Annotated in this window: 105 protein-coding genes (1 of these 105 only partly in view); 53 read left to right on the top strand and 52 right to left on the bottom strand. The window is 66.2% G+C overall.

The genetic code is table 11. The annotated features are described in order from the left end of the window. Positions 1-108: 108 nt before the first annotated feature. Entirely contained in the window at positions 109-1,779 is a 1,671-nt protein-coding gene (gene pgm, locus SBP01_RS01275; RefSeq protein ID WP_275213823.1) for a phosphoglucomutase (alpha-D-glucose-1,6-bisphosphate-dependent), read from the top strand. 170 nt (positions 1,780-1,949) lie between these two features. Here the strand turns inward: pgm and SBP01_RS01270 are convergent, their stop codons facing one another. Beyond that, entirely contained in the window at positions 1,950-2,555 is a 606-nt protein-coding gene (locus SBP01_RS01270) for a malonic semialdehyde reductase (protein WP_320537227.1), read from the bottom strand. A 200-nt stretch (positions 2,556-2,755) separates the two neighbouring features. On the opposite strand from SBP01_RS01270, the gene SBP01_RS01265 reads away from it, so the two are divergent. Next, on the top strand, positions 2,756-4,108 hold the full coding sequence (locus tag SBP01_RS01265) for a uracil-xanthine permease family protein (RefSeq protein ID WP_320537226.1): 1,353 nt from the start codon (positions 2,756-2,758) through the stop codon (positions 4,106-4,108). Positions 4,109-4,142: 34 nt separating this feature from the next. On the opposite strand, the gene SBP01_RS01260 is transcribed toward SBP01_RS01265, so the two are convergent. The 4 genes from SBP01_RS01260 to SBP01_RS01245 all read right to left on the bottom strand — a co-directional run bounded on the left by SBP01_RS01260 (position 4,143) and on the right by SBP01_RS01245 (position 7,465). Next, positions 4,143-5,006, bottom strand: coding sequence for an SGNH/GDSL hydrolase family protein (locus SBP01_RS01260; RefSeq protein ID WP_320537225.1), 864 nt, complete (start codon positions 5,004-5,006; stop codon positions 4,143-4,145). Continuing rightward, positions 5,003-5,818, bottom strand: coding sequence for a GAF and ANTAR domain-containing protein (locus SBP01_RS01255; protein ID WP_320537224.1), 816 nt, complete (start codon positions 5,816-5,818; stop codon positions 5,003-5,005). The genes SBP01_RS01260 and SBP01_RS01255 overlap by 4 nt, the downstream gene beginning before the upstream one ends. Positions 5,819-6,012: 194 nt before the next feature. Next, positions 6,013-6,522: a hypothetical protein gene (locus SBP01_RS01250; RefSeq protein WP_320537223.1), complete on the bottom strand. Its 510-nt coding sequence runs from the start codon at positions 6,520-6,522 to the stop codon at positions 6,013-6,015. Positions 6,523-6,565: 43 nt separating this feature from the next. Continuing rightward, positions 6,566-7,465 (bottom strand): SDR family oxidoreductase, encoded by a 900-nt coding sequence (locus SBP01_RS01245; protein WP_320537222.1) that lies wholly within the window; start codon positions 7,463-7,465, stop codon positions 6,566-6,568. A 199-nt stretch (positions 7,466-7,664) separates the two neighbouring features. Here SBP01_RS01245 and SBP01_RS01240 point away from each other — a divergent pair, with 199 nt between their 5' ends. Next, positions 7,665-8,159: a DUF6328 family protein gene (locus tag SBP01_RS01240; RefSeq protein ID WP_320537221.1), complete on the top strand. Its 495-nt coding sequence runs from the start codon at positions 7,665-7,667 to the stop codon at positions 8,157-8,159. A gap of 30 nt (positions 8,160-8,189) precedes the next feature. Here SBP01_RS01240 and SBP01_RS01235 read toward each other — a convergent pair whose 3' ends face one another. The 3 genes from SBP01_RS01235 to SBP01_RS01225 all read right to left on the bottom strand — a co-directional run bounded on the left by SBP01_RS01235 (position 8,190) and on the right by SBP01_RS01225 (position 10,660). Beyond that, positions 8,190-9,314, bottom strand: coding sequence for a glycerate kinase (locus SBP01_RS01235; RefSeq protein ID WP_320537220.1), 1,125 nt, complete (start codon positions 9,312-9,314; stop codon positions 8,190-8,192). Between the two features lie 45 nt (positions 9,315-9,359). Next, a complete protein-coding gene (locus tag SBP01_RS01230; RefSeq protein WP_320538398.1) occupies positions 9,360-10,172 on the bottom strand; it encodes a class I SAM-dependent methyltransferase in 813 nt (270 codons plus the stop codon). Between the two features lie 98 nt (positions 10,173-10,270). Continuing rightward, on the bottom strand, positions 10,271-10,660 hold the full coding sequence (locus SBP01_RS01225; protein WP_275213812.1) for an STAS/SEC14 domain-containing protein: 390 nt from the start codon (positions 10,658-10,660) through the stop codon (positions 10,271-10,273). A gap of 76 nt (positions 10,661-10,736) precedes the next feature. Between SBP01_RS01225 and SBP01_RS01220 the strand changes: the two genes are divergently transcribed. From SBP01_RS01220 to SBP01_RS01210, 3 genes are all read left to right on the top strand, one after another. Then, the gene (locus tag SBP01_RS01220; protein ID WP_320537219.1) at positions 10,737-12,416 is read left to right on the top strand and encodes an ATP-binding protein; all 1,680 of its coding nucleotides are present in this window, start codon (positions 10,737-10,739) and stop codon (positions 12,414-12,416) included. 28 nt (positions 12,417-12,444) lie between these two features. Beyond that, entirely contained in the window at positions 12,445-13,977 is a 1,533-nt protein-coding gene (locus tag SBP01_RS01215; RefSeq protein WP_320537218.1) for a putative bifunctional diguanylate cyclase/phosphodiesterase, read from the top strand. Between the two features lie 187 nt (positions 13,978-14,164). Beyond that, positions 14,165-15,214, top strand: a complete 1,050-nt coding sequence (locus SBP01_RS01210; protein ID WP_320537217.1) for an EAL domain-containing protein — start codon at positions 14,165-14,167, stop codon at positions 15,212-15,214. Between the two features lie 74 nt (positions 15,215-15,288). On the opposite strand, the gene SBP01_RS01205 is transcribed toward SBP01_RS01210, so the two are convergent. The 4 genes from SBP01_RS01205 to SBP01_RS01190 all read right to left on the bottom strand — a co-directional run bounded on the left by SBP01_RS01205 (position 15,289) and on the right by SBP01_RS01190 (position 18,076). Further along, positions 15,289-16,032 (bottom strand): glycerophosphodiester phosphodiesterase, encoded by a 744-nt coding sequence (locus SBP01_RS01205; RefSeq protein ID WP_320538397.1) that lies wholly within the window; start codon positions 16,030-16,032, stop codon positions 15,289-15,291. 86 nt (positions 16,033-16,118) lie between these two features. Beyond that, positions 16,119-16,367 (bottom strand): hypothetical protein, encoded by a 249-nt coding sequence (locus tag SBP01_RS01200; protein WP_275213807.1) that lies wholly within the window; start codon positions 16,365-16,367, stop codon positions 16,119-16,121. A gap of 99 nt (positions 16,368-16,466) precedes the next feature. Continuing rightward, positions 16,467-17,285 carry an HAD family hydrolase gene (locus tag SBP01_RS01195; RefSeq protein WP_320537216.1) on the bottom strand — a complete coding sequence of 273 codons (819 nt, stop codon included), beginning with the start codon at positions 17,283-17,285 and terminating at the stop codon, positions 16,467-16,469. 149 nt (positions 17,286-17,434) lie between these two features. Next, the gene (locus SBP01_RS01190) at positions 17,435-18,076 is read right to left on the bottom strand and encodes a DNA alkylation repair protein (protein ID WP_320538396.1); all 642 of its coding nucleotides are present in this window, start codon (positions 18,074-18,076) and stop codon (positions 17,435-17,437) included. A gap of 209 nt (positions 18,077-18,285) precedes the next feature. On the opposite strand from SBP01_RS01190, the gene SBP01_RS01185 reads away from it, so the two are divergent. Then, positions 18,286-19,182 (top strand): glycosyltransferase family 2 protein, encoded by an 897-nt coding sequence (locus SBP01_RS01185; RefSeq protein WP_275213805.1) that lies wholly within the window; start codon positions 18,286-18,288, stop codon positions 19,180-19,182. Positions 19,183-19,186: 4 nt separating this feature from the next. Next, positions 19,187-19,381 (top strand): DUF2795 domain-containing protein, encoded by a 195-nt coding sequence (locus tag SBP01_RS01180; protein WP_275213803.1) that lies wholly within the window; start codon positions 19,187-19,189, stop codon positions 19,379-19,381. A 20-nt stretch (positions 19,382-19,401) separates the two neighbouring features. Here the strand turns inward: SBP01_RS01180 and SBP01_RS01175 are convergent, their stop codons facing one another. After that, complete coding sequence (locus SBP01_RS01175; protein ID WP_320537215.1) at positions 19,402-20,340, bottom strand: carbohydrate kinase; 939 nt, start codon at positions 20,338-20,340, stop codon at positions 19,402-19,404. 66 nt (positions 20,341-20,406) lie between these two features. On the opposite strand from SBP01_RS01175, the gene SBP01_RS01170 reads away from it, so the two are divergent. The 10 genes from SBP01_RS01170 to SBP01_RS01125 all read left to right on the top strand — a co-directional run bounded on the left by SBP01_RS01170 (position 20,407) and on the right by SBP01_RS01125 (position 32,895). Further along, a complete protein-coding gene (locus SBP01_RS01170; protein ID WP_320537214.1) occupies positions 20,407-22,098 on the top strand; it encodes a sialidase family protein in 1,692 nt (563 codons plus the stop codon). A gap of 223 nt (positions 22,099-22,321) precedes the next feature. Further along, positions 22,322-23,944 carry an ABC transporter substrate-binding protein gene (locus SBP01_RS01165; protein WP_320537213.1) on the top strand — a complete coding sequence of 541 codons (1,623 nt, stop codon included), beginning with the start codon at positions 22,322-22,324 and terminating at the stop codon, positions 23,942-23,944. 158 nt (positions 23,945-24,102) lie between these two features. Then, entirely contained in the window at positions 24,103-25,008 is a 906-nt protein-coding gene (locus SBP01_RS01160) for an ABC transporter permease (protein WP_320538395.1), read from the top strand. 3 nt (positions 25,009-25,011) lie between these two features. Beyond that, positions 25,012-27,153, top strand: coding sequence for a dipeptide/oligopeptide/nickel ABC transporter permease/ATP-binding protein (locus SBP01_RS01155; RefSeq protein ID WP_320537212.1), 2,142 nt, complete (start codon positions 25,012-25,014; stop codon positions 27,151-27,153). Next, complete coding sequence (locus SBP01_RS01150; protein ID WP_275213796.1) at positions 27,150-27,956, top strand: ABC transporter ATP-binding protein; 807 nt, start codon at positions 27,150-27,152, stop codon at positions 27,954-27,956. Before SBP01_RS01155 ends, SBP01_RS01150 begins: the two co-directional genes overlap by 4 nt. Positions 27,957-28,004: 48 nt before the next feature. After that, positions 28,005-28,934 (top strand): dihydrodipicolinate synthase family protein, encoded by a 930-nt coding sequence (locus tag SBP01_RS01145; RefSeq protein ID WP_320537211.1) that lies wholly within the window; start codon positions 28,005-28,007, stop codon positions 28,932-28,934. 162 nt (positions 28,935-29,096) lie between these two features. Continuing rightward, positions 29,097-30,041: an ROK family protein gene (locus tag SBP01_RS01140; protein WP_320537210.1), complete on the top strand. Its 945-nt coding sequence runs from the start codon at positions 29,097-29,099 to the stop codon at positions 30,039-30,041. A gap of 57 nt (positions 30,042-30,098) precedes the next feature. Continuing rightward, positions 30,099-30,782 (top strand): N-acetylmannosamine-6-phosphate 2-epimerase, encoded by a 684-nt coding sequence (locus tag SBP01_RS01135; RefSeq protein ID WP_320537209.1) that lies wholly within the window; start codon positions 30,099-30,101, stop codon positions 30,780-30,782. A 14-nt stretch (positions 30,783-30,796) separates the two neighbouring features. Beyond that, a complete protein-coding gene (gene nagA / locus SBP01_RS01130) occupies positions 30,797-32,044 on the top strand; it encodes an N-acetylglucosamine-6-phosphate deacetylase (RefSeq protein WP_320537208.1) in 1,248 nt (415 codons plus the stop codon). Positions 32,045-32,166: 122 nt separating this feature from the next. Continuing rightward, positions 32,167-32,895, top strand: a complete 729-nt coding sequence (locus SBP01_RS01125) for an IclR family transcriptional regulator (protein ID WP_320537207.1) — start codon at positions 32,167-32,169, stop codon at positions 32,893-32,895. Here the strand turns inward: SBP01_RS01125 and SBP01_RS01120 are convergent. Beyond that, positions 32,876-34,807, bottom strand: coding sequence for an FAD-binding monooxygenase (locus tag SBP01_RS01120; RefSeq protein WP_320537206.1), 1,932 nt, complete (start codon positions 34,805-34,807; stop codon positions 32,876-32,878). The two genes, SBP01_RS01125 and SBP01_RS01120, sit on opposite strands and share 20 nt — an antisense overlap. A 286-nt stretch (positions 34,808-35,093) precedes the next feature. Here SBP01_RS01120 and SBP01_RS01115 point away from each other — a divergent pair, with 286 nt between their 5' ends. The 7 genes from SBP01_RS01115 to SBP01_RS01085 all read left to right on the top strand — a co-directional run bounded on the left by SBP01_RS01115 (position 35,094) and on the right by SBP01_RS01085 (position 43,168). Further along, on the top strand, positions 35,094-36,581 hold the full coding sequence (locus SBP01_RS01115; protein WP_320537205.1) for a fumarylacetoacetate hydrolase family protein: 1,488 nt from the start codon (positions 35,094-35,096) through the stop codon (positions 36,579-36,581). After that, the gene (locus tag SBP01_RS01110; RefSeq protein ID WP_320537204.1) at positions 36,578-37,249 is read left to right on the top strand and encodes a GntR family transcriptional regulator; all 672 of its coding nucleotides are present in this window, start codon (positions 36,578-36,580) and stop codon (positions 37,247-37,249) included. The genes SBP01_RS01115 and SBP01_RS01110 overlap by 4 nt, the downstream gene beginning before the upstream one ends. 88 nt (positions 37,250-37,337) lie before the next feature. Further along, positions 37,338-38,852: a 5-carboxymethyl-2-hydroxymuconate semialdehyde dehydrogenase gene (gene hpaE, locus SBP01_RS01105; RefSeq protein ID WP_320537203.1), complete on the top strand. Its 1,515-nt coding sequence runs from the start codon at positions 37,338-37,340 to the stop codon at positions 38,850-38,852. A 112-nt stretch (positions 38,853-38,964) separates the two neighbouring features. Next, positions 38,965-40,050, top strand: a complete 1,086-nt coding sequence (gene hpaD / locus SBP01_RS01100) for a 3,4-dihydroxyphenylacetate 2,3-dioxygenase (RefSeq protein WP_320537202.1) — start codon at positions 38,965-38,967, stop codon at positions 40,048-40,050. Positions 40,051-40,052: 2 nt separating this feature from the next. Further along, positions 40,053-40,838, top strand: coding sequence for a 2-oxo-hept-4-ene-1,7-dioate hydratase (gene hpaH, locus SBP01_RS01095; RefSeq protein WP_320537201.1), 786 nt, complete (start codon positions 40,053-40,055; stop codon positions 40,836-40,838). Beyond that, entirely contained in the window at positions 40,823-41,641 is an 819-nt protein-coding gene (locus SBP01_RS01090) for an HpcH/HpaI aldolase/citrate lyase family protein (RefSeq protein WP_320537200.1), read from the top strand. The genes hpaH and SBP01_RS01090 overlap by 16 nt, the downstream gene beginning before the upstream one ends. 21 nt (positions 41,642-41,662) lie before the next feature. Then, the gene (locus tag SBP01_RS01085; protein WP_320537199.1) at positions 41,663-43,168 is read left to right on the top strand and encodes an NAD-dependent succinate-semialdehyde dehydrogenase; all 1,506 of its coding nucleotides are present in this window, start codon (positions 41,663-41,665) and stop codon (positions 43,166-43,168) included. Between the two features lie 9 nt (positions 43,169-43,177). Here the strand turns inward: SBP01_RS01085 and SBP01_RS01080 are convergent, their stop codons facing one another. From SBP01_RS01080 to SBP01_RS01070, 3 genes are all read right to left on the bottom strand, one after another. Then, the gene (locus tag SBP01_RS01080; RefSeq protein WP_320537198.1) at positions 43,178-43,945 is read right to left on the bottom strand and encodes a glucosamine-6-phosphate deaminase; all 768 of its coding nucleotides are present in this window, start codon (positions 43,943-43,945) and stop codon (positions 43,178-43,180) included. Positions 43,946-44,031: 86 nt separating this feature from the next. After that, the gene (locus SBP01_RS01075) at positions 44,032-44,763 is read right to left on the bottom strand and encodes a FadR/GntR family transcriptional regulator (RefSeq protein WP_275213769.1); all 732 of its coding nucleotides are present in this window, start codon (positions 44,761-44,763) and stop codon (positions 44,032-44,034) included. A gap of 118 nt (positions 44,764-44,881) precedes the next feature. Further along, positions 44,882-45,679: an alpha/beta hydrolase gene (locus SBP01_RS01070; protein WP_320537197.1), complete on the bottom strand. Its 798-nt coding sequence runs from the start codon at positions 45,677-45,679 to the stop codon at positions 44,882-44,884. A 198-nt stretch (positions 45,680-45,877) separates the two neighbouring features. Here SBP01_RS01070 and SBP01_RS01065 point away from each other — a divergent pair, with 198 nt between their 5' ends. The 5 genes from SBP01_RS01065 to SBP01_RS01045 all read left to right on the top strand — a co-directional run bounded on the left by SBP01_RS01065 (position 45,878) and on the right by SBP01_RS01045 (position 48,790). Beyond that, positions 45,878-46,612, top strand: coding sequence for a GAF and ANTAR domain-containing protein (locus SBP01_RS01065; RefSeq protein WP_320537196.1), 735 nt, complete (start codon positions 45,878-45,880; stop codon positions 46,610-46,612). Then, on the top strand, positions 46,602-46,841 hold the full coding sequence (locus SBP01_RS01060) for a hypothetical protein (protein ID WP_320537195.1): 240 nt from the start codon (positions 46,602-46,604) through the stop codon (positions 46,839-46,841). Before SBP01_RS01065 ends, SBP01_RS01060 begins: the two co-directional genes overlap by 11 nt. 17 nt (positions 46,842-46,858) lie before the next feature. Then, the gene (locus SBP01_RS01055; protein ID WP_320537194.1) at positions 46,859-47,635 is read left to right on the top strand and encodes a GAF and ANTAR domain-containing protein; all 777 of its coding nucleotides are present in this window, start codon (positions 46,859-46,861) and stop codon (positions 47,633-47,635) included. A gap of 140 nt (positions 47,636-47,775) precedes the next feature. Beyond that, positions 47,776-48,516 carry a GAF and ANTAR domain-containing protein gene (locus SBP01_RS01050; protein WP_320537193.1) on the top strand — a complete coding sequence of 247 codons (741 nt, stop codon included), beginning with the start codon at positions 47,776-47,778 and terminating at the stop codon, positions 48,514-48,516. Next, the gene (locus tag SBP01_RS01045) at positions 48,503-48,790 is read left to right on the top strand and encodes a hypothetical protein (RefSeq protein ID WP_275213764.1); all 288 of its coding nucleotides are present in this window, start codon (positions 48,503-48,505) and stop codon (positions 48,788-48,790) included. The genes SBP01_RS01050 and SBP01_RS01045 overlap by 14 nt, the downstream gene beginning before the upstream one ends. A gap of 156 nt (positions 48,791-48,946) precedes the next feature. On the opposite strand, the gene SBP01_RS01040 is transcribed toward SBP01_RS01045, so the two are convergent. From SBP01_RS01040 to SBP01_RS01005, 8 genes are all read right to left on the bottom strand, one after another. Then, positions 48,947-49,624, bottom strand: coding sequence for a DDE-type integrase/transposase/recombinase (locus tag SBP01_RS01040; protein WP_320537191.1), 678 nt, complete (start codon positions 49,622-49,624; stop codon positions 48,947-48,949). Next, positions 49,599-49,958, bottom strand: a complete 360-nt coding sequence (locus SBP01_RS01035; protein ID WP_320537190.1) for a hypothetical protein — start codon at positions 49,956-49,958, stop codon at positions 49,599-49,601. The genes SBP01_RS01040 and SBP01_RS01035 overlap by 26 nt, the downstream gene beginning before the upstream one ends. A gap of 20 nt (positions 49,959-49,978) precedes the next feature. Next, positions 49,979-50,383 (bottom strand): hypothetical protein, encoded by a 405-nt coding sequence (locus tag SBP01_RS01030; protein ID WP_320537189.1) that lies wholly within the window; start codon positions 50,381-50,383, stop codon positions 49,979-49,981. A 153-nt stretch (positions 50,384-50,536) separates the two neighbouring features. Then, on the bottom strand, positions 50,537-51,394 hold the full coding sequence (locus SBP01_RS01025) for an IclR family transcriptional regulator (protein ID WP_275213763.1): 858 nt from the start codon (positions 51,392-51,394) through the stop codon (positions 50,537-50,539). Positions 51,395-51,405: 11 nt separating this feature from the next. Further along, complete coding sequence (locus SBP01_RS01020; RefSeq protein ID WP_275213762.1) at positions 51,406-52,230, bottom strand: creatininase; 825 nt, start codon at positions 52,228-52,230, stop codon at positions 51,406-51,408. A gap of 137 nt (positions 52,231-52,367) precedes the next feature. Beyond that, positions 52,368-53,621 (bottom strand): aminopeptidase P family protein, encoded by a 1,254-nt coding sequence (locus SBP01_RS01015; protein ID WP_275213761.1) that lies wholly within the window; start codon positions 53,619-53,621, stop codon positions 52,368-52,370. A 52-nt stretch (positions 53,622-53,673) separates the two neighbouring features. Continuing rightward, positions 53,674-55,077: an MFS transporter gene (locus SBP01_RS01010; RefSeq protein WP_275213760.1), complete on the bottom strand. Its 1,404-nt coding sequence runs from the start codon at positions 55,075-55,077 to the stop codon at positions 53,674-53,676. A gap of 372 nt (positions 55,078-55,449) precedes the next feature. Then, positions 55,450-56,121, bottom strand: a complete 672-nt coding sequence (locus SBP01_RS01005) for a GntR family transcriptional regulator (RefSeq protein ID WP_320537187.1) — start codon at positions 56,119-56,121, stop codon at positions 55,450-55,452. Positions 56,122-56,276: 155 nt separating this feature from the next. Between SBP01_RS01005 and glyA the strand changes: the two genes are divergently transcribed. Genes glyA through purU form a run of 7 tightly spaced genes read left to right on the top strand, consistent with a single transcriptional unit; the run spans position 56,277 to position 65,131 of the window. Next, positions 56,277-57,632, top strand: coding sequence for a serine hydroxymethyltransferase (gene glyA / locus SBP01_RS01000; protein WP_320537186.1), 1,356 nt, complete (start codon positions 56,277-56,279; stop codon positions 57,630-57,632). After that, entirely contained in the window at positions 57,629-58,849 is a 1,221-nt protein-coding gene (locus SBP01_RS00995; RefSeq protein WP_275213757.1) for a sarcosine oxidase subunit beta family protein, read from the top strand. Before glyA ends, SBP01_RS00995 begins: the two co-directional genes overlap by 4 nt. 30 nt (positions 58,850-58,879) lie before the next feature. Further along, positions 58,880-59,287, top strand: coding sequence for a sarcosine oxidase subunit delta (locus SBP01_RS00990; RefSeq protein WP_275213755.1), 408 nt, complete (start codon positions 58,880-58,882; stop codon positions 59,285-59,287). Continuing rightward, the gene (locus tag SBP01_RS00985) at positions 59,284-62,229 is read left to right on the top strand and encodes a 2Fe-2S iron-sulfur cluster-binding protein (RefSeq protein WP_320537185.1); all 2,946 of its coding nucleotides are present in this window, start codon (positions 59,284-59,286) and stop codon (positions 62,227-62,229) included. Before SBP01_RS00990 ends, SBP01_RS00985 begins: the two co-directional genes overlap by 4 nt. Next, on the top strand, positions 62,222-62,857 hold the full coding sequence (locus SBP01_RS00980; RefSeq protein ID WP_320537184.1) for a sarcosine oxidase subunit gamma: 636 nt from the start codon (positions 62,222-62,224) through the stop codon (positions 62,855-62,857). Before SBP01_RS00985 ends, SBP01_RS00980 begins: the two co-directional genes overlap by 8 nt. Further along, complete coding sequence (locus tag SBP01_RS00975) at positions 62,858-64,231, top strand: L-serine ammonia-lyase (protein ID WP_275213750.1); 1,374 nt, start codon at positions 62,858-62,860, stop codon at positions 64,229-64,231. Positions 64,232-64,234: 3 nt separating this feature from the next. Next, entirely contained in the window at positions 64,235-65,131 is an 897-nt protein-coding gene (gene purU / locus SBP01_RS00970) for a formyltetrahydrofolate deformylase (protein WP_320537182.1), read from the top strand. A gap of 151 nt (positions 65,132-65,282) precedes the next feature. Here purU and SBP01_RS00965 read toward each other — a convergent pair whose 3' ends face one another. From SBP01_RS00965 to SBP01_RS00945, 5 genes are all read right to left on the bottom strand, one after another. Continuing rightward, positions 65,283-66,239 carry a DUF559 domain-containing protein gene (locus tag SBP01_RS00965; RefSeq protein ID WP_320537181.1) on the bottom strand — a complete coding sequence of 319 codons (957 nt, stop codon included), beginning with the start codon at positions 66,237-66,239 and terminating at the stop codon, positions 65,283-65,285. A gap of 208 nt (positions 66,240-66,447) precedes the next feature. Then, positions 66,448-67,944, bottom strand: coding sequence for an aldehyde dehydrogenase family protein (locus tag SBP01_RS00960; RefSeq protein ID WP_320537180.1), 1,497 nt, complete (start codon positions 67,942-67,944; stop codon positions 66,448-66,450). A gap of 57 nt (positions 67,945-68,001) precedes the next feature. Beyond that, the gene (gene dapA, locus SBP01_RS00955; protein WP_320537179.1) at positions 68,002-68,904 is read right to left on the bottom strand and encodes a 4-hydroxy-tetrahydrodipicolinate synthase; all 903 of its coding nucleotides are present in this window, start codon (positions 68,902-68,904) and stop codon (positions 68,002-68,004) included. A 44-nt stretch (positions 68,905-68,948) separates the two neighbouring features. Continuing rightward, a complete protein-coding gene (locus SBP01_RS00950; RefSeq protein WP_320537178.1) occupies positions 68,949-70,334 on the bottom strand; it encodes an NAD(P)/FAD-dependent oxidoreductase in 1,386 nt (461 codons plus the stop codon). A 90-nt stretch (positions 70,335-70,424) separates the two neighbouring features. Continuing rightward, positions 70,425-71,783 carry an MFS transporter gene (locus SBP01_RS00945; RefSeq protein WP_320537177.1) on the bottom strand — a complete coding sequence of 453 codons (1,359 nt, stop codon included), beginning with the start codon at positions 71,781-71,783 and terminating at the stop codon, positions 70,425-70,427. Between the two features lie 274 nt (positions 71,784-72,057). On the opposite strand from SBP01_RS00945, the gene SBP01_RS00940 reads away from it, so the two are divergent. Beyond that, entirely contained in the window at positions 72,058-72,726 is a 669-nt protein-coding gene (locus SBP01_RS00940; RefSeq protein ID WP_320537176.1) for a GntR family transcriptional regulator, read from the top strand. Positions 72,727-72,983: 257 nt separating this feature from the next. Here SBP01_RS00940 and SBP01_RS00935 read toward each other — a convergent pair whose 3' ends face one another. Next, entirely contained in the window at positions 72,984-74,525 is a 1,542-nt protein-coding gene (locus SBP01_RS00935) for a helix-turn-helix domain-containing protein (RefSeq protein ID WP_320537175.1), read from the bottom strand. Positions 74,526-74,632: 107 nt separating this feature from the next. Between SBP01_RS00935 and SBP01_RS00930 the strand changes: the two genes are divergently transcribed. After that, positions 74,633-76,162 carry a cytosine permease gene (locus SBP01_RS00930; protein ID WP_320537174.1) on the top strand — a complete coding sequence of 510 codons (1,530 nt, stop codon included), beginning with the start codon at positions 74,633-74,635 and terminating at the stop codon, positions 76,160-76,162. Between the two features lie 127 nt (positions 76,163-76,289). Here the strand turns inward: SBP01_RS00930 and SBP01_RS00925 are convergent, their stop codons facing one another. The 4 genes from SBP01_RS00925 to SBP01_RS00910 all read right to left on the bottom strand — a co-directional run bounded on the left by SBP01_RS00925 (position 76,290) and on the right by SBP01_RS00910 (position 80,055). Continuing rightward, positions 76,290-77,264, bottom strand: coding sequence for a ribokinase (locus SBP01_RS00925; protein WP_275213744.1), 975 nt, complete (start codon positions 77,262-77,264; stop codon positions 76,290-76,292). Further along, positions 77,261-78,682 (bottom strand): MFS transporter, encoded by a 1,422-nt coding sequence (locus tag SBP01_RS00920; RefSeq protein WP_320537173.1) that lies wholly within the window; start codon positions 78,680-78,682, stop codon positions 77,261-77,263. Before SBP01_RS00920 ends, SBP01_RS00925 begins: the two co-directional genes overlap by 4 nt. Further along, positions 78,683-79,687 (bottom strand): nucleoside hydrolase, encoded by a 1,005-nt coding sequence (locus tag SBP01_RS00915; RefSeq protein WP_320537172.1) that lies wholly within the window; start codon positions 79,685-79,687, stop codon positions 78,683-78,685. Between the two features lie 215 nt (positions 79,688-79,902). Then, the gene (locus tag SBP01_RS00910; RefSeq protein ID WP_275213740.1) at positions 79,903-80,055 is read right to left on the bottom strand and encodes an LPXTG cell wall anchor domain-containing protein; all 153 of its coding nucleotides are present in this window, start codon (positions 80,053-80,055) and stop codon (positions 79,903-79,905) included. A 150-nt stretch (positions 80,056-80,205) separates the two neighbouring features. Here SBP01_RS00910 and SBP01_RS00905 point away from each other — a divergent pair, with 150 nt between their 5' ends. The 5 genes from SBP01_RS00905 (at position 80,206) to SBP01_RS00885 (ending at position 85,811) form a co-directional block, all read left to right on the top strand. Further along, complete coding sequence (locus SBP01_RS00905) at positions 80,206-81,189, top strand: LacI family DNA-binding transcriptional regulator (protein WP_414004312.1); 984 nt, start codon at positions 80,206-80,208, stop codon at positions 81,187-81,189. A gap of 185 nt (positions 81,190-81,374) precedes the next feature. Then, positions 81,375-82,484 carry a (p)ppGpp synthetase gene (locus SBP01_RS00900; RefSeq protein ID WP_320537171.1) on the top strand — a complete coding sequence of 370 codons (1,110 nt, stop codon included), beginning with the start codon at positions 81,375-81,377 and terminating at the stop codon, positions 82,482-82,484. 177 nt (positions 82,485-82,661) lie between these two features. Beyond that, a complete protein-coding gene (locus tag SBP01_RS00895) occupies positions 82,662-83,981 on the top strand; it encodes a glycosyltransferase family 87 protein (RefSeq protein WP_320538394.1) in 1,320 nt (439 codons plus the stop codon). A gap of 61 nt (positions 83,982-84,042) precedes the next feature. Next, a complete protein-coding gene (locus SBP01_RS00890) occupies positions 84,043-85,269 on the top strand; it encodes a glycosyltransferase 87 family protein (protein ID WP_320537170.1) in 1,227 nt (408 codons plus the stop codon). Between the two features lie 329 nt (positions 85,270-85,598). Then, complete coding sequence (locus SBP01_RS00885) at positions 85,599-85,811, top strand: hypothetical protein (protein ID WP_320537169.1); 213 nt, start codon at positions 85,599-85,601, stop codon at positions 85,809-85,811. A gap of 3 nt (positions 85,812-85,814) precedes the next feature. On the opposite strand, the gene SBP01_RS00880 is transcribed toward SBP01_RS00885, so the two are convergent. Both SBP01_RS00880 and mptB read right to left on the bottom strand, forming a co-directional pair. Further along, entirely contained in the window at positions 85,815-86,420 is a 606-nt protein-coding gene (locus tag SBP01_RS00880) for a helix-turn-helix domain-containing protein (RefSeq protein ID WP_320537168.1), read from the bottom strand. A gap of 97 nt (positions 86,421-86,517) precedes the next feature. Next, positions 86,518-88,134: a polyprenol phosphomannose-dependent alpha 1,6 mannosyltransferase MptB gene (gene mptB / locus SBP01_RS00875; RefSeq protein ID WP_320537167.1), complete on the bottom strand. Its 1,617-nt coding sequence runs from the start codon at positions 88,132-88,134 to the stop codon at positions 86,518-86,520. 212 nt (positions 88,135-88,346) lie between these two features. On the opposite strand from mptB, the gene SBP01_RS00870 reads away from it, so the two are divergent. Continuing rightward, positions 88,347-89,873, top strand: a complete 1,527-nt coding sequence (locus tag SBP01_RS00870; RefSeq protein WP_320537166.1) for a SulP family inorganic anion transporter — start codon at positions 88,347-88,349, stop codon at positions 89,871-89,873. 24 nt (positions 89,874-89,897) lie between these two features. Here the strand turns inward: SBP01_RS00870 and lhgO are convergent, their stop codons facing one another. Together lhgO and SBP01_RS00860 are read right to left on the bottom strand one after the other, a co-directional pair. Next, a complete protein-coding gene (gene lhgO / locus SBP01_RS00865) occupies positions 89,898-91,100 on the bottom strand; it encodes an L-2-hydroxyglutarate oxidase (RefSeq protein WP_320537165.1) in 1,203 nt (400 codons plus the stop codon). An 82-nt stretch (positions 91,101-91,182) separates the two neighbouring features. Then, a complete protein-coding gene (locus tag SBP01_RS00860) occupies positions 91,183-92,334 on the bottom strand; it encodes a GGDEF domain-containing protein (protein WP_320537164.1) in 1,152 nt (383 codons plus the stop codon). A 209-nt stretch (positions 92,335-92,543) separates the two neighbouring features. On the opposite strand from SBP01_RS00860, the gene SBP01_RS00855 reads away from it, so the two are divergent. Both SBP01_RS00855 and SBP01_RS00850 read left to right on the top strand, forming a co-directional pair. Then, positions 92,544-93,119 carry an NADPH-dependent FMN reductase gene (locus SBP01_RS00855; RefSeq protein ID WP_275215936.1) on the top strand — a complete coding sequence of 192 codons (576 nt, stop codon included), beginning with the start codon at positions 92,544-92,546 and terminating at the stop codon, positions 93,117-93,119. Positions 93,120-93,280: 161 nt separating this feature from the next. Next, positions 93,281-93,751, top strand: coding sequence for a MarR family winged helix-turn-helix transcriptional regulator (locus SBP01_RS00850; protein ID WP_320537163.1), 471 nt, complete (start codon positions 93,281-93,283; stop codon positions 93,749-93,751). A 15-nt stretch (positions 93,752-93,766) separates the two neighbouring features. On the opposite strand, the gene SBP01_RS00845 is transcribed toward SBP01_RS00850, so the two are convergent. Together SBP01_RS00845 and SBP01_RS00840 are read right to left on the bottom strand one after the other, a co-directional pair. Next, complete coding sequence (locus SBP01_RS00845) at positions 93,767-94,420, bottom strand: response regulator (RefSeq protein WP_275215934.1); 654 nt, start codon at positions 94,418-94,420, stop codon at positions 93,767-93,769. Next, on the bottom strand, positions 94,420-95,730 hold the full coding sequence (locus tag SBP01_RS00840; protein WP_275215933.1) for a sensor histidine kinase: 1,311 nt from the start codon (positions 95,728-95,730) through the stop codon (positions 94,420-94,422). The genes SBP01_RS00845 and SBP01_RS00840 overlap by 1 nt, the downstream gene beginning before the upstream one ends. Positions 95,731-95,896: 166 nt before the next feature. Between SBP01_RS00840 and SBP01_RS00835 the strand changes: the two genes are divergently transcribed. Continuing rightward, complete coding sequence (locus SBP01_RS00835) at positions 95,897-97,096, top strand: ABC transporter permease (RefSeq protein WP_320537161.1); 1,200 nt, start codon at positions 95,897-95,899, stop codon at positions 97,094-97,096. Between the two features lie 43 nt (positions 97,097-97,139). Continuing rightward, positions 97,140-97,898 carry an ABC transporter ATP-binding protein gene (locus tag SBP01_RS00830; protein ID WP_320537160.1) on the top strand — a complete coding sequence of 253 codons (759 nt, stop codon included), beginning with the start codon at positions 97,140-97,142 and terminating at the stop codon, positions 97,896-97,898. 40 nt (positions 97,899-97,938) lie between these two features. Here SBP01_RS00830 and SBP01_RS00825 read toward each other — a convergent pair whose 3' ends face one another. Both SBP01_RS00825 and SBP01_RS00820 read right to left on the bottom strand, forming a co-directional pair. Then, positions 97,939-99,156: a macrolide family glycosyltransferase gene (locus SBP01_RS00825; RefSeq protein ID WP_320537159.1), complete on the bottom strand. Its 1,218-nt coding sequence runs from the start codon at positions 99,154-99,156 to the stop codon at positions 97,939-97,941. 23 nt (positions 99,157-99,179) lie between these two features. After that, positions 99,180-99,608 (bottom strand): hypothetical protein, encoded by a 429-nt coding sequence (locus SBP01_RS00820; protein WP_320537158.1) that lies wholly within the window; start codon positions 99,606-99,608, stop codon positions 99,180-99,182. A gap of 441 nt (positions 99,609-100,049) precedes the next feature. Between SBP01_RS00820 and SBP01_RS00815 the strand changes: the two genes are divergently transcribed. From SBP01_RS00815 to SBP01_RS00805, 3 genes are all read left to right on the top strand, one after another. Beyond that, a complete protein-coding gene (locus SBP01_RS00815; RefSeq protein WP_275215928.1) occupies positions 100,050-100,421 on the top strand; it encodes a hypothetical protein in 372 nt (123 codons plus the stop codon). 46 nt (positions 100,422-100,467) lie between these two features. Further along, complete coding sequence (locus SBP01_RS00810) at positions 100,468-101,187, top strand: alpha/beta fold hydrolase (RefSeq protein WP_320537157.1); 720 nt, start codon at positions 100,468-100,470, stop codon at positions 101,185-101,187. A gap of 308 nt (positions 101,188-101,495) precedes the next feature. Further along, positions 101,496-102,656, top strand: a complete 1,161-nt coding sequence (locus tag SBP01_RS00805; RefSeq protein WP_320537155.1) for an acyl-CoA dehydrogenase family protein — start codon at positions 101,496-101,498, stop codon at positions 102,654-102,656. Between the two features lie 70 nt (positions 102,657-102,726). On the opposite strand, the gene ppsA is transcribed toward SBP01_RS00805, so the two are convergent. Together ppsA and SBP01_RS00795 are read right to left on the bottom strand one after the other, a co-directional pair. Further along, positions 102,727-105,138 (bottom strand): phosphoenolpyruvate synthase, encoded by a 2,412-nt coding sequence (ppsA, locus tag SBP01_RS00800; RefSeq protein WP_320537154.1) that lies wholly within the window; start codon positions 105,136-105,138, stop codon positions 102,727-102,729. A 153-nt stretch (positions 105,139-105,291) separates the two neighbouring features. Beyond that, positions 105,292-106,110, bottom strand: coding sequence for a pyruvate, water dikinase regulatory protein (locus SBP01_RS00795; RefSeq protein WP_320537153.1), 819 nt, complete (start codon positions 106,108-106,110; stop codon positions 105,292-105,294). Between the two features lie 207 nt (positions 106,111-106,317). Between SBP01_RS00795 and SBP01_RS00790 the strand changes: the two genes are divergently transcribed. Further along, positions 106,318-107,301, top strand: a complete 984-nt coding sequence (locus tag SBP01_RS00790) for a hypothetical protein (protein ID WP_320537152.1) — start codon at positions 106,318-106,320, stop codon at positions 107,299-107,301. Between the two features lie 100 nt (positions 107,302-107,401). Here the strand turns inward: SBP01_RS00790 and SBP01_RS00785 are convergent, their stop codons facing one another. The 7 genes from SBP01_RS00785 to SBP01_RS00755 form a co-directional block, all read right to left on the bottom strand. Next, positions 107,402-108,916, bottom strand: a complete 1,515-nt coding sequence (locus SBP01_RS00785; RefSeq protein WP_320537151.1) for an aldehyde dehydrogenase family protein — start codon at positions 108,914-108,916, stop codon at positions 107,402-107,404. Beyond that, the gene (locus SBP01_RS00780) at positions 108,913-109,683 is read right to left on the bottom strand and encodes an HD domain-containing protein (RefSeq protein ID WP_320537150.1); all 771 of its coding nucleotides are present in this window, start codon (positions 109,681-109,683) and stop codon (positions 108,913-108,915) included. The genes SBP01_RS00785 and SBP01_RS00780 overlap by 4 nt, the downstream gene beginning before the upstream one ends. Before the next feature lie 39 nt (positions 109,684-109,722). Continuing rightward, a complete protein-coding gene (locus tag SBP01_RS00775; protein WP_275215916.1) occupies positions 109,723-111,039 on the bottom strand; it encodes an NAD(P)/FAD-dependent oxidoreductase in 1,317 nt (438 codons plus the stop codon). A 2-nt stretch (positions 111,040-111,041) separates the two neighbouring features. Then, positions 111,042-111,362, bottom strand: coding sequence for a 2Fe-2S iron-sulfur cluster-binding protein (locus SBP01_RS00770; protein WP_275215915.1), 321 nt, complete (start codon positions 111,360-111,362; stop codon positions 111,042-111,044). 58 nt (positions 111,363-111,420) lie between these two features. After that, positions 111,421-112,218: an SDR family NAD(P)-dependent oxidoreductase gene (locus tag SBP01_RS00765; RefSeq protein ID WP_320537149.1), complete on the bottom strand. Its 798-nt coding sequence runs from the start codon at positions 112,216-112,218 to the stop codon at positions 111,421-111,423. After that, the gene (locus tag SBP01_RS00760) at positions 112,211-114,079 is read right to left on the bottom strand and encodes a PEP-utilizing enzyme (RefSeq protein WP_320537148.1); all 1,869 of its coding nucleotides are present in this window, start codon (positions 114,077-114,079) and stop codon (positions 112,211-112,213) included. Before SBP01_RS00760 ends, SBP01_RS00765 begins: the two co-directional genes overlap by 8 nt. A gap of 65 nt (positions 114,080-114,144) precedes the next feature. Further along, positions 114,145-114,162: the 3' end of a PEP/pyruvate-binding domain-containing protein gene (locus SBP01_RS00755; protein ID WP_320537147.1), read on the bottom strand. The gene runs 1,062 nt beyond the window's last position; 18 of the gene's 1,080 nt are visible here — the last part of the coding sequence; the start codon falls outside the window, past its right edge; its stop codon occupies positions 114,145-114,147.

Here is a 114,162-nt window from a genome sequence, read left to right as displayed (position 1 = left end):
GGGCTGAGTACTCAGGTTTAACCACCTGTTCATGACATTCCGCGTCACAGGGTCCGGATTTTGGACAGGGGCGTATGGCCGTCCGCCCGCGTCTGGCATGCTGGTCCCATGGCTAGCCGCGCGGGCACAGTTGCCCAACCCCAGGACCTTGTTGACATTACTGCGCTCCTTGACGCGTACTACGACATTTCGCCGGATCTGGGTGATCCAGGCCAGCGCGTAGTCTTCGGCACGTCGGGGCACCGGGGATCCAGCCTTAAGGCGTCGTTTAACGAAAAGCACATCATTGCCATCACGCAGGCCATTGTGGAATACCGTGCCGGGCAGGGCATCACCGGCCCGCTGTTCCTGGCGAAGGACACCCACGCGCTGAGCGAGCCGGCGCAGAACTCCGCCTTGGAAGTCCTCGCGGCCAACGGCGTGAACGTGCTCATCGACGCCCGCCACGGCTACACCCCCACACCGGCCCTCAGCCACGCCATCCTCACCCACAACAACAACCGCGCGGCCGGCGCCCCCGAGGCTGACGGGATTGTGGTCACGCCCAGCCACAACCCGCCCGGTGACGGTGGCTTCAAGTACAACCCGCCGCACGGCGGCCCTGCCGATTCGGATGCCACCGGCTGGATCGCCAACCGCGCCAACGAACTGCTCGAAAACGACCTCCGCGGCGTCAAGCGCGTTCCCGTAGCGGACGCCCTCGCAGCGGACAGCACGGGCAAGTTCGACTTCCTCAGCAGCTACGTTGACGACCTCCCCTCCGTCCTGAACCTGGATGCCATCCGGGAAGCCGGCGTCCGCATCGGTGCCGACCCCATGGGCGGCGCGTCCGTGGACTACTGGGGCGAGATCGGCGAGCGCCACCACCTGGACCTCACCGTGGTGAACCCCACCGTGGACCCGCAATGGGCCTTCATGACCCTGGACTGGGACGAGAAGATCCGGATGGACTGCTCCTCACCCGCCGCGATGGCTTCCCTGATCAAGCGGATGTCCGACGGCGGCAGTTCAGCCGCGTTCGACGTCGCCACCGGGAACGACGCCGACGCCGACCGCCACGGCATCGTGACGCCTCTTGTTGATGGCGTGGGAGGGTTGATGAACCCGAACCACTACCTCGCCGTCGCCATCGATTACCTGTACCGCAACCGCAGCGGCTGGAACCCGAACTCGGTGGTGGGCAAGACCCTGGTTTCGTCCTCGATCATCGACCGTGTGGCGGCGAGCCTTGGCCGCAAGCTCGTGGAGGTTCCCGTGGGCTTCAAGTGGTTTGTGCCGGGCCTGCTGTCCGGCGAAGGCGCGTTCGGCGGAGAAGAGTCCGCCGGCGCCTCCTTCAACAAGCTGGACGGCAGCGTCTGGACCACGGACAAGGACGGCATCCTGCTGGCCCTGCTGGCCTCGGAGATCACCGCTGTCACGGGCAAGTCACCCTCCCAGCTGTACAAGGGATTGACGGACCAGTTCGGCGCCCCCGTCTACGCGCGCATCGATGCAGCAGCCACGCGCGAGCAGAAGGCGGCACTCGGCAAGCTCTCGCCGTCGGACGTCACTGCAACTGAACTGGCCGGCGAGACCATCACTGCCAAGCTCACCGAGGCCCCGGGCAACGGCGCACCCATCGGCGGGCTGAAGGTGGTCACGGAGAACGCCTGGTTCGCGGCCCGGCCGTCCGGCACCGAGGATGTCTACAAAATCTATGCCGAGTCCTTCAAGGGCGAGGAGCACCTGAAGCAGGTCCAGGCCGAAGCCAAGGCGCTGGTGGACAGCGTCATCTCCTGACCTGCCGGGCACCCCGGCACTCCCCCACCCCCAATGGAACGCTCTCTCACTTAATGCGCTTAAAACGCCGATGCTCTCTCACTTTCCTGAAGAAAGTGAGAGAGCATCGGCGTCAAGCCCACATTAAGTGAGAGAGCGTTCCCCAAAAACCCACATTAAGTGAGAGAGGGTCAGACGGTGCGGACGACGTCCTCGTAGGTGAACTTGGGCTTGGCTGCACCCCAGGCATTCTCGCCGGGCTGGCCGATGTTGACCACGAGGAAGCTCTTCTGCTCGCCGGCCGGGAACAGCTGGGCGTCGATGGCGCTGAAGTCGGCACCGGTCATGGGGCCGGCGGCGAGGCCGAGGGACCGGACGGCAAGGATGAAGTAACCGGCCTGCAGGTGCGCGTTGTTGTTGCCGGTGGCCGCGGCCAGCTCCGGAGCGGCATCGTACATGGCCTTCGGCGCGTTGTACCCGGGCAGGAAGTTGTCCCACTGCTCAGCCCAGGCGGTGTCGTAGCTGAGGACTGCAACGAGCGGAGCCGAGGCGGTCTTGGCCTTGTTGCCGTTGGACATGGCATCAACGAGCTTGGCGCGGGCCTCGTCGGAGCGGACATAGGTGACGCGCAACGGCTGGGAGTTAAAGGCGGTGGGGCCGAACTTGGTGAGCTCGTAGATGGCGCGGGCCTGGTCCTCGGTCACCTCGCCGGTGAAGGAGTTGGCGGTGCGGGCTTCGGCAAAGATGGCATCGACGGCGGCCGAGTCGATGACGGCTTCTTCGTGGGCAATGGTCATATGCGTACCTTTCGCTGGGCCCGCTCATCGGGCTGATGGGCCGGCGGTCTGCTTCCATAGTTGCAACTTCAAGCGTCCCTGTCTTCTTCCCGTGAAGCAGCGTGACGTTTGGCACAGCCGGACTGCGGGCGGGTCCGCGCGGTATTGTTGCACCGGAAGATTTCAGCCCCAGCGGCAACCCCCTTGAAAGGCCCCCGACCATGAGCATGCTCGGAATGAAATGGAAGCTGCACGGCACCGGCAGGTCGATTAAGCCCGGCCACGTGGTTGCCCCGGACGAGCGGCTGGCATGGCCCCTGACCATCGGGGTGGGCATGCAGCATGTTGTAGCCATGTTCGGAGCAACGTTCCTGGTCCCCATCATCACCGGGATGCCGCCGGCCACCACCCTGTTCTTTTCGGGCATCGGCACCCTGCTGTTCCTGGTCATCACCAAGGGCCGGGTACCCAGCTACCTCGGTTCCAGCTTCGCGTTCATCGCGCCCATCATGGCGTCCCAGCAGCAGTTCGGCATCCCCGGAGCGCTGGGAGGAGTGCTGCTCGCCGGCGTCGCCCTGGCCCTGATCGGCGCGATCGTCCAGAAATTCGGTGCGGGCTGGATCAACCGGCTGATGCCGCCGATCGTCACCGGCGCCATAGTGGCCCTGATCGGCCTGAATCTTGCCCCCGCGGCGAAGATGAACTTCGCTGCCGCCCCCATCACCGCAGTGATCACCCTCGCAACCATCATCCTGGTCAGCGTCCTCTTCCGCGGGATTATCGGCCGGCTGAGTATCCTGGCGGGCGTGGTGGTCGGCTACCTGGTGGCCATGCTGCGCGGCGAAGTGAGCTACGACAAAATGGACGCTGCCGCCTGGATCGGCCTGCCGCATTTCCAGACGCCGGAATTCCATGCGGGCGTGCTGGGCCTCTTTGTGCCGGTGGTCCTGGTCCTCGTGGCTGAGAACATCGGGCATGTGAAGTCCGTGGCGGCCATGACCGGGCAGAACCTCGACGACGTCTCCGGCCGTGCGCTGATGGCTGACGGCATCGCCACGGTGCTCGCCGGCGCTGGCGGCGGTTCCGGCACCACCACCTATGCGGAAAACATCGGTGTTATGGCCGCCACCAAGGTGTACTCGACGGCGGCCTACTGGGTGGCCGGAATCTTCGCCATCGTGCTGAGCTTCTCACCCAAGTTCGGGGAACTGATTGCCACGGTCCCGCAGGGCGTGCTCGGCGGCGCGGCCACCATGCTGTACGGCATGATCGGCATCCTCGGCGTGAAGATCTGGGTGCAGAACAAGGTGAACTTCGCCAACCCGGTAAACCTGACCACCGCCGCCGTCGCCCTCATCATCGGCATCGCGGACTATACCTGGACCATCGGGGAACTGACCTTCACCGGCATCGCACTGGGCTCGGCCGCCGCCCTGGTGATCTACCACGGCATGAGGGCCATCGCCAGGGCACGTGGCACCGTGGCGGAACCGGAAACGGAAGTGGCCGGCCTTCCCCCCGCGGCCAAGGCAGCCCTCAACGCGGCAACGAAACGCGGCCCGAAGAGGCGCTGACAACCAAAGGCGCTGAACAGCCCGAGGCGCTGATTCAGGCGGCGTGGCCTCCACTCAGGTAGGGTGCCGGCGGGGAGCCCAGGCCGAAGACCGGGCCGGGCTCGGGCCGTTTGGCCGTCAACTCCGCTTCTGAGGGGTGCTTCAACTGACGCACCACCCATGGGAAAAGGTACTCGCGTGCCCAGACCAGGTCTTCCGCCCGGGCCTCCCGCCAGCTGCGCGGCAGAGGCGGCTTGGGCTCCAGCGGCACCAGCGAGTGCGGGACGCTGAGTGCCTTCAGCACTGCGCTGGCGATGGTGTGGTGCCCCAGGGGTGAGAAGTGCAGCCGGTCCGGGTCCCACATGCCGGGATGCGTGAGTTCCCGGAGGAACCACAGGTCCACCATCACTGCGCCGTGCCGGGCGGCCACCGCATGAAGATTTTCGTTGAAGATGGCCACCTTGCCGCGGATCTGGCTGAAGACCGGCGTGGCACCCCAGTCCGGTCCGGCAAAGAGCACCACGGTGGCGCCGGACCGGGCCAGCTGCTCCACCCCCACGTCAATCCGTTCCGCCAGCCGGTCCGGATCAGTGCGCCGGAACACCATGTCGTTGCCGCCGGCCGATAGGGTCACCAGATCCGGCTTCAACGCCAGGGCCGGCTCCAACTGCCGGTCGAAGATCTGCTGCAGCAAGAGGCCGCGGATGGCGAGGTTCGCGTAGGCAAAGTCCGGCTGGCTGATGCTGAGTTCCTCGGCCACGCGGTCTGCCCAGCCCCGCAGGCCGCCCTCGCTGCGGGGATCCGGATCACCCACCCCCTCGGTGAAGGAATCCCCCAGGGCCACCATCCTGCGCCACGGGTGACCTGCCGGCTCAATGGGGGCGCTTGTGGCTGCCTTCTCCTGCTTCCTGAGCTTCATGATGTGCTCCCTGTTTTGTAGGGTCCTTCATTAAGCGCCGGCGTTTCGACCGCGATAAGGCCGAAGCCGGCATCCTCCTGACGGGGTTCCCCCGTCTCCGGGCGGGAGGCCGCCACGATATTCAGGGCCGTCTGGCGCAGCCCCTGCCCGGTGTGACGCGCGACGGTCCGCATATATTGCACCGCCGCCTCATGGCCGAGCCCGTAGTCGGCCACAAGGATGCCGACAGCCAGGTCCATGAGGACTGCAGAACTCTGGGCTATTGCCAGTTGCGCATTACCTTCCACCCGCTCCGCAACCCGAACCACCAGGCGCAGGGACCTGGCCACCTGCCGGACAAACCGGCGCGCCAGCACGATGTCCTGGCTGCTGAAGGCATGGGGGGTGGCGGCATAGAGGCTTAACGCGGCCTGTGAACCCGCCGCAGACACAATGGGGATGGACACCAGTGATCTGACCCCGTGATCTGATGCGGCACTGGCGTAACCGGGCCAGCGGCGGTCGAGGGCCGTGTCTGCGACGTGGACAAAATCAGCGGTGCGCAGGGATTCGAGCACGGGTCCGTCCGCGAACGAACACTGCTCTTCGTCTGCTGCCCTGGCCGCGGCGCTTCCGGCGGCGGCCGTCCGGACCGCTCCGGGGCGGAAGAAGGTGACGGCCCAACTGATCAAGCGGGTGTCGCCGTCCAGGTCGTGTATGAATTCGCCGGTGACAGCAGCAAGGAAGTCCTCAACATCCGAGCTCTCGAACACCACATCGTGGGGGTCTGGCAGGGATTCCCAGCCAGGCCCCCGTGGAGTCTCCGCGGCCATAATTCACGCCTAGGATCGATACGCGCGGCCCACTGCAAAACCTGTTATTAGGATACGTCCGGAGCTGGTTTCACGGGTGCGATTCTGCAGCATGAATTGCGGCGGCCGGCGACGCAAAAGTGCCGCCCGGCGTACGGCCCGGCGGCACTTTGCAGTCACGACTGGCGCGGGGCGAACCCCGGCGGCAGTGTTGGTCAGCCGGCGTCGAAGCTTTCATCGCCGTCGTTCGGGGATTTCTCCTTGGACAGGTCATTTCCGCTGCCGTCCGGCAGGCCGGCAGCATCCTGCCCGGACTCCGAGGAGAACGGCTCGGCGCCCTGGGAATCCGCGTTGGACTCGTCGATTTCGGCCTCTGCGGAGGGGACGGCAGCATCACGCGGCAGGTGCTCGCCGGGTTCGAAGCCGGGATCGTTCGAGTCCACCTCGGCATGGCGCTGCTCGTCGGTGCCGCCCAACCGGCCGGCTCCGGGTTCCCCGGCACTGTCCGAGTCCTCCTCGCCGAAGTGGCTGAGGTTGGGCGTGCCCGTGGCGAACGTCTCGCCGTCGGGGCTGTCCTGGTTCAGGCCGGCGGCGTCGAAGTCCTCTTCATCCCGGGGCTGCGCGAACTGCTTGTTATCCGCGCCACCCATCTCCTGCTCTGCGGTCGGCGAGCCGTAGCCGCCCACTTCCTCGTCGGGTTCCTTGCGCTGGTTTTCCTGACTCATGGTTCCTCCTGTTGTGGATGTGGATGAATCTGATGGGCAAGTATTAGAGACCCTTGCCGCCGGTCACCGGCAGCACCGCCCCGGAGATATAGGACCCCTGTTCAGATGCCAGCAGCACATACGCCGCTGCGAGCTCCGCCGGCTGGCCGGCCCTCTGCAGGGGAGTGTCCTGGCCGAACGTGGGGAGCTTGTCCGGCCATTCGGTTGCCGGGATCAGCGGGGTCCAGATGGGCCCGGGAGCCACAGCATTGACGCGGATCCCCTTGGGCCCCAGTTCCTCGGCCAGCGCCTTGGTGAACGCCACCTGCGCGGCCTTGGTCATGGCATAGTCAATCAGCCCCGGGGACGGGTTGAAGGCCTGAATGGACGCCGTGCTAATGATCGAGGAGCCGGCTTTCAGGTGAGGTACGGCAGCCCGCGCCGTCCAGATCAGCGAGTACAGATTGGTCCGGAACACCCTGTCAAATTCCTCGGTGGCGAGGCTCTCGAAGCTGTCCCGGTTCTTCTGGTAGGCGGCATTCAGCACCACAACGTCGAGTCCGCCGAACCCGGCCACGGTGTCCTCCACGATCCGGGTGCTGAAATCCTCCTCGCGCCCGTCTCCGGCCAGCAGCAGCGCGCGCCGGCCGGCTTTGCGGATCCACTCTGCCGTGTCCTGGGCATCCTCCTCTTCCTCCGGAAGATAGGAAATTGCGACGTCGGCGCCCTCGCGTGCGAAGGCAATGGCCGCGGCCTTGCCGATCCCGGAGTCGCCGCCCGTTATGAGCGCTGCTTTGCCTTGCAGGGCGCCGTGACCCTCGTAGCTGAATTCGCCATGGTCCGGTTTGGGATCCATCGGGGCCGCGAGCCCCGGCTGTTCCTGCTCCTGCTTCGGGAACCCGCCCGAATGGTAACTGCCCCGGGGGTCGGCGGGGGGTTCGGTCTGCTTCTGGTCATCGCTCATAGTCCACCTCTTCACTGAATCGGTTTTCGAAGGGCCCGTGCTGCACCAGCCCCTCGAAACTATCCCGCCCGGTAGAGCAAGTCCACCGTTCGACACGAACAATAAGCAACCTTAGCAATTGTTGATCTAAGCGCAACTTCGGCCTAGCTTGAGAGCACGCCGCTTGGGTGGCCAAGCCTCCGGAGCAAGGAGAAAAACGATGCCGAATGTGGAGGATTTCACGGGCAAATCAGGCCGGCATGAGACCAGGGAAGAACAGCTGGACCGCAACTGGGCCGAACTGCTTCAGGAGCTCCGGGTCCTGCAAACGGGGGTGCAGATTTTGGCCGGTTTCCTCCTCACCCTTCCGTTCCAGCAGCGGTTCGAGAAACTGGACGGCTTTCAGGTCACGCTCTATCTGGTCAACGTGGTGATCGCGGCCCTCACCACAGCCTTCATCCTGCTTCCGGTGAGCGTCCATCGCCGCCTGTTCCGCCAACGCCTGAAGGAGACCCTGGTATCAAGCGCCGATACCATCACCAAACTGGCGCTGGCCGGGGTTGGCATGCTCAGCGTGGGGACGGCGGCGCTGGTTTTTGACGTCACCGCCGGGCGCACGGCGGGACTGACCGCAGGCGGCATCCTGCTGGCGGTCCTCCTGGTCCTGCTGGTGCTTGTCCCGCTTCGCCTGAACCGCCGCGCGCGGGTGCGGTAGCCCGGACACCCCGCCGCAGAGGCTCCGGCCTCAGGCGCCTTCCAGGACCTGGCTGGTTGCCCAGGCGAGGTACTTCGCGGCGTTGGCGACGGCGTCTTCCGGGCTTGGTGCCACGTCGAGCAACTGCGCGGCGGCCACGACCCCGTGGCCGGCCAGGTCCTCGGGCGTGACCAGGATCCGGCCCGCCACCACAATCACCGGAATGCCCCGTTCACGGGCTGCATCGGCGAGGGCGATGGGGGCTTTGCCGGTCAGGGACTGCGAGTCCAACGAACCCTCGCCGGTGATCACAAGGTCCGCCTCATCAAGCTGGGCCGGCAGTCCCGTGAGCCCGGCCACCAGCGCAAACCCGCCCTCCAGCCGCGCGTTGCCAAAGGCAAGGAACGACGCCGGGAAGCCGCCCGCCGCGCCCGCGCCCGGGAGGTTGACGTCCCGGCCTGTCGCCTCCCGGAGGACGGACGCCCAATTGCGGAGGCCGGCGTCGAGCAGTTCCACAGCGTCCGCGTCGGCTCCCTTTTGGGGGCCGAATATGTGGGCGGCGCCGGTGGCGCCGAACAGCGGGTTCTGCACGTCAACGGCGATCCGAAAGGTAACGGCGGTCAGTCGCGGATCCAGTCCGGAGGTATCGAGGGCCACTACATCGGCAAGCGACCCGCCCCCCAGCGGGACCACGTTTCCTGCGCTGTCCAGCGGCTTGAGGCCAAGCGCGCGCAGGGCGCCGCTGCCGCCGTCGGTCATGGCCGATCCCCCCAGACCCAGCACAATTTCGGTGGCACCGGCGTCGAGGGCCGCGGCGATCAGCTGGCCGCAGCCGTAACTGTGCGCCCGCAGGGCGTTGGCGGCCGTGGGCTCCATCTGCGCGAGTCCCGAAGCCTGCGCGGTCTCGATGACCGCAACGGCACCGCCTGCGGGGTTCTTCCGGATCGCCCAGGCCGCCCCAACAGGCTTCAGGATGGGGCCCACCACGGCGTTGATCCGCTCCTCGTAGCCGGCGGCGACGGCCGCCTCCAAGGTTCCCTCCCCGCCGTCGGCGATGGGGAACTGGTTGGCGACGGCATCCGGGTACACCCTGAGCGCCCCTTCCGCCATGGCCGCGGCGGCCTCGGCAGCGGTGAGGGAGCCCTTGAATTTATCCGGTGCAATCAGAATGCGCATGCGCTCCATCATGCCAGCCGCCTGTGCCGAAGCGGCTGCCCGCCGCTACGCGGAGAGTGGCTCCTGTGCGGGCGTTTTGCCCTTGAGGACGGCGAAGTAGCCGGGGACCCTGCTGTTCCCCTCGGCATCCATCAGAGGATTGGTTTCGATTGTGGCGGCACCGTCCTCCACCAGCGTCCAGCGGTCTGTTGGCATCACAACTGCCAGTTCGTCCGGGCCGAAGTGGCCGGGCATGGGGAGTTTGCGGATGGCCAGCTCCAGCGGCGCCGGGATGCTGCGGCGCGACGCCCCCAGATGCGAGACGTATTCCACCGGATTGCCGCGGAAGTTCGTTTCCGCCAGGAAGACCCGGCCGCGCTCGCCCACCATCTGCCGGAGGTTTTCCATCAGGGCAGCCTGATCGGCGGTGCCCAGGACATGCAGCACACCCCGGATGAAGACGTTGGCGTCCGTTGGCCCCGCCAGCCCGGCACCGGCATGTGGCCGTGTCATGTCACACGCCACGAAGCTGAGATTGTCCATGGCTTCCGATTCGGCCCGCGCGCGGGCCACCGCATGCTCGGCCACATCCACGCCGATCACGCGGGGTGAAAACGCCGCGAGGGCCCGGCTGAAGGCACCGTGCCCGCAGCCCACATCCACCACGGGAAGGTCCGGATCGAAGTGCCGCGTCAGGATGTCACGGTAGCCGCGCAACTCGTTGTCAGAGCCGGAATCCCAGAGCACTTCGCTGCTGGTTCCGGTGCTGACGATACCTTCCCAGTACTTGTCCCAGGCGACAGCCCGGTCCTTGGGGGCGGAGCGGGACAGCCGGATGAGCTTGGGCAGGATGAGGTACTTCCGCCAGGCGGAGCGCATCGGTTTCGAAGGGGAAGGCACCGTTCAAATATAGGTCCCCGCATGCCTTCCACCTGCGCCGGAGTCACGAGTCGGTCGCAATGGTGTGGCGGGGAGGTTCAGGCGACGGCCTGCTGCTGATCCTTCAGCAGCCATGCCGTAGCATCGTCCCGCGAGGTGAAAAACCGGGTGGGGCAGGGCAGTTTGTTGATTCCCAGGATGAAGTTTGCCAGCACTTTGTCCACGGGCGACGCCCCCAGCAGCGCTATCCGGGACGCCTGGCACGGCCGGCCGAAGACCGCGCGGGCACCCCGGCTGACCTGGGCCGTGGTGGCCATGTCCACCAGCATGGGATAACGGACGTTACCGCACAGGTCATTGACGCCGCTCATTGCGGCTTCGGCGTCGGCCTCGGAGATGGACACCCCGCGGGCCCACTTCAGTTGGACCACACCCTGCCCGTCCAAGGTCAGGTCCGCCTTCACACTTTCTGCAGGCTGCTTCGTCACGTTTACCTTCCATACATTCCTCATAAGGGCCAGCTCTGCCCGGTCACCCTACAATGTACTCATTCATGACTGAACAGTGCTTACCAGCATCGAGGGGGACGGGTTGCCAGCGGACACACCACACGTAGCAACCGTGCCCTACCTGGCCGTGGTGGCGGACCCGGACTCCGGGCGCCGCCAATTCGTGGCCGCAGCACTGGAATCGGCGGGTTTCACGGTCCGCGCTGCCGGGAACTCCGCTGACCTGTCCGCGATTCTGGACGAGGCCAAGCCCTCGGTGCTGGTCCTCGACAGTTCCCTGTCCGACATCGACGTTGCGGCCCCCGTGCTGGCGCTGGTGGACCTGGACAGTCCGTCCGAAGTCAAAGCCGTGGAGCATGCCGGCGTGCGGGACTGCATTGCCAAACCTCCCGCAGCCAAAGAGTTGATCCACCGTGCCACGGCCCTGATCAACCTGGTTTCCCGGCGGACGGAAGCCCGGCATGAAGCGGAGACGCTGCGCGAAAGGCTGCGGCAGGTGTCGGCAGCACTTCGCGGGACCAACGATCCCCAGCAGATCGCCGACTTTGTGGTGACCGGCTTCGGTGAGACCTTCGGCGCGGACCGGGTTTGCCTGGCCACCTTCGAGGACGACCGGGTGCCGCTGATCACCGCCCAATGGCACCGGCGCGGGCTGGATCCCCTGCCCGGGACGTTGTTCGCGGCCGCGGAGGATGCCCGCCCGGCGGCGGATCTGCTGTGGTCACGGGCAGAACCCCTGACAGCCAACGGAGCTTCCGTGGGCGGCACTGACGACGCCGAGGTTCCGGCCCAGCTGGCCGCCCTCAATGCGGCAGCTTACGTGGCCGTTCCGATGGGCGATGGCAGTTCCTCGCTCGGCATCATCTGGATAGCGCTGCTGGACTCCCCCCGGGAGTGGTCGCGGGCCGAGCTCGGCCTCATCCAGCACGTCGCCGGCAACGCGGCCCATGGGCTGATCCAGAGCCATCTGATCACCAGCCAGCAGCAGGTGGTCAAGCAGCTCCGGGAGCTGGATAAGGCCAAGACCGACTTCCTGGCCACGGTCAATCATGAGCTCCGCACCCCGCTGACCTCGATCATGGCGTACCTGGACATGATCCAGGAAAACACCACGGACCCGGTGTCCACGGACGTCCACCAGATGCTGGACATTGTGGTGCGCAACACGGAACGGCTGCGCCTGCTGATCGAGGACATGCTGAGCGTTTCCCGCCATGGTCACGAGCTCAGTCCGCTGCAGCTGACGTCCGTCCGGCTGGCGCGGACCCTGAAGATTGTGACCGCCGCGCTCACCCCGCTGGCCAAGCTGCAGAACGTCAGCATCGTCCTGGCCCCCGTGGCCGAGGACCTCGACATCCTGGCGGACGAAGTCCAGCTTCAGCAGGTTTTTACCAACCTGGTTTCCAACGCCATCAAGTTCACGCCGGGCGGCGGCCGGATCGACGTCGGCTGCGTATTCGAGACCGACGCCGGCGGCACCGGCCGGGCAGCGGTCACGGTAGCGGATACCGGGATGGGCATCTCCGACGATGAGCTGGCCCACATCTTCACCCGCTTCTACCGGGCCTCCAACGCCATGTCCGGGGCGGTGCCCGGCACCGGCCTGGGGCTGGCCATTACCCAGGACATCGTGGACCGGCACGGAGGCAGCATCGACGTGGCGTCGCAGCTGGGCCAGGGCACCACGGTTACCGTCAAGCTCCCCCTCGACACACCTTCACCCCAGAACCACTAGACCCTGCACCCCCGGAGAGGAGGTCCCGTTGTTCGCCGATGATGACCCCAGACTGTCCCAATTGTTGGAGGGAATTGTCCGGCTTGCCTCGGGAGACCTCCAGTCACGGATAGAAGTCTCGCCCGCGCGCGACGAACTCGACGCCATCATCATGGGCACCAACCTCCTGGCTGAGGACCTGCAGATCATTTATGAGGAACTGGAACAGCGCGTGGAGGACCGCACCCAGCGCCTCCACGAGGCCCATCGCGAAATGCAGCAGATGGCCATGCAGGACCCTCTTACCGGCCTCGCCAACCGGTCCGCGCTCCTTGCTGCGCTGAAGTCCGCCCAAGACCAAACCGGCGCCGCCCAGCCCGTGATCCTGCTCCTGGACCTGGACGCCTTCAAGTCCATCAACGACAGCCTGGGCCACGCCGCCGGGGACCAGGTGCTGACCACGGTCGCACGGCGTATCCGCGGCGCTGTCCGGCGCACTGACGTGGTGGCCCGCCTCGGCGGGGACGAGTTCGCGATTGTCATGCCTGCCACGGGCACCGACCAGGCCGTCGTCGTCGGTCAACGCATCCTGGCCGCCCTTAAGGAACCGATCGAGCTGCCCGACCGGACCATACGCTGCGGTGCCAGCATCGGGCTCAGCGCCGGGGAACCCGGGCGGTCGCCGGAGGACCTGCTGATGGAGGCTGACGTGGCAATGTACGCCTCGAAGGCCGAGGGCCAGAACCGGCTCCACGTGTTCGAGCCTGGCCTGCTGCTAGTTCGCAGGCTCCGCAGCCAACTCCTCGATGACCTCCGGACCGCCGTGAAAGGTGAAGGACTGGTGCTGCATTACCAGCCCGTGGTTGAGCTGGACACAGGCCGGATTGAAGGGGTGGAAGCCCTGGTCCGCTGGCAGCACCCCACCCGGGGGCTCATCATGCCGGACGAATTCATCCCCCTCGCCGAAGACGCCGGCCTGATCTCCGAGCTAGGCCTCTGGGTCCTCACAACGGCGGTGAACCAGCTCCGCCGCTGGGTTGACGATGCGCTGGTGGACAGTTCCTTCTCCGTGCGGATCAACATTTCCGCCACCGACCTGCAAAGCCTCCAGTTCATCGAAGATGTCCGCGGGGTGCTCAAGGAAACAGGGGTGCGGCCGGAGCAGGTTGTCCTCGAACTCACGGAAGTGGCGATCGTCAGGGGCAACGAACTGGACCGGTACTCCCTGGGCGGGCTGCGTGGGCTTGGAGTGGGAATTGAGATTGACGACTTCGGGACCGGCTACTCATCCATCAGCTACCTGCGCCGCCTCCCGGTGGACCGTGTCAAGGTGGACCGGTCGCTGATCGAAGGGCTTGGTACCGATCCCAGCCAGCCTCCCCTGGTGGCTGCCGTCCTGCAGTTGGTGCGGGCCTGCGGACTGGAAGCCGTTTGGGAAGGTGTGGAAACCGCGGAGCAGGCTGAACACCTGCGGAACCTGGGCTGCCTCAGTGCGCAGGGCTACTATTTCAGCAAACCCGTTCCGCCCGAACAAGTCCCTGGCCTTCTGGCCGGAACTCCCGCACAAACTCATAGCGCTTAGGCATTTCAGGGGCTGCGCTTTTCGCCCCTCCCGATATACGATCTAGTTGCGGTATCCGATTCTTCCAGGTCAGGAGATCGGCCAAATCGGAAGCATCGGATTTTCGGAAAGCGCCAGGAAATTTGAAAATAGAACGGCCACTGAGGCATTACTTCGTCAACTGGGGGCGTCGATAATGACAGTTCGCGTGCAAGCATGGGGAGTTATCGCTGCAGTATTAGCGGATCCTGATCCTGCTGGTGCGGCCATCCGCCAGCACCTCAGCGACCGCCTGGGGGAAAACCCCGGCGTACCGGAACGGGCCCTGCTCGAATACCTGCTGGAACGCCGGCAGCTGGACGCAGCGCAGGAACGCGCCACGGGTACGCCCAGCGCCCATCAACCACTCAATTCCGTACCTCCGCATCTCGCGGAACGGATGGATTCGCTGCGGAGCCTCTCCAGAATTAGCGCCTTGCTGGAGAAGCAGATGCTGATGACCGCGTTCCAGCCCATTTACGGACTGGATTCCAAGAGCGTGGTGGGTGTCGAGGCGCTGTCCCGCTTTGTCAGTGACGACGGAGCCGGCGCGGAACTCTGGTTTGCCGAAGCTGCTGCGGTTGGTTTGGGCGCCAACCTGGAATTCTCGGCGCTGGGTTCCGCGGCACTGGCCGCCGCGAACCTTCCCCAGCATCTTTATGTGGCGATGAACATCTCGCCGGCATCCTGCCTTGATCCGCGCCTGCCGGAATTGTTTGACCACATTGAGTTGCCGATTGAACGAATAGTCCTCGAATTGACCGACGGCATTCCGGACGAGCAATACTCGGATTTCATTGCCGCAATAACTCCGCTGCGGGAACGCGGACTGAGAATTGCCATCGATGACTCACACTCCAGTGCCGGCACACTGAGCCGGATGCTGCATTTGCGGCCCGACTTCATCAAGCTGGGACGAAGCGTGATCAGCGGCGTTGACCAGGATCCCACGCAGCATGCGGTTGCCGCCTGCATGATTGAATTTGCCACCCGGATCGGAAGCGTCGTGGTCGCCGAAGGCGTGGAAACCGCCGAGGAACTCACCGTCCTGGCCGAGCTGGGCTTTAGTGCCGGGCAGGGCTACCTTCTGGGCAGGCCCTCAGTACGGCCCAAGGATTGGGCTGCCTGGAATGCACCGCTCGACCCTGACGAGCTCCGGTTCCTGACGGCCGAGTCCGGCCGCTTCCCGGGTCCCGGCGGCGCCGACCGGCGTCAGTAGGCGGCACCGGAGCCCTCAACGCAGCACCGCAGGCGGCTGACGTCCCGGCGTGGGCCCGGCATCGCGGCGGAACTTCAGCCGGGCCACTCGTTCCGTTCCAGAAGCACCTGCCTCAGCAGGTCTGCCCGGTCCGTCACGATCCCGTCCACGCCGAGGTCCAGCAGCCGGCGCATCTCGGCGGGATCGTTGATGGTCCAGACGTGGACCGCGAGGCCGAGCGCGTGCGCGCGGCGGATGAAACCCCGTGTCACCACCCGGATCGCGCCCTGCCGCACCGGAACCTGCAGCGCCTGAACGTCGCGGAGCGGGCCCCGGAGCACCAGGCGAAGCACCGGGACCGGGAGAACAGGGCCAAGAAGAACAAACAGCCCGTTCGTCACCACCCCCGCAGAGGACGCAACCGGCCGGCTCAGCAGCTTCAGCACCGCCCGGCGTCGGCGGTCTGAAAAGCTGGCCACCAGGACACGGTCATGGGCGCCGTGACGTTCAATGCCGGCGGCCAGGGTACGCACGGAGGCCCAGTCCTTGATGTCCAGATTCACGCGCACGTCCGGGTACGCCGTGAAGAGTTCATCGAACAGCGGGACCGGTTCGGACCCGCCGATCCTGGCGGCGGCAACGTCCGCGGCGGTCAGTTCCGAGATCCGCCCCTGGCCGTCAGTGACCCGGTCCAAGGTGTCGTCGTGGAAAAGCAGCAGCACGCCGTCGGACGTGGTGTGGACGTCGGTTTCGACGTACCTGCACCCGAGTTCCACCGCGGCGCGGAAGGCGGCCATCGTGTTTTCGAGCCCCTCCCGGGAGAAGCCGCGGTGGGCCATGGCGATAGGGGGCTGCGGGCGCGAGGCACCACCGGATGGGTCAAAGTACCGCTCGGTCACGCTGCGAGCGTACCGGAACCTGGCCGCTAGGCGCCCTGCGGCACGATCTCCACGTCATCGCTGCAGTGGAGCATCGTGCGCCCCAGCCCGCCGTCGAGGTTCACCCACACAGAGGTGCAGTCCGAGGTGATGGCATCGACGAACCCGCCGGTTTCGTATCCGGGAGTGATGAGGATGCGCACACGGTCGCCTTCCTTCAGCGCCTTCCAGTGCGCGGCAGGCTCTGCCGGGCGGATTGCCGCTTCGTGCCTGCGTTGATTGCCGTTCCTTGCCATGACGTTCCCCTCAAGCTGTGGATGCTTGTCCACGCCAACGTTAGGCGGCGAAAGTTAACGTGAGGTGAGCGGTAGCTGTGAAAAGGGCCATGGCAGCGGTCAGGTGCGCTGTACACCCAACTCCGCGAGCCTGGCCTCCAGAACCTGGGCCACGCCGTCGTCGTCAAAGTGGGGTGCCTGCTGCCCGGCCGCGCGGATGGCATCCGGGTGGCCGCTGGCCATCCCGTATCCGCTGCCCGCCCAGCGCAGCATCTCCACGTCGTTGGGCATGTCGCCGAACGCCACCACGTCCGCGGCGTCGATCGAGAGGGACCTGGCGTACTCGGCCAGGGTGACCGCCTTGTTGACGCCGGGAAGGCACAGTTCCAGCATGGCCACGCTGGGAGCTGAGTGCGTTGCGTACGCGAGGTGCGCGACGGCGGGACGGACTTCAGCGAGGAAATCGTCCGGAGTGCCCTCCCTGACGATCGCGAGGAACTTCACGACGGCGTCGTCCGCGGTGAGCGTTTCCGCCAGCGCGGCGGGGGTGAATTCGGCCAGCAACTCGCTGGAGCCGTTCTCGATGAAGCCCGGCTCCAGATGGAACCCGGTGAGGGTCTCGGCCGCGAACAGCGCGGCCGGACGCAGGGACTTGATAATCTGGCGGGTTTCCCGGACCGCGTCAAGGCTGAGGGTCCGGGCGGAGACCAGCCGGTCGGCCTCAAGGTCCCAGACCACGGCGCCGTTGGAGCAGATCACCGTGCCGGTGTGGCCCAGCTGATCCTGCAGCGGGTGCAGCCAGCGCGGCGGCCGGCCGGTAACAAAAACCAGTTCGACGCCGGCCTCCCGGCAGGCGTGGAAGGCACGGACGGTGCGGTCGCTGATTTTTCCGTCGTGCCCAAGAATGGTCCCGTCAATATCACTTGCTACCAGCCGCATACAGCCAGTCTACGTGGGGCGTTCTGGGCGGCGGAGCCCACGTTTCCTTGGAGCCCACGTTTCCTCGGAGCCCACGCCCGTCGAGTGGCGAGGTCTCGGCGCTAAGTGCCTCGCTTAGCGCCGAGACGTCGCCGCTCGATGTCCTCGGACTACTGCTGCCGCCGCTTGACCATCTCCGCGATCCAGATGGGCGCGTACGGCGAGGTGCAGTTCGCTGGCGTCGGGTAGTCCTTGAGCACTTCCAACCGCTCCCCGATGTCCAGCGCGCGGGCCCGGTGCCCGGCGTGTTCAATGCCGATCTGGGCCAGGCAGTGGTTCATGGCCCACTGCAGGCGCTCCGGCGCGGACTGCATCTCCGCTTCGATGACGTCCAGGAGCCCCGGGAGGTCAAGGCCCTCCGGCTCTTTCGCCACGCGTTCTGTTGTCAGGGCCCAGCCGGCACTCGCCACCACCGGATCCGGGTCGGCGAACCAGAGGAGGCGAAGGGCCTCGGCGTGCGGGCTCTTCTTCACCACATAGTTCACCAGCCAGTCCTGCACCTTGGGGGTGCGGGCCCCGCGCAGCATGAGGTCCAGTTCGGCCGCATCGAATGCCTTCGGGCGGCAGATCAGCAGGGCCAACAGCCGCGCCGCGGTGTCCCCGGTCGCCCACAGTTGGAGTGCGAGGTCCTGCTGGACCTTCAGCCGCTTGGCTACCGCCCGCAGCTTGCTGAGGTTCACTCCGTGATCGTCGCCGTGCCGCGCGTTGACCTCGCGGGCCCGGGGGTCCTCAAGTGCAGCCAGCTCGGCCATTACCGCCTCCACCGTGGTCTCGCTCAGCGTCGTCGTCCTGGCCACGTCAGTCTCCTGTCCTCGTGCATTTGCCTCGGCCAACCGATGGCGGCCGGCTGACTTAAAGCCCGCGGGCGTCCTGCTGGCGCAGCGGCGTTTAGAGCGGACCCCTACGGGGTACGCCAGACAATACACCCGTACAAAGTGTCCCCTAACCGAAGGCGGCAGCTTTGAATCGCCACACTTCAGTGCATTGGGCGTCCGGGCAGCCCAGCGCCGACCCGGCCGTGGATGTCCTTATCCCCACCTGCAACAGGCCCGCCGAACTCACTGTCACACTGGCGGGCCTTGCCGCGCAGGAGGCCCCGGTATTCCGCCTGGTCCTCAGCGACCAGTCGGACGGCGTTCAGGTCTGGAACCACGCCACGGTGGCTGCCATGCTGCGTGTGCTGGCCGCACAGGGCACGCCGATTGAACTGCACCGGCACCTGCCCCGCAGGGGCCTGGCCGAACACCGCCAGTTCCTCCTGGAAAAGGCTCATGCAGAGAAGGCGCTTTTCCTGGACGACGACGTCTGGCTGGAACCCGGGGCCCTGCAACGCATGAGCCGTGCGCTGGATCAGCTCCGCTGCGGCTTTGTGGGCATGGCACCCCAGGGACTCTCCTACCTGGACGACCGGCGTCCCGAACAAACAAATGTTTTCACGCCGTGGGAGGGGGCAGTGACACCCGAACGGATCAGGCCCGGCGATGCAGCATTCCGGCGCTGGACCCTGCACAGCGCTGCCAACCTCAGCCACCTCAGCGCCGACCTCGAGCTGGAGCCGGGCCAGTGGATTCCCTACAAGGTGGCCTGGCTGGGCGGTTGCACGATGTATCGCCGCCAGGCCCTGGAGGACGCCGGCGGATTCCGGTTCTGGACGCAGCTTCCGCCCGAGCATTGCGGCGAAGACGTCGTGGCTCAGTGGCGGGTAATGGAAAAACACGGCGCTGCGGGAATCCTGCCGGCAGGGGCGGTCCATCTGGAATCGCCCAGCACCGTCACGGATCGCCGGGTCGAAGCCTTCGATTTGGTGCTGCGTGACGCGGTGGAAGAAAAATCAGCGCAATTAACCCCCGAAAGGTAATGCAATGGCAGACACACCAAACCCGATCCAGATCCAGAAGTTCCTTGGCGGCGTGGACTACCCGGCAACGAAGGACACCCTGGTCTCGCATGCCAAAGACTCGGGCGCAGACGGCAATGTCCTGGACGCCCTGCAGAAGATTGCAGACAAAGAGTACGACAGCCCGGCGGCGGTGAGCTCCGCCGTATCTGACGCCTAGGCCAGTTTTCCCTGACCCGCCTACTCCTCCGGGACGCCGTTCAGTTCCGACCGGGTGGGCGGGTTCGCGCCGGGCCGGGAGACGGTGACCGCGGCAGCGCGGGAGGCATGAGCCAGGAGTGCAGCAAGGCCCTCGGCCGGAAGCCCGCGGAGGTCTTCGCGGTTCTGTGCGCCGTCCAGGCCGCGGTCAACGATCCCGGAGAGCAGCGCGGCCATAAAGGAGTCCCCCGCGCCGACGGTGTCAGCCACCTCCACTTCCGGTGCGGGGCATTCCACCTCACCCGCAGCGGTAATCCCCCACGGACCGGCCGCACCGCGGGTGACCACCACCATCGCCGGCCCTTCCTCGCGGCCGAGGGCCAGCCAGCGCCGGGCGGATTCCAGCACATCGACGCCCGGATACAGCCACGCCAGGTCCTCGTCGGAAGCCTTCACAACATCCGCCAGGGATGCAAACTTTTCCGCCTGCTGCCGTGCGTAGTCCACGTCGGTGATGATGCTCGGCCTGCAGTTGGGATCGAAGCTGATAGTGGCAGAGGGGTGTGCGTGTTCGACGGCGGCCAGCACCGCTGCGGCGCCCGGCGCCAGCATCGTGGCGATGGAGCCCGTGTGCAGCAAAGTGGTGCCCTGCAGAATAAACGCGAGGCGGTCCGCGAGGCCGGGAAGTTCCCAGGCGAGGTCGAAGGTATAGGTGGCGGCGCCGTCGTCGTTAATCACTGCGGTGGCCACGCTGGTCGGCAAGTCGTCCGGTCCCTGCGGCAGCATCACGGAACTCGCGCGCAGGTGGGCGGCAAGGGAGTCCCCGTAGGCGTCACGGCCGTAGCGCCCGATGAACTGCACCGGGTGGTCCAGCCGGGCCAGCCCCACTGCGACGTTGAGCGGACTGCCGCCCACATGGGCCTCGGTTCCGGAGGCGCGCTGGACAACATCAACAAGGCCCTCGCCAATTACAGTGAGCATGGTCATACTCTGCCAGAGAAGCGGCTTCCACACGCGGGTTTGTTGCCCTTCGCCTAGCATCGAGATATGACATCCCACCTGCGCCCGACGATGGCTGCCGTGCCCGCCGTCGAGCATGTCCTCGCAGTCCGGGGCACGGACGGCTACCGCCAGTACAGGATTCCCGCCCTTGCCGTCTCGCGGCAGGGCACCCTGCTGGCGGCCTACGACGGGCGGCCCAATCTTGACGACCTGCCCAACCCGATCGACCTCCTGGTGCGGCGCAGCACGGACAACGGACGCACGTGGGGATCCCAGCAGGTGGTGCGCACCGGCGTGGGGCTCAACGGCTACGGCGATCCGAGCCTCCTGGTGGACGTGGACACCGGCCGGATCTTTATGTTCCATGCCGCCGGAACGCACGCGGGCTTCTTCGAGGCGGCGGCCGGGATGGTGCCGGATGACCAGGTCCAGCACTGCGATCTGAGTTTTTCCGACGACGACGGACTGACCTGGCGGCACCGCCGGATCACCTCTCAGCTCAAACTCCGGCCGCCTGCACGGGCCGGCGAACCGGCCATGACCGGCATCTTTGCCGCAGCGGGGCAGGGCATCCAGATCCACGCAGGGCCGTTCCTCGGCCGCCTGGTGCAGCAGTTTGTGGTCCTGGCCGGCGGCGAGATCATGGCCGCCTCCGCGTTCAGTGACGACCACGGCGAGACCTGGACTCTCGGTGAGCTGATCGGCGCGGCGACGCACGGGGACAGTCCCAACGAAAACAAGGTGGCCGCCCTCGCGGACGGGCGCCTTTTGCTGCATAGCCGCGGTACCCCGCGACGGCTGGCCGCGACGTCGGACGACGGCGGCGCCACGTGGAGTGCGCTGGTTCCGGTTGAGGACCTCCCGGACCCTGGCGACAACGGTTCACTGGTCCGCTTCGACGGCCAGCCTTCGGTGACCGCCTTCAGCGCGGGTGTCACCGACGCGTGGCTGCTGGCCACAAACAACCACGACACGGCGTTGCGGCGGAATACCGTCCTCAGCCTCTCCCCCGACAACGGACGCAGCTGGCCGGCCAAGCTGATGCTGTGTCCCGGCAGCTCGGCCTACTCCACGGCCACCCGGCTTCCCGACGGCAACATCGGCGTGCTTTATGAGCGGCAGGGGTACCGGGAGATTGTGTTCGTTTCCGTTCCAGCGGAACAGCTCACCGTTCAGCTGACAGCAGGGCCTCCTGACATCGGAACCGCCAGGCCGGACGCCGACGCCGGCTTCGAGTTCGACATGGTTCTCCGCTCCATCACCCCCGGCCGGCCGCCCGTCTGGCAGAATGCCGGAGAGTTCCACGTGATGCCCGCCGGTGCAGGCGAATGGGGTGTGCACACCTGGAAGGAAATCGGCCAGGGCTACACAGCTGACTCAGCGCAGGTGATCGGTACCCGGGAAGCCCAGTACCTCAACTACGGACCCGTCACCCCTGGCTATAAGGCCGGCGATATCCTCGCCTTCACCGGCCGGGCGCGCAACGACGGGGACCTGCCGGTAACCGGCGTCCAGCTGTCCGGCCCCGGTTCACAGGCCTTCCCGGCCACGGACCTCGGCGCCGGCGAGGAAGTCCTCTACTTCACTCCCGGCTACACCGTCACGGCGGCGGACGTGGCACGCGGCCGCGCGGACGTGGTGTTTGAGGTGAAAGGCCAGCGGGGCACTTCAACCGTGCGCCGCCGTCGTGCGTTCACTTTTGATACCCGCACGGGAGCCGTCAGCGCGCCTGACTGAGAGAGCGTCCGCCCAAAACCCGCGTTAAGTGAGAGAGCGTTTGGGAAAAATCCACATTAAGTGAGAGCGTCCCCCCGGGGAGGCGAGGGCGGAGGCGAGGGCGGAGGCGAGGACGAAGGCGAGGGCGGGCGGCGCTTGACGGAAGGCTGTGATCCGACTTACAGTCGTCCTACGAGCTCGGACGTCCTACATCCGATAAACCTTCTGGAATGGCGAGGCCCTCATGAACAACACCCTAACGAACCTGCCGCTGGTCAATGATGCCAGCCGCCGGAACTTCCTCAAGCTGACCGGTGCCATGGGCGCTGCCGCGGCCTTCACCGCTTCTGTCGCCGCGTGCGGCAGCCCGGCGGCCACCACCACCGGCAGCTCCGCGAGCGCCGGCACCGTCAACAAGGACCTCACCATCGAAGCGGGCATCTCCTACGCCCTTTCCACCGGATTCGACCCGCTGAGCTCCTCCGGCGCCACCCCCATGGCCGCCAACCTGCACATCTTCGAAGGCCTCATCGAACTGCACCCGGCCACCCGCGAACCCTACAACGCCCTCGCCGCAGCCGACCCCAAGAAGGTCAACGACACCACCTACCAGGTGACCCTCCGCGACGGCGCCAAGTTCCACAACGGCGCCCCCGTCACCACCGAAGACGTCGCCTTCTCCTTCACCCGCGTCATGGATCCGGCCAACAAGTCCCTGTTCTCGCAGTTCATTCCGTTCATCCAGGACGTGAAGCCCGTGGATGGCAAGACGGTCGAGTTCACCCTCAAGTACGCGTTCCCCGGCTTCGGCCCCCGCATCTCCGTGGTCAAGGTCGTCCCCAAGGCCTTGGCCACGGACCTCAAAGCCTTCGACGCCGCCCCCGTGGGCACCGGCCCCTACAAGCTGGTCTCCGCCGTCAAGGACGACAAGATCGTCTTCGAAGCATTCGCCGACTACAACGGCCCCAAGCCGGCACTGGCCAAGGGCATGACCTGGCTCCTGCTCTCCGATGCCGCAGCCCGCGTCACCGCCGTCCAGTCCGGCCGTGTCCAGGCCATCGAGGACGTCCCCTACCTGGACATCGACGGCCTGAAGTCCAAGGTCAAGGTTGAGTCCGTGCAGTCCTTCGGCCTCATGTTCCTGATGTTCAACTGCAACAAGGCCCCGTTCAATAACAAGCTGGTCCGCCAGGCCCTGCATTACGGCCTGGACAAGGACGCCATCATCAAGAAGGCCCTGTTCGGCAACGCCAAGCCGGCCAGCTCCTACTTCCAGGAAGGCCACCCGGACTACGTCAAGGCCAAGAACGTCTACGGTTATGACGCCAAGAAGGCCGAGGACCTGCTCAAGGAAGCCGGCGTCAGCAGCCTCGAGTTCGAGCTGCTCACCACGGACACCGCCTGGGTCAAGGACGTTGCTCCGCTGATCCTCGAATCCTGGAACAAGATTCCGGGCGTGAAGGTCACCGTGAAGAGCATCCAGTCCGGCGCCCTCTACACCGACCGTGTCGGTGCCGGCGACTACTCCGTGGTTGCTGCCCCGGGCGACCCGTCAGTCTTCGGCAACGATGCGGACCTGCTCCTGAGCTGGTTCTACTCAGGCGCCACCTGGATGGAAAAGCGTGCCTACTGGACCGCCCCGGAGCGGGCAAAGCTGCAGGAACTCATGAACAAGGGCTCCCAGGCAGCCGGGGCGGATGCCAAGAAGATCACCGGCGAAATCGTGGACCTCGTCTCCGAGGAACTTCCGCTGTACCCGATCTTCCACCGCCAGCTGCCCTCCGCCTGGGACGATAAGAAGCTCAACGGCTTCAAGCCGCTGCCCACCACCGGAATGTCGTTCATCGACGTCGGACGCACCGCCTAAGCAGCCCTGCGTCGCGAGGCCTGTTCTGCGCCCCCATCCCCCGGAAACACGCAGAGCAGGCCTCGCACCATTGGATCTGCAGCAACTCAAACAAACCGGAGAACAAATTGGTCACGATATTGCGTCTGCTTGGCCGCAGACTCGCAGCACTGCCATTGATGATCCTGGGCATCACCCTGCTCGTCTTCCTTGTCCTGCAGGCCGCTCCCGGCGACCAGGCCAGCTCGGCCCTCGGCGACGGCGCCTCTGAAGAGGCGAAGGAGCAGTACCGCCAGGAAAACGGCCTGAACGATCCGCTGGTCATCCAGTACTTCGGCTTCCTCGGCAAGCTGCTGCGGTTCGACCTCGGCGTCACCACCCCGCCGGCCAAGTCGGTGGCCTCCATGATCGGCTCCGCGTTCCCCCTGACGCTGCAGCTGACCTTCCTCGGCGTCCTCATCGCCATTGTGGTGTCCCTGGCCTTCGGCATCCTCGGCGCCCTCTACCGCGACAAGTGGCAGGACCAGGTGGTCCGCGTCTTCTCGATCGCCGCGATCGCCACGCCGTCGTTCTGGCTGGGCATCCTGCTGATCCAGTGGTTCGCCCTGGGCGCCAACCCGATGTTCCCCTCGGGCGGCATCGCAACGCCCGAATCCGGCTTCGGCGGCTGGCTGAACTCCATGGCACTGCCGGCCCTCGCACTCGGCATCCCCGTTTCGGCCTCGCTGATCCGAGTGGTCCGCACCTCGATGGTGGAGGAACTGGACCGCGACTACGTCCGCACCGCCATCGGCAACGGCGTTCCCTACCGCGAGGTGGTCTCCAAGAACGTCCTGCGGAACGCCCTGGTCACGCCGGTGACCGTGCTGGGCCTGCGCGTGGGCTACCTGCTGGGCGGCGCCGTCGTCATTGAAATGATCTTCGCCCTGCCCGGCATGGGCCAGCTGATCCTCAACGGCATCACCAACCTGGACATCAACCTGGTCCAGGGCGTGGTGCTGACCATCTCGGTCACCTTCGTTCTGGTGAACATCGTGGTGGACCTCCTGTACTTGCTCATCAACCCCCGAATCAGGACGGTATAGCTCATGCGCAGCAAGCTCGCTGAACGGCTGAGTGCCCCGGGCGTCCGCTTCAAGGCCCTGCCCTGGGGCTCCCGCATCGCCCTCCTCTTCCTCATCATGATCGTCCTCGCAGCCGTCTTCGCGCCGGTCATCGCCCCGCACGATCCGCTGGAAACCTTCATCCCGGCCACCCCGCCCGGCGCCGAGCACTTCTTCGGCACCGACCGGCTGGGCCGCGACATCTTCTCCCGCCTGCTTTACGGTTCACAGTCCTCGCTGATGATCGGCCTCGGCGCCGTCATCCTGGCCATTCTGGCGGGTGCGCTGCTGGGCTCCTTTGCCGCCACCTCCAGCAAGGCCGTGAACGAACTGATCATGCGCCTGATGGACATCCTGATGGCGTTCCCGGGCATCGCCCTGGCCGCAGTGCTGCTGGCCGCGTTCGGCAACTCGGTTCCCACCATCATCATCGCGATCGCCATCATCTATACCCCGCAGCTGGCCCGCGTGGTCCGCGCCAACGTGCTCTCCCAGTACGGCGAGGACTACGTCCGTGCCGAGCGGGTGATCGGTGCCGGCCGCTTCTACATCCTGCTCAAGCACATCGTCCGCAACACCGCGGCGCCCGTGCTGGTGTTCGCCACCGTCATGGTGGCCGACGCCATCATCCTCGAAGCCTCGCTGTCCTTCCTCGGCGCCGGCGTCCAGGACCCCGCCCCCTCCTGGGGCAACGTGATCTCCTACGGCCGCAACCTGGTCCTGTCCGGCGGCTGGTGGGCCACCACCTTCGCCGGTGTGACCATCCTGCTCACCGTGCTGTCCCTGAACATCCTGGCCGAGGGCCTCACCGATGCCATGGTGAACCCGAAGCTGCGCAAGGCACCTGCGGTAAAGGACGACGACGGCACGGCAGCCGCCGTTGCCGGCGCGGCGGTGGGTGCCGCCGTCGTCGTTGACACTGAAGTGGCGACGTCCGTGGCCCAGCCGTCCGTGGTGGAGCAGCATGAGCTCGACGGCGTCCGTGCCGCCCACGGCGACGTCCTCACCGAGGAGCACTACACCGAGGCCGGCATCCTCTCCGATCCGAAGCTGGCCGCGGCAAACCCGCACCTGCTGCTGGACAGGGAACTGGAACTCCTCGCAGCCATTGAGGGCCGCCGTACGGACCGCCTTCCGCAGGTCCCCGCGGATGCCCGCAACGTCCTGGAGGTCAGGAACCTGTCCATCCGGTTCCCTGGCCGGTTCGGCGAGACGGCGATCGTGGACAACGTCTCCTTCACCGTCCGCGAAGGCGAAACGATGGGCCTGGTGGGCGAATCCGGCTGCGGCAAGTCCATCACCTCCCTCGCGGTCATGGGCCTGCTGCCGAAGAGTGCGGTAGTTACCGGGTCCATTAAGTTCGACGGCAAGGAACTGCTGGACCCTGCCACCAAGCACAGCAGCGTCAAGGCCTACGAGGGCCTGCGCGGCGAGCAGATCGCCATGGTCTACCAGGACGCCCTGAGCTCCCTGAACCCGTCCATGAAGATCAAGGACCAGATGCTGCAGCTGACCCGGCGCGGCGGCCGCAAGACCCCCGCAGAGCTGCTGGAACTGGTCAAGCTCGATCCCGTCCGGACGCTCGCCAGCTACCCGCACGAGCTCTCCGGCGGCCAGCGCCAGCGCGTCCTGATCGCCATGGCACTGTCCCGCTCGCCCAAGATCGTGGTGGCCGATGAGCCCACCACCGCCCTGGACGTCACGGTCCAGAAGCAGGTGGTGGATCTGCTCAATGAACTGCGCGAACAGCTCGGCTTCGCCATGGTGTTCGTCAGCCACGACCTCGCCCTGGTGGCCTCCCTGGCGCACCGCATCACGGTGATGTACGCCGGCCAGGTGGTGGAATCCGCGCAGGCTTCGGAGCTGCTGCAGAACCCCAAGCACGAATACACGCGCGGCCTGCTGGGCGCTGTCCTCTCCATCGAGGCCGACGCCGTCCGGCTGCACCAGATTCCCGGCACCGTCCCGTCCCCGCGGGACTTCGCCCCGGGGGACCGTTTCGCGGCACGTTCGCTGCGGGCCGACGCCGACCCCAACCAGCAGCTGGTCCTCACCGCGGTGTCATCCGCCGGCGGCGGCGATGCCGACCACTACTGGGCAAGCCACCTGAAGGAGGACGCGAAGTGAGTGAATCCACCGGCAAGCCGGTCATCGAACTCAAGGACGTCAAGGTCTACCACCACGCCCGTGGCGGCAAGCTCTTCCGCCCCAACATCGTCAAAGCGGTGGACGGGGTGGACTTCACCATCAGCCGCGGCGAAACAGTGGGCATCGTGGGTGAGTCCGGCTGCGGCAAGTCCACCCTGGCCTCAGTGCTGGTGGGACTGCAGACGCCGACGTCGGGCGAGGTCCTTTTCCACGGCAAGCCCGCCATCAAGCGGAACGCCCACATGCGCAAGGAATTCGGCCGCTCCGTGTCCGTGGTCTTCCAGGACCCGGCCACGGCACTGAACCCGCGCATGACCGTCCAGGACATCCTCACGGACCCGCTGCAGATCCATGGCATCGGCACCGCGGCCACCCGCGCGGCCAAGGTCAAGGACCTGCTGGCGCTCGTCGGCCTGCCGCAGTCCGCGGCTGAGGTCACGCCGTCGCAGGTTTCCGGCGGCCAGCGCCAGCGCGTGGCAATCGCCCGCGCCCTGGCGCTGGATCCGGACATCATCGTGGCGGACGAGCCCACCTCGGCCCTGGACGTTTCCGTCCGCGCCCAGGTGCTGAACCTGCTGTCCGACCTGAAGACGCAGCTGAACCTCGGCATGGTGTTCATCTCGCACGATATCCAGACCGTCCGCTACGTCTCGGACCGGATCTGCGTCATGTACTTCGGCAAGATCGTCGAACAGGGCAGCGCCGCACAGGTCTTTGACAGCCCCACCAACGACTACACCAAGAAGCTGCTGGGCGCCGCGCCGAGCCTGCTGCACATCTAGATTTCCCCCAATAAGTTTTCGTCTAACCATCAATATTTGGAGAACACTGTGACAACTGTCGCTTCCCGCTTCCAGGGCGTCATCCCGCCCGTCGTAACCCCCCGCACCGTGGACGGCGCCATCGACGTACCGTCGCTGGAAAACGTCACCAGGCACCTGCTCGACGGCGGCGTGAGCGGCCTGTTTGTGCTGGGTTCCTCCGGCGAGGTCACCCATATGACCAACACCGAGCGCGACCTCGTTGTACAGACCGTGGCAGGCGTGAACGCCGGCCAGGTGCCCGTGATTGTGGGCGCTGTGGAGCAGACCACCAACCGCGTCATCGAAGAAGCCAAGCGCGTCATCGCGCTGGGTGCCGACTCGATCGTGGCCACCAGCCTGTACTACGCCATCTCCAACGCCCAGGAGAACAACACGCACTTCCGCTCCATCGCCGCCGCTGTGGACGTCCCCGTTTTCGCCTACGACGTCCCGGTGCGCACCCACTTCAAGCTGCCCACCGACCTGCTGGTCGAGCTGGGCCGCGACGGCGTCATCGCCGGCGTGAAGGACTCCTCCGGTGACGACGTCTCCTTCCGCCAGCTGCTCATTGCAGCCAAGGACATTCCCAACTTCGACATCTTCACCGGCCACGAAGTGGTAGTGGACGGTGCCCTCCTGGGCGGCGCCCAGGGTGTTGTTCCGGGCCTCGGCAACGTTGACCCGGCCGGCTACCGCCGCCTCTACGACGCTGCCGTTGCCGGCGACTGGGCCAAGGCCGCCGCCGAGCAGGACCGCCTGGCCGATGTCTTCGAAATCGTCTACACCCCCAAGGCAGGCCGCATGTCCGGCAACGCCGCGGGCCTGGGCGCCTTCAAGACCGCCCTGCAGCTTATGGGCGTCATCAAGACCAACGTCATGAGCGCCCCGATGCTCTCCCTGGACGAAGACGAGACTGCAGCGGTCAAGGTCATCCTGGAACGCAACGGGCTGATCTAGTCTTTACCGCCGGGGTGAGGGGCGCTGGGCATGCTCCTTTTGCCGGTTGCTGCGCTCGTTCCTCGCGCTCTGACGCAACCTATACAAAAGAACCATGTCCAGCGCTGCGGAAGCGCCGTCCGGTGACTGAGCCTGTCGAGATCCCCTGTTAGGAAGAGAATAATGTACGCGATCGGGGTTGACCTTGGCGGCACTAAGACTGCTGCCGGGGTTGTTTCGGAGGATGGGGCGGTCTTGTTTTCGGAGACTGTTCCGACGCTGAATCGGGATGGTGGGGACGCCATTTTGGATGCTACTGCGGAGCTGGTTTCTTCGCTCCTTTCCAAGGCCCAAGCAGAGGGCCTGGATGTTGTGGGGGTTGGCGTTGGGTCTGCCGGGGTGATTGATGCCGGGCACGGGGTGGTGGTTTCGGCTACCGACGCGATCCTCGGGTGGGCCGGGACGGAATTGACTGCTGGATTGGCGGCGCGGCTCGGTTTGGAACCTGGCACTGTGCGGGCCGTGAACGATGTCCATGCGCACGCCCTCGGTGAGTCGTGGACCGGTGCCGCTGCCGGAACGGCCAGCTCCCTGTTGGTGGCCTTCGGCACCGGCGTCGGCGGCAGTTTTGTGCTCGGCGGGCAGCCGGTCCTCGGGCACCGCTACGTCGGCGGACACGTGGGGCACTTTGCCTCGCCGTATGCGTTTCATGAAGGCGCGGCTGTTCCCTGCGTCTGCGGCGGAGCCGGGCACGTTGAGGCCATCGCCTCCGGGCCCGCCATCCGCGAGACGTACCTCCGGCTGGGCGGCACGGCGGACCCGGCAGACGCCCGCGCCGTTTTTGCCCTGGCCGGCGGAAGCGACGCCGCTGCCATCACGGCCGTAGGCATCGGGGCCGGTGCTGCCGGGCAGGCCGTGGGCGGGCTCGCCAACATCCTTGACCCGGAGGTGGTGGTGGTTTCGGGCGGCCTCTCCGACGCCGGAGCCCCCTGGTGGCGCCCCATGGAACGTGCCCTCCGCGCCGAGCTCCTGCCCGCTTTGGCCGGGCTGCCCGTCCTCCCGGCTAAACTCGGCAACGCGGCCGCCATGGTGGGGGCCGCGCGCCTGGTCCTCACTTCCCCGTCCTGACACCATCGTCCTAAGTACCTCGACAAACCGCCCGCCAAACTTCCAGAGGAACCGATCGTGATCCTGACCCCCGAAGCCCTTGAATTCCTCCGCGGGCAACTGATCGTCTCCTGCCAGGCCTACCCGGGCGAGCCCCTGCGCGATCCCCGCACCACCGCGCAGTTTGCCGCCTCTGCTGTGATCGGCGGTGCCGCCGCAGTCCGTGTCCAGGGCCTGGCCGATGTGCAGTTCAGCCGCGCAGCCGTGGAGGTTCCGGTGATCGGGCTCTGGAAGGACGGGCACGACGGCGTCTTCATCACTCCCACGCTCCGGCACGCCTTGGCCGTGGCAAACGCAGGCGCGCACGTCGTGGCAATCGACGGCACCCGCCGCCAGCGTCCCGACGGACTGACCCTTGCCGAGACGGTTGCAGGCATCCACGCCGAATCCCACGCGCTGGTGATGGCTGACTGCGGTTCCTTCGACGACGCGGCTGCCGCCGTCGAAGCCGGGGCTGACCTGATCGGCACCACCCTGTCCGGCTACACCGGCGAGCGCCCCAAAACGCACGGCCCCGACCTGGAGCTGATTGAGCAGATCGCCGCTGCCGGTTTCGGCGTTCCCCTCATCGCCGAGGGCCGCCTGCATACCCCTGCGCAGGCCCGGGAGTCGCTCAATGCCGGCGCATTCGCCGTCGTGGTTGGCACGGCCATCACCCACCCGGCCACCATCACCGGCTGGTTTGCCGAGGCCCTGAAGTGACTCCGCAGGACCAAATGCCACGGAAACAAAAGCAAACGAATGCCGCCGGCTCCGGGAGCTATCTCTTGCCCGGCACGGTCCTGACGGACGGAATGTCCATGGACAACGCCGTCGTGGCCGTGGCTGATGGCCGCATCGTATACGTGGGCGCCCGCGCAGGCATGGACGCATCGATGCCGGGCCTTGAAGAACTGGAGTTGCCGCCGGGCAGCATGATCCTGCCCGGCCTCATTGACCTCCACTGCCACGGCGCAGCGGGCGGCGACTTCCCGACCGGCAACAGCGAACCGGCCCGCACCGCCGTCGAGTTCCTGCACCGCGCCGGCACCACCACGCTGCTCGCAAGCCTGGTGACTGCTTCCCGCGCGGACCTGTTGCGGGGCCTGAAAACACTGCGGCAGCTGGCCGACGAAGGTCTCGTCGCGGGCATCCACGCCGAGGGCCCGTTCCTGTCGCACGCCCGCTGCGGCGCCCAGGACCCGCGGTTCCTCCGCGACCCCGACGTCGGCCTGCTCGGTGAAATGATGGACGCCGCCGGCGGACACCTGCGGACCATGACCTACGCGCCCGAACTCCCCGGCGCCGAAGCCCTGGTGCGGATGCTCGCCGAAAACGGTGTGACGCCGTCGCTGGGGCACACCGATGCGGATGCGCGCACGACGGCGGCCTCCCTCACCGCGGCTGCCGAACTGCTGCAGGCAGCCGGGCGGGGACCGGCGTCGCGCCCCACCATCACCCACCTCTTCAACGGCATGCCGCCGCTGCACCACCGCAGCCCCGGCCCTGTGGCCGCGTGCCTTCGGCTGGCCGCCGCCGGCAAAGCGGCCGTGGAACTCATCGCGGACGGCGTTCACCTGGATCCTGAAACCGTGCGGATGGTGTTCGACCTGGTCGGCCCGGAAAACGTGGTCCTGGTAACCGACTCAATGGCCGCCACCGGCCTGCCCGACGGGCACTACGAGCTCGGTCCGGCATCTGTCTCCGTCAGCGCTGCCGTGGCGCGGCTCGGCGACGGCACCCTCGCCGGCGGGACGGCAACGCTGCTGGACGTGGTGCGCCGGACCATCGGCGCCGGGGTGGAACCCGCCGCCGCAGTCCTGTCCGCGACTGCCGTCCCGGCGGCCATCATCGGCGAGCAGGAGCATGTGGGGGGCCTCCGCGCGGGCCTGCGCGCCGACGTCGTGGTGGTGGACGGCAACTTTGAACGCGTCCTGGTCATGCGCGCGGGGCAGTTACTGGACAAGGGAGAGGCTCGCCGCTAACGCGCCGAACGGTGGCCGGTCCGCGGTCAGGCGTTCGATATTCGCAACCTGTGTTCTACTATGGGGCTGCCGGCTTTGAGGCCTGGGGCATCACCGGACAGAAACGACAGGGGTACGGCGGCATGGCAGACGCAGCACTTCCGGACGGCAAGGCCGCACCGGCCCATTCGCAGACCCTCTCCCGCGGGATCAGGATGCTGGAGATCCTGAGCGAGGAAACGACGGCGCTCAGCATCGCAGAAATTTCGGCCAGGATGGGCGTCCACCGCTCAATTGCCTACAGAATCCTCCGCACCCTTGAAGACCACAGACTCGTCGCCAGGGACAACGCCGGGAGCATCGTCCTGGGCACCGGGTTGGCCACGCTGGCCCGCGGCGTTGCCCGCGACCTGCAAACTGCAGCGCTGCCGGAGCTGACAGCCCTCGCCAATGAACTGGGCACCACCGCTTTCCTGGTGGTGCTGGACCGCGGGGACTGCACCACCCTGACCAGCGTGGAACCGCGGCACAGCCGTGCCGCGGTGGTCCAGCGGCCCGGCACCCGCCACGCGCTGAACCTGGGGGCGCCGGGGCTGGCTATCCAGGCAATCCTGGACGACGCTCAGTGGGAGGCGGTTTCGCCGGATCAGCCCCGGCGTCCGGAAGTGGCGTCCGTCCGCGAGTCGGGATTTGCCGTCAGCCACCACGAAGTCCTGCCGGGGGTTACGTCCGTGGCCGTCCCGCTCAGCCCGGCCCAGGGGCTCCAGCCGGCCGCCATCGCCGTGGTTTATCCCAGCGCCCAGCTCCCTCCTGAGCAGGTGGGCAGCTCCGTCAAGGATGCCGCCCGGCGGATCAGCGAACAGCTCCGCTAGCCGCCGATGCCTCCAACCGGGGCGCCAGAAGGGGAGCGAAGAACGCCCCGAGCTCAGCCGTCGCGGTCAGGGGCAGGACATTTGCCACGTACTGGTCCGGCCGCACCACCACCACCACACCGCCGCGGTCCACGCCCCGCAGCTCGAAAATATCGGCTGTGGGATCGGTGGCGTACACCTTCTCGTAATCGGTGAGCTTGAACGGTCCCACCAGGGGTTTGAACACGGCCGGCACCGCCCCGATGTCCAGGCTGGCATGCGCCTGCTGGTAGATCACCTTCACGTCGAACCAGGCGTCGGGATCCGCGTCCGACGGCGTCGCGGCCAGGGGTGATTCCGGCGAGTTCGCGATCCATTCGGCAAACCGGTCCGTGGCAGACGCTGGCTGGGTCCCTCCTGACGGAAGTGCCTGGTCCGCGAAGACGTAGATGCGCCAGCGGCCGTCAGCCGTGGCATGGTGGCCCAGGTGGACGGGGTTGGTGTCGCCAACCCGCACCACGGGAGCTGACTTGAAGCGCTTTCCCACGGGGAAGCCCGTTGCGAGGTGCTGGTGATCCGCGGGTGCAACCAGCATGGACGGCGCGTACTCGGTCATGAACCCGGCCGGAAACTCGGCCGTGCTGACATAGAAATTCTCGAGCTCCGTGGGGTTCGCGAACTCTTCGGGCTTCTTGGCCATCATGGTGGACCACTCTTTATCGAAGTCGATGAGGTTTTTCGCCACCACCTGGCGCTCTTCCGAATAGGTGGAGAGCAGGGACTCCGGGCTGCGGCCCTCGAGCACGTGGCCGAGTTTCCACGCAATGTTGAAGCCGTCCTGCATGGACACGTTCATGCCCTGGCCGGCCTTTGCGCTGTGTGTATGGCAGGCATCCCCGGTGATGAACACCCGCGGGGTCCGCGTGCCGCGGTCCTCCGGAAGGACGTCGTCGAACCGGTCCGTGAGGCGGTGCCCCACCTCGTACACGCTGTGCCAGGCGACGTTCCGCACGTCCAGGGTGTAGGGGTGAAGGATCTCGTTGGCCTTGGCGATGATTTCTTCGATGGTGGTGTTTCGCACGGCACCGTTGTCGTCCGGGTCCACCTCGCCCAGGTCAACGTACATCCGGAAGAGGTGGCCGCCCTCGCGCGGGATATGGAGGATACTGCCGCCCGAGCCGGACTGGATGGCGCACTTGGTGCGGATGTCCGGGAAGTCTGTCACGGCGAGGACATCCATCACGCCCCACGCGTGGTTGGCAGCGTCTCCGGCGAGGGTGCAGCCGATCGAATCCCGCACTTTGCTGCGGGCGCCGTCGGCGCCGACCACGTACTTTGCCCGGACGGTGCGCTCTTTGCCTTCGTTCGGGCCGGAGGTGTGCAGCAGTGTGACGGTGACCGGGTATTCCCCCTCATCGGAGACCTCAAGATCCACGAACTCAAAACCATAATCCGGCTTCATGCGGGCGGGGGAATTGGCCATGAACTCGGCGAAGTAGTCCAGCACGCGGGCCTGGTTGACGATGAGGTGCGGAAATTCGCTGATCCCGGCAGGGTCATCCGGCGTGCGCGCTGCCCGGACGATCCGCGAGGGGTCCGTTGCGTCGGGCTTCCAGAATGCCATCTCGGTGATGCGGTAGGCCTCGGCGATGATCCGCTCCGCGAAGCCAAAGGCCTGGAACGTCTCCACACTACGGGCCTGGATGCCATCGGCCTGGCCGATGGCCAGCCGTCCCGGGCGGCGCTCCACCATCCTGGTGGTGACGTTCGGAAACTGGGACAGCTGCGCGGCGGCGAGCATGCCCGCGGGCCCGGAGCCAACAATCAACACATCAACGTGGTCCGGAAGCTCATCGGGGCGGTCGATGCCGACCCCTGCTGCGGGCTTGACCCGGGGGTCTCCGGATACGTAACCGTGGTGGTGGAACTGCATGGGCTTTCCTCACTTCACTGTGGGATTGGCTTTCATAAGGGACCCGGGTCAACTGGAACCGAGAACCTCAGGAGTGTTCGATATAAGAATTTTGGTTTCTATATTAGAAACAAAGCGCTGGTCCATGACTGTACGGCAGGTGTGACGCCGCATACAAGTACCCGAAAACTACGACTACCGTTGAGGCCTCGCGCCGCGAGAAGTCGCCGCACCAGAGGGGTTGACAGGCCCCACTCATTGGGGAATAGTCATCGTATACGATTTCGTACTTGATGAGGAGACGGTTTTGGAGCAGGTCAACGGGGACATCCTCGCAGCGGCACGCAAGGTGATCGCAGTGCACATCAACTACCCCAGCCGGGCCGCCCAGCGGGGCCGCACGCCGGCCCAGCCGTCCTACTTCCTCAAGCCCTCGTCATCGCTGTCCCTCAGCGGCAGCGCGGTGGAACGCCCCGCAGGGTGCGAACTGCTCGGCTACGAGGGCGAGATTGCCCTGGTCATCGGCAAGGCCGCACGGCGGGTCAGCATCGAGGACGCCTGGAGCCACGTTGCCGCCGTGACCGCCAGCAACGATCTGGGCGTCTACGACTTGCGCTACGCGGACAAGGGCTCCAACCTCCGGTCCAAGGGCGGCGACGGCTTCACCCCGGTAGGCCCCGCCCTCATCCCCGCAGACGCCGTGGACCCCGCCACCCTGCGCATCCGCACCTGGCACAACGGGGAGCTCGTCCAGGATGACACCACGGGGGACCTGCTTTTCCCGTTCCCCCGGCTGGTGGCGGACCTGTCCCAGCTGCTCACGCTCGAGGAGGGGGACATCATCCTCACCGGCACGCCGGCCGGCGCTTCTGTGGCTAAGCCCGGCGACGTCCTCGAAGTCGAGGTCGGCACCGCGGACGGGCGCCTCACCACCGGCCGGCTGGTCACCTCCGTTGCGGAAGGCACGACGCCGTTCGCTGAGTTTGGTGCCGCACCCAAGGTTGATGACCTGCAGCGCGAGGAGGCATACGGTTCCCGCGAAGCGGCGGGTTTGGCACCCGCCGAAGCGGCCGCCGTCGTGCCTGCCCTCTCCCCCGAACTGAAGGCCAAACTGGAGAGCGTGGCCACCGCCACCCTGTCCTCCCAGCTGCGCAAACGCGGCCTCAACAACGTCAGCATCGACGGGCTGCAGGCCACCCGCCCCGACCGTCGCGTGGTGGGCCTGGCCCGGACCCTCCGGTACGTCCCCAACCGGGAGGACCTCTTCAAGACCCACGGCGGCGGCTTCAACGCCCAGAAACGCGCCATCGACTCCGTCAACGAAGGCGAAATCCTCGTGATGGAGGCCCGCGGCGAAAAGGGCACCGGAACGGTGGGCGACATCCTCGCTCTCCGGGCCCAGGTCCGCGGCGCGGCGGCGATCATCACCGACGGCGGCGTCCGCGACTACACCGCGGTGGCCGGCCTGGAGATGCCCACCTACTTTGCCAACCCGCACCCCGCCGTGCTGGGCCGCCGCCACATCCCGTGGGACAGGGACATCACCATCGCGTGCGGCGGTGCCACGGTCCAGCCCGGCGACATCATCGTGGCCGATTCCGACGGCATCCTGGTGATCCCGCCGGCCCTCGCCGAGGAACTGGTGGAGGACTGCATCCAGCAGGAAAAAGAGGAAGCGTTCATCTTCCAGATGGTCCAGGAAGGCAACAGCGTTGACGGCCTCTACCCCATGAACGCCGAGTGGCAGAACAAGTACGCGGAGTGGGAACGAACGGGAAGAGGACCACGCCAATGACTGAGACCGCATTAACCGCCGCCGGCAGCAAGTCCCAGCAGGCCTACGAAGCGGTTAAGGCACGCATTGTGGGAGGCACCTACACTCCCGGTTACCGCCTGGTCCTGGCGGTCATCGCCAAAGACCTGGGCGTGAGTGTGGTGCCGGTCCGCGAGGCCATCCGCCGGCTCGAGGCCGAGGGGCTGGTGAAGTTCGAGCGGAACGTTGGCGCCACGGTGGCGGGGATCGACCCCACCGAGTACCTGTACACCATGCAGACGCTGAGCATCGTCGAAGGCGCCGCCACCGCGCTGTCAGCTCCGCTGATCGGCGCGGCCGATGTGGCCCGTGCCCGTGCGGTGAACGCGGAGATGCGCGAATGCCTGGAACACTTCGATCCGGTCCGCTTCACACAGCTCAACCAGGACTTCCACAGCGTCCTGTTCGAGCACTGCCCCAACCCGCACATCCTGGGCCTCGTCCACAGCGGCTGGAACCGGCTCGCCTCCCTGCGGTCCTCAACCTTCCGCTTCGTCCCGGGCAGGGCCCACAATTCCGTGGATGAGCACGAGTCACTGCTCCGGCTCATCGAATCCGGCGCCGACGCGGACGCCATTGAAAAAGCAGCACGGCTCCACCGCAGCGCCACCCTCGATGCCTACCTCGCGCAGGCCCAACCCCTCCAATAAAGCAACGCGGGGTCACTTAACGCCCGATAAACGGCCCCCATTGGGCGAGAAGTGACCCCGCGTTGGACTAGTAGCTAAGGAAACAACAATGACGTTCACTGCCGCAGAAGCCAGCACGCATTACGTGCCGCAGGACCTGCCCTCCCATATCCAGCACTACATCAACGGCCAGTTCGTGGACTCGGTGTCCGGCAAGACCTTCGACGTCCTGGACCCGGTGTCCAACACCAACTACGCCACCGCAGCCGCCGGCCAGAAAGAGGACATCGACCTCGCCGTCGCCGCCGCCCGCGAAGCCTTCAAGAACGGCCCGTGGCCCAGGATGAAGCCGCGCGAACGCGCCCGGATCCTGAACAGGATCGCCGACGCCGTCGAGGCCCAGGAGGAACGCCTGGCCGAACTCGAAACCTTCGATACCGGCCTGCCGATTACCCAGGCCAAGGGCCAGGCCCTCCGCGCAGCCGAGAACTTCCGCTTCTTCGCGGACCTGATCGTGGCCCAGTTCGACGACGCCATGAAGGTCCCGGGCTCCCAGATCAACTACGTGAACCGCAAGCCGATCGGCGTCGCCGGCCTGATCACGCCGTGGAACACCCCGTTTATGCTGGAGTCCTGGAAGCTGGCCCCGGCCCTGGCCACCGGCAACACCGTGGTCCTGAAGCCGGCAGAGTTCACCCCGCTCTCCGCCTCGCTGTGGGCCACCATCTTCAAGGACGCCGGCCTGCCTGACGGTGTGTTCAACCTGGTCAACGGCCTGGGCGAGGAAGCCGGCGACGCGCTGGTCAAGCACCCGGACGTGCCGCTGATCTCCTTCACCGGCGAAACCACCACGGGCCAGACGATCTTCCGCAACGCCGCCGCCAACCTCAAGGGCCTGTCCATGGAACTCGGCGGCAAGTCCCCGTGCGTCGTGTTCGCCGACGCCGACCTGGACGCCGCCATCGATTCCGCGCTGTTCGGGGTCTTCTCCCTGAACGGCGAACGCTGCACCGCCGGCTCACGCATCCTCGTCGAACGCGCCATCTACGACGAATTCTGCGAAAAGTACGCCGCCCGGGCCAAGAACATCGTGGTGGGCGATCCGCACGATCCCAAGACCCAGGTGGGCGCCCTGGTCCACCCGGAGCACTACGAAAAGGTGGCCTCCTACGTGGAGATCGGCAAGTCCGAAGGCCGGCTCCTCGCCGGCGGCGGCCGCCCCGACCACCTGCCCGAGGGCAACTACATCGCGCCCACGGTGTTCGCCGACGTCGCCCCGGACGCGCGGATCTTCCAGGAGGAGATCTTCGGCCCGGTGGTTGCAATCACCCCGTTCGAGAACGACGATGAAGCCCTCGCCCTGGCGAACAACACCAAGTACGGCCTGGCCGCCTACATCTGGACCCAGAACCTGACCCGGGCGCACAACTTCTCCCAAAACGTCGAGGCCGGCATGGTGTGGCTCAACAGCCACAACGTCCGGGACCTGCGCACCCCGTTCGGCGGCGTCAAGGCCTCGGGCCTCGGCCACGAGGGCGGCTACCGCTCCATCGACTTCTACACCGACCAGCAGGCCGTGCACATCACCCTCGGCACCGTCCACACCCCCAAGTTCGGCGCCTAACCACCACTTGCAGCCCAACTGGGTAGCAGCATTTGTCGTTATGAGCCCCCAAAACGACATCTACTGCTACCTAGTTGGGTCCCCGCAACCCTTTCAAAGAAGAGAGACCACCATGACGAACTTCATCCCCACCCCCACTGTCCCTGCCCCGGACATCGTCCGCTGCGCCTACATGGAAATCGTGGTCACCGACCTCGCCAGGTCCCGCGAGTTCTACGTTGACCTCCTGGGCCTGCACGTCACTGAGGAAGACGAGAACAACATCTACCTGCGCTCCCTCGAGGAGTTCATCCACCACAACCTGGTGCTCCGCAAGGGACCCATCGCCGCCGTCGCCGCCTTTGCCTACCGGGTGAAGTCCCCCGCCGAGGTGGACGCCGCCGAGGCGTACTACCGCGAGCTGGGCTGCCGGGTGGAACGCCGCAAGGACGGCTTCACCAAGGGCATCGGCGATTCCGTCCGCGTGGAGGACCCGCTGGGCTTCCCCTACGAGTTCTTCTATGACGTGGAGCACGTGGAGCGCCTCACCCAGCGCTACGACCTCTACTCCGCCGGCGAACTGGTGCGCCTGGACCACTTCAACCAGGTCACCCCGGACGTCCCCCGCGGCCGCAAGTACCTGGAGGACCTCGGCTTCCGCGTCTCCGAGGACATCAAGGATTCCGACGGCGTCACGTACGCCGCGTGGATGCACCGCAAGCAGACCGTCCATGACACCGCCCTGACCGGCGGCAACGGCCCGCGCATGCACCACGTCGCGTTCGCCACCCACGAAAAGCACAACATCATCCAGATCTGCGACAAGATGGGCGCCCTGCGCATCAGCGACCGGATCGAACGCGGCCCCGGCCGCCACGGCGTGTCCAACGCCTTCTACCTCTACATCCTGGACCCGGACGGCCACCGGATCGAGATCTACACGCAGGATTACTACACCGGCGACCCGGACAACCCCACCATCACCTGGGACGTCCACGACAACCAGCGCCGCGACTGGTGGGGCAACCCCGTGGTCCCGTCCTGGTACACCGAAGCGTCCCTGGTGCTGGACCTGGACGGCAACCCGCAGCCGGTCATAGTCCGTGAGGAAAAGTCCGAGATGGCCGTCACCGTGGGCGCCGACGGGTTCTCCTACACCCGCAAGGACGGTTCCCCCGAAGGGGACCGGACGGGCTTCAAACTCGGGGCGCAGCTCTAGCCATGCTGGATGCGAAGACGATCGAGGCCATCGCGGACGAGCTGGTGGAGGCCGGCCGCTCACGGACGCCCGTCTCCCGGCTGACTGCACGGTACCCGGAGATGACGGTGGAGGATTCCTATGCCGTGCAGCAGTTGTGGCGCCGCCGGAATGAGGAAGCCGGGCGGACGCTGGTGGGCCGGAAGATCGGCCTCACGTCCCGGGCGATGCAGGCAGCCACCGGCATCACCGAACCGGACTACGGCGCGATCTTCGATGACATGGTCCTGGAAACGGGCTGCTCGGTGGAGTGGGACAAGTACACCCATCCCCGGGTCGAAGTGGAACTGGCGTTTGTCCTGAAGGACGCCCTGAAGGGGCCGGGCTGCACCATCTTCGATGTCCTGAACGCCACCGATTACGTGGTCCCGGCCCTGGAGATCCTCGATTCCCGGATCGAGATGGAGGGCCGGACCATCGTGGACACCATCTCGGACAACGCCGCGATGGGCGCCATGGTGATCGGCGGCCGCCCGGTCAGGCCCGACGCCGTGGACCTCCGCTGGGTCTCCGCCATCCTGTACAAGAACCAGACCGTGGAGGAGACCGGCGTGGCCGCGGGGGTCCTGGACCACCCGGCCAACGGAGTGCACTGGCTGGCCAACAAGATCGCCGCCCACGGTGACAGCATGAAGGCCGGGGACATCATCCTCGCCGGCTCCTTTACCCGCCCGATGTGGGTCAACAAGGGCGATACCGTCCACGCCGACTACGGACCACTGGGAGTTGTCACATGCCGCTTCGACTAGAAGACACTTTCCGGGACGCCCTCCGCGGACAGGCGGGCGAGGAGGGCCGTCCGCTGGCCGGCATGTGGGTGTGTTCCGGCAGCCCGCTGATCGCCGAACTCTGCGCCGGGTCCGGGCTGGACTGGCTCCTGGTCGACGCCGAACACAGCCCCAACGGGCTTGAATCCATCCTCGCCCAGCTCCAGGCCGTCCACGGCTACCCGGTCCACACCCTGGTCCGGCCACCGGTGAACGACACCGTGCTGATCAAGCAGTACCTGGACCTCGGCGTGCAGAACCTGCTGATCCCCATGGTCAACTCGGCGGCGGACGCCGAAGCTGCGGTGGCGGCCACCCGCTACCCGCCCCACGGGGTCCGCGGGGTCGGGTCCGCGCTGGCCCGCGCCGCCCGCTGGAACCGCGTCCCGGACTACCTCGCCCGGGCCTCGGAAACCATCAGCGTCACCGTCCAGATCGAGTCCACCGCCGCGGTGGACTCGGTCGAGGACATACTGAAAGTGGACGGCGTGGACGCCATCTTCCTGGGACCGTCCGACCTCGCCGCTTCCATGGGCTTCCTGGGACAGCAGGAACACCCCGAGGTGCGCGCCGCCGTCGAACACTGCCTCGCGGCTGCGAAAGCGGCCGGGAAACCCGCCGGCGTCAACGCCTTCAGCCCTGCGACCGCGGATCACTACCTTGCCAGCGGCGCCAACTTCATTCTGGTGGGCGCGGACGTGGCCCTCCTGGCCCGCGGATCCGAGGCTCTCGCAGCCCGGTACATCCAACGGTCCGACGTCGACTCTCCCGCCACCAGCTACTGACCATTTTCCGAAGGACTTCTGATGACACTTTCTGCGCTCTCCCCTGCCGTTTCGCCGGAGCGTACGGCCTCGCTCCTGGCTTCAGTTCCTACCGGCGTGCTGATCGGCGGGCAGTGGGTGGACGCGTCCGACGGCGGCACGTTCGACGTGCATGATCCCGCCACCGGGGAGGTGCTCGCCACCCTCGCCTCGGCAACCAGCCAGGATGCGGTGGCCGCGCTCGACGCCGCGGATGCCGTCCAGGCGTCCTGGGCGCGGACGGCGCCGCGGGAACGGGCGGAGATCCTGCGGCGGGCCTTTGACCTGGTGACCGAACGCGCCGGGGATTTCGCGCTGCTGATGACCCTGGAAATGGGCAAACCCCTGGCCGAAGCCCGCGCTGAGGTGACCTACGGTGCCGAGTTCCTGCGCTGGTTCGCCGAAGAAACCGTCCGGGACTACGGCCGCTACCTCACCACCCCCGAGGGCAAAAACAAGATCCTCGTCCAACACAAACCCGTCGGCCCCTGCCTGCTGATCACGCCGTGGAACTTCCCGCTGGCCATGGCCACCCGCAAGGTGGCCCCCGCCATCGCCGCCGGCTGCACCATGGTCCTCAAGCCCGCCAAACTCACCCCGCTGACCGCCCAATACTTCGCGCAGACCATGCTCGACGCCGGGCTCCCGGCAGGTGTGTTGAACGTTGTGTCCTCCGCCAGCGCGGCCGGGATTTCCGGGCCGCTGCTGAAGGATTCCCGGCTCCGCAAGGTGAGCTTCACCGGCTCCACCCCGGTGGGCAAACGCCTCATGGCCGACGCCGCACAGAACGTACTGCGGACCTCCATGGAACTCGGCGGCAACGCCCCCTTCATCGTGTTCGAGGACGCCGACCTGGACGCCGCCGTCGACGGGGCCATGGCGGCCAAGATGCGGAACATGGGCGAGGCCTGCACCGCCGCCAACCGGTTCCTCGTCCAGGAATCCGTGGCCCAGGAATTCACCGCCAAGTTCGCCGCCGCGATGGGCGCCCTGACCACCGGCCGCGGCACCGAGCCCGCAACCCAGGTGGGACCGCTGATCGACGCCGGAGCCCGCGACGACGTGCACGCGCTGGTGACCGCCGCCGTCGACGCCGGCGCCACCGCCCTCACCGGGGGCTCCCCCGTGGACGGGCCCGGGTACTTCTACCCGCCCACCGTCCTGGCCAACGTGCCCAATGACGCCGCGATCCTCCGTCAGGAAATCTTCGGCCCCGTCGCCCCCATCACCACCTTCGCCAATGAAGCGGACGCCATCCGGCTCGCCAACGCCAGCGAATACGGCCTCGCGTCCTACCTCTACAGCCGGGACTTCAACCGCCTCCTGCGGGTGGCCGAACAGATCGAATTCGGCATGGTGGGCTTCAACGCCGGAGTCATCTCCAACGCGGCGGCACCCTTCGGCGGCGTCAAGCAATCAGGTCTCGGCCGCGAAGGCGGCACCGAAGGCATCGCCGAATACACCACCACCCAATACATCGGCATCGCAGACCCCTACGCCGGGCATTAGGACGGGCTCTTAGACGCCGGCGGCCGCTTCCGCCACCCGCACGGCCACCTGGCCGCTGCCCGGCGCCAGCTGTGAGGCGGCTGCCTCGTCGGCCACCACCGTCACGTGCGGGTGCCGCTGCAGGACTGACGCCGGGCAGCCGGCGGAGACGGGACCGTTCAGCGCGGCGGCCAGGATGGCTGCCTTGTCCGCACCATTGACCACCAGCAAAAGGTGCCGGGCCTCCATGATGGTGCCCAGGCCCTGGGTGATGCAGCGGAGCGGGACTTCCGCGGGAGTGCTGAAGTAGCGGGCGTTGGCCGCCCGGGTGCGCTCGGTGAGGACCTCCACGCGGGTCCGGGAGTCCAGGGCGGAGCCCGGCTCGTTGAAGGCCAGGTGCCCGTTGTGGCCGATGCCCAAAATCTGCACGTCGATCCCGCCGGCGGCGGCAATGGCGGCGTCATAGTCGGCAGCCGCCCGGCCGGGGTCCGCAGCACTGCCGTCCGGCACGGCCACCCTGGCGCGGTCCAGGTGCAGCCGTTCAGTCACCTCACGCCGGATAACTTCCGCGTAGCTTTCCGGGTGGCCGGCGGGCAGGCCCACGTATTCGTCCAGGGCGAAGCCGCTGACCCCTGACATGTCCACCGAATGGCCCGCGAGCGCTTTGTAGATAGGCAGCGGCGAGCCGCCGGTGGCCAGGCCCAGGACGGCGCCGGGTTTGCTGCGGATGACCGCGGCAAGGATCCCGGCGGCAACGGAACCGGTGGCGGCGGCGGTGGGCACTACGAAGATTTCCACGTCAAAGGCACTCTCTACGAAAAGCGGGCAGGGCTAAGTCCGCCCGCGGGTGCGGGCGCCGGGCAGGGCGTGTGGATGCGGCCGCGCTAGCTGGCCGCGACTTCCTTGAGTTTCAGGCGGATGCCGTCAAAGTGGCGCTGCAGGCGCTCGGAGGCCAACGCTTTGTCCTTGTCGGCCACGGCTTGGTAGATGTCCCAGTGGACCCGGGTCTGCTCTTCGAGGTTGACCGGGCCGGTACCGAGAGCCAGGTGGATCTTGCGGTACACCTGCCAGAACACGTCCATCAGGTTGATCAGCAGCTCATTGTTAAGGGGCGCGTAAAGGCGGCGGTGGAACTCGGCGTCGTGCACATACAGGTGCTCGCCATTCTTGGCGGCCGCTTCCATCGCTTCCATCGTGGTGCGCAGATCCGCGAGGTGCTGGTCCGTGAGGAGGTCGATGGCGGAGCCGATCAGCCCGGATTCGAGGGCCTGCCGCACGTCGATCAGTTCCATGGCTTCTTCGCCCTTGTGGCGCAGCGACAGCCGGCCGCGGAAGGTCAGGCCGGAGACCAGGGCGCTGAAGTTGTTGGGGGCGACGAACATGCCGAAGCCGTGCCGGATCTCTATGACGCCGAGTGCCTGCAGTACCTTCAGGGATTCGCGGACGGTGTTGCGGCCCACCCCGAGCTCGGCGGAGAGTTCACTTTCGGTGGGCAGGGCGTCCCCCACGTCCAGGCCACGCTCCAGGATGAGGTCCATGATCCGCGTCTGCAGGGCATGCGACCGGAGCTGCGCGCTGAAACGGGCAGGTGAAACTTCCTGGGATGCGGTAGCCACGTGATCTCCTCCTTGCGCCGGCAGGCGACTTGTCTTACTCCTAGAGTACAGGAGATGGGATGTCCAATGTCTAGAGTGTCGTACCTAATTTCCGGAATCCGTACCCCAGGCCCCGAATCTAACCCAGGAGCGACCGAACCAGCTCGCGGCACGTGCGGTACGCGGCGGTTTTCGGGTCGATGAGGTCGTAATGGTCGCCGGGAACCGTCACCAACCGGACCGGCATGTGTGCTGACGTGCCCGCCTCGACGTAGGACCCGGACTGGCTCAAGGGAACGGTGTCGTCGGCGGCCCCGTGAACCGCAATTACGGGCACGGCCAGCGGGAGGGCGGTCATGGGGTCCGCGTACCGGAGGCGGAGCGGATAGTCCGACGACGGTCCCCCCAGCAGGTTGCTCACCGCACCATTGCTGAGGTTCAGCCGCTCCGCCTCGGCGAGGTTGAGGAGGCCGGACTGGCTGACCACACCCGTAAGGTGCACCGCATCCTGCTGCGACGGTAGCTGCCGGTGCACCTCCGGCAGGCCGGACTCGGCGAGTATGTCCCGGCCGGCCGCCCAGACGGCAAGGTGGCCGCCGGCCGAATGCCCCAACGCCACCACGCGGTCCAGGCTCAGGCCATGCCCGGCCGCAACATCGCGCAGCTTGTCGAGTCCCGCCAGCACGTCCAGGAAGGTATGGGGCCAGCCTCCCCCGTTTCCGGCACGCCGGTATTCGAGGTTCCAGGCGGCGATGCCCTGGGCGGCCAGGTCCGTTGCGATCGGTTCCCCTAGTTCGGCGCCGTACTGCGGGCGCCAGTAGCCCCCGTGAATCACCACCACTATCCCCTGGTGCGCACCGCCGTCGGGCACGTCCGGCAGGAAGAGCTCACCCCACTGGCTGGGGTCGCCACCGTACTGGTATTTGTGCCGCTTCACCCCATCCCCCACTTCTGTTGTGCCCTACTAATAGTTGACCCGGCCAGCCCGCGGCGCCCTGCAAAGAGCGTAATGTCGATAGTAGAAGATTTCGGGTGGCACAAGGGTCCGGGGTTAACTATTCGGGCCGTGCGCGCAGAGAGCGCCCAGCCGCCAGCCGGGTCAGTGACCTCCGGCGATGCATGGAATCGAGGCCGCATGGCCGAGAACAACGCCCTCCCCACCGCCGAGCAATTGCAGGACCTGCTGCTGGAGAGCCCCGGCTTCACCGAATTCCTTCTGGAACTTACCGCCATTTCCGCGTCCCTGCTCGGCGGGGATGCGCCCATGCTGTGCGCCATTACGGTGGAACGCCAGAGCGGCCCGGCAACGGTGGCCAGCAGCTCCGCTGAAGCGCGCAGCCTCGATGAGCGCCAGTACGCTTACGACGACGGTCCGTGCCTGACCGCCCTGCGGCACCAGCGCACGGTCCACATCCCCGATCTTGAGGCGGACGAGAGCTGGGAGTGGTACGCAAAAGCCATTTCGAGCGAGGGAATCCAGACGATTCTGGCTGTCCCCATTCCCGCCGACAACGGCTCCCGGGCGGCGTTGAACTGCTATTCAACCAAAGCCCACGCATTCTCGGCGGAGACGGTCGCGGCAGTGGAAGATCACGCCAAGTCCCTTTCCAGGATCCTCCGCCTGGCCATGCGGGTGCATTCTCCTGAGCCCTATCCGGAACACCTCAGGTCCGCGCTCCGCTCCCGGGCGATCGTGGACTCAGCCGTTTCACTCATCATGGTGCACAACCGCTGTAGCCATGAGGCTGCGCTTGAGCTTTTGCAGTTGGCCTCCCGCAGCACCAACCGGCGGATGCATGACATCGCCCAGGACATCCTGCGCAACGCATCCGGGATTCCGGTGATTACCGGAGAGACCGATGATCAGTGACAGGGCTTCTTCCGAGCAGTCTGCCTTCGAACCGGACCCGCGCAAGTTTGCGGCGGCTCAGTTCCAGCGGGCAAACCTGACGGTCCCCGAGCTGTGGACCTACTATTGCGGAATCGGCGGCACTGCAGATGAAGTGGTGCTGGACGCCTATCTGAATGAAATGGTGGAGCTTCCTCCCCTGCAGGTGGATCTGCTCCATACCGCCATCAAAGAGATCACGGCGGACTGAAGAGGAAGGGAGTGCCCATGTCCGAGGGAATGGATACGCGGAAGTTCCATTACGACGGCGGCCGGGAAGAGAGCGTGGAAGATTTTGTCCTCCAGCTCCAGGACGTCATCCTGCAAAGTTCCGACGTCCGTGACTTCCTCACGGATATGGCCGCCATCATGGCCTCGCGGCTGTCACAGAGCGGGAACCACATCTCGTGCGGGATCACCGTAATCCGGAACAAACGGCCCACCACGGTGGCCAGCAGCGATTCCAGGGCCCGGGCCCTGGATGAACTGCAGAACAGCTTCGGCGACGGGCCCTGCCTCACGGCCCTCCGGAACGGGACTGTGATCTACGTCCCGGATCTGGACTCGGAACCACGCTGGCCCAAATACAACGGTGCCGCACGCGCCGTGGAGATCAGATCCATCCTCGCCGTACCCATGCATCTCCAGGCACCCGCGCAGGCCGTGGTGAACCTGTACGCGCCCGTCCCGGACGGCTTCTCGCATGACGGGATTGACCAGGCCGAGAGCCTCACCGGCACAGCCGCGAAAGCCCTCGATATTGCACTGAACATGGCGCAGTTGCGTACTGCGCGTGATGACCTCTCCGCGGCCCTGAAATCCCGCACCGTTATCGACACGGCGATCGGGGTCATCATTGCCCAGAACAGGTGCCGGCGGGATGAGGCATTCGACATCCTGGTGAAGACGTCCAGCCACCGGAACATCAAACTGAGGGAGGTGGCCGCCAGCATCGTCTCGTCGGTTTCCGGCGAACAGGAATTCCCTACCCCATATGACGAATAGCCCGTGTACGCGAATCGTGCCGCGCGGGGCTCTCGGCCCAGCGGACGCGTTAGGCTTTACCTGAAAGCGCTGAGCGGCCCGAAACAGGGTTATCCGGCCCTCCGATGGCCGGTCACGCTGAATGGCCGGAGGCAGAAAGTATGATCAAGAAATATCCCCTGGATGAACTTTCCACCGTCCTCGGCAGGATTATGGGGCTCCTCCTCACGGAAGAGAAGGTGGACCGCGCCGTGCAGCTGCTCTCGCGGGCCGTCCGGGACTCCATTCCGGGGACGCTGGGAGCCGGCGTTTCCATTCTTGACCCCAATGCCCGGCCTGTCAGTTCAGGGTCCACGGATGCCGTGGTTCAACGCGCTGATACCCTGCAATACGAACTGGTCCAGGGCCCCTGCCTCACCGCCTGGGCCACCGAGCAAAGCGTCCTGATCCGCGACGTGGCCAAGGATGGCCGGTGGCCGGGCTGGAGCTCAGCCGTGGCTGGCCTTCCCATCCGCTCAGTGGTCAGCACGCCACTCCTTACCGACGGCGAGGCCCTCGGCGCCATGAAAATCTACGCCGCAACCCCCAACGCCTTCGATGAGGCCACCACCACCCTCATGGAGCTGTTTGCCGCGCCCGCGGCAACATTGCTCGCGCACATCCAGACTGCCGAAACCCCCGCACGCATCAGTGAAAGCCTCCAGGCAGCCCTCCACAGCAGGGACCTGATCAACCGGGCCTGCGGAGTCCTCATGGAGCGCCATACCCTCAGCGAGGACGAGGCCTTGCAGCAGCTGATGAAGCAGGCCCGCACCTCGCGCACCACGCTCAGCGAAGTCAGCGCCGCTCTTTTGGCTGTCAGCACTGACCGGCCTAGAGGCACCAGTGATGGGCTTCGATAGCAGCGAACCCGAGCAGCGCCGCCGGCTCCAGGCAGCGCTGACTGCAGCACAAGTTACCACCGGCGACCTGTGGCTGTACTACTTCGGCATCGGCGGGACCGTGGGCGAGTACGAGGTGGAAGCCTACATGCAGGGACTGCTCTCCCTCCCCCAGCTCCAGCGGGACCTGCTGGCCATGGCCGCGAACGAACTTACCGCCGGCAACGAAGGCCCCCGCGCACCCTACTCGGACGAAATCGACGCCGACGATCCCCCCAGCTCCGAACAGGCCTGACGCTCTCTCACTTAATGTGGGTTTTTACTCGACGCTCTCTCACTTAACGTGGGTTTTTACTCGACGCTCTCTCACTTAACGTGGGTTTTTACTCGACGCTCTCTCACTTAATGCGGCTTAAACCGGATCGCTCGTTAGTTGTCAAGCTGTGTGGAGTCACTGGGCTTGTTTTTGGGGTGTTTTGGTCTCGGGCAGGTTGATCCCGACGTGTGTGGCGGGGGCGGGTGTGTTGGGTCGTTGGCGGAACCGTCCTGGGTGTCGTTCGTAGTAGTCCTGGTGGACTTTGTCCCGCTGGTCCCAGAGCTCTTTCCACGAGCCGTTGTGAACTTGCGATGGTGAGAACAGTGCAATGCCGGAGTGTTTGTGCTCGGTGCTGTACCAGCGGACATAGCCGGTGAGGTAGGCCCTGGCGGCTTCGAGATCCTCAAAGATCCGGGGGTAGCCGGGCCGGTATTTCATCGTGCGAAACCCTGACTCCGAGAAGGGGTTGTCGTTGGAGACGTACGGGCGGTTGTGGCTGAGTTCCACGCTGTGGGCGGTGAGGGTGTCTCGGAGCAGGTTTGATTTCATGGCCGGCCCTGAATCGGCGTGCACGATAAGCGGGGCGCCGTGTCGGGCGATGGCTGTCTTGAACATCTCCGCGGCGAGGTGGTCGGACTCTCGTTCCTCTACCCGCCAGCCGACGATCTCCCGGGAGAAGATGTCCATGACGGAGTACTTGAAAACCTTTCCCTGCCATTTGGAATAGACATCAGTGATGTCCCAGGACCAGACCTGGGAAGGTCCGGTGGCCTTGAGGACCGGCGCCTCAGAGGAACGACGTTTTGCTTCCACGCTTGCGCGGGATGGTTGGGCGGGCCTGCTGATCCTCGTACTCTGCCGCGATCCGCCACCACGTGCGGTTGGAGGCGAGCAGCACGCCGTTGTCCCAGGCTGTGGCGAAGGCATGGTCAACGGAGTTGCCCTTCTCCCAACCGGCCAGGATGAACCCCAGAATCCGGTCGTGATGGTCGGTACTGATCCGGCATTCGTAGGCACGGTCGGCCTGGTGGATCGGGTCCTGACACCCCCCCGGACGGGGATTGAACCGGTAATGCCAGCTCCCGCGCGACACGCCCGCCAGCTCGAGCGCTGCCCGCTGGGAGCCGATGACCACCTGCAGCTCCACGACGAGACAGTTCTCGGCCGCTATGAACCGTTCTGAGCGCTCGTCGGGGTTGTATCGGGCTCTGGCACGCTCAACTCGTGCAAGAGCCGGATAGCTTTTCCCAGTGCGGAATTCGTGTCCTCCAGCTCCTGCACCCGCTTCTGGAGTTTTTCGACTTCGGCACGGTGGGCAGCTATTTCCCTCGCGCGTGCTTTTTCAAACGCGGAGAGCTCACGATTCGTCGGGACCATGCCTCCATGTTCCCGCGGAATCAGGCCACGGTCGATATCGCCCTGGACCATCAGAGTGCGCCACCTGCGGAACGTCCAGTCCGAAACGGACGTCGAGGCAAGCCACTCCTTCCTCGACCCATGCGGCTGCAAATAGTACTCATGCATGAACTCACGGATCTCTTCACGCGTAAAACCCTTGTTATCAACGGGCATCGCCGGCTCCTTCACTCAACAGGAAATGAATGACTCACAACCAGCCTGACGGAGAGGGGCTCTCTCACTTTCTTGAAGAAAGTGAGAGAGCGATCCGGTTTTTCCTGCATTAAGTGAGAGAGCGTTCCTGGGGGCGGGGTGGTTTCCGGCGGGTCAGCCGGCGCTGGTTGCGCTGCCGGCCCCGGGCGCTTTGCCGCCCAGCCGCGCGGTGACCTTGTTGGCTGCCGCCATGCATGATTGGCCGAGGTTTTGGAGCCGCTCCTGGGAGACGCGGAACCGCGGGGCGGGGATGAGGACTGCTGCAACAACGTCGCCGCGGTGATCGTAGACGGGCGCGGCCACGCCCACTTCATCCAGTGAACTCTCCCCGTAGTTGACGGCCCAGCCACGCCGGGAGTCTTCTTTCAGGCGGACCAGGTAACCGTCGAGGCTGGTCTCATCCACCCCCGCGTAAGTGATGGCGCCGCTTCGGATGAGTGAACGCACGCGCTCCTCCGGTTCGGTGGCGAGGAACACCTGGACCGAGGCGCTCAAGGCATCGTTGTAACGGGCCCCCAGCGGGGTGGTGTGTTTGATCTGGTGCCGGCTCGCGATCTGCTCCACGCAGATGGACTGATTGCCCTCCCACATCATCAGGGCACTCGTTTCGCCAGTCAGTTCGGTGAGTTCGCGGAGGACCGGATAGGCGACGCGGCGCTCCTCCAGTTCAGCCAGCAGCGGTCCGGCGACGGCGATCAGCCCCAACCCGAGCCGGAAGCGGCGCGTGTCCTCGTCCCGCTCCACAAGGTTTTCCTGTTCAAAAGTCGCCAGGATCCGGGACACCGTGCTCTTGTGCAGGCCTACCCTGTTCGCAATTTCCGTGACACCCAGCAACGGCTCGTCCGCGGTGAAGGAGCGAAGCACGGCGATGGCGTTAACAATGACTGAGGCGCCCTTGGTGTCTGCCTTGCCGTTGGCCTCGGCCGGGTTGGTGCCGTTGCCGTTGGTGTCGAGGGAATCTGCTTTGCTCATGGTGCTCACTATCATTGCGCATAGTGAGCGGATAGCGGCGGCGCTGCAGGCATAACGCCTTCGCGGTTCAGCTCGCGGGCAAGGTCAACGGCCAGGTCTTCGACCACCTGCCGGTACAGCAGTTCGCCCTTGGCCGCACTGGAACCGGCGGCCGAGGAGAGACAGCCGGTGGCCGGCGTGCGCTCAGGAACCACCGGGAGCCTGTCGAAGCGTGGCAGGACGGCGGCTGGACCATCTACAAGGCGGTCCATGCCCACCCGGGCCGGCTCAAGGTGAAGCATCAGGGAGGTTTCCAGTACGCCGCCGTGCTCGATGTCCCAGCCCGGGAATCCGTCCGGGTAGACCTCCGTCAGGGTGTCCTGGCTGACGAAGTCCCAGTAGGAGAGCAGCAGCACGCTCTGCTTCGCGCCGGGCTTGATCCCCAGGTCTTCCAGGGCCAGGTCAATTCCTTCGTAGAGGAACTGGTAGTTCTCGAAGTGGCCGTTGACGAAGACCACGTGCCGGACGCCCTGGTTAAGGAAGGACTTGACCAGGTTGCGCGCCACCCCGATCAGGGTTGCGCCGTCCAGGCTGGTGGTCCCCGAGAGATGGTTGCCGCCCCCGGATTTCTGCTGCGACTTGTACCCGTAGGCGATGGGCTGGGCAACGAGTGCCCCCAGGCGCCGTGCAACACCATCCGCGAAGCGCGATGACAGCAGGGTGTCAGTTCCCAGCGGCAGGTGCGGGCCGTGCTGTTCCAGGGAACCGACAGGTATCAGGACGATCGCTTCCCCGGAGGACAGGACTTCGCGGTAGGCGAAGGCGTCCAGGTCTTCCAGAAATACTGACTTGTCCATGCTCGTGGTGCTCCTTGTGGGGGTGGTACGGAGTGGGGGTGGTACGGAGTGGGGGTGGTACAGGGTGGGGGTGGAAGTGCCGGGAAAGCGGCGTCGTGTCAGCCACGGCGCCGCTTTCCCGGCCGGTTCTCAGGTTGTCAGGCTCCGATGATGTTGTATTCGGGGCCGAACGGGAACTTGGTGATGTTCTCCGCACCATCTTCGCCCACCACGAGGATGTCGTGCTCGCGGTAGCCGCCCGCGCCCGGCTGGCCGTCCAGGACGGTGATCATCGGTTCCATGGAAACCACCATGCCCGGTTCCAGCACCGTGTCAATGTCCTCGCGGAGTTCCAGCCCGGCTTCCCGGCCGTAGTAGTGGCTCAGGACGCCGAAGGAGTGGCCGTAGCCGAACGTACGGTTGGCCAGGAGGCCGTAGCCGACGTAGATCTCGTTGAGCTCCGCGGCGATGTCCTTGCAGACGGCGCCGGGCTTGATCAGTTCCAGGCCGCGCTTGTGGACCTCGACGTTGATGTTCCACAGTTCCAGCGAGCGGGCATCCGGTTCGCCGTAGAACAGGGTGCGTTCCAGTGCCGTGTAGTAGCCCGAGGTCATGGGGAAGCAGTTCAGGGACAGGATGTCGTGTTCCTGGATCTTGCGGGTGGTTGCCCAGTTGTGGGCGCCGTCGGTGTTGATGCCGGACTGGAACCAGACCCAGGTGTCGCGGATTTCGGAGTCGGGGAAGGTGCGGGCGATCTCGTGCACCATCGCTTCGGTGCCGATCAGGGCCACCTCGTATTCGGTGATGCCGGCCGTGATGGCGTTGCGGATCGCTTCGCCGCCGAGGTCGCCGATGCGGGCGCCGTGCTTGATGACCTCGATTTCCTCGGCGGACTTGATCATGCGCTGGCGCATGGCCGCCTGGGCCACGTCCACCAGGGTGGCGCCGGAGAAGGCGGCCTGGATCTTGTTGCGGTTATCCAGCGGCAGCGAGTCATCCTCGACGCCGAGGCGGCGCGGGTTGATGCCGCGGGTGCGCAGGACTTCCTGGATGGCGAAGATGTAGTTGTCCCGGCGCCAGTCCGTGTAAATGATGTTGTCGCCGTAGCTGCGGCGCCAAGGCATCCCGGCGTCGATATTGGCGGTGACGGTGACGTTGTCATCCTTGGTGACCACCATGGCGTAGGAGCGGCCGAAGGTGGTGAACAGGAAGTCGGAGTAGTACTTGATGGAGTGGTAGCTGGTGAGGACGACGGCGTCGAGCTCCTTCTCCGCCATGATGCGGCGCAGTCCCGCGAGACGGCGCTCAAACTCCGTGTCTGAGAACGTGAGGCTGACCTTTTTGCCGTTCTTCAGGACCTTGGTGCGCTCCAGTTCGGCGATGGACGAGGCGTTTTCGGTGGTGATGGTCATGGTGGTGCCTTTCTGTGGTGCAGTTACGTAAAGAGGGAAGAAGAAAGTCTGTTTATTCGTGGCGCAGCGGTTCGTTGCCGGTTTCCCGGGAAAGCGCGACGGCGATCAGCGAGATGAGTGCCGCGCCAACCAGGTACCAGGCCGGGGCCAGTTCGTTGGCGGTAGCGGCGATCAGGAGGGTGGCCATGAAGGGAGCCGTGCCGCCGAAGAGGGCGTTGGAGAGGTTGAAGCTGACCGCGAAGCCGCTGTAGCGCACCCGGGTGGGGAACATCTCGGCCAGGAAGCTGGGAAGCGTTCCGTCATTGAGCGTAAGCATGGCTCCCAGCAGGACCTGGACCAGGACGATGACCAGGAAGTTGCCGGTTCCCAGCAGCGCGAAGGCCGGAACGGTCAGCACAATAAAGGTGATGGATGCGCTGATCAGCACCTTCTTGCGTCCGTAGCGGTCCGAGAGCATCCCGGTCAGGAAGATGAACCCGATGTAGGTCAGCAGCGCGATGGTGGTGGCGAGGAAGGACTCGGTTGCGCCGAGGCCAAGCTCCGAGGACAAATAGGTGGGCATGTAGCTGAGGATCACGTAGAACCCGACGGCGTTGAGCAGCACGGCGCCGACGGCCTGAAGCAGCTGGCGCCAGTGGTTGCGGAACAGGCTGGACACGGGTGCCTTGACCGCCTGGTCTTCCTTGGCGAGCTCGCGGAACACCGGGGTGTCCTCGAGCTTGGTGCGGATGTAGCGGCCGATCAGTCCCATCGGTGCGGCCAGCAGGAAGGGCAGGCGCCAGCCCCAGCTGTGCATGGCATCGGTTGTGAGCAGGACCGTCAGCAGTCCGGCCAACAGGGAACCCAGGAGCAGGCCGGCGGCCGTACTGGCCGGGACAACCGCAGCGTACAGGCCGCGTTTGTTGGCCGGAGCGTACTCCACGAGGAAGGCCGAGGCTCCTGCGTACTCACCGGAGGCCGAGAAGCCCTGGACTACCCGGATGATCAGCAGCAGGACGGGGGCCCAGATGCCGATCGTGTCATAGCCCGGGATGAGTGCGATGCAGAACGTCGCCCCGGACATGATCAGGATGGACAGCGAGAGTGCTGTCCGCCGGCCCACCTTGTCACCGATGTGGCCCCAGACGAACCCGCCGAGCGGGCGGACCAGGAACGAGATGGCGAACAGGGCGAAGGTGAGTAGGAGTCCGGTTTGGGGGTTGGATTCGGGGAAAAAGACGGTGGCGATTGTGACGGCAAGGTAGCCGTAAACGGCGTAGTCGAACCATTCAACGAAGTTGCCGATGAAGCTGGCCGCGATGACCCTGCGGCGGGTTTCCTTGCTGACGGCGCTGTCAGCGGGGTCATAGTCCTGGCCGCTGAGGGTGCTGCGGCCAGTTGTGGAGGTGGCGCGGGATTCGCCAGGCTCCGGGTTAACACCGCGGCCACGGGCCGGGGAGGAAGTTTCGTTACTCATGGATCCACCAAAATGGTTGGGGGTTGCATTCAGCGCAACGCTGTTGCAACAGAGTATGACGTGATCGGGCACACAGTCAACGCCTTTTCGCAAACATTTTCCCCGTGACTTTCACTGGGCCGCAGAACGAAGAGCTGGCAACCGGAATGTCTGTTCGTTGCGTGTGGCGAATTTGCGTTGCCGCTTACGCGTCCCGGCCGGGGCTCGGCCCCGAGTCCGGCGACCCGGTCCAGGCAGTCGCGGCCCAAGCAGCGGGAAACGACCATGGCGGCCCCCACGCCGTGCGTGGGGGCCGCCATGGGAGCGGCAGGAGCGCGCTAAGGGATCCGGCCCGCGGGGGCACAACCCCGGGGCAGCCGGGGGCCACCCAGGCTACAGCACCTTGCGGATGGTTTCCTCGAAGTTCGTCACGTGGTGGAGGGCAAGCTCGCCGGCCTTGTCCGCGTCGCCGTCGGCCACGGCCCTGAGCAGGTCCACATGCTCGGTGATGTGACCGCTGACTGAGGGCAGTTTGTCCAGGACCAGGCACCAGATGCGCGTTGCCAGGTTGTCGTAACGGATCAGGGTGTCTTCCAGGTGCGGATTCGCGGCGGCTTTGTAGATCAGCCGGTGCACGGTGAGGTCATACCGCATCAGATCGCGCGACTCCGCCGGGTTCGGCTCGAGCCCCGCAATGGTGTCGGCGACGCTTAGCAGCTCGCGTCGCATGGCGGCGTTGGCGCGGATGGCAGCACTGCGCGCAGCCAGCGGCTCGAGCAGCTCGCGGACCTCGGAGACATCGGCCAGCTCCGTGAAGTCCACACTCGTGGCAAAGGTTCCGCGGCGCGGGTAGGAAACAACCAGGTGATCCACCTCAAGCCGCTTGATGGCCTCCCGTACAGGGGTTCGCCCGAAGCCGAGCTCGGCGGCGAGCTGTCCGTCGTTGATGGGCTCGCCCGGGCGGATTTCAAGCATGATCAGCTTGTCGCGCAGCTGCCGATACGCGGCCTCAGCCTGGGAGAGTACCTCATCCGCTGCCTGGGGCAGGGCAACAAGTTCATTCACGGTGCCGCTCCGTTTCTCTGATACCAGCTGAACCCGAAGTGGTAGCTTCAAGCCGCTTTCGGTCCAGCTATTGACTCTGCTGTGATCCTAATCATACCATTGACCTCACACTGATATATCAGTCACAACAACAGTGGTATTTCAAAGGAGCATCCGTGGTTCAGCAGTTGAACGAGCGACTTTCAACAGTCGATCCCGAGGTCCAGCAGGCCATCAATAATGAGCTGGTCCGCCAGCAGACGACCCTGGAAATGATCGCCTCGGAGAATTTCGCCCCGTCCGCCGTCATGGAGGCGCAGGGCTCGGTCCTGACCAACAAGTACGCCGAGGGCTACCCCGGCAAGCGCTATTACGGCGGCTGCGAGCACGTGGACGTCATCGAGCAGCTCGCCATCGACCGGGTCAAGGCACTGTTCGGCGCCGAGTTCGCCAACGTGCAGCCGCACTCGGGAGCTCAGGCCAACGCGGCAGCCATGTTTGCGCTGCTCAACCCGGGCGACACCATCATGGGCCTCAGCCTGGCCCACGGCGGCCACCTTACGCACGGCATGAAGATTAACTTCTCCGGCAAGCTCTATAACGTGGTCCCGTACGAGGTCCGCGAAGACACCCACACCATTGACATGGCCGACGTTGAAGCACTGGCCCTGGAACACCGCCCGAAGCTCATCGTGGCCGGCTGGTCCGCGTACTCCCGGCAGCTGGACTTCGCCGAGTTCCGCCGGATCGCCGATCTGGTGGGCGCCTACCTGATGGTGGACATGGCGCACTTCGCCGGCCTGGTGGCCGCCGGTCTGCACCCGAACCCCGTGCCGTACGCCGACGTCGTCACCACCACCACCCACAAGACCCTCGGCGGCCCCCGCGGCGGCGTCATCCTCGCCAAGGAGCAGTACGCCAAGAAGATCAACTCTGCAGTTTTCCCCGGCCAGCAGGGCGGTCCGCTGGAGCACGTCATCGCCGCCAAGGCGGTGGCCTTCAAGCTCGCAGCAGCCCCGGAGTTCAAGGAACGCCAGGAACGCGTCCTGCAGGGCTCCAAGCTCCTGGCCGAACGCCTCCTCCGCGACGACGTTGCCGCGGCCGGAATCTCCGTGGTCAACGGCGGCACCGACGTGCACCTGGTCCTGGTTGACCTCCGCAATTCCGAGCTGGACGGCCAGCAGGCCGAAGACGCCCTGCACCGCATCGGCATCACCGTCAACCGCAACGCCGTCCCCTTCGACCCCCGCCCGCCCATGGTGTCCTCCGGGCTCCGCATCGGCACCCCGGCCCTGGCCACCCGCGGTTTCGGCGCCGAGGAGTTCACGGAAGTAGCAGACATCATCGCGACGGCGCTGATCGCCGCTGCGGGCACCGGCGCCGCCGGGACAACGCCCCTGAGCGACAGCACCGCCGTCGAACTCCGCGCCCGGGTGACCGCCCTGGCAGACAAGTTTCCCCTTTACCCCCACCTCGGCACCGACACCGACGTCGCCGCCTTCGAAGCAGACCTGATTGGAGCAGCCCAGTGAGCACGCACCAGCTTCCCGAGCACCCGGATTTCCTTTGGCGCAACCCGGAACCCAAGTCCTCCTACGACGCCGTCATTGTCGGCGGCGGCGGGCACGGCCTGGCAACGGCCTACTTCCTGGCGAAGAACCACGGCATGACCAACATCGCCGTCCTGGAAAAAGGCTGGCTGGCCGGCGGCAACATGGCCCGGAACACCACCATCATCCGTTCCAACTACCTCTGGGACGAGAGCGCGGCCATTTACGAGCACGCCCTCAAGCTCTGGGAGATCCTGCCCGAGGAACTCGAATACGACTTCCTCTTCAGCCAGCGCGGCGTGATGAACCTCGCCCACACCCTCGGTGACGTCCGCGAAAGCATGCGCCGCGTGGGAGCGAACAAGCTCAACGGCGTGGACGCGGAATGGCTGGACCCCAAGCAGGTCAAGGAACTCTGCCCCATCCTGAACATCAGCGACAACATCCGCTACCCCGTCATGGGCGCCACCTACCAGCCCCGCGCCGGCATCGCCAAGCACGACCACGTGGCCTGGGCCTTCGCCCGCAAGTGCGACGAAATGGGCGTGGACATCATCCAGAACTGTGAAGTCACCGGCTTCATCAAAGACGGCAACCGCGTTACCGGCGTCAAGACCAACCGCGGCAACATCAACACCGAAAAGGTTGGCCTCGCGGCCGCCGGGCACAGCTCGGTCCTGGCCGAGATGGCCGGCTTCCGCCTCCCCATCCAGTCCCACCCGCTCCAGGCCCTTGTTTCGGAACTGCACGAACCGGTCCACCCCACGGTGGTCATGTCCAACCACGTGCACGTCTACGTCTCCCAGGCCCACAAGGGTGAACTGGTGATGGGCGCCGGCGTGGACTCCTACAACGGCTACGGCCAGCGGGGATCCTTCCACGTGATCGAGCACCAGATGGCCGCCGCCGTCGAACTTTTCCCGATCTTCGCCAGGGCACACGTCCTGCGCACCTGGGGCGGCATTGTGGACACCACGCTGGACGCCTCCCCCATCCTGGGCACCACCCCGGTGGAGAACATGTTCGTGAACTGCGGCTGGGGCACCGGCGGCTTCAAGGCCACCCCGGGTGCCGGCTTCGCCTTCGCACACACCATCGCCACCGGAACCCCGCACAAGCTGAACCAGCCCTTCTCGCTGGAACGCTTCGAAACCGGCGCCCTGATCGACGAACACGGCGCTGCCGCCGTGGCCCACTAGCGATCCCTGCACTTTAGAAAGAAGACGCACATGCTGCTCATCTCCTGCCCCAACTGCGGCTCCCGCGACGAGACCGAGTTCCATTACGGCGGCCAGGCCCACGTGCCCTACCCGGAGAACCCGAACGAACTGACCGACCGCGAATGGGCCGAGTACCTGTTCTACCGCGACAACACCAAGGGCACCTTCGCCGAGCGCTGGCTGCACAGCACCGGCTGCCGCCAGTGGTTCAACATGCTCCGCGACACCGTCACCTACGACATCCAGGCCATCTACCCCATGGGCACGCCCCGGCCGGACAAAGCGGGCACCCCAACCGCGGACACAGGAACTGCCAGCACCGCCGCTGACAGCACCACCACCGGAACCGCGGCACCCAGCACCTCCTCCACTCCCAGCCTTTCCCGCACCACCGCCCCGGAAGGAGCAACCAAGTGACTTCCCAGAACGCCCGTCTCGCTGACGGCGGACGCATCGACCGCACCATCTCCTGGCGCTTCACCGTAGACGGCGAAGAGTTCACCGGCCACCCCGGCGACACCCTCGCGTCCGCGCTGATCGCCAACGGCCGCATCACCGCCGGCGGATCCCTCTACGAGGACCGCGCCCGCGGCATCATGTCCGCCGGCGTGGAGGAATCCAACGCCCTGGTCAAGGTTGAGCCCCTGTTCCCCGGCCACGTGGCTGAATCCATGCTTCCCGCCACCACCGTGACCCTGGTGGACGGCCTGAAGGCCCAGTGGCTCAGCGGCCTGGGCAAGCTGGACCCGGCCGACGACAAGGCCGAATACGACAAGAAGTACGTCCACACCGACGTCCTGGTGGTGGGCGGCGGCCCCGCCGGCCTCGCAGCAGCCCGTGAGGCTGTGCGCACCGGCGCCCGCGTGATGCTCCTCGATGACCAGCCCGAACTGGGCGGCTCGCTGCTGTCCGGCTCCACGGCGCCTGAACTCGCCGAAACCATCGAAGGCAAGCCGGCCCTGGAATGGGTGGCCGACGTCGAAGCCGAACTCATCTCCGGCGCGGAATCCACCGTCCTGAACCGCACCACCGCGTTTGGCGCCTACGACGCCAACTACGTGATCGCCGTCCAGAACCGGACCGACCACCTCTCCTCACCGGCCGCACCCGGGGTGTCCCGGCAGCGTATTTGGCACATCCGTGCCAGCCAGGTGATCCTCGCCCCCGGTGCCCACGAGCGTCCGCTCGTGTTCGAGAACAACGACCGCCCGGGCATCATGCTCGCCTCGGCCGCCCGCAGCTACCTCAACCGGTACGCCGCAGCAGCCGGACAGCGCGTGGTCATCAGCACCACCAATGACAGCGCCTACGCCCTCGCCGCGGACCTCCGCGCCGCCGGCGTCAAGCTCGCCGCCGTGGTGGACGCCCGTCCCGCCCTGACCCCGGTGGCAGCCGCCGCCGTCGAAGCCGGCACCCGCGTGCTGATCGGCAGTGCGGTTGCCAACACCTCCTCCTCCGCGGCGGACGGCCGCCTGGACGGCGTCACCGTGCGCAGCATTAATGACGACGGCGAACTCACCTCGGGCGTCGAGCAGATCGCCTGCGACCTGCTGGCCGTGTCCGGCGGCTGGAGCCCGCTGGTGCACCTGCACTCACAGCGCCAGGGCAAGCTGCGCTGGGACGACGAACTGGCCGCCTTTGTGCCGAGCACCGTGGTCCCGAACCAGCAGAGCATCGGCTCCGGCCGCGGCTCGTTCGCCACGGAAGACTGCGTGGCCGAGGGCATCTCCGCCGGCGCAACCGCAGCCATCGCCGCGGGCTTCGCGTCCGCCGTCGAGCCTTCCCCGCTCGGCGAGCCGAAGGCCTCCGCCCCCACCCGCCAGCTGTGGCTGGTACCCGGTGAGCAGGGCACGCCCGATGACTGGCACCACCACTTTGTGGACTTCCAGCGCGACCAGTCGGTGGCTGACGTGCTGCGCTCCACCGGGGCCGGCATGCGCTCGGTGGAACACATCAAGCGCTACACCTCCATCAGCACCGCCAACGACCAGGGCAAGACCTCCGGCGTCAACGCGATCGGCGTCATCGCCGCAGCGCTGCGCACCGCCGGTGAAGCGTCCCGGGGCATCGGCGACATCGGCACCACCACCTACCGCGCACCCTTCACCCCGGTGGCTTTCGCGGCACTGGCCGGCCGCCAGCGCGGTGAACTGTTCGATCCCGCCCGCAAAACCTCCATCCACCCGTGGCACGAAGCCAAGGGCGCCCTGTTCGAGGACGTCGGGCAGTGGAAGCGGCCCTGGTACTACCCGCAGGCCGGCGAGGACATGGACACCGCGGTACTTCGCGAATGCGCCGCCGTCCGCGACTCTGTGGGCTTCATGGACGCCACCACCCTGGGCAAGATCGAAATCCGCGGCAAGGACGCGGGCGAGTTCCTGAACCGCGTCTACACCAACGCGTTCAAGAAGCTCGCCCCCGGCTCGGCACGCTACGGCGTGATGTGCGGCCCGGACGGCATGATCTTCGACGACGGCGTGACCCTGCGCCTGGACGATGACCGCTACTTCATGACCACCACCACCGGCGGCGCCGCCAAGGTGCTGGACTGGCTGGAGGAATGGCTGCAGACCGAATGGCCCGAACTGGACGTGCACTGCACCTCGGTGACCGAACAGTGGTCCACCATTGCCGTCGTCGGGCCCAAATCCCGCGCCGTCCTGGCCAAGGTGGCCCCGGAACTCGCGGCAAACGGCGGACTGGAAGCGGAAGCCTTCCCGTTCATGACCTTCCGCGAAACCACCCTCGCCTCCGGCGTGCAGGCCCGGGTCTGCCGGATCTCCTTCTCCGGTGAACTGGCCTACGAAATCAACGTGCCGTCCTGGTACGGTCTGAACACCTGGGAGGCTGTGGCAGCTGCCGGGGCCGAGTTCAACATCACCCCCTACGGCACCGAAACCATGCACGTGCTCCGTGCCGAGAAGGGCTACCCGATCGTCGGCCAGGACACCGACGGCACCGTCACCCCGCAGGACGCCGGGATGGAATGGATCGTCTCCAAGGCCAAGGACTTCATCGGCAAGCGCTCCTACAACCGCGCCGACGGGCAGCGCGAGGACCGTAAGCACCTGGTCAGCGTCCTGCCGGTGGACAAGGGCTTCAAGCTCCCGGAAGGCAGCCAGCTGGTGGAAAAGGGCCGCTCCACGGACCCGGCCTCCGGCCCGGTCCCGATGGAAGGCTTCGTCACCTCCAGCTACCACAGCGCCGCCCTGGGCCGGACCTTTGCCCTGGCATTGATCAAGAACGGCCGCAACCGGATCGGCGAAACCCTTGTGGCTGCAGCAGGCGACCAGCTGGTGGACGTTGTGGTCGCAGAAACCGTACTTTTTGACTCCGAAGGGACCCGCAAAGATGGCTAATTCAGCAGCACTCGAAGGCATCAATGGACTCCGCGACATCCGCCGCAGCCCCGCCTCCCACCTGGCACAGGCCCTGGAGGCCGGGTCCGTCCAGGGCAAGGTTGTCCTGGCGGAAGGACCCTTCCAGACCATGGCAGGCGTCCGCGTAGATCCCCGCTCGGAGGAAGGCGCGCGGATCGGCGCCGTCATCGGCGGACTGCCTGCCCGCTGTGGCGAGGTAGGTGGCGCCGACGGCGTCAGCGTCCTCTGGCTGGGCCCCTCCGAGTTCCTGGTGATCGCACCGGAACAGGCCCACGACTCCCTGGGCGGCAACCTCATCGGCTCCCTCACGGAAGCCCTGGGCGACGCCCCCGGCCAGGTGGTGGACCTGTCCGCCAACCGCACCACGTTCGAACTGTCCGGTCCCCGCGCCCGGGCCGTCCTGGAAAAGGGCTGCGCCCTGGACCTGCACCCGCGCAGCTTCGCCCCGGGAACGGCCCTGAACACCGAGGTGGGCAACATCCCGGTGGTCCTGGAGAAGACCGGGGAGGACAGCTTCCGGCTCTTCCCCCGCGCCTCCTTCGCGGATTTCCTGGGCCGCTGGCTGCTGGATGCGATGCGGGAGTACGCCTCCCCCGAGGTTCCGTAAATGGCGCTCAGCGTCCTGGACCTGTTTTCTGTTGGCATCGGGCCCTCCTCGTCACACACGGTGGGCCCGATGCGGGCAGCGAAGCAGTTCGCCGACGGACTCAAGGGCGGCGGGCTCCTGAGCTCCACCACCCGGGTCCAGGCGGAACTGTTCGGTTCGCTCGGCGCCACCGGCCGGGGCCACGGCTCCGACAAAGCGGTGGTGCTGGGCCTGCAGGGCCTGGACCCCGAAACCGTGGACACCTTCACGGCCGATGACCAGGTGGCGGCTGCCGCGCTCAACGCCGAACTCATGGTGGGCGGTGATCACCGTGTTGACTTCAACTGGGACGAGGACGTGGTGCTGCACCGCCGCAAGTCGCTGCCGGCCCACCCCAACGGCATGACCTTCCGGGCCCTGGACCACACCGGTGCCGTCCTGAACGAACGCAGCTTCTACTCGATCGGCGGCGGATTTGTGGTGGACGGCGACGCGGACGCCGGGGACCGGGTGGTGGCCGACTCCACCGTCCTCCCCTACCCGTTCACCACCGCCGACGAACTCCTGGCGATCTGCAAGCGCGAAGGCATGTCCATCTCGGACGTCATGCTGGCCAACGAGCTGGTCTGGCGCAGCGAAGCGGAACTCCGGGAGAAACTGCTGGCACTCTGGGCAGTGATGCGCGAATGCGTGGACAACGGCTGCGCCGCGGAAGGGATCCTTCCCGGCGGGCTGAACGTGAAGCGCCGCGCGCCGTCGTTATTCCAGACCCTGACCGCGGACACCGGCGTCACCGATCCGTTGCGGGCGATGGAGTGGGTGAACCTGTTCGCCCTCGCCGTCAACGAGGAAAACGCCGCCGGCGGGCGCATCGTCACGGCGCCCACCAACGGCGCGGCGGGCATCGTCCCCGCCGTCCTGCACTACTACGTCAAGTTTGTGCCCGGAGCCGACGACGACGGTGTGGTCCGCTTCCTGCTGGCCGCGGCCGCCGTCGGAATCCTCTTCAAGATCAACGCCTCCATCTCCGGCGCAGAGGTGGGGTGCCAGGGCGAGGTGGGTTCGGCCTGTTCAATGGCCGCCGCCGGGCTCTGCGAAGTGCTCGGCGGTACCCCCGAACAGGTGGAAAACGCCGCCGAAGTGGGGATCGAACACAACCTCGGCCTGACCTGCGACCCCGTGGGCGGGCTGGTGCAGATCCCCTGCATCGAACGGAATGCCATCGCCAGTGTGAAGGCCATCAACGCCGCGCGGCTGTCCCTGCACGGGGACGGCAGCCACAAAGTATCCCTCGACAAAGCCATCAAAACCATGCGCGAGACAGGAGCGGACATGAAAACCAAGTACAAGGAGACCTCCCGCGGAGGTCTCGCCGTCAACGTGATCGAGTGCTGAGCCATGACTGCCGTACAGACTGAATCCTCCGTTCCCTTGGAGGCGACCACGGTGGAGCACGTCCTCACCCTCGACTGCGCGGAGACCCCCGGGATCGTCCACGCCGTGTCCGGGTTCCTGCTGGAGCACGGCTGCGACATCCTGGACAGCAAGCAGTTCGGCGAGCGCGACGCGCGGCACTTCTTTATGCGCGTGCATTTTGTGTCCGACGGCGATGCCTCCACCGCGGACACGCTGCGGGCCGGTTTCGGTCCGGTGGCCGAGCGGTTCGGGATGCGCTGGCGCCTGGAGCCGCAGGGCGCCAAGCGCCGTGTGCTGATCATGGTGTCCAAGTTCGGGCACTGCCTCAACGACCTGCTGTTCCGTGCCAGGACCGGTGAACTGCCGGTGGATATCGCAGCCGTGGTGTCCAACCACACCGATCACCAGGCGCTGGTGGAATGGCACGGCATCCCGTTCTTCCACGTTCCGGTCACCGCTGACACCAAGCCTTTGGCGGAGGCCCGGCTGCTGGAACTCGTGGATGAGTACGATGTGGAGCTGGTGATCCTGGCCCGCTACATGCAGGTCCTCAGCGACGACCTCACCCGGCGGCTGGACGGGAGGGCCATCAATATCCACCACTCGTTCCTGCCCAGCTTCAAGGGCGCCAAGCCGTACCACCAGGCGTATGCGCGCGGAGTCAAGACCGTGGGCGCCACCGCGCACTACGTCAACGCCGAGCTCGACGAGGGCCCGATCATTTCCCAGCAGACCGTGGATGTGGACCACACCTACGGCCCCGAGGACCTGGTGGCGGCCGGGCGGGACACCGAATGCAAGGCCCTGTCCAACGCGGTCCGCTGGCACTGCGAGGGCCGGGTCATCCTGCAGGGCAACCGCACGGTGGTGCTGCGCTAGCCCCCTACCCCTGCCCCCCGCCCTGCCCGCCCTGCCCCTCCCGGACGCTCTCTCACTTAATGTGGGTTTTCGGGCGATCCTCTCTCACTTAATGTGTGTTTTGGCGTGACGCTCTCTCACCGTGGTGAGGGAGCGTCCCGGCGTTAACCGCTCACCCGCCGGCGAAACCAGCCGCCTGAGGATGGTCGAGCCAGCCGTTGCGCAGCCCCTTTTTGATCTTCACGAGTGCTCGCCGGAAATCGTCGGCAAGATCGCTCTTATCGAAGACCATGACCGTCCAGCCGGCGGATTCAAACGCCTTATCCCGCCTCCTGTCACTGAAGACCTGCGCGTCACCAAGGTGATGACCGCCGTCGTACTGGATAGCGATCCGGCGGTGACGGTAGCCAAGATCGGCCGACGGCGATCGCTCATCTCCCGTGCGCAGACGCACCTGGAGTTCGGGCTCGGGCAGCCCCGCGTCGGTCATCGCCAGGCGAAGCAGCGTCTCCGGGCCGGAATCGGCCCCAACCCGCATCAGCTCAAGGGCCTCGCGAGCCCGGACGATGCCTTGGAGGTTCGGGTGGCGGCCCACCAGGATGCGAAGCCTGGCCAGCGTGTCGTAGGGCTGCGTCCTTCCCTCGAAATCCACCCGCGGGATGCGGATCAGTTCATCGCCCATGCTCACCAGGTCATGGAGCGGCAGGGTACGGGCCAAGTCGAGCCATGTCCGGGACCGCGTGCTCAGGCGGATGCCGTCCACTATTTCGAGCTCGTCTTCCAAGGTCAGCACCGTATGGCCCAGCACGCCCTTCCGGCGGACCGCCGGCAGTGAACGCGGCTTGCTCAGGTGCAGCTCTGTGGAGTCGGTAAGCCAGGGAGGCAGCAATTGGCACCGTAGCCGGGCCGCGGTGACATGCGAGATCCAGGCTCCCGGCGACGCTGCCGACAACGCCCTGGCCGCACCCTCCAGTTCAAAGTCCCAGTCCGCGGGCCGGTAAAGCCCGCGGCCCACGTTGACCATGTCCTTCCGTCGGAGCCGGTTCAGGGAGACCCCCGCACTCACGGCCGAGTCGAAAGTGAACGGAGCCGCCGCCAGCGGCCGGGGCAGGAAATCTTGCTTTCGCATGCTGGCATTGTGCCCCGTAACGGCATGAGGCTGCAGAAGTTATCCACAGGGGGGCGCTGGGCCGGGGCAGGTGCGAGAGGGTCGGCCAAAAACCCACATTAAGTGCGAGAGGGTCTATCGGCTCCTGCACGACAAAAGGGCATGCACCCCGGATGGACGCGGGGTGCATGCCCTCTTTAGGCTGTCAGATCAAGGCCATCAGAACCGGTCATCCGTGGTTGTACATCACATGCTTGGTGCGGGAGAAGTCCTCCAGGGCGTAGACGGAGAGGTCCCTGCCGTAGCCGGAGCCCTTGAACCCGCCCCACGGCATTTCATTGGCGATCACGAGGTGGGAGTTGACCCAGACCGTGCCGAAATCGAGCTTCCGGGGCACCGAAAGCGAGCGGGCAGAGTTGGTGGTCCACACGGAGGCGGCCAGTCCGTAGACCGTTTCGTTGGCTCGAGTGACGGCCTCCTCGTCGGTGCTGAAGGTTTCCACCGATACCACCGGGCCGAAAATCTCCGTGCTGGTGATCGGGGCCCCGGCCGGCACGTTGGTCACCACGGTGGGTTCGATGAAGTAGCCCGGGCCTGCCAGGGCATGGCCGCCCACCGCAATAGTCAGGCCATCCTTGCGGACGTCCTCCAAGGCAGCCAGGACCCGCTCGTAGTGCGCGCCGGAGATCATGGAACCGATTTCGACGTCGTCTCCCGCACCGGGAGCGCCGACGGAGATTTCGCTGACTTCGCGCACGAGCAGTTCGGTGAACTTTTCGGCGACGGATTCATGGACGAGGACACGGCATGCGGCGCCGCATTCCTGGCCGCCGTTCCAGTACCCCGCTTCACGGACACCCTTCGCCGCAGCAGCCAGGTCGGCGTCGTCGAAAATCACCACGGGCGCCTTGCCGCCGAGCTCAAGGTGCACGCGCTTGACCGTTCCGGCCGCGCCGGCGGCCACCTTCTGGCCGCTGCCCACGCTGCCGGTAATGGCAACGAGGTCCACGTCCGGGTGCTCGGAGATGCGGTTGCCCACGATACGGCCCGGTCCGGTAACGATGTTCAGGACACCGGCCGGAACCTCGGAAGCAATGAGCTCGGCCAGTTTGAGCGTGGTCAGCGGCGTCTGTTCTGACGGTTTGAGCACCATCGTGTTGCCGGCGGCGAGGATCGGGGCAATCTTCCAGGCAGCCATCAGCAGCGGGTAGTTCCACGGGGTGATCACGCCGACAACGCCCACCGGTTCGCGGAGGATCACCGAGGTGTGGTTCTCTGCGTAGTCGCCGGCACCGGGCGTACTGAACGTGCGTGCGGCGCCCGCCGAAAACCTGAAAGTGTCGATCGCACTGGAGATGTCGTCTTCAGCCACCGCAGCGGGTTTGCCGGTGTTCGCCGCTTCAAGGGCCTCGAGAAGCGCCCTGTTGGCTTCCATAATGTCCGCGATGCGAAGAAGGAGCGAAGAACGGTCCTTGGGCGTCCTGGCCGCCCAGTCCGCCTTGGCCGCGACGGCGGCTGCAACTGCTGCGTCGACGTCCTCGACTGAACCGGATGGGACCTGCATAAGGATTTCTCCGGTGGCCGGGTTCTCCACGTCAGCGGTTTCGGCTGAACACGGGGGGACGAACGCACCGTTGATGAATTGGCCGAACGGAGGCAGGGCGGGCGCCGGTGTGCCCTGCCCTCTGCGGACGGTGAAGGTTGCTGCTGCGGTGGTGGCGGTCATGGATTTCCTGGTCCTTTCTGTGTAGCTGCAAAACGTCAGGTGACGGGAGACTTTTCGTTATCCGATGTTCTGCTTGAGCGCGGACAAGGCGGACAGGGCGTTCTCGACGCGTCCGAAGTCCTCCGCACTCAGGCCGGCAGTGGGACGCCGCGGCGATCCGGCCGGGAGTCCCTGCAGGGTCAGGCCGGCCTTGACCGCCGGAATGAATGGCACGGAGAGGAGAGCGTCGATCACCGGGTAAACCTTCTTCCACAGGTCCAGGGCGCCCGCGAGGTCACCTTCGGCGATGCGGCGGCTAACGGCGACGATTTCGTTGGGTACCACGTTGGCGGTGCCTGCCATGACGCCGGCCGCACCCTCCACCAGCGCGCTGTAAAGGTAGACGTCCCAGCCGATGAAGGTGCCGATGACATCCGAGTGGTGGTGGATCAGCTGGAGTGCCTGTTCCCAGTTGGCGCTGGAGTCCTTGATGTAGCGGATATTCTCCACTTCTTCAGCCAGGGTCCGTACGGTGGCCGGATCCAGGTTGACGCCGGTGACGGCCGGAATGTTGTAGAGCATGACCGGAATGGTGACGGACCTTGCCACGTCCTTGATGTAGGTGACCGTTTCCTCGAGGGACAGCGGCTCGTAATAGGGCGTGATCAGCATCAGGACGTCCGCGCCCAGCTTTTCGGCGGCCTGGGAGAGCCGGATGGCTTCGGCCGTGGAGGTAGCGCCGGTATTGGCGATCACCGGAACACGTCCATTGGCCTGGTTGATGACCGTTTCGATCAGGAGCAGGCGCTCTTCGGAGGACAGGGCACCCGCCTCACCTGTCGATCCCGCTGCCACCACCCCGTCGACGCCGGCGTCGATGGAGCGGTCAACGATCCGTCGCAGGGTTTCGACGTCGATGGTTTCGTCCTGGTTGAACGGGCTGGACAGGGCGGTGAGGACACCGCGGAGGTTGTGGGACATGATTCCTCTTCTGGGTATGTGGGGTGAATCGGTTGGAAAGTTGTTCAGGCGACGATGGACAGGCCGGCCTGCGGGGGTGCCTGGCGGTGGGTGGCCAGGACGCTGGCGGCCTCCTGCGCGGCGGAGAAGCCGGTGGTGATGGAGCTCTCTGTGTAGAGGGTTCCGAGGTAGTCGCCGGCCAGGAAGACGCGGTCGGTTCCCCGCATCAGGGTGGACTGGATCTTGGCCCGGCCCGGGAAGCAGTAGGGGGAAGCAACCTTCCAGCGGTCCGTTTTGGCTTCGACCACACTGTCGGCGAAGTTATGGCCCAGGACCTGGTCGAGATCGCGAAGATGGGTCTGGATGACTTCCTCGTCGGTCTTGTCCAGCAGGGCTTTGCCCAGGCTGGCGGGCGAGAACGTCATGAAGCTGCCGCCGGGTTTGCGGACGGATTCGGTGCCGCGGACGATGCTGGCCTGGTTAAGGGCTATCGCGAACGAACGCTTGGGAGCGGCAATCGCGTAGATGTCATCCCAGGGCCGGGCCGTGGTCTCGTTGGTCAGGAAGGCCGTGCTGACATGCGGGCCGTACTTGATCTGGCTAAGCGCGCCCCGCAGGTCCTCGGGGAGGTCCACGCCGATCTTGTGCGAAACGTCGGCCGTTGTGGCGAGGACCACCGTGCGGGCTTCCACTTCATGTTCCGCCCCGTCCTGGCGGTAGCGGACCACCACGGAGTCCGTCTTGTGTACCACTTCGTGGACGGTGGCGCCGAGCTCGACGCGGTCGCCCAGGGCAGCCGCGATCGATTCGGTCAGGGTGGACGGGCCGCCCACGATGCCCTGGCTCAGGCCCTGGCCAATACCAAGCACCAGGCTGAAGTAGCCGATGCCGGCGCCTGCGGAGATCTGGTCCATGTCTCCTGCGGACCGCGTGACAGTGGTCTTGAAAAGTGCGGCAGCGTCTTCCGAGAGGTTGCCGATGAAGTCCTGGAACGTGCTGGTGTTCTCGAAGTCATAGATGCGCTGCTGCCGCATGGCACCGGATTCGCCCACGCGCTTCCGGACGACTCCGGTGTACTTGGCCACGCCGCTGACAACCTTCATGCCCGCCCGCAGCGTGCCCACCCGGGACGCAAGGGACATCGGGATGCGGAACGGGTAGGTGGCGATGTGCCCCTTCCTGATGAACTTTCCGTTCATGGACAGGGCCTGGAGGGAGCCCGGGATCTGCACGGCCATCACGCCCACCTCGTTCAGCAGAGCGTCCGTGGAGGATCGTGCACCGGCGAAGACATGCCCGCCCCAGTTCAGCCAGTAGTCACCGCGGCGTTCCGAGCGGATCCGCCCACCCACGCGGTTCCCGGACTCGAGAACCACCGTGTCCCAGTGCCGCAGCCGCCAGGCTGCCGAGAGTCCGGCGAGTCCGCCGCCAACGATTACTGCGTCTTTCATGATGAACGTTTCCTTGCTGTGTGTGGTTGCTGTTGTGTTGGTTTCCGGCGGAGCCGCAACGGGGCAGCGGCTCCGCCGGAATACTGGCGGCTAGCTGACTGCGTGATTCCGGAACGTGCGCGCCTGCCCGGACTCCCCGGCGTCGAGCTTTGCGGCCTCGCCCAGGGTCTTGCCGCGGGTCTCCGGGGCCCAGGCCAGCGAGACGGCCAGGCCCAGGAGGGTCACGACGCCGGCAATCACCATGGTGGTGCCGATCCCCAGGGTGCCGAGGGCCACCGGAACCAGGTACGTGCCGACAGCGGCGCCGATGCGGCTCAATGATGAGGCAAGACCGACCGCGGATCCGCGGACTTCGGTGGGGAAGAGTTCGTTGGGGTAGACCCATTGCATGATCTGGGTGCCGCCGATGAGGACCGCGTAGGCGGCGAAGAGGGCCATGATCACCCAGGTGTCCGCTCCCGGGAAGAGCCCCAGCGCCAGCAGGGCCAGGCCGCTCCAGAGGAAGCTATGGATGATCAGGGGGCGGCGGCCCACCCGGTTGACCAGGAATACGGCGATCAGGCAACCCACGAGGAACATCACGGTGATGGCGGCGGAACCGATATTAGCCAGGTCCCCACCCAAGTGAAGGGCCTCAAGGATGGCCGGACCGAAGGCGTAGACGGCGAACAAGGGCACGATCGAGCAGGTCCAGAAGATGGTGATGAAGGCCATGCGCTTGCCGTAGCCGGACCGGATGAGCTCACCCACGCTAACGTTCGAGCCGCTTTCTTCAGGCAGGTCAGCCAGGGTCACGTGCGGACCGTAGACCTTGGCGAGCACGTGGTTGGCCTCTTCATGGCGACCCATCTTGACCAGCCAGCGCGGAGACTCGGGAGTGCCGATGCGCATCAGGACGATCAGCAGCCCCGGCACAGCTGCACTGGCGAGCATCCAGCGCCATCCGCCGTCGAACGTCAGCAGGAACTGGCCAACCACGTAGGCCACGGCGGCGCCAACGAACCACATGGTCACGAAAGCGCCCAGGAGGGGGCCGCGCCAGCGGCTGGGGGTGAATTCGGCCAGGAGCGACGTGGCGATCGGGTAGTCGGCGCCGACGGCGAAACCGATCAGAAGGCGCAGGATGATCAGCCACACGGCGTCGTTGACGAAGGCCTGAAGCACCGAGCAGACCACCAGGGCGATGAGGTCCACGGTGAAGAGCAGGTGCCGGCCGAACTTGTCCGTGAGCCAGCCGCCCAGGAACGCGCCGAAGAAGATGCCGGCCAGGGCAGCGGCCCCCACCATGCCCTGCTCGGACGCGGACAGGTTGAACTGCGGCGTGATCTGGACCATGGCCACGCCGATGATGCTCAGGATGTAGCCGTCAAGGAACGGGCCGCCGGAGGAAAACAAGGCAAGCCTTTTGTGGAATGAGGACAGTGGGGCGTCGTCAACTACGTGGGACATGGATTTTCCTTTCGGAAGCGGCCACTACAGTGAGTGGCTCTTGAGGAGATGTGTCGTTGTCCGGCGCGGGAAGTGCCGCCACTGGCAGCTGAACCGGTTGAGATTGCTTGCGCCCTCCCCCGGAGGCTGCAAGGGATGCGCTAAGTCGGTGTGACATAAACCACCATAAGATGTGATCACAGATCACACAAGACCTTCCTGGAAAATTTCTTACGGGCGGCGGCATTGCCGCCCGTAGCGATAGGACTGCGCCCTCCGGCCGTATATTTGACTCGTGGTCATATCCCAGCGCGCCGAACCCACCCTGCTGACCGATCAGGTCTATGCGATGATCCACGCCGCCATCCTGAGTGGGGACCTCCCTGCCGGTTCCCGGCTTAAGGTGCGCGATCTTGCCGAGCAGGTCGGGACCAGTGTGATGCCCGTTCGGGAGGCGATCCGGCGGCTGGAAGAGAACGGTCTGGCCGAGCGCCAGCCCCACAAGGGGGCCGTGGTCAAGAGCTTGACCTTCGAGGAGCTCATCCACGTTTATTACGTTCGCCGGCTCCTGGAAACCGAAGCCGCAAGGCTGGGCAGCCAAAAGATCACACCCGAGGACTGCGACAGGATGCAGTCAGAGTACGAACAGATGCGCAAGGCCATCAGTGAGCGTCAGGTCATCGCCCTACTGGACCATGACGAGGCCATGCTGGCCATCCTTTACGAAGCTGCGGGCAACCCGGTCCTGCTTCAGATGATCCGCGCGCTCTGGCAACAATGCCGCGCCTACAAGATTGTGGGCGCCCAGGGCTCCCTCGATGACGAAAAGGACGACTCCCTCTGGCGCTACCAGCAGGACCTCGTGACTGCTGCGCGGAATGGGGACCCGGCCGCAGCCGCGGCCGTCAACGAAGCTTCCCTCCTGGATGCCAGCGAACGGATCAAGGCCCGACTGGCTGAATAGGGCACTCGCCTCTGCCTCCTTCCTAGGGGAGGCCGGCTCACCGGTTGTCCGCAACAGTGGATGGGGCACGTCGACACGGTGCCACCTCAGCCTGGCACCGCGGATATTCCTGCGGAAAGTGCGAGAGGGTCGGCCAAAACCCACATTAAGTGCGAGAGGGTCGGCCAAAACCCACATTAAGTGCGAGAGGGTCGGCCAAAAACCCACATTAAGTGCGAGAGGGTCCTGGGGGTGGGCCGGGTGGGGAGGGCCCGGAGCTAGAGCGCGGCGAGGCGGGTGGCCAGGTGCAGTGCTGCGAGCCGGCCGGTGCTGCGGGGGTCACCGCCGCAGAGCGAGAAGATCCGCTGGAGCCGCTGGTGCATCGACTGCCGTTCCAGGTGCAGTTCCCGTGCCGCCTGCGCCGTGTTGCAGCCTGAGTCCAGCCACACGCGCAGGGTCTCCACCAAGGTCGAATGCCGCTGCTCGTCGTGCTCCAGGAGGGCCCCGAGCTGCTGGCGGACAAAATCCGTCCGCTGCAGCTCGTCCAGCGAATGGGAGGCGAGCCGTTCCAGCGCGAAGGCCTCGGCGTCGAGCACCGGACCAATACCGCGCCGGGCGGCCGGGTGCAGCGCGTCGCCCACCCCCACATCCAGGGTCAGTCTCGCCTCTGTCAGCGACCACGGCGCGGCTGAGATCCCGGACGCCACCGGACCCACCGCGCTGATGCTCCCCTCCGGCAGTTCGAGCGTCCGCAGGCCGGCCAGGATCTCGTTCCGGTCCTCCTGGGTCTTGCCGGTCCGCAGTACGGCGAGGGCCAACAGCTGCTCATTGTCCGCATAGCTCGCACTGTGCCGCCCGGCCCGGTCCAGCAGCTGTTCCACGGCCGTGCGGAGCTGCCGCGAACCGGGGGACCGGATCACGATGGCCACCAGCTGCGCGGCCGGGGGGATCCCGGCGGCCGGCGCAAGCTGCTGGAGCCGCCAGTTGTTGGTGCCGGAATCGACGGCCCGGATCAGCGCGGCGCCCGCCATTTCCTTCAGGCCGGGCGGCATGCGCTGCAGCAGGGCCAGGGCCAGGATGTCCACCGAACGGTTCCCGGCAATCCTTGCGAGGTTCACATCTCCTCCCGCCTGGGTGAGCAGGCTCAGGCGCGCGGAAGGTATGCCGCGCACGGAAACGTCAATATGGGTGGTGCGGGCACGGTCCTCCTCGGCGTCAACAGCCGCTCCAGGATCGGCGGCCGGTGCGAAACCTGCGGGCAGGGCGCTTGCCAGCGGGGCGCCGGCGTTGGATGTCAGGACCACTTCCGCGCCGGTGGCATCCGCAAGGACGGCCAGGATCCGGTCAAGGCTGCCGCCGTGGGCCAGCTCCACCGCCATGGCATGGCTTGCCTGGTCGGCCAGCTGCAGGTGGGCAGCTGATTCGCTCACCAGCAGGGAGTTTATGGCTTCCATCACGCCGACGAACGGCACCACTTTGCGGAGCTCAATCAGGGGAAGCCCGGCCGATTCGGCTGCCCCCACCATGGACGACGGAATGGACGGCAAAGCGGTGCCCGTCTCGATGGCCAGTGCGGCCACTCCGCGCTCGGCCAGCTCCCAGATGTAGCCGATCCGCCGCTTATCGGTGGCGGTCACCAGGGCCTGGCCGCCGGTGAGCAGCAGTTCCCCGCCGCCAAGTAACGGGGCGATGTCCAGGACCTCACTGGAGTGGATCCAGCGGAGCTGCGTCTGGGCCGCAATGCCCGCCGCTGCGCGGATGACAGGGTCCGCAGGGGTGAGGGTGGAATGTTTCAAAACATCCTCTAATCGTATGGGCATGACACTCCGTCGCGTGAATGGCTGATCTTTATGACACATTGTATGTGGTGCTTGTGGCCTGAGCCACATAATCTGGGATCATCCCTTTTACTCATGGAGGCTCCCCCATGCAAGACAACCTCTCAACTAAGCAGTCTGAGTCGGCAATGATGCCGGCTGAGGACTGCGAAGCCTGGCTCCAGCCCATTCCCGAGTCCCAGCGCACGCACAAAGTTTCCGGCCAGTTCTGGATCTGGGCCGGCGCAAATCTTGCTCCGATCAACTGGGTGCTCGGCGCCCTCGGCATCCACCTCGGCCTCGGCTTCGCCGACACCGTCACCGTTCTGGTTTTGGGGAACCTGATCGGCATGCTGCTGTTCGGCTGCTTCGTCCTGCTCGGCCAGAAGACCGGCGCCACCGGCATGGTCCTGGCCCGAGCCGCCTTCGGCCGCCGCGGCAATTACCTCCCGGCAGCCATCCAGGCCCTCCTGGTGATCGGCTGGTGCGCGGTCAACACCTGGATCATCCTGGACCTGGTCATGGCCCTGTTCGGCACCCTCGGCTGGGTTGATCCCACGGCCCACAACTACGTATGGAAGATCGGTGTGGCCACCGCCATCATGGCCGCACAGGTGGCCATCGCCTGGTTCGGCTACAAGGCCATCGCAGCGTTCGAAAAGTGGACCGTCCCGCCCACCATCATCATCCTCGCCGTGATGTCCGCCGTTGCCTGGTTCGGCATGAAGATCGACTGGGGCTACGCCGGCCCGGCCGGTCAGATCCTGCAGGGTTCAGAGCGCATCGCGGCTATGAGCGCCGTGATGACTGCCATCGGCATCGGCTGGGGCATCACCTGGTTCACCTACGCCGCCGACTACTCCCGGTTTGTCAGCACCGAAGTGCCCAAGAAGAAGGTCTACCTGGCATCCGTCCTGGGCCAGTTCATCCCCGTCGTATGGCTCGGCGTCCTCGGTGCCAGCCTCGCCACCAACAGCGGCGAGATCGACCCCGGCAAGCTCATCGTCCAAAACTTCGGCGTCATGGCGCTGCCCGTACTGCTGATGGTGCTGCACGGACCCATCGCCACGAACATCCTGAACATCTACACCTTCTCGGTCGCAACCCAGGCGCTGGATATCACCATCAGCCGCCGCAAGCTCAACCTGTTCGTCGGCGTCTTTTCCCTCGCCGCCGTGGTGTTCTTCATCTTCCAGGAAGACTTCGCCGCCGTCCTCGATGCCTGGCTGATCGGGCTCGTGGCCTGGGTGGCCGCCTGGGGCGGAGTCATGCTGGTGCACTACTTCTGGCTCGACAAGCGCTACCCGGGCAACCCGGAACGGCTCTTCGACGCAGTGGGCACCAAGCGGCTCCCGGTCGTGAACTGGGCCGGCATTGTGTCCCTCCTGGTGGGCATCTTCGCAACGTGGCTGTTCATGTACGGGCTCGTTCCCGCCATGCAGGGCCCCATCGCAGTGGCCCTGGGCGGCTGGGACCTCTCCTGGCTCGCAGGCGGCCTGGCCAGCGCCGGCAGCTACGCCGTCCTTGGCCCGAGGTTCCACCGCGCACACCTGGACTCGGCTTTGCCGGCCGCCACGGTTGCCCAGGCCACCGCGGACCTGCGGTTCGCCACGCAGCCCACGGCACCCGCAGCTCACTAAGTCCGCGGCTCACTAAGCAGGCAGCGAACTAACAGGACCACCAACACCAAGAAGCGCCCGACGGCGGCAGGAGACTGCCGCCGTCGGGCGCTTCTTTGGTGCGTGGCTGGTGCCGGGGTGGGCGGCCTCAGACGGCGCCCGCGGTGAGCACCCGTTTGACGTCGTCCTCGTCAGGGTAGGCGGCCTGGGTGCCCTTCTTGGTGGTGGCCAACGCGGCGGCGATGGAGGCGAACGCGGCGGCGTCAGCCAGGGACGCGCCCGCCGCCAGGCGCGCGGCCACGGCACCCGTGAAGGCGTCGCCCGCGCCGGTGGTGTCCACGGCATTGACCCTGATCGGCGCGATCTGGACAAGCTGCTCCCCCGTGCCGGCCAGGGAATCGAGCACCACGGAGCCATTGGCCCCGAGCGTGACCAGGACCTGCTGGAGCCCCCGCCCGGCAAAGCGCAGCCGGACCGCTTCCCAGTCGCCCGCGTCGCCGTCGCTGCCGGGAATCTCGGCCGAGCCCAGGAACTGCGAGGCCTCATGGGCGTTGACCAGCAGGACGTCGGTGAGGTCGGCCAGCTGCTGCGGAATCTCCGCATAAGGCGAGAGGTTCAGCACCACTGTTGCGCCGGCGTCGTGCCCTGCCTGCGCGGCAGCCAGCACCGTCTCCATGCCCACTTCCAGGCAGAGGCAGACCACGGCGGCGCCCCTGATGGCATCCGCGGCCGCGGCGACGTCCGCGGGCGCCAAGGTGCCGTTGGCCCCGGCCGAGATGATGATGTTGTTTTCGCCGGCGGCATCCACCGCGATGACGGCAACGCCGGTCTCAGCGGCGGCGGTCCGGACGTGCCGCACGTCCACTCCCGCGCCGGAGGCCGAGGAGAGCAGCATCCGGCCGTTGGAATCGTCGCCCACGGCACCCACGAGGCGGACCCGGGCACCCAGCCGGCTGGCAGCGACTGCCTGGTTGGCGCTCTTGCCGCCGGGGTTCACCGCGAAACCGTTGCCGTGCACGGTCTCGCCGGGCAGCGGCAGCCGCTCGCAGTAGATGGTGAGGTCCGCGTTCAGGGAGCCGACGACGACGATCCCGCCGTTCGTCCCTTCGGGTGCGGGGCTCATTCGGTCACCTCAGCCTCAACCGGCTTGGGAATCAGCAGCGAGGCGCCGAAGGCGGCAATGGTGATGACCAGCCCGGTGACCACCACGCTGAGGTAGGACGCCTTCGCATCGCCAAGTGCCGACGTCGCCACCAGCACTGCGGGCAGCACCAGGAAGCTCAGGCCGGCGCCGAGGTTGAAGGCACCCGCGTTCATGCCGGGGAGGAAACCCGGGTTTCCGGCGGGTGAGAGGACAACTCCGAGGCCGTTCAGCATGATGTTGACCGTACCGGCGTACATGATGCCCAGCAAGACCGTGCCGGCGATCATCAGGGGCAGGCTGCTCAGGCCGAGGAACGCGATGACGGCCAGGGCCACGATGCTGCCGAGCATGCCGATCCGCAGGACCTTGGTGTAGCCGAGGACGGGAGCGAGGCGGCCGCTGACGGGGCCGATCAGCCAGCCGAGCAGGGCGTACGGGGTGAGGATAAGGAGCGACATTTCGGTGGGGCCGATGCCAAAGCCGGGCGCTGCTGCCTGGACATAGGCGGGGACGATCCCGTTGATGACGGCGAAGATGCCGGTCATGGTCAGGGTGGTGGTCAGCAGCGGCGCCCAGGTGGAGCGCTGGCGCAGGTGGACGATTTCCACCATGGGCTGCTTGGCGCGCTTTTCGGTCCGCCAGAACAGGTAGAACGCGGCGCCGGCCACCACCACCAGGCCAACGGAGAGCAGCAGCGTGCCGGGTTCGAAGGCGGAGACCAGTTTGGCGCCTTCGTTGAGGGCAGTGAGCAGGGCGCCCACGGCCACCACGATGAAGAACACGCCAAGCCAGTCCATGGTGGTGCCGGCCGCGGGCTTGCTTTCGGTGGCAAGGAACGCGATCAGGGCCGTGGCGACGACGGCCAGGACCACCATGAGCCAGAAGATGCTGCGGAAGCCGTAGTGCTCGGCAAAGTAGCCGCCCACAAAGGAGTCCACGCCGGCCACGCCGCCGTTGACTGCCGTGATCAGGCCCATCAGGGTGCCGTATTTCTTGGGGCTGCTGACGGCGGAGCGGAGCATGATCAGGCAGAGCGGCACGGTGGGGCCGCTGACGCCCTGGATGATGCGGCCCACAAAGAGCCAGGTGACGTCCGGGGCCAGCGCGGCGATGACCGAGCCGACGGCCATAAGGATCATCATGCCCACCAGGATCCTCTTGCGCCCGATGATGTCGCTCAGGCGCGGCAGGAAGAGGGAGAAGAGGGCGGCGGCGGTGAAGAACCAGGTCTGGGACAGCCCGATGGTGGCCTGGTCAGTGTTGAGTTCCTCGCCCATGGTGACCAGCGCGGGGCTGAGCATGGAGGCGTTGAGCTGGAAGGCGACGCACGCGGCGAGCAGGGCCACCATGAGTGCGGTGACGTTGGCGCCCTTGGTGGTTGTGAGTGTGGCGCTCATCTACTTGGTCCCTGCCGCTGCTTCGAGGGCGGGTTCGCCGGCGGGTTCGCCGATCCGGACAAGGGCGTCGGTGACGAGGTCCCAGAACCTCTTGTGGTCCAGGTCAACGGCCACGGAGGTGTGGCAGTCCTCGGGTGCGGGGGCGCGGAAATCGGCCACGGTCATGCCGAGGGTGAGTTTGCCCTGCAGTTCGATGTCCACGGGGACTTTGCGGGTGCTGACGATGCTGGGATCGATCACGTAGGCCACGGCGCACGGATCGTGGACCGGCGGGTAGTCGAAGCCCTGGGCGTCCTTGTAGGTCTTGGTGAAGAACTCCATCAGTTCCAGCACGAATTTGGCCGGTCCGGTGCCCACTGCGGCGATGTTTTCCACCACCTCGGGGGTGGCCAGGGCCTGATGCGTGAGGTCCAGTCCCACCATCACCACGGGCCACTTCTCGTTGAAGACGATGTGCGCGGCTTCGGGATCGATGATGATGTTGAATTCGGCCACGGCGCTCCAGTTGCCCACGTGATAGCCGCCGCCCATCAGGACCACTTCCTTCACGCGTTCCACGATGCGCGGTTCCTTGCGGGCAGCGAGGGCGATGTTGGTGAGGCCGCCGGTGGGGACCAGGGTGACGGTGCCGGGTTCGTGGGCCATAACGGTGTCGATGATGAGGTCGACGGCGTGGCGCGGGTCCAGGGCGATGGCCGACTCGGGCTGGGCGGGGCCGTCCATGCCCGACTCGCCGTGGATGTCCGGCGCGTTTTCGATGGTGCGGACCAGGGGGCGGGCGCAGCCGGCGGCGAACGGAACACCGGTGATGCCCGCGATGGTTCCGACGGACAGGGCGTTTTTGGTGACCTTTTCGAGGGTCTGGTTGCCCACTACGGTGGTGACGGCCAGCAGTTCGATGTTCGGGTTGCCGTGTGCGAGAAGCAGTGCGACGGCGTCATCATGCCCGGGGTCGCAGTCGAGGATGATCTTCCTGGGGGCGGGTTTCGTCAGTTCGGGTTCCACGTTAAATTCTCCACGTCATTGGGGGCCTGCAAGAGCAGCGGGCGCGCACTTTATCAGAGCGATCATGACACCCCCGCAGGCACCACGTCAAACGCTTAACGTTTCGGCACGTCAAGCGCTTGATCCCAAGAGCGGCCCGGCAAACGGAGGCACACCAAAAGCGGCGGCCGGTTCTGCTGGAGAACCGGCCGCCGCCGAATGCGTCTGACCTGGGGTCAGGCGTTGGTTTTCCGCTTCAGCCAGCCCCAGACCGCGGTGGCGACGAAAAGCACCAGGCCGATGATGGCCAGCCAGAGCAGTCCCTTCACCACGAAGCCGAGGATCGAGAGCACAAGCCAGATGATAAGTAGTGTGATTATGATTCCCATACCGGAATCCTATGCCACTGGTCTTGGGAGCCGGCGCGGGCGGTGGGGCCGCGTGCGTGCGTTGACTGCGCCCCGGCCCACTACGATCGAAGAATGGACTCCGCGGAACAGCAGCAGCACCCCCTGCGTTCGCGGCGTATCACCGCAGCCATGGTCGCTGCCCGCGCCGGCGTTTCGACGGCGACCGTGTCCCTGGTGGCCAACGGCAAGACAGCCGGCCGCGTGTCCGGGGAGAACATTCGCCGGGTACGGGAGGCGATCTCCGAACTCGGCTACGTGGTGGACAGCGTGGGCAGTTCATTGGCCAAAGGCGTCAGCTCGATCGTGATCCTGGTGGCCCCTGACATCTCCAACCCGTTCTTCGCCAAGGTGATCGCCGGTGTGCGCGAATCCCTTGGCACTGACTACCAATTACTGCTGTCCGTTACCGAGGCCGGTGAATTCCCGCACGCGGACGACGTGCGGAAGCTGATGGCACTGCGGCCGGCAGGGTTGCTGGTTGATGCTCCGAACGCCGGGTTCCTGGATGATCTTGCTGTTGGCGGGCCGCTGGTGCTGCTGGATGCTCCCGGAATGGAGTCCTATGCGCCGTCCGTGAATCTGGATGTAGCCCACGGAGCCCGGGAACTCGCGGCGCACCTGGCCACTGCGGGGCACCGGAAAGTTGCCTATGTGGACAGCGTCACCGGGACGGCGACGTTCGCCCTTCGCCGTGAAGCCTTCCTCGCCGAGGCTGAGAACCGCGGGATCACGGCGGATCCCAGCCACATCATCAGCACCACTATCGACGTCGGCGCGGCAGCGGCTGCCTTCGCCGCGGCATGGCCGCAGTGGCAGCGCGAGGGGGTCACCGCCGTCGTCTGCGGTACGGACACGCACGCCTACGGCGTCCTGCAGGAGGCACGCGTGGCCGGTCTCCGCATCCCGGACCAGCTGGCCATCGCGGGATTCGATGACCTGCCGTACTCCGCCACCAGCAACCCCAGCCTGACCAGCGTGCACCTGCCCGCCACCCCGCTGGGCCTGAAGGCCGGTGAACAGCTGCGCCGCCTGATGGAAGGCCACGAGCTGAAGCAGCCGCAGCTGACCTTGGAAAGCTCCCTGGTGGTCCGCAACTCCACCTCCCCGGCCTGACCCACCGCCCCTGCCCCACCCCCCAACCCGCCTCCCCCGGACGCTCTCGCACTTAATGTGAGTTTTTGCGTGACGCTCGCTCACTCTTTTGAAGAAAGTGAGAGAGCGTTTCCGGATTTCCCGCATTAAGTGAGAGAGGGTCCTGGTGGGAGGGGTGTGTCACACCGTCGCCGTAAGCTGGGTGTATGCCGAGTAACTGGGACAGCCTGGACGTCAGCCTCCGCGAATCCGTGCAGGAGAACGTGGAGATCTACGAACGCGTCCGGCCTGCCCTGAAGCTGGTCACCCATGACGTCCTGGTGATCCTGCGCGACATGTTGAAGGACACCGAGGTCACGCCGCTGTTTGTCACCGGGCGCACCAAAACGGTGGAATCCTTCCGCGAAAAAATCTCCCGGATCGAGGAACCGCTGGAACCCGGCGGCCCCGTCGTGCTGAAGTTCCCGGACCCGTTCCGCACCCTTAATGACATGGTGGGCGTCCGCATCATCACCAAGCTGCCCGCCGAGAACGCGGTGGCGGCCAACATCATCAAGCGCCAGCGCCAGGTGTTTGACTGCCGCGGGGACCGGGAGAAGGACATCGGCTCCATCGAGTCCGGCACCTACGGCTACTCCAGCCGCCACCTCATCCTGCGCACCATCCAGAACGAGGCCGTCAAGGAGTACCAGCAGGTCTTCAATCCGGATGTCCCGCCCAACGGCAGCTACTTCTTCGAGTGCCAGATCCGCACGGTCTTCGCGCACGCCTGGAGCGAGATCGAGCACGACATCCGCTTCAAAGCCGAGGACCCGCGCGCCTGGACGCCGCATTTCGACCGCCAGTTCACCGCCACCGCAGCCATGCTGGAGACCGTGGAGAGCGCCTTCGCCGACCTCCACGAGCGGTACGAGGAGGTCCGCAGCTACTGGGACATGGATGGCGAGGGGGCGGCGCCGCTGACCCCCAACCGCATCCGCGACGTCTGGCGGACGCTGCTGCCCCATGTGGACCGCAAAGTGGACGATGACTGGGGCTGGGCTGCGGAACTGATGGCGGCCCACGGCCTGAACCAGACCGTCCAGCTCGCCGGGCTGCTCAGCGCCCAGCGGATCACCGAGGTCCGCAAGGCCCTGGACCACCGCTACTCCCCCGGCCCGGACCGGCTGCTGGACGACCTCCTGCTCTGGCAGTACGGCACCAAACACATTGACCTCACCGCAGAAGCGCACGACGTCGTCCCGCACCCGCGGCGCGACAGCCTCCTGCGGCGGCTAAAACAGATTGAGCGCTACCGCCACGCCAAGGCCACGTAAACTTTTCAGGCCGTGAAACGAAGCGCGTGCGGTCCTGCAGGATTACTGGGCAGCACGGGCAGTCAATTACCCTTGACTGGTAGGGCGGCTGTTATAAGCGGACCCCCGATGCTTCCGGTTCCCGCCCCGCGGCACGATCCGGCACCCGTTCTGCCCCTCTCTGACAAGGATTCCGCCATTTCCACGGACGCATTCTTCGCCTCGCTCACCCGGGTCCGCAACGTCATCCTGCCCACGGCCGTGCGGTCCTGGCTGAACACTTCCCGGGGCCTGCTCACCGGCTTCATCCTGGTGCATCTCGGGTTCCTGGTCTTCGGCGCCATGCTGTCCCTCCGCGGTGAGGCATTCAGCGATACCTTCATCTACCGGGACTGGGCAGCGGCCGGCTTTAACGAAGCGAACCTCACCGGCGGCCCCAGCCCCTGGGTATACCCCATCCTGGCCTTGATTCCCATGGCCATCGCGGGGCTGGCCGGACCCGGGCCGTTCTTCTTCCTGTGGGTGCTGATGACCACGCTCCTCAACGGGTGGGGCCTGGCCAAACTCACCGACCGTGGCCGCAACCAGGACGCCATCCCCGCCGGCTGGTGGTGGCTGATCTTCACACTGCTGATGGGCTGGCTGGGCTTCGCCCGCGTGGACGGCCTCACCGCACCGATCGTGCTGGTGGCCCTGGCCTACGGCGTGGGCCGGCCGTTCATCGCCTCTGTCATCCTCGCCGCCGCGACCTGGGTGAAGGTCTGGCCGGCCGCAGTGATGCTTGCCCTCTTCGCCGTCGTGAAGAACCGCCTCGTGGTGGTGCTGGCCGGCGTCGCCACCTCCGCGGTGGTGGTGGCACTGGCAGCCGCGGTGGGCAGTGTGCCCAAGCTGCTGAACTTCCTGACCCAGCAGGGTGACCGCGGCATGCAGCTTGAGGCGACCTTCACCACCCCGTGGCTGTGGCTGTCCGTGCTCAACATCGGGGATTCCCGGATGTACATGAACACGGACATCAACTCCATGCAGGTGGACGGTCCCGGCACGGCCGTGATGTCCGTCCTGATGCAGCCGCTGCTGATCCTGGCGGCGCTGCTGGTGGCCGGCCTGACTTTCTGGGCCCTGCACAATGGCAAGCTCAACGGCAACCACGCCGACGGCGTGGACCGGACCGAACTGCTCCTCGCCGGGGCACTCACCCTGACCACCGCCTTTGTGGTCTTCAACAAGGTGGGGTCGCCCCAGTTCATGGTCTGGCTGGCCCCGGCCGTGGCAGTGGGGCTGGCGCACAGCTGGCGCGAGTGGCGGGTTCCCGCGGCCATGCTGATTGCCATCGCCGTGGCCACATTCTTCATCTACCCGTTGTTCTACGACGCCCTGAGCCACAACAACCCGCTGATGGCCGGCGTTCTGACCATCCGCAACGTCCTCCTGGTGGTCCTGTTCCTGTGGTCCGTCCGGCGGCTGTACTCGTTGGGCAAGAAGACTCCCGCGTCCGTTCCCGCGCTCAAGGAGTCCTGAGATTTCCACAAGGTTCTTCGACCGGCTGGTCAGCGTCCGCAGCACCGTCCTGCCCGCCCGCGTGGTGGACTGGTTCGCCCGTCCCTCCAGTGTCTGGTGGGGCTTCGCGGTCATCCACCTGTACTTCCTGGGCTGGATGGCATCGTTCTTCCTGAACGGCGATACCTTCAGCGACACCGAGCAGTACCGCCAGTGGGCCATGGACGGCTACAACCCGGACAGCCTGGACGGAAAGATCAGCCCCTGGGTATATCCCGTGTTGGCGCAGATCCCGATCTTCCTCGCGAACATCGCCGGGCCCGGCCTCTACCTGCTCTGCTGGTTCCTGATCATTACAGCCCTCAACGCCGTCGGTCTTGTGTACCTGACCCGCGGGCCGCGGAAAGTGCGCGGGATTGCCCCGGCTTGGTGGTGGCTGTTTTTTACGGTCTTTATGGGGTACCTCAGCTTCGCCCGGGTGGAGGGCATCACCGCCCCCATTGTGCTGATCGCCCTGCTCTACGCGGCTGAACGGCCCGTTGTGGCGGGCGTCCTGCTGAGCGTGGCCACCTGGATCAAAGTGTGGCCGGCAGCGGTCCTGGTGCCGATTGTGATTGCCAGCCGGCGGCGGATCCAGGTTCTGGCCTCCGGGGTCGCCGTGACCGCGGTGGTGGGCTTGGGCACCTACCTTTCCGGCGGGCTGCCGCACATCCTGGACTTCCTCACCAACCAGGGCGAGCGGGGCATGCAGCTGGAGGCCACCTTCTCCACGCCCTGGGTGTGGCTGAGCGTCTTCCACATTGCTGGCTCCAGGATGGCGGACAACACCGCCATCAACTCCACCGAGGTGTATGGTCCCGGCGCATCGGTGGCCGCGTTCCTGATGCAGCCGCTGCTCATCGTCGCCGCGGTGGTGGCGGCCATCCTGCTGGTCCGGGCCCTGAAGCGCGGAGCGGAGCGGGAAGAGCTGTTCATGGAGGGCGCCCTGATGATGGTCACGGCGTTCATCGTGTTCAACAAGGTGGGTTCGCCGCAGTTCATCATCTGGCTGGCCCCGGTGATTGTGGCCGGTCTGACACATGACTGGGACCGATGGAAGGTCCCGGCCGCCCTGCTGATGGGGATCGCCATAACCACATTCGTGATTTACCCGCTGTTTTACACCCCGCTCATCCACGCCCACCCGGTCATGGCTGCCATCCTCACCACCCGCAACGTGCTCCTGGTGGTGCTGCTGTGGTGGTCCGTGAAGCGGACCGCGGAGCTCGGCCGGAAGCCGGCGTCCATTCCTGAGGCGCGGGCCGCCTAAGCGGGCCCTCAGAGCGGGCCGTCTGAGCGGGCTTTCAGCGGGCCGCCCCGGGCTGCTTCTTCATTGCGTGCCCGCAGGCGAGTACGCTGTGATACACCGTTATGAAGCGTGCGGCCACCATGTGAAGACCGGGTATGCACCTCCCCCGGGGCTCCGGAGTGATACGTAACGGCTACTCAAACGCCACCGACATCGGGTTTTCCGCGGCTGAACGCCTTTCGAAGGCCACCCTCCCGTCACGGGTGGGGCCTCCTACCTCTCGCGTATCGCTGCCAGCAGTGCAGCTGGCTTCACGGCACACGTCTTTTGAAAATTAAAGAGGAGCTCCCATGGATCCCGGGGCAGTTTTGGCATTGGTTACCGGGTACGTTGCCGCTGTATTTGGTGTTCTCCTGCTGTACTCGCCGCTGATTGTTCTGACGGTCGCCTTGTTGCTCAGTGCCGGTTTCCTGCGGCTGCTGGCGTGGCCGTTCGTTGCCCTGGTCCATAAACTCCGCCGAAAGCCGCAACCGCCGCAGGACGCGTCCTGGCTCCTGCACTGAATCTCACGCCTGCGGAGGTTTTTGCGGGCGGTGCTCAGCAATCAGCCCGGCGGCCATCCTCCGCGCCCGGCGGGCAGCCAGCTTGTCACCCTCGGCAGCGGCAATGATGGAGCCCTTCATAAGGATGTGCCAGGAGAGTGCGAACGCCTCGGAATCCGCCAGGCCTGCTTCATCGGCCAGGATCCGTACCTGGTGGCGGATTCTCGCCAGGTATTCGATGCTCGCCTTCCCCAGCGGGTGGGCGGCCCCCATTTCAAGCAGGACTTTCACGAACGAACATGCTTCGAAATCGTCGTCCTGGAACCATTCATCGTAAATGTCGAAGATGGCGAGTAGCTGCTCTTCGGGGTTCGCTGCCCTGCGCCGGGCTTCCGGGACAACAGACCCCATCATCCACAGCTCGTCGCGCCGCTTCAAAAAGGCCAGCACCAGGTCATCCTTCGACGGGAAATGCCGGTAGAACGTTGCCTTGGCGACGCCCGACGCCCGGATCAGCTCGTCAACCCCCACATCGCGGATCCCCCGGCGGGAGAACAAGCCGTAGGCAGCCACCACAATCCGGGTATGGACATCATCAGGTGCTTCAAGGTCATCGGCGAGTGTCCTCATGCCTGCGAAGTCTACCGCCGCCGTACAGGTTTCGTCCCTGTTGATGACGCCCGGGCCCGGGGGGGTGGAGCCTCCCGGGAGCGCCCGGGACAAGGCCTTAACGCCTGGCGGCGCGCTGCTCCTGCACCCAGCCCCAGGACCGCCGGGCCCAGTCCAGCGGCTTGCCCTCCACCAGCAGCTTCCGGGTGTGGATGTCCAGGACCAGCAGGTAGAACGTGAACAGCAGCGCCGTCACAAAGGCCAGGGAGGACGCGTTGATGGGCAGTTCCACAAAGGACCAGACCGAGAGCTGGTCCTGCGCGCCGAACACCACGAAGAACGTCACGCCCACGTAGAGGCTGCGGATCTGCCAGTCGTTGCGGATGCCGGTGACGGCAAGGAACGGCAGGAACCAGAGGATGTACCAGGGCTGGATGATGGGTGAAAGCATCACGACGGCGGTGAACGCCAGGGCGAGCCGGCGCACCGCCCGGGAGTAATCACCGCGGAACATCAGCAGCAGGACCAGGCCAACCGCGGCCCACTTCATGCCGGTCCGCAGCAGGTCTGCAAACGTCCCGCCCGGCAGCCCCAGCCCGTTGGCGAGGAACTCGACCTGCTGGCCGAGGAACCCGGAGGGCGAATAACCGGTGTACCCCGGAGTGGGGTCCATGATCGCCCAAACCCAGCCCAGGCCAAGGTTGTACGGAATCCCGCTGAGGGCCAGCACACCAAAGCTGATTCCCGCCGTCGCGCCCCAGATCAGGAACTTCCGGGTCCACGATGCGGATGGCCCGGCCCACATAACCCCGATGAACGGGAGCAGCAGGACGGTGATCGGCTTGATCCCGATGGACGCCGTGACCAGAAGTATGCCTGTGAGGTAATGTTTCGTCGCGGCGAAGTAGACACCGGCGACGGCGAGCCCCACCATCAGGGCGTCGTTGTGGGCGCTGGCCACAAAGCTGATCAGGAACAGCGGGTTGGCCACGGCGATCCAGAGCGCCCGCGCGCCGTTGATGCCGTGCAGTTCCGCGAGTTTGGGCACGTAGATGATGCACAGGACCACGCCCGCCCCGGCGAGCAGCCGGAACAAAAATACGGAAACGTCAGGCTGCGCTCCGGTCAGCCCCACCACACCACGGGCGAGCCACAGGAAGTAAGGCCCGTAGGGTGTCCGGTTCTCGGCCCAGGCGGGGTCCGCGCCCAGGGAAAACCAGTTACTGAGGGTGGAGATGCCCACTTGGTATGGGTTTTGGCCCTCCATGACCAGCCGCCCCTGGCCGGTGTAGGCGTAGACGTCGCGCGAGAAAATCGGTACGGCAAGCAGAAGCGGGGAGGACCACGCGGAAATGGCGATCACCACCGACCGCAGGGAGTGCTCGCCCCAGTCCCCCAGCCGCTGGCCGAGCCGCAGCCAGGAGCGCATCAGGAGCATGGCCCCCACGGTGAGAAGGACTGTGGACAGGGTGACGCCCCAGCCTTCGGTCCGCAGGGCGATGACCACGGGCTGGCGGATCATGGGTGAGCCGTTGGCGATCCAGCCTGTGCCGATGGACCCCACGAACATCATCAGGGCACCAAAGAACCCCTGCCAGATGGCAATGTAGGCCCGGCGCTTGGCTGGGGGCGTGGCGGGCGCAGCGGATTTCGGGAGCGCTTCCCCGGCCGGCGCGTTTTTGGCCTGGCCTGGGAAAGTCTCTGAAGTGCTGAGGTGCGAACCGCCTGCCGTCATGTCCTCTGTGGTCCCCTACTTACGTTACGGCGCTGGCCGGACCAGCTATAGGCCGGTCTACAACCCCGCCATTTTAGCAGTTGGGATGCGGCGTGCCCCAGACTGGTAAGGGCGGAGCGCTCCTCCCAATCTCAACGAAGCGGCGCGCGCCTCACCGTTCCCCGAAGGCAGAAGCCGCCTGTGTGCGCTTCACCAGCACGATTGGACCCGCAATGGCCGTACAGAGCGTCCCGGACGCCCGGACCAGCACCCCGCAGCAGCTCCAATCGGTCCGCGCAACATTACGTTCGCCGCGGCGGCTCAAGACCGAGGCCCTCGCCGGGCTGGTGGTGGCACTGGCCCTGATTCCGGAAGCCATCGCGTTCTCGGTGATTGCCGGCGTGGACCCGCGGATCGGTCTGTTTGCGTCCTTCGTCATGGCTGTCACCATCTCGTTTGTTGGTGGCCGGCCGGCCATGATTTCCGCCGCCACCGGTGCGGTGGCCCTGGTGATCGCCCCGCTGATGCGCAGCCATGGCCTGGACCACCTCATCGCGGCCGTGATCCTGGCGGGCGTGTTCCAAATCCTGCTGGCGGTGCTGGGGGTCACCCGGCTGATGCGCTTCATTCCGCGCTCGGTCATGGTCGGCTTCGTGAACGCGCTGGCCCTCCTGGTATTCATGGCCCAGCTCCCCGAGCTGATCGGCGTCCCGTGGATGGTGTATCCGCTTGTGGCGGTGGGATTGGTCATTGTGGTGGGATTGCCCAGAATGACGACGGCGGTGCCCTCACCTTTGGTGGCCATCGTGGCGCTCACCCTGTTTGCCGTCCTCGCCGGGGTGGACGTACCCACCGTCCATGACAAGGGCCAGCTGCCGGAGAGCCTGCCGTCGCTGTTCATTCCCAACGTTCCCCTGACGTGGGAGACGTTCCAGGTGATTGCGCCGTTCTCGCTCTCGATGGCCCTCGTGGGGCTGCTGGAATCGCTGATGACCGCCAAGCTGGTGGACGACATCACGGACACCCGTTCGAACAAGACCCGTGAGTCGTGGGGCCAGGGCGTGGCCAACATTGTGACGGGCTTCTTCGGGGGCATGGGCGGTTGTGCCGTGATCGGCCAGACCATGATCAACGTCAAGGGCTCGGGCGCGCGGAGCCGGGTGTCCACGTTCCTGGCCGGCGTCTTCCTGCTGGTCCTGGTGGTGACGCTGGGCGATGTGGTGGGCCTGATCCCCATGGCCGCTTTGGTGGCTGTGATGATTTTCGTTTCGGCCATCACGTTCGACTGGCACTCGATCGCGCCGCGGACGCTGCGCCGGATGCCCACGTCCGAGACCGCCGTCATGCTGATCACCGTCACGGTGGTGTCCGTGACGCACAACCTGGCCATCGGCGTCGGGGCCGGCGTGCTCGCGGCCATGGCCCTCTTCGCCCGGCGGGTGGCGCACTTCGTCACGGTGGAGCGGACCGTCGTCGAACTTAACGGCGAAAACGTGGCCACCTACACGGTGGACGGCGAACTGTTCTTTGCCTCCTCGAACGATCTCTATACCCAGTTCGAGTACGCGCTCGACGCCGGGCCGGACATCAGCCGGGTGATCGTGGACCTGCATGCCTCCCACCTGTGGGACGCGTCCACCATCGCGGTGCTGGATGCCGTCACGGAGAAATACCGCCGGCACGGCCGGGAGGTGGAACTGATCGGCCTGAACGAAGCGAGCGTCCGGATGCGGGAACGGCTGGCAGGGAAGCTGAACTGAGTTGGCCTGCTGACAATAAGCGGCTCAGGCACGCACCTGCACGTAGTTCTCCACCAGGTGATCGGCGATGGCCATGCAGGACGTGGCCGCCGGCGAGGGGGCGTTCCGCAGCAGCGTCACCGGCCCCACCTGCTCCACGGCAAAGTCGTCCAGCAGCGCGCCGTCCCGGCCCCACGCCTGCGCCCGCACGCCGGATGCAGTTTTGGCCGTGAGGTCCGACATTTCCAGCTCGGGGATAAAGCGGCGGGCCTTGTGGAAGTAGATGGCCTTGACCAGCGAGGCACTGATCTCCTCCACACCCATCCGCCAGTGCTTCTTCGCCAGGGCGCCGGCTCCGGGCCACCGCAACGATTCCCAGGTGTCCTTCGCTGAGACCGACGACCAGCCGTATCCTTCACGTGCCAGCGCGGGAACAGCGTTGGGCCCCACATGGACGTCGTCGTAGACGCCGCGGGTGAAGTGCACGCCCAGGAAGGGGAAACGCGGGTCCGGGACAGGGTAGATCATCCCGTTCACCAGGCTGTTACGCTCCGGGTTCAGGGACCAGTATTCGCCGCGGAATGGCAGGATTTTCGGTGACGGATCGGCACCCAGCAGGCGCGCCACGACGTCGGACTGCAACCCGGCGCAGACAATGAGCCGGTCGAAGACCTGCTCCGAGACCGCCGTCCGGACCTGCACTTTGGCGCCGTCCACCGCTATTCCCACCACTTCCTGACCGAGCAGGACGGTGCCGCCGGCCGCCCTCACGTCCTGCGCCATCGCTTCGGTAATGGCCGCAAAATCGACGACGGCGGTGTGCGGCGAGTGCACCGCCGCCACGCCTGCCGCGTGTGGTTCGATCTCGCGCAGCCGGCCGGCATCGTTGATGCGGCTGAGGTCCGGCACCCCGTTGGCCCTGGCCCGCTTCTCGATCCCGGCCAACGCCGGCAGCTCCGATTCGTCCACCACCACCACCAGCTTGCCCACCTCCCGGTAGGGCAGGTTCTTCTCCAGGCAGTAGTCCCGGAGCGATGCGCGCCCGGAAACGCAAAGCCGGGCCTTCAGTGATCCCGCGGCGTAGTACAGGCCTGCATGGACAACTCCGGAGTTGTGGCCGGTCTGATGCGCGGCGAGGCGCGTCTCCTTCTCGAAAACGGTGATGTCCCCAAGGTGGCGCTCCAGGAGCGAGCGCGCCACGGCGATGCCCACAATGCCCCCGCCGATAATTCCGATGCGTTCGTCCACGTCAGTGTGTCCTTACCCTCGCGGTCCGTATCATCGCGGTCCGTATCCTCGCGCCTGACCCGAGTATAAGAGCCAGACCGCCTCAAATGCGGCGGTCGCTGTGGACTGTTTGATTCCGGCCCTGTGACTTGGCCGTGTACAGCGCCTCATCCGCCGCTGCGATGAGGTCCTCCACATCGGAGGTCCCGGCGTCGTACAGGGCAACGCCGTAGCTGACGGTGGGCATTTCGAGCCCACCGGCGGTGGGGACCTGGGCGAGACGACGGCTGATTTCTTCCGCAATATGCTCGGCCCGGAGGGCGGAGCCGCCCGGAATCAGGAGGACAAATTCCTCCCCGCCGTAGCGTCCCACCAGGTCCGTGGACCTGACGGTCTCCTGGCAGGCCCCGGCGAAAGCCTTCAGGGCGAGGTCGCCGGCGGCATGACCGTGGGTATCGTTGACCGCCTTGAAATGGTCCAGGTCCGCGAGGATCAGGGCACCGGTCCCCTGGGTGACCGCGCGGTCCTTCAGCAGCCCGGCCGCCAGGTCAAGGAAGGCTTTGCGGTTGAGCAGCCCCGTGAGGTCATCGCGGGACGCCACCATGCGCAGGGCCCGGGTCTGCTGCTCGGTGCTCAGCCCGGCCATGCTGAAGGACACCACCACCAGCAGCACCATGGTGCCCATGGTGGTCACCGCAGATCCGAAGTAGGTGGTGAAAATCGGCCCGTCCTGGCCGTCAACAAGGAAGAAGACCAAGCGGCCAAAATAGAAAACCGCCAACACCCCGGCCGCGCCGGCCATGGGAACGCGGACCCGGGAATACCCCGGTTCCAGCCGCCAGAGCTCCTGGGATGCCAGCCCCATCGTGAGGCACATTGAGGCGAGGAAGACGGCGCCCCCCGCCCAGACATTGGTACCGGGATGGTCGACGGCGGTGGCCACCAGGGTGGCCACCGGAACCCCCGTGAAGAGCCACCGCTTCGGTGGCAGCTCCCGCAGTGAGCGCGCACCGGCCCAGACCGCAACACCCCCGTGGACCAGCAGGACATTGCCCAGGATGTTGGCCCACCACTGATGGCCGGTGCCGTTAAGCAGGAAGGCGGCCGCGCCTACAAGGAAAAACACCAGGGCGAGGCACCACCAGCCGCTGTAGGCGGAGCGCGTGGCGCGGTAGGACGAAAAGTAAAAAAGCAGCCCCAACACCAGGGCCATCACGCCGAACGCGATCCTGAGTGTTGTCGTATCTAGGACCATTCCGAAGCTCCCCCAAACATCCGTCGTGATGCAACTCTCAGTATGGCACCGCCGTCGGACATTCCTGCCTGCCCGGCGACCTTCGGCCAGCGGCCTAGTGACCGGGACCACCCGAAACACTATTTACAAAAATAGTTTTCTAGAATATTGTTGAATCTTGAAGCGTTGCGGATGTTCTTCCGCTCAGTGATCCACCAGAGGAGTAGTTCATGACTAAGATCGCCATTGTCACCGGCAGCACCCGTCCCGGCCGCAACAACGTCGGCGTAGCCGAGTGGGTTCTCGCGCAGGCACAGCAGCGCACCGACGCTGAGTTCGAGATCGTCGACATCGCCGACTACAACCTGCCGCTGCTGGACGAGGCCTACCCGGCCGCCTACCAGAACTACCAGAACGCCCACACCCTTGCCTGGGCTGCCAAGATCGCCGAGTTCGACGGCTACGTCTTCATCACCCCCGAGTACAACCACTCCGTGGCCCCGGCCCTGGCCAACGCCCTGTCCTACCTGAACGCCGAGTTCTCCAACAAGGCAGCCGGCATTGTGTCCTACGGCTCGGCCTTCGGTGTCCGCGCCGTTGAGCACCTGCGCGGCATCCTGTCCGAGCTGCAGATCGCCCACGTGCAGAAGACCGGCATGTTCTCCCTCTTCACCGACTTCGAGAACTTCTCCGTCTTCAAGCCCACCGAACTGCAGGCACAGACCCTGGCTCCGGTCCTGGACCAGCTCGTGCCGTGGACCAAGGCCCTCGAAGCCGTGCGCGCCGAAGCATCCGTCGCCGCGTAACGTACGCATATCCCGAGCGCCGGTGCTTTCGGCGGGCCCACCGCCCGCCGAAAGCACCGGCTTTCGTTCTTAAACCGGGAGGCCCTGGCGGCCGTCCCGCCCCAAAATCTCACCAGAAAGACGAGTACGTGGAGCGTATTATGGGCGTGGAAAGGGATTCCATGCCGGCCACGCAGAAGCACACCCCGACCACCGGGGACCTTGATGTGATTTCGCAGTGGGGGCTGGTCATTGAGGGCTTCCAGAACACCAACAAGAAGGTGCACGCGGAAGTCTCTTCCGCCTTCTGCCTGGAACCGGCAGAAGCCGAGACGCTCCTGCGGCTGGTCCGCACTCCCGGCGCCCGGATGCCCATGGCGAAACTGGCCAGGGAAGTGGAGTTCAGCAACGGCGGCTTCACCAAGATCGCCGACCGGCTGGCGAAGCGGTCCCTGGTCCAGCGCAGCCCCTGCGCGGAGGACCGCCGGGTTGTCTACCTCGAACTGACCGTCGAGGGCACCGAAACCGCCAATGCACTGGCCTGTTTCGTCGCCGGACTGGTCCATGCCAACTTCGTGGCCATCCTGGGGGCCGAACGGGCGCAACTGGTGGCCGAAGCCATGGCCGAACTCCGGGAAGCAAACAACAGCTGATCCCGCGGAAGAGCGTTACTGCCCCGGCGCGCGGATGATCCGGCGCTGCGTGGCCAGGGCAATGGCCGAGGTGCGGTTGTCGACGCCGAGCTTGCCGAAGATGTGCACCAGATGGGTTTTAACAGTGGCTTCGGAAATGAAGAGCTGGCGTGCGATGGCCCTGTTGGTCAGGCCCGTGGCGAGCAGTTCCAGCAACTGGACCTCCCGGGGCGTCAGCGCCGTTTCCGGGCTGCTGATCCGCGACATCAGCAACGCCGCCACCTTCGGAGCCAACGCTGTCTGCCCGGCCGCCGCGGCCAGCACCGCCTGGCGGATCTGCTCCGGCGGGGCGTCCTTGAGCATGTAGCCGCTGGCCCCCGCCTCCACCGCGGCCAGGATGTCCGCCTCGGTGTCGTAGGTGGTAAGGATCAGGACCGGCGGCGGGGAATCCAGCTTCCGGATGGCGCTCGTGGCGGCGACGCCGTCCATTCCGGCGCCCATCTGCAGGTCCATCAGCACCACATCCACGCGCTCCCCCAAGACCCGGAGCCTGGCGAGTTCACGCAGCGCGGCGTCCCCGTCCGCCGCCTCGGCGGCCACAGTGAAGTCCTCGAATTCCGTAAGCATGGCGCGCAGACCCGCCCGGACCACGGGGTGGTCGTCCACGAGCAGAAGGTGGAGGGCGCCCATCAGCTGTGCTCCCCCGCCGGGCCGGGCGAGCCGGTCAGCGGCAGCCGTACGGCAACCACCGTTCCCTCCCCCGGCGCCGATTCGACCTCCAGCGAACCGCCCAGTTCCGCCACCCGGGCGCCCAACGAGTGCAGGCCAAAGCCGCTGCCGTCCGCACGGCCAGCCACCCCGGGACCCGCAGCGGCGGGCGTGAAGCCCGTTCCGTCGTCGTACACGTCCAGGGTGACTTCGTCGCCGAGGAACGCCAGGGTGACGACGGCGGTATGCGCCTTCGCGTGCAGCCGCACGTTCGCGAGGCTGGCCTGGGCCGCCCGGAGCAGCGTGACGCTGTACTGCGGCGGCAGTTCCGCGGCGTTCCCCACCAGCTCGAACCGGCAGCGCAGCCCCTCGCCGCGGGCGGCCGCCAGCGTTTCGGTTTCGCCGCACAACCTTTTGAGGGTTTCCGGCAGGGACGAGTCCTGAAGCCGGGGCGCCGAGAGGCCGCGGACAAAGCTGCGGGCCTCGGCGAGGTTCTCGGCGGCCGTCTGCCCGACCAGCGCGAACCGTTCGGCAGCGGTGGCAAAATCGCCGCCGGCCAGCGACTTCTCCGCGGCGCGGGCCACCAGGACGATGCTGGAGAGGCCCTGCGCGAGGGTGTCGTGGATTTCCCGGGCCAGGCGTTCACGCTCGGCCGCGACCCCTGCCTCATGCTGGGTCCTGGCCAGCTCGGCGCGGGTGCGCCGCAGTTCCTCGGCGGCCAGCCGCTGCGCCTCCCCCTCAAGGTACAGCGCACGGTAGGCGAGGCCGGTGACGACGGCAAACCCGGCGCCCAGGACCGGCCCCAAAACCATGGGAAGTGTGGGCTGCGGCAGTCCGCTGGCCGTCCACTGCGAAGCCACCACCGCCGCCGTCATAACGGCGATCGTGACCAGCGCGATGCGGCGGGGCAGCACATGCAGGTGCAGGAAGAACAGCGGGAAGGCCAGCCAGGAGAATTCGGCACTTCCGGCGAGGAGGATCCCCCACAGGCCCGTGACCAGGCCCAGCCACAGGAGAGCGTACGGGTGGGGATTGAACGCCGACCGGCCGGCGTCGTACCGCTTTTCCAGCAGCGTGCCGGCCAGGTAGGTCCAGGCCAGGGCCACGGCGAGCGCCGACCAAACATAGCGCCACGCACCCGCGGGGCTTCCGGCGTCGGCCGGTCCCGCCGCAAGATGCAGCCGCAGGATGGCGACGAGCAACAGCACGGCAAACCCGACATGCAGGGTCACCCGCAGGAACCGCAGGACGGCGGCCCCCGACGGGGTGGTCTGTGGGTCCGCGGCAGGCATTTCCCCAGCTTAGGCGCCGGAGACGGTGGGCGGATCAATCAAAAGGTTGACCGGCCGCTCAACCCTTTGTCCCCCGGTGATCAACCACCTGCCCGATGTGGGCTGAGCCGGCGGGCGGGAGAGTGGATTGAGAAGGAAATCCACTCTCAATCGAAGGAAGTACAACGTGTTTCTCGCTATTCGTGACATCCGCTTCGCCAAGGGCCGGTTCGCCCTGATGGGCGGCGTGGTGGCCCTGGTGACGCTGCTGCTGGTGCTCTTGTCCGGCCTCACCGCCGGTCTCGGGGACCAGTCCACCTCCGCGATCGGAAAGCTGGGGTCCGGGAGCGCGGCCGGTGGCGCTCCCGGCGGAGGGTCCCGGCCGGTGGACAGCATCGCCTTCGGCGCCCCGGGCAGTAACGAGCCCACGGCGTCCTTCACCGAGAGCGAGGTGACCGCCGCGCAGGTGGACAGCTGGCAGCACGCGCCCGGCGTGGCCCGGGCCGAGGCCCTGGGCATCAGCCAGTCGCGGATCCAGGCCGGCGACGGCGGCACCACCAACGTGGCGGTGTTCGGCGTTGCGCCGGACGGGCAGCTGGCGCCCGCCCCGGTGCGGACCGGGACACTTGTGATCGGCTCCACCGTTGCGGCGGACCTGTCTCTCGACGTCGGCGACACCGCCACGGTAGGCGGCACCGGACTGACTGTCACCGCCGTTGTGGATGACCAGTGGTATTCGCACACCGGAGTGGTGTGGACGGCGCTGCCCACCTGGGCTGAGGTGGCACACATCTCGCCGGTCCGCGGCAGCGCTCCGGGTGCCGCGGCTGCGGACGGCAGTGCCGCGGCTGCGGGGGGCAGTGCCCCGGCGAATCCGCCCGTGGCCACCGTCGTGGCGGTCACGTACAAGTCCGGGGCGGTGGTGGACGAGGCAGCTGCCAATGCGATGGCTGGCACCGTCACCGCCAGCCGCACCGGTTCGTTCCAGGCGCTCGGTTCGTTCAAGAGCGAGAACGGGTCCCTGATGCTGATGCAGGCGTTCCTGTACGGCATTTCCGCGCTGGTGATCGTGGCATTCCTGACCGTGTGGACAGTCCAGCGGACCCGGGACATCGCCGTGCTCAAGGCCATGGGGGCGTCCGGCGGATACGTGCTGCGGGACGCCATCACCCAGGCTGCCATCGTCCTGCTGGCCGGGGCGGGGCTCGGCGGGGCGGTGGGCATACTCGGCGGATTCGCAGCCGCCCAGGCCGCCCCGTTCCTCGTCACTCCCGCCACCACGCTGCTGCCCGTGCTGGGCATCGTGGTGCTCGGACTGGCCGGCGCCGCACTCGCGGTGCGGCGGGTCACCACGGTGGACCCGCTGATCGCCCTCGGCGGCAACTGAAATACCCCCGCTCCTTCCCGCTCCTCCCGAAAGGTTCTTCGCTATGTCACTCCCCTCACCGTCAATTACCCCCGTCTCCGGCTCGGCTGACCGCACTGCCCGCCCGCTGGCCCTGGACAACGTCACCCTCGAATACCCGGACGGAGGCGGCACCGTCAAGGCCTTGGACGGCGTCAGCCTGAGTGTGGGGGCCGGGCAGATGGTCTCCCTGGTGGGGCCGTCCGGCTCGGGCAAGTCCAGTCTCCTGGCGGTGGCGGCCACACTGGTCCGCCCCACCAGCGGGAACGTGGTGATCGACGGGGTTTCGACCACAGACCGCCGGGATGCCGAACTCACCGCGCTGCGCCGGGAGAAAGTGGGCATCATCTTCCAGCAGCCCAACCTCCTGCCCTCCCTCACCGCCGTCGAGCAGTTGATGATCGGCCACCACCTGCGCGGGATGCCGCTGAAGGCCGCACGGTCGCGGGCGCGTGAGCTGCTCGGCCTCGTGGGACTGGACGGGTCCGCGGAGAAACGGCCGCACCAGCTTTCGGGCGGCCAGAGGCAGCGGGTGAACATCGCGCGGGCGCTGATGGGCGGCCCCAAGGTGCTGCTGGTGGATGAGCCGACGGCGGCGCTGGACCATGAGCGCAGCGCGTCGATCGTGGGGCTGCTCCGCCAGGTCACGGACGAGTTCCAGGTGGCCACCGTGATGGTCACGCACGACACGGAGTTCGTCCCGCTGACCGACGCCGTGGCGGTCATGCGCGACGGCGGGCTGACGGCGCCGGTGCGGCCGGACGTCCACCACTCGGGCGTTTAGTTGGAGTTCCGGTTCCGGGTCCGGTTCCAGTGGCGGGGTTTCACCGTTCAGCCATAAATGCTTCGATGGCATCAACCGCTGCTTTGGCGCCCCCGGCTGACCGGATGCGCTGGCCCATGGCCGCCAGGTTGCGCCGGATTTCCTGGTCGCCGCCCACCTCGGCAACGACAGTGCGGATCACGTGGGGTGAGAGCGCTGCCGCAGGGAGGCGGCGTCCAAGTCCCAGTTCCTCCAGGCGGCGGGCATTGGCTTCCTGTTCGGGCTGCAGCGGAAAGGCCACAACCGGGACCTCGAAATACAGCGCCTCCATGGTGGAGTTCATCCCCGTGTGCGAGAGGAATACCTCCGTGTGGCGCAGGACATCGATTTGCGGGAAGTACGGACGCACCTCAACGTTGTCCGGCACCGGGCCCAACTCGGGCACCCCGATGCGGTCACCGATGGCCATGGCCACCTGCCATGGCGTGCCGGCGAATGCTTGCACACACATCCGGAAGAAGTCCGGGCGGTCGTTCAAAGGGGTTGTTCCCAGCGAAATGAAGACCAGGGGCCCGGCCTCCACGCGCGGCTGCCACGGTTCCCCGGAGGGCCGCCGGGCGGGGGTCGGTCCCACAAAGTGGAAGCTGGCGCCGAAGGTTTCACCCGCGGGCTGGAATTCCCGGGGAATGAAGCAGATGTTCAACGCGGCCGGCGGCCCCTCCATGAAAGTGAAATTGCTCAGGCCCTGTTCGGCAGCGAAGTCACTGATGAGCCGGCGGGCGTGGTTCCACGCTTCGAGCATCTCCGCCGGTGGACGGGCCGGCATCAGTTCCCGCAGCGGGAAGTGTTCGTTGGTGGCATAGGTGGGCAGCAGGGCGATGTCCGGCAGCCCGAGCTTCAGGGCGGCCATCTTCCCCGCCACGGTCATGGCGTCATAGCACACCGCGTCTGGCGGGTCACTCGTCAACCGGGCCAGCAGGGCCGGGAACTCCACCCTGGCCCGCTCCAACAGCCGTTCCAGCAGGCCGGATCCGAGCCCCGCCAGCAGGCCCAGCCGGGGCGACCCTTCGGCGTCGGCCGATCGGTTGCGCCGGGGAAGCTTCGCGGCGAAGTCCTCGCCGCTCTCAAAGAAGGTGGCGCCGGCGGATTCAACAGCCTGTGCATACCCGGCGGCCGCTGCATACGTGACCCGGTGGCCACGGCGGACGAGCTCGGCCACCACCGGCAGAGTGGGATTTACATGCCCCGCGGCCGGCAGGCAAACAAAGGCAAAATGCATGCTCTCCCTCCGGACCGCGGTGCTTACATAAGGGCCGCGATCGCCTTGGCCGGCCGTTTGCGGTCCAGGATAAGGGACGCAGCAATGCCGAGCATCCAGATGTCCTTGGCCAGCGCTGTGCCCTGCTGGCTGGGCCGGATGCCGTCTTCCAGGGTCATGCCCGGCGTCTTCAGGTACAGGGTGACCAGGCACCCGGAAAAGGTTCCCAGCCCGAGGCCGGCCAAACGGCTGGGCACAAAAGGCATCAGGAGCGCCGCACCCAGCGTCATTTCCGCATAGCTGAGCAACTTCCCGAACTTTGCAGGATCGAGCCTGCCCATGGGCGGGATCACGGTGGTGGCCATGCCCTGCAGCTGGGCGGCGGCGTCCTCGTCGAGGTGGCGTTTTCCCCACCCCGCATTGAAAATAAACGCACCGGTGGTCAGGCGGAGAGGAATATGGCTGAGTCGCATTGAACCGGTCCTTTCATGTTGTCAACGCAGTCCCGCGCCTCATGTGAACAATCCGCAGCTCAGGAAGCAACCTCGCCGGTGAGGGGTTTCCGGTGATGAAGCGGAAGGCGCTGTAGGAACGGACCTAAAGGTGCAGGAACCATACGGCCAAACCGCAAGCCGGAGTAGAGGCATAAGTCCCTACTTGGGGCGTGGTCGCGGGCGTGGAATTAATAAGTGCCCGGGGCAACCTTCCCCGGAGTAACGCGGGTCCTGAAGAACCGGATCCATTGCCCGCCCGGAAAACCGGCGAGGCAATCACCAGAAGAAATTCCACACACATCGTCCGACGCCTCTCCTCCACGCGTTCAGCGACTTCCCGGGGCCTCCACTCATGGGATGCCGGGCAGTCTGTGAATTCAGGACGGGGAAGCCGGGGACTTCTGCAAAGGATATATGCACATGAATAAAGCACTTCGCGTCATCGCCTCGGCGACCGCGACTGCTGCTATCGGGCTGGGAGGCAGCGCCCTTCCTGCGAGCGCAGCCGTAAGCTCCTCCACCACTTCCTGGAACCAGGCTTCGTACCAGAACAGGCACAACATCCGGGACCACACCAGGCACGACACCCAGCACGGCTGGTTTGACCAAGAGGACCGCTGGCACGAGTGGGGCGACGGATCGGGTTGGCGGGACGACAACGGCAATTGGCGGGCCGACGACGACCACAACGGGTCGTGGACGGGCCATGACGGTTGCCGGCATGACCGGTACGGATGGTGGGATCACAACGGGCACCGGCACGAGTACAAGGTGCACCACCGCACCTGGTGACTCAACCGGTCTCCTCTATGTCGGCACCCCGGAGTAGGGTTCCGTCATGGACATCATCCTGGTACCCGGATTCTGGTTGGACGCGTCATCGTGGGAGGAGGTGACGCCTCCGCTGGAGGCTGCAGGGCACACCACGCACCCGCTGACACTGCCCGGCCTTGAATCCGTGGACGCCCGGCGCGCCGGCATTACCCTGAAAGACCACATCGCCGCCGTCGTGGACGTCGTGGACGGTCTCGAGGGCAAGGTGGTCCTGGTGGGGCACTCCGGCGGCGGCGCGGTGATCCACGGGGTGGCGGACGCCCGGCCTGACCGCGTTGCCCGGAACATTTTTGTGGACAGCGGGCCGCTTGGTGAGGGCGGCGTCATCAACAATGAACTGCCCGCCACGGGGGACGACGTGCCGCTGCCGCCATGGGACGGCTTTGAGGATGCTGACCTGGTGGACCTCACGGATGACCTGCGCCGGCAGTTCAGGGCGCGGGCCGTCCCTGAGCCCAAGGGCGTGGCGTACGGCAAGCAGCGCCTGCATGACGTTCGGCGCTACGACGTACCGGCGACTGTGATCACATGCCAGTTTCCGTCGTCGCTCCTCACTGAGTGGATCGACGCCGGACACCCCCTCACCACGGAGCTGGCCCGCATCCGCGACGTCGAGTATGTGGACCTTCCCACCGGTCACTGGCCGCAGTTCACCAAGCCTGCTGAGCTGGGACAGGCGATACTGGCGGCGGTGGAACGGACGGCGGCGGCGACGCACGGCTGAACGGCCTGGAGCTTAAGTTCCGGCTCGGACGCCGCAGGCAGAAACCCCCGCCAATGGCTATGCCTGACGGGGGTTTTGCGGGTGCCCTCCCGGCGAGGTATTGGGGGAAACCGGGCCGGGACAGCACCTTGGAAAAGGTTATCCCGCGGGATAACGCGACTCCGCGTTTTGGTCCGATACGGAAGAATCCTTTACGTTTTCTTAACGTGCGCCCTCCTCTGCACCGCGTAAGAATGGCCTACAGGAATACGTCCCCCTGCCGCTGCCACCGGCGTAGTGACCCACCAGCACCATGAAAGGCCCCACCCATGTCTGATGTCAGCGACCTCATTGACTTTGATTCCCTGCTCACGGCGGACGAGGTGGCCCTGCGGGATTCCGTGCGGGCCTTTGTGGACAGTGAAATCAAGCCGAACATCGCCGGCTGGTATGAGAAAGCCGTTTTCCCGCTGGAGATCGTGCCCGAACTGGCCAGGCTGGGCGTACTCGGCATGCACCTGAAAGGCTACGGCTGCGCCGGCCGGTCCGCCGTCGAATACGGCCTTGCCGGTGCGGAACTCGAAGCCGGCGACTCCGGGCTGCGGACGTTCGTCTCGGTCCAGGGTTCCCTGGCGATGAGCGCGATCCACAAGCACGGCTCCGAGGAACAGAAGCAGGAGTGGCTGCCGGCCATGGCCGCAGGCGAGGCCATCGGCTGCTTCGGCCTGACCGAACCCAGCGCCGGCTCGGACCCGGGCAGCATGACCACCTACGCCCGCCGCGACGGCAGCGACTGGGTCCTCAACGGCACCAAGCGCTGGATCGGTTTGGCCTCCGTCGCCCAGGTCGCCGTGATTTGGGCCCAGACCGACGAGGGTGTCCGCGGGTTTGTGGTCCCCACCTCCACCGCCGGCTTCACCGCGACGCCGATCGAACCGAAGCTGTCCATGCGCGCTTCCATCCAGTGCGACATTGAACTGACCGACGTGCGCCTGCCCGGATCCGCGGTGCTGCCCAACGTCGTCGGGCTTAAGGGCCCGTTCTCCTGCCTCAACGAAGCACGCTACGGCATTATCTGGGGTGCGATGGGCGCCGCGCGTGACGCGTTCGAGGCAGCCCTGGACTATTCCAAGGGGCGCATGCAGTTCGACAAACCGCTGGCCGGATACCAGCTGACCCAGCAGAAGCTGGTGGACATGGCACTGGAAATCAACAAGGGCTTCCTGCTTGCGCTGCACCTGGGCCGGCTCAAGGACGCCGGCCGCCTCCAGATCGAGGCGATCTCGGTGGGCAAACTCAACAACTGCCGCGAGGCCATCAAAATCTGCCGCGAGGCCCGCACCATCCTCGGCGGCAACGGCATCACCCTGGACTACTCACCCCTGCGCCACGCCAATAACCTCGAATCCGTGCGCACCTACGAGGGCACCGACGAAGTCCACACCCTCATTCTGGGCAACAAGCTGACCGGCGTGCCCGCGTTCCGCTGATCAGCTCGGAGGTGCAAAAAGGGCGCGGCCGGCGATATCCGCCGGCCACGCCCTTTTCAGTGACGTTAGGTCAGTTCGCTGACGCGCCGGCGCCAACCCCGGCGCCAACACCCCCGCCGGCGAGGCGGAGCCAGGTGTCCACCACGGTGTCCGGGTTCAGGGAGACGGAATCAATGCCTTCCCCGACGAGCCATTCGGCGAAGTCCGCGTGGTCGCTGGGGCCCTGGCCGCAGATGCCCACGTATTTGCCGCGCTCCTTGCAGGCTTTGATGGCCATGCTGAGGAGCTTCTTGACGGCCGGGTCGCGCTCGTCGAAACCGGCGGCGACCGTGGCCGAATCCCGGTCCAGGCCGAGGGACAGCTGGGTCATGTCGTTGGAGCCGATGGAGAAGCCGTCGAAGTAGTCCAGGAACTCATCGGCGAGCAGCGCGTTGGACGGGATCTCGCACATCATGATGACTTCGAGGCCGTTCTCGCCGCGCCTGAGGCCGTTCTCCGCCAGCAGGTCAATGACACCGCGGGCCTCGTCCAGGGTGCGGACGAACGGGATCATCAGCTTGACGTTGGTCAGGCCCATCTCGTTGCGGACAAAGGACAGTGCTTCGCATTCGAGGTCGAAGCAGTCGCGGAAGGACGGGTCCAGGTAGCGCGACGCGCCGCGGAAGCCAAGCATCGGGTTCTCTTCGTGCGGCTCGTAAGCGGGCCCGCCGATGAGGTTGGCGTACTCGTTGGACTTGAAGTCGGACATGCGCACAATCACCGGATTCGGCGCGAAGGCCGCGGCGATGGTGGCCACACCCTCGGCCAGGCGCTTGATGTAGTACTCGCGCGGGTTGGCGTACGCGGCGATCCGTTCGCGGATTTCCGCGGCCACCTCCGCCGGCTGGTCGTCCAGGTTCAGCAGCGCCTTGGGGTGGATGCCGATCTGGCGGTTGATGATGAATTCCAGCCGCGCCAGGCCCACGCCATGGTTGGGCAGCTGCGCAAAAGTGAACGCCTGCTCCGGGGTGCCGACGTTCATCATGACCTTGACCGGGGCTTCGGGCAGCTGGGTGACCGCGGTTTCCTCGACCGTGAAGTCCAGGAGCCCTTCGTAGATCAGGCCGGCCTCACCGTCGGCGCAGGTGACCGTCACGTCCATGCCGTCGGAGAGCGCCTGGGTGGCGTCCCCGGTGCCGACGACGGCGGGAATCCCCAGTTCGCGGGCGATGATGGCCGCGTGGCACGTGCGTCCGCCGCGGTTCGTGACGATGGCGGAGGCGCGCTTCATGATCGGTTCCCAGTCAGGATCGGTCATGTCCGCAACCAGGACGTCGCCGGTCTTGAACGCGGCCATCTGGTCGATCGAGGTCAGGATGCGGACGCTGCCGGCGCCGATGCGCTGGCCGATGGCGCGGCCTTCGGCAAGCACCCGGCTGGTGCCGTTGAGGCGGAAGCGGCTCAGGCTGCCCGCGGCACGGCGGGACTGCACGGTCTCCGGGCGGGCCTGCAGGATGTACAGCCCGCCGTCGATCCCGTCCTTGCCCCACTCGATGTCCATGGGACGGCCGTAATGGTTTTCAATGGCGACGGCATGGCGCGCGAGCTGCTCGACGTCGTCGTCCGTCAGGCTGAAACGGTTCCGGAGCGAAGCCTCAACCGGGACGAAGTCGATGGTCCGGCCGATCTCCTGGCTGTTCGTGTAGGTCATCTGGAGGGCCTTCTCGCCCAGTCCCCGCTTGAGGATGGCGGGACGGCCGGCCTGCAGTGCGGGCTTGTACACGTAGAACTCGTCGGGGTTCACGGCACCCTGGACCACGGCCTCGCCGAGGCCGTAGGAGGAGGTGACGAACACGGCGTCCTGGAACCCGGATTCGGTGTCCATGGTGAACATGACGCCGGAAGCCCCGACGTCGGAGCGCACCATGCGCTGGACGCCCGCCGACAGCGCAACATCGGCGTGCTCGAACTTGTGGTGCACACGGTAGGCGATGGCCCGGTCGTTATAGAGGGAGGCGAAGACATCCTTGATGGCGAGCAGGATGTTGTCGATGCCGCGGACGTTCAGGAAGGTCTCCTGCTGCCCCGCGAAGGAGGCGTCCGGCAGGTCTTCCGCGGTCGCACTCGAGCGGACCGCCCAGGACAGGTCCTCGGACCCGCCGTGCTTGTCCACCAACTGCTGGTAGGAGTCGCGGATCTGCGCTTCAAAGTCCGGCAGGAAGGGCGTCTCACGCATCATGGTCCGGATTTCCTGGCCGGCCGCGGCGAGGGCCGTCACGTCATCGGTGTCCAGGCCCAGCATGCGGTCCGCGATGCGCTGGTCCAGGCCGGAGTCTGCGAGGAAGCTGCGGTAGGCGTCGGCGGTGGTCGCGAAGCCGTCCGGGACCTGGACGCCGGCAGACGTGAGGTTCTGCACCATCTCGCCGAGGGAGGCGTTCTTGCCGCCCACCTTGTCCAGGTCTTTGAGGCCGAGTTCTGAGAACCACAGGATGTCTGTAGTCATGGTTGCTGCTCCTTTGCAGATGATGGCATGCGGTGGTGCCGCCCCGGTCGCGGGCTGTAGCCGTTCGGTGGGCGCGAATCCTGTCTACAGTGACAGGTCCGGGGCCCTGTTTCCAACATGATGTCTGCCACACTCAGTTTGTGAAAATTTTCCCTAATGCTTGAGGTTCATGCGCTGCAGGATGGTGGCGGCCATTTCCTCGACCGACACCGACGCTGAGTTCAGGTACGGAATCCGGTGCGAGACGTACAACTGCTCGGCACTGCGCAGCTCAAAGCCGCACTGCCGCAGCGACGCGTAGGATGACCCGCGCCGCCGTTCCGTCCGGATCTGACTTAGCCGCAGCGGGTTGGAGGACAGCCCGAAACACTTCTCAACAAAAGGCCGCAGCGGCTTGGGCAGCCCTTCCCGCTGGAAGTCCTCGTCCACCAGGGGGAAGTTCGCTGCGAAGATGCCGTGCTGCAGCGCCAGGTACATCGTGGTGGGGGTTTTTCCGCAGCGTGACGGCGCCACCAGGATGACCTGCGCCTTCTCCAGCGCCCGCAGGCTCTGGCCGTCGTCGTGCTCCATGGCGTACTCGACGGCGGCCATCCGCGACTGGTACCGCTCGGCGTTCCCCAGGCCATGGGCCCGCCCGGGCACGGCGCTGGCCGGAGAGCCGAGGGCCTGCTCCAGCTGCCCCACATGGGTTCCGATGAGATCAACGACGATCCCCTGGCAGGTGGCGAGAGTCTGGCGGATATCGCCGCTGACGGCCGTCGAAAAAACGATGGGCCGCGGGCCGGTGGCGGCCAGGCGGTCAATGGTGCCCACCACGGACCTGGCCTGGTCCACCGTGGTGATGAAGGGGACCGTGATGCGGTCAAAGTTGTTCGCCGGAAACTGGGTCAGCAGCGTATTGCCGAGGGTTTCGGCGGTGATGCCGGTACTGTCCGAAAGGAAGTAGACAGGCCGAAGAGCGTCGTTGGTCATAAACGCATTCTGCCACCGCGGGCCCGGATATGTGCTCCGCGGCAGCGGGGAGCACCTTGCAGCCGGCGGGGCCGCCAGCCAATTACGTTCCCCGTTTATTGATTAACAGGATATAGATAGTTATTTACAGTTTTGTCATACCGGGATAGGTTCATCCCCAGCGAACCCACACCAAGGTCCGCCTCACCGAACCTATCGAGGACAGCTATGACATCAACCAGGACTCTGGCCACAAGCCTCATCAGCCTTACAACAGCAGCACTGTTCGCCCTTTGCTCGGCAGGGCAAGCCACAGCGGCACCTGCACCGACATCGGACAAGGACGCTGCCGGCGTGAGCAGCGCAGCCGTCACCGATTCCACCGGAGCCGACTACTGGACGGCCGAACGCATGCGCGCGGCGATACCGGGCGACGTCCTGGCGAAGAAGGCCATGGACCGGCAGAAGGCCCGGAAGGCAGAACTGCCGGCGCAGGCAAAGGGGGCCGAGAGCAAGATCGACGGCTCCGCCCCGCAGCTCCAGCAGAAGGCCAACGCCAGCGAAAATCCCGTGTCCCACATCGGCAAGGTCTTCTTCACCCTGGGCGGAACCAACTACGTCTGTTCGGCCAACTCGGTGGCATCCACCAACCGGAACACCGTCTCCACCGCCGGCCACTGCGTTAATGAAGGCCCCGGAGCCTTCGCCACAAAGTTCACGTTTGTCCCCGCCTACCTCAACGGTTCAGCACCCTACGGGAAATGGACTGCCAAGGCGCTTTATGCCCCCACCCAGTGGAGCTCGTCAGGCAGCATGCAGTATGACACCGGTTTTGCCGTGATGAGCCAGCTCAACGGCCGCAACCTTGCCGACGTCGTGGGGGCCTCCGGCGTCAGCTTTAACGCCGCCCGCGGCCTCGCTTACAAAGCATTCGGATACCCGGCAGCCTCGCCGTTCAACGGTGAGTCCCTGAAGAGCTGTTCCGGCACGGCCACCAACGATACGTACAACCCGCAGTTCAACACCCAGGGCATTCCCTGCAACATGACCGGCGGCTCCTCCGGCGGTCCGTGGTTCATCGGCACCGGCTCCGGCGGCTACCAGAACTCGATCAACAGCTACGGCTACGGCAGCAAGTCCACCACGATGTACGGCCCGTACTGGGGTTCAGTGATCCAGCAGGCCTACAACACGGCGTCTTCCGCCCCGTAAACAGCGAACGACGGCGTTCGCTTGGCGGCCGCCGTCGTTTTCGCCTTCGGTCCCGGGAGGCTTTCCAGATGCCGGGCTTCCGGCACCCCGGCGGCCGGCCCTACACCTTCCGGTGGATCGACTTGTAGCTCAGGTAGGCGTTCAGCCCCTCGATCCCGTACTCCGTGCCGAGGCCGGAATCGTGCCGGCCGCCGAACGGTGCGGCGTGGTTGGAGGCGAAGAAGTTCAGGCCCACCGAACCCGTGTCCATGCGGTCAGCCACCGCGAGCGCGGCCTCGGGATCGGCCCCAAACACCAGGCCGCCCAGGCCGAACTCGGTGTTGTTGGCCAGGGCCACCGCTTCGTCAACGGTTTCGTATTTCAGGATGGTGATCACCGGCCCGAAGATCTCCTCGCGGGCGATCCGCATGTCCGGGGTGACGTCCGCGAACACGGTGGGCTCCACGAAGTAGCCGTTCTCCAGTCCGCCGGCCAACGATGCAGCCCGCCCGCCGGTGGTGGCCCGGGCGCCTTCGGCCAGCCCCGACTCCACGTACTCCAGCACGGTCCGGTACTGCGACTCCGTGGCGCACGGGCCAAAGACCGTGTCCGGCTCCAGCGGGTCGCCCTGCTTCCCGGCGGCGATGGTGGCGGTGACCATGTCCACCACCTCGTCGTAGCGACTGACGGGCGCAAGGATCCGGGTGGAGATGTAGCAGGTCTGCCCGGTGTTGCGCATGGAAGACTTGATCAACACTTTGGACATGGCATCCAGGTCGGCGTCGGGCAGCACAATGGCGCTGGACTTTCCGCCCAGCTCGAGGGTGACCGGGCGCAGCAGCTCGCCGCAGGCCGCGGCGATTTTGCGGCCCACCGGCGTCGAACCCGTGAAGGCTACCTTGGCCACGCCCGGGTGCTTGACCAGCACGTCCCCCAGCCGGCCGGAACCCGTCACCAGGTTCACGACGCCGGCCGGGACACCTGCCGCGGCCACGGCGTCGATGATCACGCGGATGGACAGCGGCGTGGGCGACGCCGGTTTGATCACCACGGTGCAGCCGGCGAGCAGTGCGGGTGCCAGCTTGATGATCACGAGGTTGATGGGGAAGTTCCACGGCGCGATCAGCGCGCAGACTCCAAGCGGTTCGCGCCGCACCACGGACTCGCCGCCGCCGCGCGGGAACGGGCGGACGTCTTCCCGTTCGAGGTACTCGGCGAGGGTGGCGAAATAGCGGAAGATGCCGGCCGCGTTGGCCGCCGCACCGGCGGATTCGGCCACGGGTGAGCCGTTTTCGCGTGAGTTGGTCAGGGACAGCTCCTCAGCCCGCTTCTCCACTTCGTCGGCAATCCGGAGCAGGTACGCGGCCCGCTCGGACGGGGTCAGCCGGGGCCACGCCCCGCTGTCGGTGCTGGAAAACGCGCGCCGGGCAGAGCCGACGGCGGCATCCACGTCCTCCGGAGTTCCGTCCGGCACCGAGCCCCAGACTTCGCCTGTGGCGGGGTCGGTCACCGGGTTCCGGCCCTTTCCGTGCGACGGCTGCCAGGCGCCGTCGACGAAGATGGTGTCCACGTGCGTGTGCGGCAGCGAGAGTTCGGCCCGTGCGGCCAGCGACGGAGAGTGCGTGGTGGAGGTCATCGGATCACCGCCGTCTTGAGCAGGGCGTTGGAGCGGCTCAGGTCGGCCTCGGCCATGTCCGCCGCGGCCTGGGTGATGAGCTCGGGCACAATCTCGGTGGCCAGCCGGTCGGTGTACGTGGCCGGGTCCATGCCGAACCACGACGAAGCCAGTGCGATTCCGGCCTGGTCAAAACGCCACAGCCGGTCGGCGTCGCGCATCAGGGCATCCTCCAGCGAGCGGGCCACGGGCCGGGTGTCGTGCCCGTCGATGATCTCGCAGACCCGTTCCACGAACTCCGCCGAATAGCCCAGCCCGGGCAGCACCCGGCGCGCCACGTTGCAGCCCTGGAGCTCATGTTCAAAGCGGATGGCCGCTTTGCGCCAGTCCCCGGCAAACCCTTCCGAGATGATCCTGGATTCGTCAACGTGCGCCCAGCCGGTGTCATGCAGCAGCGTGGCTACCCGCACCAGGTCAGCGTCGGCGTCCGGGTAGGCCCGGCACAGGCGCTCGGCGAAAGCCAGCGAAATGGGCAGGTGAATGTCATTGCCGCGGGTCCGTGTCTCGTGGACCACGGCCTTCCACAGCGCGTCCAGCTCCTCAACGGCTGCCGGCGTGGTGCTGATGGGCGCGGTGTCCACCGGGCCCGGCGCCGGGATGGGGCGGATGCTGTACTCAGCGGCGAACGCGTCGCCCAGTGCGTCCGCGGGTTCCGTGGCGGTAACGGCGCCGATATCCGCGCCTGGGGCGGGGTCCACCGCGGCGACCGGAGTCTTGGGGGTGCTCATAATGCTCCTTCGGGTGGGCCAACCTACTGTCTAAGGCAGTCAGCTGTCCGTGGTGATGGTCTTAAGTTGGGTGGCGGGATCCGCCGCAGCGTCCGCCGGGATGTTCCGGCCCTTCGCCAGCGCGTTCTTCACGGCCATAAAATCCAGCGGGGCATTGACGCAGTCCGCGGCGATGATCCGGCCCTGGCGGTAGTAGAGGACGCTGAATTTTCCGCGTTCCTCATCGCGCCGGATCACCGTCTGGTCATAGCCGTTGCACAGGCCCGCGATCTGCAGCTTGAGGTCCGCCTGGTTGGACCAGAACCACGGGATGCCGGCGTATTCCTCGCGCCGGCCGGTGAGCGAGTAGGCGGCCACTTTGGCATGCTCGATGGCGTTGTTGACGCTTTCCAGCCGGATCCGCTCCCCGGGCTCCGAGCCGGGAACCGGGTTGGGCATGTTGGCCACGTCCCCCACGGCCACGGTGGTGCCGTCCGAGGCCAGCGCGAAGCGGTCCACCACCACGCCATTGTCCACGGCCAGGCCAAGCTGTTCGGCCAGCTGGGTGTTGGGGATGACGCCGATGCCGACCAGCACAATCTGCGCCGGCAGTACCGTGCCGTCCTGAAGCTCGACGGCGGCAACTGACGTCTGTTCCTTGCCTGCGGCGGTGGTTGGCAGAAAGCGCGCCGCACTAGTGTTAAGGCGGATGTCCAAACCCCGGGCGCGGTGCGCCTGCAGGAAATACTCGGCCGTCTCCTCCCCCACGGCCCGGCCCACCAGCCGCGGCCCGAATTCGAGCACGGTGACGTTCTTCCCCATTTTCTGCAGGCTTGATGCGGCCTCGAGCCCGATGAACCCGCCGCCGATCACCACCACATCCGTGGCATCGCCTACCCGGGCCTTCAGCGCCAGGGCGTCGTCGGCGTTGCGCAGGTAGAGCACCCCGTCCAGGTCCCCGCCCTCGATGTCCAGCTTCCGGGCGCGGGCACCCACGGTAAGGGCCAGCCGTTTGAAGGGGAATTCCCGGCCGGAGGAGGCGTGCGCCACCCCGGAACCATCCGGCTCCTTGTCGATCCGGACAATGAATTCGCCTTTGACCAGCTCCACGTTGTGCTCGGCCCAGTAGTCGTTGGAGCGGAAAATGAGGGATTCGCTCTCCACCGTGCCCTGCAGGAACTCCTTGGACAGCGCCGGCCGCTGGTAGGGGCGGTGGTCCTCGTCGCCGAGAAGCGTGATGTGTTCGTCAAAACCCAGGGCCCGGAGCGAGACCGCGAGCTGGACGCCCGACTGGCTCGCACCGATGATCAGGAGCCCGGTCCGCGTGGGGACCTGGCCGGGGGCCTCTGCCGCCTGTTCAACTGCTTGCGCACCCACGGCTACACCTGGGTTTCCGGGGTGGTGACGAATAGTTCGAGCTCCTCGGTGAGGCGCAGCTGGCAGGAGAGCCGGGAGTTGTCCTCGCGGTCCACGGCGGTGCCGTAAAGCATCTCATCCTCCATGTCCTCCATGGGCGGAAGCTGCGAAACGCAGTCTTCCCGGACAAAGACGTGGCAGGTGGCGCAGGACAGCGAGCCGCCGCACTCGGCCACGATGCCGGGAACGCCGTTGCGCACCGCGGTTTCCATGACCGAGTCGCCCACGTTGCCTTCGACGTCGCGGACAGCGCCTTCTGCATCGGTGAAGTGAACCGTTGGCATTGGTCCTCCTTGGGGGTTGAAGTTGGTTGGGGTGGAGTGGACGGTCAGCCAGGCAGCGTCAGATGAACTGCCGGCCGCCGTCCACCACCATGGTCTGGCCGGTGTAGTACGAACTGTCCGGCCCGGCGAGGAACAGCGCAGCTCCCACAATGTCCTCCGGCTGGCTGGCCCGTTTGATGGCGCCGCGGTCCACGCCGTAGTTTTCGGCGTTTTCCATCAGTCCGTAGCTGGCCTCGGTGAGGGTGAAGCCGGGGGCGATCGCGTTGACCGTGATCCCCCGGCGGCCCAGTTCCTTGGCCATGACCCGGGTCAGGGCCACTACGCCGCCCTTGGAGGCGACGTAGTGCAGCCATTGTTCGGAGCCGCTGAAGATCGTGGCACTGGAGAGGTTGATGACGCGCCCGCCTTCGGGCAGGTAGGGGCTCGCGGCACGGGTCATGAGCCAGGGGCCCTTGAGGTTGACGTTCATCACCAGGTCCCATTCGGCCGGATCAATGTCCTCGAACCGGGTGCGGGTCACCGTGGCGTACACCGCGGCGTTGTTGATCACGACGTCGATGCTTCCGTTGCCGAAGTCCGCGCAGCTTTTCGCGAGGTTCTCCGTGGAGTCCACGCCGGTGACGTCCGCGGCGAATGCCGCCGCTTCCGCGCCCAGTTCGCGGACGAGCTTGGCCGTCTGTTCGGCACCTTCGAGGTTGATGTCCGCCACCGCCACGCGGTACCCCCGGCCGGCGAAGCCGAGCGCGAACGCCCGGCCCAGCCCGCCAGCGGCACCGGTGATCAGCACAGTGCGTCCCGACTCCGCGTCCATGCCCGGCTCGGCATATTCCGGATGAGGCATATTGAGATCAGACATGGCTGTGGCTGTGGGCGCCGGGGCCGGTGACCAGCAGGTCGTCCTCGGCGTCGAGGATCTGGACGGTGCCCTTCGTCCCGTCGACGCGCAGCCGCTGCCCGGTCTTGATGGTGGTGGAGGCCGAGCCCGTCCCGGTCACGGCCGGCAGGCCGTACTCCCGGCAGACGATGGCGGCGTGGCTCATCATGCCGCCGATGTCGGTGACCGTGGCCTTGATCTTGCCGAAGATCGGTCCCCAGGACGGTGCGGTCACGGTGGCCACCAGGATCTCGCCCTGCTGGACCTCGGAGAGCTGGTCCGCGTCGGTGACCACGCGGGCCAGTCCTTCCACCACTCCGGGGGATGCGGCCATGCCGCGCAGTCCGCCGCCTTCCACCGCTTCGCCGGCACCCAGCCACTGCTGGACCTGCTCGGTGGTGATGCCCCAGAGCATGCGGGTGAAGGGTTCGGTGATGATTTCCGGCGGAGTGTTCAGGGCGGGCGCGGGACGGGCGGTCTTGAGCGCGTCCACGATGCCGCGGCGGCGTTCGATTTCCTCCGGCCAGTAGTCGGGGCCGATGGGCTTGGCGCCGACGCCCCAGCCCGTGACCAGGTCAAAGAGTGCATCGCGGACCTCGTTGCGGCCCAGGTAGAGCAGATCGTCCGGTTCTGTCCAGAAGCCCTCAGCGTGCATCATGCGGGAGAGCTCGCGGATCTTGCGCCAGAAGACGCCCATGGTCCAGTGCTCGATGTAGAAGTTGTGGTTTTCGACGTAGGGGTAGGCGGTGGCGGCGAGGCCGCGCTTGGCGTCGAAGAGCGCCTGGTTTTCGCCTTCGAGCAAGTCCCGGTATTCCTCGATGATGCGGTCGCGTTCGGCGATCAGGGCTTCGACGGGGCGCATGATGTCCTGGCCCTCGTCCACCCGGCGGATATAGTCCGCGATGTAGCCCAGCGGGATTTCCTGATGCTCGTTCCAGTACTTGTCGTGGCCGTAGAAGCCGTTGCCCACGGTGAAGTTGAACCACGGGTCCTTGGCGGCTTCGTACTGGGCGATCCAGCGGTCCCCGCCGGAAGCGGAAGCGATGGCACCCAGGGTGGCGTCGACGTCGTCCGTGTTGTTGAAGTGAGCCTGCAGCCCGAGTTCCACGGCAAGCTTCGCCAGGGCCTTCAGCTCGTCATCCGGGCGGAACAGTTCCATGTCCACGCCCTGCACCATGGTGGCGATGGACTGGTCAGGGACGTTGGGGAAGACCTGCTTGCAGAAGTTGAAAAAGTCCAGGTACGCGATGTAGCCCAGGTTCAGGAACTCGAAGTGGTACTGCCAGTTCTGGTAGGCCAGCTGGATGAGGCGGTCATAGCTTTCCAGCAGCTTTTCGGAACCGTCCTTGCCCTTGCCGGAGGTGATGTCCTCCATGGGCACGATGTCCGGGAGCTTCGGGAAGGAGATGGTTTCCATCTCCGCGATGGTGCCCTTGACCTTGACGTGCCATTCCCTCAGGAGCCGGTCCCAGTTCTGGAAGTAGTAGCCCACGCGCTCTTCGAACAAAGGCACCCGGGCGGCGATCTGGTCCTCCGGCACCGGGATGGGTGACATGTAGAGGTAGCCGAGGTGGACGCGGAACTCGATGCCGTTGGCGTTGGGGATCATCAGGTGCCGGGCGTTGTACTGGCCCAGGCACTTGACCGCGAACTCGCCGCCGATGGTTTCGAAGGGCTTGTAGACAGTGGGCCAGTGCTGGCTGTCGCAGAACCAGAATTTGGCGTCCTCCTGCTCCTTCAGCTTGTCCTGGAACACGAGGTAATAGGGGTAGATCTTTTCCCAGCCCTCGGCGCCGGCGGGAACCGCGAGCTCGGAGGGTTTGGGGAAGGACTTCAGGGACATGGCGGTCCTTTCAGGAGGGCTCGGCAGTGAGCCTGGGTGGGTGAAGCCTTGCTGTTTTGCTGCGTTTAGGCTGACGGCTTGAG

Origin of the sequence: Pseudarthrobacter sp. IC2-21 (genome assembly GCF_034048115.1) — a bacterium.
Lineage (GTDB): Bacteria > Actinomycetota > Actinomycetes > Actinomycetales > Micrococcaceae > Arthrobacter > Arthrobacter naphthalenicus.
This window is presented reverse-complemented; position numbering and strand designations above follow the sequence as displayed.

Excerpts from the sequence above, each read along its gene's own strand:
- pgm (WP_275213823.1), top strand. The coding sequence starts at position 109 with ATGGCTAGCCGCGCGGGCACAGTTGCCCAACCCCAGGACCTTGTTGAC.
- SBP01_RS01270 (WP_320537227.1), bottom strand. The coding sequence starts at position 2,555 with ATGACCATTGCCCACGAAGAAGCCGTCATCGACTCGGCCGCCGTCGAT.
- SBP01_RS01265 (WP_320537226.1), top strand. The coding sequence starts at position 2,756 with ATGAGCATGCTCGGAATGAAATGGAAGCTGCACGGCACCGGCAGGTCG.
- SBP01_RS01260 (WP_320537225.1), bottom strand. The coding sequence starts at position 5,006 with ATGAAGCTCAGGAAGCAGGAGAAGGCAGCCACAAGCGCCCCCATTGAG.
- SBP01_RS01255 (WP_320537224.1), bottom strand. The coding sequence starts at position 5,818 with ATGGCCGCGGAGACTCCACGGGGGCCTGGCTGGGAATCCCTGCCAGAC.
- SBP01_RS01250 (WP_320537223.1), bottom strand. The coding sequence starts at position 6,522 with ATGAGTCAGGAAAACCAGCGCAAGGAACCCGACGAGGAAGTGGGCGGC.
- SBP01_RS01245 (WP_320537222.1), bottom strand. The coding sequence starts at position 7,465 with ATGAGCGATGACCAGAAGCAGACCGAACCCCCCGCCGACCCCCGGGGC.
- SBP01_RS01240 (WP_320537221.1), top strand. The coding sequence starts at position 7,665 with ATGCCGAATGTGGAGGATTTCACGGGCAAATCAGGCCGGCATGAGACC.
- SBP01_RS01235 (WP_320537220.1), bottom strand. The coding sequence starts at position 9,314 with ATGCGCATTCTGATTGCACCGGATAAATTCAAGGGCTCCCTCACCGCT.
- SBP01_RS01230 (WP_320538398.1), bottom strand. The coding sequence starts at position 10,172 with ATGCGCTCCGCCTGGCGGAAGTACCTCATCCTGCCCAAGCTCATCCGG.
- SBP01_RS01205 (WP_320538397.1), bottom strand. The coding sequence starts at position 16,032 with ATGGCCCACCGCGGCTTCTCCCGGGAGGGGCTCGAAAACACGATGGCC.
- SBP01_RS01200 (WP_275213807.1), bottom strand. The coding sequence starts at position 16,367 with ATGGCAAGGAACGGCAATCAACGCAGGCACGAAGCGGCAATCCGCCCG.
- SBP01_RS01195 (WP_320537216.1), bottom strand. The coding sequence starts at position 17,285 with ATGCGGCTGGTAGCAAGTGATATTGACGGGACCATTCTTGGGCACGAC.
- SBP01_RS01190 (WP_320538396.1), bottom strand. The coding sequence starts at position 18,076 with ATGGCCGAGCTGGCTGCACTTGAGGACCCCCGGGCCCGCGAGGTCAAC.
- SBP01_RS01180 (WP_275213803.1), top strand. The coding sequence starts at position 19,187 with ATGGCAGACACACCAAACCCGATCCAGATCCAGAAGTTCCTTGGCGGC.
- SBP01_RS01175 (WP_320537215.1), bottom strand. The coding sequence starts at position 20,340 with ATGCTCACTGTAATTGGCGAGGGCCTTGTTGATGTTGTCCAGCGCGCC.
- SBP01_RS01170 (WP_320537214.1), top strand. The coding sequence starts at position 20,407 with ATGACATCCCACCTGCGCCCGACGATGGCTGCCGTGCCCGCCGTCGAG.
- SBP01_RS01165 (WP_320537213.1), top strand. The coding sequence starts at position 22,322 with ATGAACAACACCCTAACGAACCTGCCGCTGGTCAATGATGCCAGCCGC.
- SBP01_RS01160 (WP_320538395.1), top strand. The coding sequence starts at position 24,103 with ATGATCCTGGGCATCACCCTGCTCGTCTTCCTTGTCCTGCAGGCCGCT.
- SBP01_RS01155 (WP_320537212.1), top strand. The coding sequence starts at position 25,012 with ATGCGCAGCAAGCTCGCTGAACGGCTGAGTGCCCCGGGCGTCCGCTTC.
- SBP01_RS01140 (WP_320537210.1), top strand. The coding sequence starts at position 29,097 with ATGTACGCGATCGGGGTTGACCTTGGCGGCACTAAGACTGCTGCCGGG.
- nagA (WP_320537208.1), top strand. The coding sequence starts at position 30,797 with ATGCCACGGAAACAAAAGCAAACGAATGCCGCCGGCTCCGGGAGCTAT.
- SBP01_RS01125 (WP_320537207.1), top strand. The coding sequence starts at position 32,167 with ATGGCAGACGCAGCACTTCCGGACGGCAAGGCCGCACCGGCCCATTCG.
- SBP01_RS01120 (WP_320537206.1), bottom strand. The coding sequence starts at position 34,807 with ATGCAGTTCCACCACCACGGTTACGTATCCGGAGACCCCCGGGTCAAG.
- SBP01_RS01110 (WP_320537204.1), top strand. The coding sequence starts at position 36,578 with ATGACTGAGACCGCATTAACCGCCGCCGGCAGCAAGTCCCAGCAGGCC.
- hpaE (WP_320537203.1), top strand. The coding sequence starts at position 37,338 with ATGACGTTCACTGCCGCAGAAGCCAGCACGCATTACGTGCCGCAGGAC.
- hpaD (WP_320537202.1), top strand. The coding sequence starts at position 38,965 with ATGACGAACTTCATCCCCACCCCCACTGTCCCTGCCCCGGACATCGTC.
- hpaH (WP_320537201.1), top strand. The coding sequence starts at position 40,053 with ATGCTGGATGCGAAGACGATCGAGGCCATCGCGGACGAGCTGGTGGAG.
- SBP01_RS01090 (WP_320537200.1), top strand. The coding sequence starts at position 40,823 with ATGCCGCTTCGACTAGAAGACACTTTCCGGGACGCCCTCCGCGGACAG.
- SBP01_RS01085 (WP_320537199.1), top strand. The coding sequence starts at position 41,663 with ATGACACTTTCTGCGCTCTCCCCTGCCGTTTCGCCGGAGCGTACGGCC.
- SBP01_RS01065 (WP_320537196.1), top strand. The coding sequence starts at position 45,878 with ATGGCCGAGAACAACGCCCTCCCCACCGCCGAGCAATTGCAGGACCTG.
- SBP01_RS01060 (WP_320537195.1), top strand. The coding sequence starts at position 46,602 with ATGATCAGTGACAGGGCTTCTTCCGAGCAGTCTGCCTTCGAACCGGAC.
- SBP01_RS01055 (WP_320537194.1), top strand. The coding sequence starts at position 46,859 with ATGTCCGAGGGAATGGATACGCGGAAGTTCCATTACGACGGCGGCCGG.
- SBP01_RS01050 (WP_320537193.1), top strand. The coding sequence starts at position 47,776 with ATGATCAAGAAATATCCCCTGGATGAACTTTCCACCGTCCTCGGCAGG.
- SBP01_RS01045 (WP_275213764.1), top strand. The coding sequence starts at position 48,503 with ATGGGCTTCGATAGCAGCGAACCCGAGCAGCGCCGCCGGCTCCAGGCA.
- SBP01_RS01030 (WP_320537189.1), bottom strand. The coding sequence starts at position 50,383 with ATGCCCGTTGATAACAAGGGTTTTACGCGTGAAGAGATCCGTGAGTTC.
- SBP01_RS01025 (WP_275213763.1), bottom strand. The coding sequence starts at position 51,394 with ATGAGCAAAGCAGATTCCCTCGACACCAACGGCAACGGCACCAACCCG.
- SBP01_RS01020 (WP_275213762.1), bottom strand. The coding sequence starts at position 52,230 with ATGGACAAGTCAGTATTTCTGGAAGACCTGGACGCCTTCGCCTACCGC.
- SBP01_RS01015 (WP_275213761.1), bottom strand. The coding sequence starts at position 53,621 with ATGACCATCACCACCGAAAACGCCTCGTCCATCGCCGAACTGGAGCGC.
- SBP01_RS01010 (WP_275213760.1), bottom strand. The coding sequence starts at position 55,077 with ATGAGTAACGAAACTTCCTCCCCGGCCCGTGGCCGCGGTGTTAACCCG.
- SBP01_RS00990 (WP_275213755.1), top strand. The coding sequence starts at position 58,880 with ATGCTGCTCATCTCCTGCCCCAACTGCGGCTCCCGCGACGAGACCGAG.
- SBP01_RS00980 (WP_320537184.1), top strand. The coding sequence starts at position 62,222 with ATGGCTAATTCAGCAGCACTCGAAGGCATCAATGGACTCCGCGACATC.
- SBP01_RS00975 (WP_275213750.1), top strand. The coding sequence starts at position 62,858 with ATGGCGCTCAGCGTCCTGGACCTGTTTTCTGTTGGCATCGGGCCCTCC.
- purU (WP_320537182.1), top strand. The coding sequence starts at position 64,235 with ATGACTGCCGTACAGACTGAATCCTCCGTTCCCTTGGAGGCGACCACG.
- SBP01_RS00965 (WP_320537181.1), bottom strand. The coding sequence starts at position 66,239 with ATGCGAAAGCAAGATTTCCTGCCCCGGCCGCTGGCGGCGGCTCCGTTC.
- SBP01_RS00960 (WP_320537180.1), bottom strand. The coding sequence starts at position 67,944 with ATGACCGCCACCACCGCAGCAGCAACCTTCACCGTCCGCAGAGGGCAG.
- dapA (WP_320537179.1), bottom strand. The coding sequence starts at position 68,904 with ATGTCCCACAACCTCCGCGGTGTCCTCACCGCCCTGTCCAGCCCGTTC.
- SBP01_RS00950 (WP_320537178.1), bottom strand. The coding sequence starts at position 70,334 with ATGAAAGACGCAGTAATCGTTGGCGGCGGACTCGCCGGACTCTCGGCA.
- SBP01_RS00945 (WP_320537177.1), bottom strand. The coding sequence starts at position 71,783 with ATGTCCCACGTAGTTGACGACGCCCCACTGTCCTCATTCCACAAAAGG.
- SBP01_RS00935 (WP_320537175.1), bottom strand. The coding sequence starts at position 74,525 with ATGCCCATACGATTAGAGGATGTTTTGAAACATTCCACCCTCACCCCT.
- SBP01_RS00930 (WP_320537174.1), top strand. The coding sequence starts at position 74,633 with ATGCAAGACAACCTCTCAACTAAGCAGTCTGAGTCGGCAATGATGCCG.
- SBP01_RS00925 (WP_275213744.1), bottom strand. The coding sequence starts at position 77,264 with ATGAGCCCCGCACCCGAAGGGACGAACGGCGGGATCGTCGTCGTCGGC.
- SBP01_RS00920 (WP_320537173.1), bottom strand. The coding sequence starts at position 78,682 with ATGAGCGCCACACTCACAACCACCAAGGGCGCCAACGTCACCGCACTC.
- SBP01_RS00910 (WP_275213740.1), bottom strand. The coding sequence starts at position 80,055 with ATGGGAATCATAATCACACTACTTATCATCTGGCTTGTGCTCTCGATC.
- SBP01_RS00905 (WP_414004312.1), top strand. The coding sequence starts at position 80,206 with ATGGTCGCTGCCCGCGCCGGCGTTTCGACGGCGACCGTGTCCCTGGTG.
- SBP01_RS00900 (WP_320537171.1), top strand. The coding sequence starts at position 81,375 with ATGCCGAGTAACTGGGACAGCCTGGACGTCAGCCTCCGCGAATCCGTG.
- SBP01_RS00885 (WP_320537169.1), top strand. The coding sequence starts at position 85,599 with ATGGATCCCGGGGCAGTTTTGGCATTGGTTACCGGGTACGTTGCCGCT.
- SBP01_RS00880 (WP_320537168.1), bottom strand. The coding sequence starts at position 86,420 with ATGAGGACACTCGCCGATGACCTTGAAGCACCTGATGATGTCCATACC.
- mptB (WP_320537167.1), bottom strand. The coding sequence starts at position 88,134 with ATGACGGCAGGCGGTTCGCACCTCAGCACTTCAGAGACTTTCCCAGGC.
- SBP01_RS00870 (WP_320537166.1), top strand. The coding sequence starts at position 88,347 with ATGGCCGTACAGAGCGTCCCGGACGCCCGGACCAGCACCCCGCAGCAG.
- SBP01_RS00860 (WP_320537164.1), bottom strand. The coding sequence starts at position 92,334 with ATGGTCCTAGATACGACAACACTCAGGATCGCGTTCGGCGTGATGGCC.
- SBP01_RS00855 (WP_275215936.1), top strand. The coding sequence starts at position 92,544 with ATGACTAAGATCGCCATTGTCACCGGCAGCACCCGTCCCGGCCGCAAC.
- SBP01_RS00850 (WP_320537163.1), top strand. The coding sequence starts at position 93,281 with ATGCCGGCCACGCAGAAGCACACCCCGACCACCGGGGACCTTGATGTG.
- SBP01_RS00845 (WP_275215934.1), bottom strand. The coding sequence starts at position 94,420 with ATGGGCGCCCTCCACCTTCTGCTCGTGGACGACCACCCCGTGGTCCGG.
- SBP01_RS00840 (WP_275215933.1), bottom strand. The coding sequence starts at position 95,730 with ATGCCTGCCGCGGACCCACAGACCACCCCGTCGGGGGCCGCCGTCCTG.
- SBP01_RS00830 (WP_320537160.1), top strand. The coding sequence starts at position 97,140 with ATGTCACTCCCCTCACCGTCAATTACCCCCGTCTCCGGCTCGGCTGAC.
- SBP01_RS00825 (WP_320537159.1), bottom strand. The coding sequence starts at position 99,156 with ATGCATTTTGCCTTTGTTTGCCTGCCGGCCGCGGGGCATGTAAATCCC.
- SBP01_RS00820 (WP_320537158.1), bottom strand. The coding sequence starts at position 99,608 with ATGCGACTCAGCCATATTCCTCTCCGCCTGACCACCGGTGCGTTTATT.
- SBP01_RS00815 (WP_275215928.1), top strand. The coding sequence starts at position 100,050 with ATGAATAAAGCACTTCGCGTCATCGCCTCGGCGACCGCGACTGCTGCT.
- SBP01_RS00810 (WP_320537157.1), top strand. The coding sequence starts at position 100,468 with ATGGACATCATCCTGGTACCCGGATTCTGGTTGGACGCGTCATCGTGG.
- SBP01_RS00805 (WP_320537155.1), top strand. The coding sequence starts at position 101,496 with ATGTCTGATGTCAGCGACCTCATTGACTTTGATTCCCTGCTCACGGCG.
- ppsA (WP_320537154.1), bottom strand. The coding sequence starts at position 105,138 with ATGACTACAGACATCCTGTGGTTCTCAGAACTCGGCCTCAAAGACCTG.
- SBP01_RS00795 (WP_320537153.1), bottom strand. The coding sequence starts at position 106,110 with ATGACCAACGACGCTCTTCGGCCTGTCTACTTCCTTTCGGACAGTACC.
- SBP01_RS00790 (WP_320537152.1), top strand. The coding sequence starts at position 106,318 with ATGACATCAACCAGGACTCTGGCCACAAGCCTCATCAGCCTTACAACA.
- SBP01_RS00785 (WP_320537151.1), bottom strand. The coding sequence starts at position 108,916 with ATGACCTCCACCACGCACTCTCCGTCGCTGGCCGCACGGGCCGAACTC.
- SBP01_RS00780 (WP_320537150.1), bottom strand. The coding sequence starts at position 109,683 with ATGAGCACCCCCAAGACTCCGGTCGCCGCGGTGGACCCCGCCCCAGGC.
- SBP01_RS00770 (WP_275215915.1), bottom strand. The coding sequence starts at position 111,362 with ATGCCAACGGTTCACTTCACCGATGCAGAAGGCGCTGTCCGCGACGTC.
- SBP01_RS00765 (WP_320537149.1), bottom strand. The coding sequence starts at position 112,218 with ATGTCTGATCTCAATATGCCTCATCCGGAATATGCCGAGCCGGGCATG.
- SBP01_RS00760 (WP_320537148.1), bottom strand. The coding sequence starts at position 114,079 with ATGTCCCTGAAGTCCTTCCCCAAACCCTCCGAGCTCGCGGTTCCCGCC.